A 111,319-nucleotide genomic window follows, 5' to 3' on the forward strand; every position below is an offset into this window, starting at 1 on the left:
GGTTCACCTGTCGCACAATCCACTGGGCGCGCTGATGGTCTACAACATCTGGATGACGTTGGGCGTCATCTGCGCCACAGGCATCATGATGGGTACCACGGCCTTCTTCGGGGTGGGTTGGGTCGAGGATGCGCACGAGCTGGCGTTCAACTGGCTGATTCTAAGCGTTGTTCTGCACGTGCTTGGCGTGCTTTTGGACCAACGTCGAACCGGTGTCGCTCTGGTCAAAGCCATGGTATCAGGGGACAAGAATATTCCTGATGGCTGGTCGACCAAATGATCAAATGGATCACCGAAAACCTGCGGTCCGGCGATGCGGATGCACGCCGGGCCGTTCTGATGGCGGCGATGATCGTGGTTCAGGGTCTATGTGCCGCATTCTACATGGGCGATGCCATTCTGGACCTCGATGGCAGCGAGCCTCTGGCGCATCTCGTTTTGGAATCCCTGGTCGCGACCGTCCTTTGCCTTGGCGTCCTGTTCTTCATGCTTGAGCTGCGCAGGTTGCTGGCGCGAATGGACCAGACAAAACAAGGCCTGCGCGCGGCGCAGGGAGAAATGAGCGCCGTGATCGACACTTTCTTTACCCGCTGGGGCCTGACCAGCGCCGAGCGCGAAGTGGGCCTGTTGATCCTCAAGGGCGTCGACAATGAGAATATCGCCCGGATCCGAGGCCGCGCCGTGGGTACCGTTCGCGCGCAATCGGCTTCGATCTATGGAAAAGCCGGCGTGGACGGGCGGGCCCAACTGATCAGTGTTTTCATGGAAGAGCTTCTGGCGACTGACGGGCCGGCCTGAGAGGCGTCAGGCCACCAGCTGCTGATCGCGAACCCCGGTGATGGCGGCAGTGACGATCTGCCCTTCGGGTTGCGCGTTCGCAAATGTCACTTCGGTGAACTGCTCGGTCCGGCCCATGTGAGAATTCTCCATCAGAATGTGATGGGTCTTGCCCAGTTGGGCCGCCAGGTGCCTGGCTACCTGCGTATCACCCGCCTCACGTAGCCTGGCCGCACGTTCCTTTATGACCTTGCCGTTGACCTGCTGCAGAATGCGCGCCGCCGGCGTGCCTTCTCGCTTGGAATAGGGAAAGACATGCAGCCAGGTCAGGTCGCAGTCGGTGACCAGTTTCAGCGAGTTCTCGAAATGCGCCTCGGTTTCCGTCGGAAAGCCCGCGATGATGTCGGCGCCAAAGGTGATCTCGGGGCGCAGCTTGCGGGCCTCTTCGGTAAAGCGGATGGCGTCGTCGCGCAGGTGGCGGCGCTTCATCCGTTTCAGGATCAGATCGTCACCATGCTGCAGCGACAGGTGCAAATGCGGCATCAGGCGCGATTCGGTCGCGATGGCCTGCATCAGGTTCTCGTCCACCTCGATCGAATCGATCGAGCTGATGCGCAGGCGCGGCAGGTCGGGCACCAGTTTCAGGATGCGCATGACCAGATCGCCCAGCTTGGGGCTTGCCGGCAGGTCGGCGCCCCAGGAGGTCAGGTCGACCCCGGTCAGCACCACCTCGTTATAGCCCCGGTCCACCAGCCGCTTGATCTGGTCCACCACCACGCCCGCCGGGACGCTGCGCGAGTTGCCGCGGCCATAGGGGATGATGCAGAAGGTGCAGCGATGATCACAGCCGTTCTGGACCTGCACATAGGCGCGCGAGCGGGTGCCGAACCCGTCGATCAGATGGCCCGCGGTTTCGGTGACAGACATGATGTCATCGACCTGCATCGCCTCGGTCTCGCCGATGAAATCGGCGGCCATGCCTTTCCAGGTCTCGGGGCGCATCTTTTCGGTATTGCCGATCACCGCATCGACCTCGGGCATTTGGGCAAAGGTCTGCGGTTCGGTCTGGGCCGCGCAGCCGGTGACGATCAGCCGGGCATTGGGGTTCTCGCGGCGCAGCTTGCGGATCTCCTGCCGGGCCTTGCGCACGGCTTCGGCGGTGACGGCGCAGGTGTTCACGATCACCGCGTCGGTCAGCCCGGCCTGCTGCGACAGCTCCTTCATCGCTTCGGTCTCGTAGGCGTTGAGCCGGCAGCCCAGCGTGGTGAATTTCGGCGGGTTCATCCCAGCGTCCTCAGGAATTCGGGCGTCAGCGTGCCCGAGAAGACATGGCAGGTGGGACCGGTCATCCAGACGCCGTCCTCGCGCCAGTCGATCCAGATGGTGCCGCCGTCCAGCTCGATCTGCACCTTGCGCCCGGTCAGGCCACGCCGCGCCGCCGCCACGGCCGTGGCACACGAAGACGAGCCTGAGGCCAGCGTGATGCCCACGCCGCGCTCCCACACCCGCATGCGGATGTGATCTGGGCCGATGATCTGGGCGACCTGCACATTGGTGCGCTGCGGATAGAGCGGGTGATACTCATAGCGCGCGCCGAATTCCTCCAGCGGGATCGCCTCGGCATCCTCGACGAAGAAGGTGCAATGCGGGTTGCCCATGCCGGTGGCCACCGGTCCACCTTCGATCGGTAGTTCCAGCGTATCCACCTCTTCGGCCAATGGAATATCGGCCCAGTCCAGCTGCGGATGCCCCATGTTGACCGAGGTCAGCCCGTCGCCCGCGTCCCGCGCCTGCAGCGTGCCGTGGCTGGTGCTCAGCGTCAGTTCGGATTTGCCGCTTTCCTGCATCAGGAACCGGGCGATGCAGCGGGTGGCGTTGCCGCACGTCGCCGAGATCGACCCATCAGCGTTGTAGAACACCAGATGTGCATCCGATTCGCCGTTTTCGATGACGGCCAGCTGGTCGAATCCGACCCCGAACTGCCGGTGTCCGATCCCGCGCGCCAGCGCTGGCGTGATCTGCACCGGATGCGCGCGCGCGTCCACAATGACGAAGTCATTGCCAAGCCCGTGCATCTTCATGAAGGGCAAACCGGTGTCGGATCGTTGTTGCATGGCGGGCATATAGCCTTGCCGCAGACATGAATCCAGCCCGGCGCGAAGATTCCTGAAAAAAGGGGTTGACCCCCCGCCGCCTCAACCCTAATTAGGCCGCCTATCGGGACGCCGGGAACACAATGATTTCAGGCGGAACGCGGTGCGAAAAAGGGCTTGTACCCGGTCGGGAAAATGCCTTAGACAGCGCCACGGATCGCAACGATCCGACGAAAAGAGTGGGCCGTTAGCTCAGTTGGTAGAGCAACTGACTTTTAATCAGTGGGTCGCAGGTTCGAATCCTGCACGGCTCACCACTTTTTCAAAGACTCAGAGAGGCGATCTCGTGCCAGGCGCTCCTTTCAGGTAAGCACAGGGTAAGCGACTGAGCCCATATTTCCCTTTACATTCGCCCGAGGGTTGCATGCCTTTGCAGGCAAGGGAAGAGCTGATGGGACACATCAGGCTTGGCACGTTGCCTCGGTCCAAGAAGTGGCGCGAGGTCGTTGATTTGATCGCAACCGATACGTCGGTCGAAGAGATCGCCGAGGCCGCAGCGGATGCATCTGAGAGCGATCTCGCACTGGCGAGTCGTGACCCCAGGTTTCAGTTTGTAAGTGATCTCCTCGTGAGGCTGCCTTTGCTTGCAAGGGCTCCGGGCTTCGAAGACGCTTTGGCTGATTTGGGCATTGCGACGTCGGAACTCAGTTACAGTGACCGGCTTGCTGGCCGGTTTGGATCGTGCCGTTGATCGCAACAGCTTCGATCTCCGAGGATCTTCCGATGTAGGAGAATTGGCGAAGGTCGCGCTGCGGGAAACCCTATCCATTCAGCTGCGCGACCGGTTGCCAACCCTGTTTGAACCGACACCGCAGGAAATCCGTAGGACACTTGCGAGTTTTGCCTCGAGAGATGAATTTGCGAGGCTCGCGCGGGATTTCTTTGCCCGGCTAACTTACCGCTCTCTGGACTACTACCATAGCCGGGAACTCGCCAATCATACCGGCGAGGATCGACGCTTTTCTACCGACGCACAGCGTGTTGCTTTCCAGCAGGCGCTCTCCCAGCACACCTTTGAAGTTTCAAAATTGTCGAAGAGTATGCGGGCGGTTGGTACGGCAAGACCGTCTGGCAGAAACAAGCACTTGATCGTGATAAAATAGACAAGTTCACAGCTTACGCATTCAAAAAGATGCGCTCGGAATTTGGGCGTCGTCGCGCAAGTCGTCGTGCTCTCATCCGCGTTCAGCGAGGCTGGAACACAAGTCACCGTTGGTGTCGGAGAGGGTCGGGCTCCGTGGAATTGTATCGCCTACAGTGATGGCACGACAGCCGGTATCGAGTTCCCGGGCGACGAAGGCGCATTGTGACCTTTCAGGTGTGTATCCGGAAAGCACCAACCATGATCAAACTTGAATAGCGTCAAGTTCACACATGCGCACGTCGTAATAAGATTGGGCTTGTACATGCCCGATTTCCGTAAGGTTATAAAAAATGCGCGTATTCAGCTCGGTTGTATTTACGATCATTTGCACTGTTATAGCCGTCGTATCAGTTCCAAAATTCGGCATTGCCCAAACTTGGGACATCGCATCCCGGCACTCCGTCAGCGGCGTAACGGTATATGATGCGGATGAGTTGCTAACTTATGCCGGCCAATTGGCCTTCAATCGGTCAGGTCGCATCACGGCGGACGGGGTCGCATCAACGATCACTCAAATCTACCGAGAAGACGGTTATTTCTTGGCTGAGGCCTGGCCTGGACCCGATGGGCAGAGCATAGTTGTGGATGAAGGGCGCATTCAAACCATCGAAATTGAAGGTGTAGATACGCGCACGTTCCAAACCCTGGAGAAGATCTTTCGCCCACTCACCACCGCATACCCGATAACTCTCAAACAATTTGAGCGGGCGGTCATGTTAGCCGAGGACATACCCGACTTGGACGTGTCGACCGAACTTGATTACCCGGATCAGGCTGGCGCTCGGTTGAGGGTACTGGGCGAACCTCTGCGCAAACAAGCCGGTAGTGCGACACTCGACAACCCTCCGCGTGAGCTGGGAGAAGCGCTCAGCTTCTATGTCGTACAAGAGTTTTATTCGACGCTGACCGTCGGGGATTTGCTGCGATTTGAGGGGTCTGGCAACTACAATTGGGACAAAGACGACGAACACTCTTTGTGGGGCGCTTTTACCTATCGCACGCCGCTGAACAGCGATGGTCTGTACGGTGAGGTTTTCTACGGAAACATAAACGCAAAACGTGATCTCTCGGGGGAATTTGCAAGAACAGATGTTGATGGCGAGAACTTCACCGTCGCGTTGGGATACCCCGTGATCCGCGATGTGGCCCGTTATGGATATCTTCTGCTGGATTATCGCCTTTCCGAAGCGGACTCAGTCAGTGGCGGCGTGCCATTATCCAGTGACGCAGGTGTCGTCGGCCTAACGTATCTCTATGGGCAAAACTATTCAAAAGGGCAAACTTTGGAGGCGGGATTAACCTTATCGTTTGGCAACAATAATACGACGGACGCGAATTTTGACGACGGCGACTCCTCATTCTGGCATCTACGGGGCGGCATTGGATACGAAAGCCCGCTTACGGGCTTGTCGCCCAACACAGCGTGGCGCACTGAGATCTGGGGCCAGTTCACAACCGACCGGCTGCCCTCGGTAGAGGAGTACTTCCTTGGTGATCGTTATGCTCTGCGCGGATATCGTTTTGACGAGGTAGATGGTGATTCTGGGATCTCCGCGATTTTCGAAGTGTCTCATTCCTACTTCCCCAGGTCCCAGAGCATACATCGCTTGACGCCCTTTGCCTTTTTCGACGTGGGTTACATCTCGAACAATGACCCTGCGAGTTTTGAAGTTGAAAGTGCTACACTGGCATCGACTGGTCTGGGTTTGGACATTGAGTTTAAGCAAAACCTATTCTTGTCCGGATATGTCGGTGTTCCTTTGAGGGACGGTCCTTTGACCGACTCTGGAGATTCTGGCGCGTATCTTGCTCTGACAACAAGTTGGTGAGGATGTTATGAAACGGAACCGCATTGCTTTACTTTCCGCAGCTTGTTTGATTGCCGGACTGGCCGCTACGCAGGTCTTTGCCCGCGGAAACCAATACGGTTGGTGCCGAGGTGTAGGGAACCCACACCAGTCCGGCCAAGGATGCGGGCAGACCGGTGGGCAAGGGCCAGGCAATCAAATTACCGGCCCAACGCAGCCGGTGGCAAATCAGTTGCCACCTCGAGGAACGCCGCAAACGCCCACGTCCGTTACAGTGCCGGTCCTTGCACCGGGCGCGGTTCCGAACGCAATTCCCGGTCGGGTTCCTATCGCGACGCCAATAGCGGTTCCCGGTCAGGTTCCAACGCCGATCGTAGCGCCGACACTAGCTCCGCCATTGGTGCCAAACCCGACACCAAACCGGGTTCCGACAGCCGTTCCCAATCAGGTTCCGCCGTTGGCTACCGGACCGACTGCTGTGCCACCGCAAGTTCCGACTGCGACTCCCAATCAAGTTCCGATAGCTGTCCCTGGCCAGGTTCCGCCTCAACCCAATGTGCCGCCCCTGGTGCCGACAGCAACACCCAACCAAATACCAGTCGCTGTTCCTGGTCAGGTTCCGCCTCAACCTAGCGGTCAAACTGCTGTGCCACCGCTCGTTCCAACCGCGACTCCCAATCAGGTTCCCACAGCGGTCCCTGGCCAAGTTCCACAGTTGACACCAAAACCTACGGCAACTCACGTGGCCGTCCCAGGGCATCCGAAACCACAAGGCGTCGTGACAGTTATGCGCCCAAAGCCAAGGCCGACAACCGGTACTGTCCAGCCGACTGACACAACACAGGTGACCCACCATTTGACCCACCAAAGCAATTCAAAGAAACACGATCATGTCGCAGCAACACCTGGACGGCATGACCCGCACGACTTACCCAGGTTCCGCAACGCAGCGGCCAAGGAAAACTGGGAATGCGTTGCCAGCGGATTTGGACAGCGCCGTTACGACGCAGGGCGTGGTGTATTGCTGAACAGCGGAGCGTTGCGGCACCTCGGAAACGTGGACGCTATGGCGCGGGATGTACCAGCACGGCATCCAAAACACTCTGGGTGCATTATTTCGGTTAAACGAAAACAGCGCTGAAGCTTGTCTGGTAGCTATTGCTCGGACAAAGAGGCCAATCGACCAATATATCGTCCAATATCGTCTGGTTTGGTGGAGTTTTTATTGCCCTTATTCCCCTAGCACTAACGTTGGCTGACGTAGCCCAACAATGCTCAGTACCTAAGTTTTGTCAAACTAGGCCAACAATCTAAAGCGCCGCACTTCCAAGAGGGGTCTCCGGCTATCTGGGCCGGTCTGGCTAGGCGATCAAAAGCTTGAACGGCACCTTTGCAAAGTCAGATTTCAGCGCATTTCTGTAATTGGGGAGCCACGCGGCATCAATCAATCGGGCTCAAAGCGGTCGTTCGCTACAGTCCCCACGAACGACCGTTATGCGGGACAAACCCGCCGCTCACCAGACTCAGCCAGACGACGGCTAACTGAGCTTTGCCAGCCTTCTCGCATTGTGACGGCTTCGCAAGTGCAACATAACTCCGCGTGCAGCGAACGGCGCAATGCGGCCGTTAGTCAAAACTCTAAGCGGACGACCGCAAAGGGCACCTTGTTCGGCAAGATGTGCTGGTCACAGGTGGGTTTCATAAACCGTTTTTGCAAGCTGCAGATATTACTGGCTATTGAAACAATTAGCGCTCATGCAGTTGCTCACGCAGCGCAGCAATTGCAGACGGAAGATCGTCCTCGAAGCCGGGAATGAACGCCTGCTGGATCGCAGCATTCAATGCGTCGTCGGCAACTGCCTCGGCTGCGGTGGCCGATCCGGAAAGAGTCTCGAACTCCTCAAAAGCCTCAAGGACTAGAAGCGGCTCTCGCAGGATGCCCTGAACCGTCATGCTGATCGACATATGTTCGACCTGGTTGTTGTTCTCCGGCGGGCCAACGAATTCGGGTGCGAAGCCGGAAACGCCCCAGATCGATGAGTTGTCCAGTGCGATCCCGGTTTCGTATTGCCAGATCGTTCCGACATGGAAACGCGTGGTGAATCCGTGGTTGAACAGCTTGATATGTGTGAGTGGGTTGCGGCGCGAGGACCCCACAATCAATTGCTGCCAGAGGTAGAGCGCAGCCTGCTCCCTTCCGCGAATGTATTCCGAAGTCTCCAGCATGTGCTCCGGCGGAACTATATCAATCAGTTTGATTGCTGCCTCGAACAGGTCAAGCGCCGTGTCGAGCGCTGTGTCATCAGTGCCGCCCCCTGACATATCGGCCAGCTTGAAGGCGTGAAACCGGGTGTAGGCCCCGCCGAGCGCTTCAAGGTATGGTTCGCCCTCTTCTGACGCAAGCGCGTCGACAACGCGATAGGCATCCCAACCATCTGCGCGCAACTGGTCGGTATCCACGTCCCAGAAGGTCGATGGAATCTGGCGGCCGAAATCACCGGTTCGAAGAGCGAGCGTCCTGAGCCCCTCGGCATACTCCATCAGTTGCTCGGATGTGACCACACCGTCATCGAGGCGGGCGAGATGACCGGAGATAGAAATGTCGCCCAGAACTGGCTCTTCGCTCAGGCCCGCATCTCGCAACGCCTCTTCCACTTGAACTCGGTTCGCCTCGGCAACAGGCGCCGACCCTGTTTCGGCTTTGGAAAATACGCTACCTTCCAGCCGTTGCTCCGGAAGCCCGAAGAACAGGAACCGAACCTGTGGAACGGCCAGAACGACGACCGCAAAGGCCAGACAGGACAAGGTCCCAGTCCATGCCAACCATTTCATAGCTCATCCGGCCCCTGTACAACGCGATTATTTCGTAAGCGCATCGAAATCGGATGTATCCACATTGGCGACAGCTTCCTGTGCGATCGCATCGTAATCCGTCGCTTTGTTGGCTTCCTCAGCGACTTCGGCTGCAAGCGCAGCCGAGGTCCCGATAGTCGCGGCCGTCCGCACCTCGTCTTCGCTGGAGTCGCAGGCGGCTAGCACACTTAGACAGATGGCAATTGCCGGTGCCAGAGCTCGTCTGTTTTGCGACATCACTTGGTGTAATCCTCGAACCCTTCGACATTGCCGCCGATGACCGTGCAGTTACCTGCGGCTTGAATTGTCGGCTGGTCCCAGTTGACATTCCAGTTCACGACGACGGTGTCGCCGTTTTCCGAAGCGGGGAACACAGAAATCGCAGCATTGGGCAGATCCGCGAACTCGGGAACTTGCCAAAGGTAGTCGTGACAGGTTTTGAGGGCGTTGGTTGTCTGCCTGTCAAAGGCTTGAGCAGCATTGGCTGCAACCACGAATGTAAGGCAGGCGCCGATAGTTTTCAGCATTGAAAATGTCCTTTCAGATTTCCATCTCAGCCAACTTAGACCCAAGCTTAGTTCGCCATCAGACTTCGTCAAACAGAATAGGCTATTTCCGGGCCTTCAATCCTTGCGCTTGACCGACGAGCCAGCACCGCTACTGCTTCTCTTCGCCTTGTTCGGAAAGACCCTTACCCAGCATAGCGTTCACACGGTCGAGTTCCGCGCTCGCTATCTCCCCGATGGAGGTTCCCTTCAGTCCGCCAGCTGCGACCATGGCAACCTCCAAGGGGTACTCGGCATCGACCAGTGCGACAAGATCCTCAGCATTGCCATCCTCGGTGGTTAGGTCGGTCAGGATGTCGATATAGGCAATAATTGCACCGTTCTGCGCTGGCGAAACCAGTTCCTTTGACGGCAGATCGCTCAATAGTGTTTCGGTGACCAGCGAGACGTATTCCTGCAGCGACATGCCTGTGTCGCCCAGGAGACGACGTTGCATGTAAACCATCCTGACGCTCTTCCGGTTCAGAACTTCGTTCATGATCTGCGCCGCAGCGTTTTCGACCGAAGTCAACCCTCCGATCGGCCGAAAACGTCCGAGCAAGTCCGGGTCAGCGAAAGCATTGAGGCCATGGATAGCTTCACCGGTAAGAAACTCTACGGCCCGCCTCTGCTCTTCAGGGTCTACATAGGCGAACGGTCGGTCGTCGCCGGAGGTCTGTGTAACACCGCCGATCAGCTTGCCGACGCTTCCAGCGATACCGACATAGCGATTGAGCGCGTCTCCGTAGGTCTCCTCCAGCATGGCTTGTGGATCGCGCGTGTCCTCTACTGCCAGGGGCAACGCCGCAAGGCTCGCGTGCAGCGCGGCGATCCCTGCGCGCGTCGCCAGGATCCTGTCTGCCCCAATGTTCTCAGTCTGAACACGGGGATCGAACTGAGCAAGATACTCCTCGCCACGTTCGCCTGCTCCCCAAATGAGTTCCGGGCGTTCCTCGGCTTCCGCCGCGATGGAATCAAGCTCCTCTGCGTCGACATCGGAGGAATACCCCCATCGGATGGCGTGCCGATCGTAGGCGCCAATGATAGGAATGAGTTGCGTGACGCCATCATCCGGCTCCGCCACGTAATTGAACCGCCCATAGGCCATAATGGAGGACGTGCTGCCGTTCTCCGCAGTGAATAACGGGTCCCTGAGCTGTGCCGTCGACCAGGCCGTCGAGGCGCGGTGATTGTGCCGCAATCCGAGCGTATGGCCCACCTCATGTGACACGACGTACCGAAGGATGCGCCCCTGCAATTCCTCCGGCAGCGGCAGTTTGCCCGCGGCGGGATCGGTCCGGTGCATCAGCAAATAGTAGTAGCGGCTGAAAAGGTTCACTACGTCCGGCCAAACCAGAATATGGGCGGAGAGAATTTCGCCGGACCGGGGGTCGTGAATGTTCGGACCCATCGCGTTCTGCACCGGCTGTGCAACCCAGCGGATCACACTGTGGCGAACATCTTCCGGGGACCAGTCCGGGACTTGATCCCGGCTTGGCGCGTCACGCGCTATGATTGCATTTGTGAACCCCGCAGCCTCGAAGGCGGTCTGCCAGTCCTCCACTGCCTGGCGAATATAGGGACGCCACCGATCAGGGATTTCACGGGATAGATAGAAAACGATCGGTTTAACCGGGTCCGACGGGCGTGGTGCATCCGGGTCGGCGTGTTCCAGGCGGAAGCGAAGGGCAGCGCGGTCGCGTGATTGCACATCGCCGAACTCGCTTTCAAAAACCAGATATTCGGTGAAAAAAAATCCAACCCGGTCGTCATAGGGGCGACGCTCCATCGGGGTTTCCGGCAATACGGCAATCGAATGCGCCGTTTCCACCGAAATCGGCTGTGCCAGCCCGGCCTGATCGGTCGCCTCGAAGGTCAGTTGCGAGCGGACAAAGAGGTTGTCGGGATAAACTGATGCTTCAGCAACGTAGGATCGGCCGGGATCGTTCGGCCCGGGAGCGAGGCCGGTAGATGCCAATTGGGCGGCGACCGAGTAACCGACGATATCGCCCCCGAACACCTCCTGCAAATCCACAAGTACGGCGCCAGTGTCGCTTTCCGCGAGGATCGGGAAATCGACGATGATGGGACCAAGGTTGGCGCGTTCCACAGCGAGGTTCACGGGGCGAAGCTTGTCACGTCCGCCAGTGTAATAGGGATCGCCCGAAACCTTTTCGAACGAGGTCCCTGAAAGGGACCGCACCATGACCCGATCGGGCCGCCGTTCCAACTGGATCAGGCGGGCCCCCAAGGCGTTTCCGCCGAATGCCACTGCGTCGGTGGGATATCTGGAAACTTCGGCGTACCAGATCAGGCTGCGTTCGAACATGTCGCGCGGTATCGCAAGCAACAGATCGCCGTCTTTTTGGTAGAGGTCGAAGACTCCAGATCGAACCTCGGCACCGGCTACACGCTCCTGAAAGCTCGCCGATTGCGCCCTGGCATTGGCGGGCATCAGCGTGACTGCAAGGGCAATGCAAAGTGCGAATGCCAAGCGCATCATGGTTCTCCTTGTCGACGATTTTTCGAGCGCGCTCACGTTTCCAGAGATCGGACGTTCCAGTCTGGTAGTGTTGCAAGTGTCCGACATTCAAAAATGCTAACACTGAAGTATGAATTTGAGAATTCACAAAGCCGCCATAGGCCGTATCCGCGGCCAAGCTCCGGAAACCGCCCACCTTAACCGCTTCTGCTTCCATGCCCACATTGACTTTGTGCTCACGGCGAAAATCCGCACGGTCGGCATGGCCGCCTCTGGTGCCGCATGCGGCATCGGGGAAATTGGGCTCTGAGCGGAAGATGAACCGGAGAATTCGAATGTCTGCTTGGGAGCAGCGAGCGGGAGATCCCGCCCGCCTATTTCGTTAAAGATCGATACGTTCGGCAATACTCAGCGCGTCTTCAAGCTCGACACCAAGGTAACGCGCCGTACTGTCCACTTCGCTGTGACCGAGCAGCAGTTGAACGGCACCTAGGTTTCCGGTCTTTCTGTATATCAAAGCCGCTTTGGTGCGCCTAAGCGAATGCGTGCCGGAGCTGGACGGATCGAGACCGATCGCTGACACCCATTCCCGGATAAGCCTAGCGTATTGCCGGGTCGAAAGATGCGGTAAAGCATGCATACGACTCGGAAATAGATACCGTTGTCCATGCACGTATTGAGAAGAGACCCATTGCGACACGACTTCACGTGTATTCTCCGTCACTTCAAATTGCGCCGGCTTTGCAGTTTTGCTTTGAACAACGGAAACCCGATCGCGACCAGTGTTGCCAACGGCAAGATCGTTAACCCTCAGGCGGACGAGATCGCACCCGCGCAACTTGCTATCGATGGCAAGATTGAACAATGCCAGGTCTCTCAGCTTGTTTGCAAGTTCGAGCCGAGCGCAAATGGCCCAAACTTGCTTTGGCTGCAATGGCCGCTTTTGTCCAACTAGTCTGCCTTTGTTCCAGGGCGGACGACGCGTTGTGACAACGGGAAGTAGAGATTTGGACATCTTAGATCTCCGTCCATTCCCTTCCGCCCCGAACATCGACACTGTGCCGGCAGCTGCAGTCTAATTGTCGCTCGCGAGTCTTGAGCAGAGGAAAGCTCTCAGGTTTCAGGAACTACGACCGCCGATCTTCTTATCCATAACATCCGCTGCCTGCCGCAACGGGTCGTCTGCGACATGGGCGTAGCGTTGGGTTGTGGAGGGGTTTGTATGTCCAAGTAACCGACCGACAATAGGCAGACTCAGACCGCTGGAAACGAGATGCGACGCATGTGTATGCCGATTGCCGTGGGTTCGGTAGTCTAGAAGACCTGCAGATGTGGTGACCGAGCTCCAAAATTTCTTCAGATCTTTATAAGGTTGGTCCAAAGAACGTCCCGGAAACAATCAGCGACTTCCGGTAGATTCTCCTGCGCTCATTGCCGCAAGCAAATCACAGGTTGCTGACGAAATCGGCAGGTGCTTTTGTCGCTTTTGCTTTGTGTGGTGCGACGGCTTTGTCCACACCGCGCGGTCCAAATCGAAGTCTTCCCATTTTGCCTTCAGCACTTCGCCGATCCGTGCGCCTGTCAGGAGTTGCAGGCGTATAGCGTTGGCGGCAACCTGATTTGGATGCTCTGACAGAGCCACCAAAAGCCTTTGCAGCTCATCGTCTGACAGCCAGCGGTCCCGCTTTTTCTCGGGAAACTTTTCTATAGCGCGCGCCGGATTGTCAGAACGCTGACCCCAGCGCACAGACAGTTCAAACATTTTCGACATGAGGGCCAGAGTGCGATTGGCTTGATATGGCGTATCACGCATTTGATTGTGAAGCTTTTGAACATGCTGACGCGTCACTTCAATGCCTTTAAAATCCCCAAGCTTGGGGAGAATGTATTGGTCCAGCATCGACCGATCATTCCGAACACTACCGGGACGTTTCGTTGGCTCCACATGTTCGGTCATGTATAGCTCCGCAAGTGAGTTCACCGTTGGTGAATGCCTGAGGGTTTGAGCATCCGCAACAGGATCTCCGCCGCGCACCACGTCAGCAAGAAGCGCGCGTGCCATTTCGCGGGCGGCGCCCAAAGACAAGGTCGGCCCATATCGCCCAAGTGTCTTGCGTTTCGACCGTCCGGTTTGTTGCTGAAATGCGATCGATACTTGATTTTGTTAGTCTGGCATTGGGCGTATTGCATCCAGATGACTTAGGTAAGCATAGGGTAAGCAAAATGCGGGGAGTTAGGGAGAGCCTTGTAGCAACCACAGCACGTGAATACTCCAATTTTGCAGGGGAGTATTCCACTCAATCGAACTGCCCATAATGCTGTCGAAAAAAGAGAAATAAGACTTTTTATCAGTGGGTTGCAGGTTCGAACCCTGCACGGCTCACCACTTTCTCCAAAGACTGACCAAGACGCCGCGCGGCGTGGTTACTTCTTTTCGAAGAACAGCACGACTTCTCCCAGCCGGATGCCAAAACGCGAGACATAGGCGCGGTTCAGCAGGCGGTCATCGTCCAGCAGCCACATCCAGTCGTCGAAATCGACGCGCATCGTGCCGTCTTTCACCGGCAGGTCGATGCGGTATTTCCAGTTGAACGTGTCGCCGCGCTCGGTTCCCGACGCGGTGCCCAGAACGCCGGGCGCGGTGCCGGTCCAGGTATCCTCGCCGGTTTTGGTCAGGGTCCAGATGCGCTGTTCCGTGGCGCCGTCATCATAGACGAAATCCTCGACCAGGGTCAGCGTCTGGCCGTCCCATGTCCCGTTGATGTCGACCGTGAACCGGCGCGGGATGTTGCCCAGAACGTCCTGGAACTGCCCATAGGCCACGGTGTGGCCCTCAAAGAACTCTTCGAGGTTCAGCTGGCGGTCCGACAGAAAAGTGGTCGGAACTTTTGGTTTGAAGGCACAGGCCGCCGTCAGCAGCAGGCACGCGAAGGCCAGTCGTTTGATGAGATGGGTCATTGCAGGGCCCTCGGGTCGGCGGTGCGGTCACGACCGTTTGCGCCGGGCACATGCGCGGCCTTTTCCGGCGGGGCGGGGCGCATCGTGGCGACAAGCTCGGCCACCTTCAGGCCGAACTTGCGCATCTCCGAGCGGTTCATGATCGCCCCGCTCTCGGTCAGGTACATCCAGTCGGTAACATCCAGGGTATGGCCCCCGGCGTCTTCGGGCAGAACGATGCGATAGGTCAGCTTGACCGTCGCGCCCGAGATCACGCCGCGGCCTTCGCCGACGATGTCGTCGGCGGTTGCGGTAAAGCTGTTGCCTGTGCCCATGGTCAGGTACCATTTGCGGGTCATCTGCTTGCCGTTCGAATAGGTGAAATACTCGGTCAGGGTGCCGGAATTGCCGTTCCATTCCCCGATCATCCGCGCAACGAAGCTGTTCGACATCTTGCCGGTCGGGCCATAGATCAGCCCTTCGGACAGGATTTCTCCGTTCAGATTATCCTTCAACGAGAAATCGGGGCCGGTTCCGGCATAGTCCGACGGCGATTGCGCGCGAAAGCTGAGAAGGCGGGTTTTGACCGCGATCAGGGCCAATACGGCCAGTGCGGCAATCAGAAGGAATGTCATTTTGCGGGTACCTCTGTAGGCAGCGTCAGGACCATTCCGAACGCGCCGAGTTTCAGGATGCAGGGCAGCACGGCATAGGCCAGGTTGAGCGTTTCCAACGCCTGCGCCGAATTCGTCTGACCGGGCACGAAGCCGCTGCGCTCCAGCAGCGGAAGGGTGAAGAATGCGGCCAAAGCCAGCCCCAGTTTGCCGGCGAATGACCAGATGCCGAAGGCGGCCGAAGCATTCAGCCCCGCGCGTGTCAGCACCACCGAGAACATGGCCGGCAGAACCACCATGTCCGCCCCCAGCGCCGCCCCCGACGCCAGGCAGATCACCGCGAACCCGACCAGGTTGCCGGGCGCCAGCATGGCCGCCCCGACAAAGCCCAGAATGGCGAGCGGCATCGCGATGATCAGAGTCTGTTTTGGGCCGATCCGGTTGCTGAGCCGCGCCCAGAGCGGCACTGTCGCCCCGGCGCTGAGGAAGAAGAGGATCAGCAGCGGCCCGGCCTTGCCCGGCAATTGCAGCCGGTCTTCGACGAAGAACAGGAACAGGGTCGAGGTGATCGCAACCGGCAGGCTGTTGACGAGCGCCAGCGCCAGCAGACGCAGGGCCCCGGCCTGACCCAGCCCGTCGAACGACAACCCCTGACCGGTGATGGGCGCGCGCCGCCAGATCGGCAATGTCAGCACCATGGTGACCACCGCCAGCGCGCCCAGAAACAGCCCGAAGGCCGGATAGCCCTGCGCGCCCGCGCCCAAGGCGACGAACAGCGCCGGTGCGCTGGCGGCCAGAACCACGCCAGCCAGTTGCCCGCCTTCACGAAAGGCGGCGAGGGTCATCAACTCGCGCGGGAACTCGCGCGGGGTGGCCTGTTTCGCCAGCGTCGCGCTGCGACCATAAAGCAGGATCGTGCCCAGGCTGTAGGCGGAAAACAGCAGGATCAGGATCGTCACGAGGGCGCCGACGCTCGCCCCCTGCGGCAGTGAGAACAACAGCGGAAAACCCACTGCCAGACCCCCTGCGGCCAAGACGGCAAAGCCCATCTGCCCGCCGGGCCAGCGGTCAATGGCCCAACCGATCAGCGGGTCTTGCACCAGATCCACCAGCCGGATCAGCAGCAGAACCGTACCGATCACGCCCAGGCCGATCCCGAGGTTCACGGCCGCAAAGCGCGGCAGGTGGATGTAGAGCGGGATACCCGCCGCAGCAAGCATCAGCGCATAGAGGCTGACACGCGGATACAGCATCACTGACCCCGCAGCTGTCGCGTAAAGGCGGCGGACCGGGTGTTGTTGCCCAGAAAGATCGACATGAAACTACGCTTGATCCCCGGATAGGAGAGGGTGCAGGTCTTGCGCCCGTTGCGCCAGAACTCGATCGCGTCGGGGCCTTTGGTGATGGCCAGATAGCTGTCACCGGCACCGACCGCCTGATAACAGGTTTTCAACTGCGCCTCGATCGGGGCGCTGTTGCCCTGCCGGGCCATCTCGTCCAGCGTGGATTCGATCAACGCCTTCTGCTTCAACGATTTCCGATAGGTCAGCTTCAGCCCAAAATCCTGCGACCAGCTGAGCGGGCCGCCGCCTTTGGTGAACAGCTGCGCATCATAGATCGGCAGACCTAGGAACCGGAAGGTGGCAGTGCCACGCAGCTCGGCATCGGGCAGCACGTTGGTGACGGGCGTGGCCGCCAGCCCGGCAGGGGCCAGCAGAACCAGGCTCAGGATCGCTGCGTTACGGGCTGGCCGTAACCGGGACAGCGACGCTTGGATCAGGTATCGCATTTTCAGCTCCGATGGTTTGCGGATCGCCGTTCAACAGCCCGACAACATGCATCGCGCTGGCGATTCCGTCTTCGTGGAACCCGTGCCGGTTGTAGGCGCCGGCGAACCAGGTCCGGTTGCGGCCCTGCATCTCGCGGATCTGGCCCTGCGCTTTTAGCGCGGCCTTGTCGAACACCGGATGGGCGAATTCCACCTCGTCATAGATCTTGTCGGGCGCGATGTCGGAAGATGGGTTCAGGGTGACGAACAGGGGGTCGCTTTCTGGGATGTTCTGCAACCGGTTCATCCAATAGGTCACGCCCACGTTGCCCGCCTGCGAGCGGTAGGTCCAGCTGGACCAGCAGGCCCGGCGGCGCGGCATCTGGCTGGGGTCGCAGTGCAGAACCGCGCGGTTGGGCTGATAGCGGATCGCGCCAAGGGCCGCGGCCTCGTCGGCGGTGGCGTTCTGGCCCAGAATGGCCAGCGACTGATCGGAATGGGTGGCCAGAATGATCTCGTCATACTGATCCGAGCGGCCCTGCGACTGAACGGTCACGCCCAAGGCGTCGCGTTCGACGCTCGAGACCGGCGCGCCCAGGCGGATGTCGCATCCCCGGCCGCGCAGTGCGGATTCGATCCGGCGGACATATTCGATGCTGCCACCCTTTACGGTCCACCACTGGTGCTGGGCGCCGCGTTTGCTGGACAGCAAGGCGTGGTTGCGGAAGAACTGCACCAGCGACCGCGCCGGGAACTGATCAACGAACTCCACCGGAGTGGACCAGATCGCGCCGCACATCGGCATCAGATAGTTGTTGCGGAACCAGTGGCCCAGCCGCATCTGGTCAACCAGTTCACCAATCGTGGTGTCATCATCCCGGGCGGCCTCGGGCGCTTCTTTGCCGAAGCGCAGGATGTCGGCGATCATCTTGTAGTAGGAGGGCCGCACGAGGTTGCGCTTCTGCGCGGTGATGGTGCGCAGGTTGTTCAGGCCATATTCGATGCGACCATTGTCGATGGTGGCGCCAAAGCTCATCTCGCTTTTCATGACCGGCACGTCCAGTTCACCGAACAGCTTGGTCAGAAAGGGATATGTGGCATAGTTGAAGACGATGAACCCGGTATCAACCGGTTGATCACCATTGCGGCCGGCCATCACCGTGCGGGCATGTCCGCCCAGACGGGGTTCGGCCTCGTACAGGGTGACGTCGTGACTCTCTGACAGGTAATAAGCCGCTGATAATCCTGAGATGCCTGCGCCTACAATTGCGATTTTTTTCCGTACGCCCCGGGTTTCGTCGAACATGCCATCCTCTTTATGCGACATTTTACAATAAGATACGCAGGGTAGGCCGGAGCGGATCAAATCCGGGCCATGTTTTTCCCTGTTTCCCACCGATCGGCGGGCAGTGCGTCAGGATTGCATCAATCGCGGTTGCTGGTGATCCGGGGTCTGCCCGTCCGCGTAGTGAGAGGTGTTATGATCGAGACAACCCACCCCAAGACCGCGGCTGTTCACGCTTCGGCACATGTGAACCGCCCGGCATGAGCAAGTTTGACGGAAAAACCTACTGGATCATCGGCGCCAGCGAAGGTCTGGGCCGGATGCTGGCCGAAGCCTTGGGCGGTCAGGGCGCGCACCTAGTGCTGTCCGCGCGCAGTGCCGAGCGGCTTGAGCAGATTTGCGCTTCGCTGCCCAATGCCCGTGCGGTGCCGCTGGACGTGACCGATCTGGCGCAGGTGCGCCGCGCCGTGGCCGAGGTCGGCCCGGTGGACGGTCTGGTCTACAACGCCGGGGCCTATGAGCCGATGCGCGCGCAGGACTGGAAGACCGAAGCCGCGCTGGCCGTCAGCGACGTGAACTATTCAGGCGCGCTGCGGGTTCTGGGGGAAACCGTGCCGGCCATGGTGCAGGCAGGGCGTGGCGACATTACCCTGATCGGGTCGCTGGCGGGCTATCACGGACTGCCTGCGGCGATCGGGTACGGGTCCAGCAAGGCGGCGCTGATCTCGCTGGCCGAAACGATGCGGCATGACCTGACCGGAACCGGGGTGACGGTGCGCATCGTCAATCCGGGGTTCATCAAGACCCGGCTGACCGACAAGAACAGCTTCAAGATGCCGATGCTGATGGAGCCCGAAGACGCCGCGCAGCGCGTGTTGCGCGCAATGGCGCGCCGGCGCTTCCGTACCGACTTTCCGGCGCCGTTCTCGTGGGTCATCCGGCTGATCGATTACCTTCCGGATCTTCTGGTCTATCGTGGAAAATAGACTCTAACCAAAGCGTCCTTGGCAGAACCAGCCCGCCGACATGGTGCCGCCATGGCCGTAGAACAGCCATAGCCGCTCACCCTGTTCGGTCACCACCACCCAGTAATCGCGCACGCCGCTGCGCCAGTTGGGGTCATCCAGCCACCATTCCGGGGCGATCCGCTCCGGGCCGGTGGCCTGCGCCAGGTGCCAGTCGCGCCCGCGCCAGCGGAAATTGGCGGGCACATCGGGGCGGTCGGGGGCCATCACCGGCTCGGGCCGCCACATCAGCAGGGGGCGCGGGCGCGGCGGGGCGGGCCAGTCGCGCGCCGGTTCCGACCAGGCCGCCGCCAGCGTCTGGGCGGTTTTCTCGGGGATGTGCGAAGCCGCCGGATGTTGCCGCGTGATCGCCTCGAGCCCCACCCGCGCGCCCAGTTTGCCGATCAGATCGTCCAGCGCCGTATTCCCCTCCAGCCGGTTGCGCACGGCGCGGCTGGCCTCGGCATGGCCGGTCAGGGTGCGGGCATGAACCGGCTCGGTCTGCACCGCCGCAAGGCGCAGCATGTCGATGCCATAGCCGGCGTCGATCTGGTCAATTTTCATCTCTAACAAAGGGCGAATGCGGTGTTTGTCATGGCTTGGGCGGGCCAGCCCGATCTCGACGATCTCGGCCGCCTGATCGGTGCGGTGCGCCTCGAGCCGCAGGGTCCGCGCCCCGCGCGCCTTTTCCTCGAGCCGGGCGCACAGGGTCGGCAGCATCCGGTCGATGGCGGCCATCACGTCCTCGGCCAGGCCGATCGGGTTGGGCAGGGTCATCCGCACCGCAAAGTGATGCGGCGGGCGGGCGGGCGAGACCGGCTCGGGCGCGCTGCCCATCGCCTGATCCAGCCGCAGCACCAGCCCGCGCCCGAACCGGCGGGCCAAACTGGCACGCGGCTGGCCCAGCAGGTCGCCGATCCGCCGCAGGCCCAGCCGGTTCAGCTGCGCCACGGTCTGGTCGTCCAGCCGCAGCGCCGCGATGGGCAGGGGGCTGAGCGCGCCATAGGCCTGCCCCGGCGGCGCAATCCGGGCCCCGCCGCCCGCGGCCACCACCTGCGGCGCGGCGCCGCCCTTGGTCCAGTGCCGCCGTTTGCCAGCCCGGGCGCGGGTGGCGCGGGCCTCTTGGGAAATGGCGTCGCCATTGCGGTCGGACGTGGCCTCTTGCCCGGCATAACGCGCCAGCGCCCAGGCCGCGCCCAGCGTGTCGGCGATGCCCATCTGCACGCTCAGCCCCATGTCGGCGCAGTCGGTCTCGATCACGTCCAGCAGCGCCTCTTCGCCGCCGAACAGATGGGCGCAGCCCGACAGATCGACGATCAGGCCATCGGGCGCTTCTTCGGCGACCCAGGGGCTGAACTTGCCCGCCCAGCGGCGCAGCGCGGTCAGAAAAGCGGCCTCGGCCGGGGCGTTGCGGGGGCGGGTCACAAGGGCGGCGCACATGGCGTGCGCATCACGCACCGGCTGGCCCACGCGCAGACCGGCGGCCTGTGCATCAGTGTTCAGCGAGGTGATGACCTGCATGTTCGACTGTTCGGCCACCACCGCCAGCGGGCCGGAGTGCAGGCCCCGCGCGGCGCGGATCAGCCGTTCGGCCCCCAGACGGGGAAACCACAGCGAGAGTATTCGGCGTTTGGGCATCGGGCAGACATCAAAGTGTTCTCACTTTGTTCCTATCCGAGAATCATGCTCCGAGTCGAGTCCGCCCTTATCCGCAGGTCAGCCGCTGAATGACCCCGGCTCCGTTCACATAGACGTTCAGCCGGTCGATGCGGTAATCCTGCGTGGCGATGTCATCGGGGCCCAGAACGCGGCTCCGTTCCGGCAGGCTGGCCTGAATGGTCGAGACCGGCTGCCCCACGGATTGGGCAAAGGGTTCGCCCTTGCAGAAGGCCAGATCCACCGGGGCGGCATCCAGCTCGGCAGAGCCCGGTTCGGGCAAGTCGGTTTCGGCGCAGGCGGCCAGGACGATCAGGATCGGGATGAACCGGTACATTGGCGCTCCTCTTTTCGGCAATGTCGTTTCTGAAATATCAAAAGCTTACAGAGACTGCCATGAAAGCGCAGTTGAAAACACCCTGTATTTGACGCAGGGTCGGGTCAAACAAGACAGGGAGACAAGCAACATGCGAACCCGTGCCGCCGTCGCCGTTCAGGCGGGCAAGCCCTTGGAAGTGATGGACGTGAACCTCGAAGGCCCCAAGGCGGGCGAGGTTCTGGTCGAGATCAAGGCCACCGGCATCTGCCATACCGACGAATTTACCCTGTCGGGCGCCGACCCCGAAGGCCTGTTTCCGGCAATTCTGGGCCACGAGGGCGCCGGCGTGGTGGTCGAGGTCGGCCCGGGCGTGACCAGCCTGAAGCCGGGCGATCATGTGATCCCGCTCTACACCCCCGAATGTCGCGAGTGCGAATACTGCCTGCACCCAAAGACCAACCTGTGCCAGGCGATCCGCGAGACGCAGGGCAAGGGCCTGATGCCCGACGGCACCTCGCGTTTTTCGACGTTGGATGGGGATCCGATCCTGCATTACATGGGCTGTTCGACCTTTTCGAACCACACGGTCCTGCCGGAAATCGCGTTGGCCAAGGTGCGCGAGGACGCGCCGTTCGACAAGATCTGCTACATCGGCTGTGGCGTGACCACGGGCATCGGTGCGGTGATCAACACCGCAAAGGTGGAAATCGGCAGCCGCGCCATCGTGTTCGGTCTGGGCGGTATCGGTCTGAACGTCATTCAGGGCCTGCGTCTGGCCGGGGCCGATCAGATCGTCGGCGTCGACCTGAACCCCGCCAAAGTCGAGATGGCCAAAAAGTTTGGCATGACCGATTTCGTGAACCCCGCCGAGGTCGAGGGCGATCTTGTCCCCTATCTGGTGAACCTGACCAAGGGCGGTGCGGATTACACCTTTGACGCCACCGGCAACGTGCAGGTGATGCGTGCGGCGCTGGAATCGGCGCACAAGGGCTGGGGCGAATCGATCATCATCGGCGTGGCGCCCGCCGGAGCCGAGATCTCGACCCGTCCGTTCCAACTGGTCACCGGCCGGTCGTGGCGCGGCACCGCTTTCGGCGGCGCGCGTGGGCGCACGGACGTGCCCAAGATCGTCGACTGGTACATGGAAGGAAAGATCGAGATCGACCCGATGATCACCCACACCATGGGTCTGGACGACATCAACACCGGCTTCGACCTGATGCACAAGGGTGAAAGCATCCGGTCGGTGGTGATTTACTGAGGCCGGAAATTGCAAGGGCGGGGTTACACCCGCCCGCTTTTCCTCCTATGTTCAGTTCAGAATTTTACGTCTGAATTGAGAGACCAAGTTGACCAACACCACCACAGAACGACTTGCCGTTCTGATTGACGCCGAGAATGTTCCGGCAAAACACGTCGCCGAAATTTTCGAAGAAGTCGCCACACTGGGAGAGGCCAGTCTGCGCCGCATCTATGGTGATTTTTCCGGCGGTATCCCACAGGGCTGGAGCGCAGAGAAACTGGCGGAATACGCCATCGTACCGCACCAGCAATTCGCCAATACCACCGGCAAGAACGCCGGAGACATCGCCTTGGTGATCGACGCGATGGACATTCTGCATTCGGGCCGCTTCGACGGGTTCGTTCTGGTGTCCTCTGACAGCGATTTCACCCGTCTGGCCAGCCGCATCCGTGAACAGGGGTTGAGGGTATACGGCATTGGCGAGCGCAAGACGCCCAAGGCTTTCGTGGCGGCCTGCAACCGGTTCATTCTGATCGAAAACATCAAGAAAGAAAGCAGCAGCGGCGAAAAGACCATGAAGGCTCCGTCGAAGAAAGACCTGAACCATGCCTATCAGCTGATCCGCAATGTCGTGCTCAAATCCGACGAGCCGGATGGCTGGGTCACGCTGGGCTGGGTCGGCCGCCAACTGAGCATGAATTACCCGGATTTTGACACGCGGACCTACGGGTCCAACCGGCTGAGCGATCTGGTCCGTGAAATCGGAAAGTTCGAAGAAACCGGCGAGAACGGAAATATCAGGATCCGCTGCAAAGAGAGGTAACGCGGCCGTTTGGCCGCGTGGCGGTTCTAGGACCCCGGTCGCGCCGAGGCCCCGGTGTCGGAACGCGGCGAGCGGACGCGCAGAACCGGCTTGTTCGGCGATACATTTGCCCGGCTTTCGCGCCAGACGACGAAGATGCCCGATGCGATGATGATCGCGGCCCCCACGGCCACCCATTTGTCGGGCTTTTCCCCAAAGAACACTGCGCCGAAGATCGTGGCCCAGATGATCTGGCTGTACTGGCTGGGCGCGACCACGCCAGCGGGCGCCGCGCGATAGGCCAGGATGATCAGGTGCTGGGCGATCACCGAGAACACGCCGACCAAGGCCATCATCGCCAGATGGATCAGCGAAGGTGGCTGATAGACCGCCGGTTGCGCCAGGCTCATGACCGCGATCGCCAGCAGCATCGGATATAGAATCAGCACCGCCGAGCGTTCCTCGTTTCCGATCTTGCGCACCAGTACGGATGCGAAGGCGCTGCAGAAGGCGGCCGTCAGGGCGGCAAGGTGGCCCAGGGTGATCTCGGTCGCGCCGGGCCGCAGGACGATCAGCACCCCGATCAGGCCCACGCCCACCGCGGCCCAGCGTTGGGCGCGCACAACCTCGCCCAGTATCGGGATCGACAGGACGGTGACGATTAGCGGAAAGGAAAACAGCAGCGAATAGACCTCGGCCAGGGGCAGGACTGAGAAGGCGTAGAATGCGCAGGACATACCCGTGACCATCAGCCCCGAGCGCAGCATGACCAACCATGGATGGCGGGGCAGGAAGTTTCCGGTGGCCTTGTCCGCCAGAATCGTGACCGCCATCGGCACAAAGGAAAACAGCGTGGCGAAAAAGATGATCTGCAGCACGGAATAGGTGCCGCCCAGCGTCTTGATCAGTGCGTCATGGGTGGCAAAGACGGCAAACCCGAGAAAGGCAAAGCCAAGTCCCTGAACGGTCGAGTTCTGTGTGCTCATCTGGCTGGTCTCGGGCGGTTGGATGCTGTGGCAGGTGTCTGAGGTCTGATTAAACCCAATCGGCAGAGTCGGATAGTCCAAACTTTACCGCTAACATCCCCGCGGGGCCGGCCGTTCAGCGCAGGATCGGCGGAGCCCCGGCCGGTTGGCGGGCGGCCGCGACACCGGCCTGCATCCCCGCGCCGATGCGGCGGGCCAGCGCCACCCAGGGCGTGGCCGTTTCCGGGGGCAGGGTGCGGTGGGCGACCTCTTCGAACAGGTCCAGCCAATGGGCGAACATCTCGGGTTTCACGTCCGGGCGCTCGATATGCACGCGCTGCGGATTGCCGCTGTAGCCGCGCTCAAACAGGATGGCGTTGCGCCAGAAAGAGGCGATCCGGTCCTCATGCGCGGGCCAGTCGGTGACGTGGCGGTTGAAGATCGGGCCCAGCACGGCGTCCTGCCGGACGCGGGCGTAGAACGCGGTGACCTGCGCCCGGATCTGGTCGGGCGTGGCGGGAAAACGTGGGGGCAGCACGGGCCGGGACATGGTCGAGACTTTCGATTCAGGCTCTGTTCCAGGCAGATACCGCGTTTTCCGGCCCGGATGCAGGGGCGGAATTGTCGCGCTGCCCCGGCGTCAGCAGGTGCCGCAACAGGGCCACTGGGTGTGCCCGCAGGCTCAGGCGGGTGGCGACGTAATCCTCGACCACCTGTTCGCCCAGCGACATCTGCGGCAGATGGGCGGCGGGCTCATCCAGTGCCTCGCCTTCCAGATCCTGCGCGAACAGGGGCAGGGGCCGGGCGGTGGCGATCGCCTTGGCCTGCCACAGCGCCTCGCGCCGGGTCAGGCCGCAGGCGGCAAAGGCATCGGCCTCGGCCAGACGCTCGATCACCGAGGGGCCAAGGCCCGCGCGGCGCCAGACGTCGTCAACCTGGTGGTAGCCGTTGCCGCGCGCGGCGGTCAGCCAACTGGCGTCCTCTTCGCTCAGGCCCTTGATCTGGCGAAAGCCCAGCCGCAGGGCCAGCCCGCCATGGCCGTCGGGCTCCATCACGTTGTCCCAGAAGCTGGCATTGATGCAGACCGGGCGCACCTGCACGCCATGCTCGCGCGCATCGCGAACGATCTGGGCGGGGGCATAGAACCCCATCGGCTGCGAATTCAGCAGCGCGCAGGCGAAAATCCCCGGATGGTGGCACTTGATCCAGGCGCTGGCATAGACCAGCAGCGCAAAGCTGGCCGCGTGGCTTTCGGGGAAGCCGTAGGAGCCGAACCCCTCGATCTGCGAGAAACAGCGCTCGGCAAATTCGGCGTCATAGCCGTTGCGCTGCATCCCGCGCAGGAACAGGGTGCGGAATTCGCTGACATTGCCGTGCTTCTTGAAGGTCGCCAGTGACCGCCGCAGCCGGTCGGCCTGTTCGGGGGTGAAACCCGCGCCGACGATGGCGATCTGCATCGCCTGTTCCTGGAACAGCGGCACGCCCAGCGTCTTGCCCAGCACCTCGCCCAGTGCGTCCGAGGGGAAGCTGACCTCCTCCTCGCCGTTTCGCCGTCGGATATAGGGATGCACCATGTCGCCCTGGATGGGGCCGGGGCGGATGATGGCGACCTCGATCACCAGGTCATAGAAATTGCGCGGCCGCATCCGGGGCAAGAAGTTCATCTGCGCACGTGATTCCACCTGGAACACGCCGACCGAATCCGCGCGGCACAGCATGTCATAGACTGCCGGGTCCTCGGGCGGCAGGGTGGCGAGCGTATAGCTGGTCTGGTGGTGCTGTGCGATCAGGTCGAAGGCCTTGCGGATGCAGGTCAGCATGCCAAGGCTCAGGACATCGACCTTGAGGATGCCCAGCGAGTCGATGTCATCCTTGTCCCAGCAGATGACGGTGCGGTCCTCCATCGTGGCGTTCTCGATGGGCACCAACTCGTCCAAGCGGCCCTCGGTGATGATGAACCCGCCCACATGCTGGGACAGGTGGCGGGGGAAGCCGTTGATCTCATGCACCAGTGTTAGAGTCTGTTTTAATCGTCGATCCTCGGGGTCGAGGCCGATCTCGCGCATCCGCTCGGCCTCGAGCCCCGCGGTCGAGAAGAACCCCCACAGCTGCGAGGACAGGGCGGAAATCGTGTCCTCGGTCAGGCCCATGGCGCGGCCCACCTCGCGGATGGCGCGCTTGCCGCGATAGTGGATCACCGTGGCGCACAGCCCCGCGCGGTGGCGGCCATAGCGTTCATAGATGTGCTGGATCACCTCTTCGCGGCGTTCATGTTCGAAATCCACGTCGATGTCGGGCGGCTCGTCCCGCGCCTCGGAGACGAAGCGTTCGAACACCATGGTGCCCATCTCGGGGCTGACCGAGGTGACGCCCAGGCAATAGCAGACCACCGAATTGGCCGCCGAGCCGCGCCCCTGACACAGGATCCCGCGGCCGCGGGCAAACTGCACGATGTCGCGGACGGTCAGGAAATAGGGCTCGTATTTCAGCTTGCCGATCAGGGTCAGCTCATGCGCCAGCATCGCCTTCACCTTTCCGGGGGCGCCGGCGGGATAGCGCCATTTCAACCCTTCATGCGCCAGACGGTGCAGGCGCTGGGCGGGGGTTTCGGTGCCGCTGACCTCGCTGGGGTATTCATAGCGCAGCTCGTCCAGCGAAAAGGTAAGTTCCTGGCTGAGCGCATAAGCGCGGGCCACGGCGCCTTCATGCCCCTTGAAGATGCGCAGCATCTCGGCCCCGGACCGCAGGCGCTGTTCGCCGTTGGCCAGCGCGTGGCGGCCCAGATCGTCCACCTTGCGGCGCAGCCGGATCGCGGTCAGCACATCGGCCAGCCGGCGGCGCGACCCGTGATGCATCATCGGTGCGGCACTGGCGATGGTGGGCAGGCCCAGATGGCGCGATTCAGTCTCTAACAAATGAAAAAATGCCGCATCCGCCCCGTCATAGCGGGGATGCATCAACAGGTGCATGCGCCCGGCAAAGCGGCGCGTCAGCTGTTGCGCCTGTGTCCGCCACCCGCTCGCGCCGCCGGTCGGACCGCCCGCCTGTGGCCAGAGCAGCAGGTGCAGACCGTCGGAAAACTCCAGCAGGTCGGACAGGTGCAGGATGCAGTCGCCCTTGGCCGCGCGCAGCCGTCCGGTGGACAGGAGGCGGCACAGGTTGGCCCAGCCCTGCCGGTTGATGGGCAGGGCGGTGACGGGCGGGGCATCGGTAAAGAGCAGCCGCGCCGACGGGATCAGGCGCGGCACCGCATGCACCGGGAACGAGGGCGGTTTCGGGATGTGATCGGGGCAGGGCGGGCCGATGGGCGTGTTCTGCTCCTCCCACGCGCGGCGCTCGCGCACCTTGCGGGCGATCTCGCGCGCCTGGGTATGGGCGCGGACGATCCCGGCCACCGAGTTGTCATCGGCGATGGCGATGGCGGGCAGCCCCAGGGTGACGGCGCGCTCCATGTACTCCTCGGGGTGCGAGGCCCCGGTGAGGAAGGTGAAGTTCGACGTGATCGACAGCTCGGCATACATGGCGAGTCGTCATTATATTCTTGTTTTGTTCTTTTTCGAGTCCCTGTCTGCATTGCGCAGGAATTGGGTTGTTGATTCAGGTGCGGTGAAGTTCTGGTTCGAGCCCACAGCGGACAAAGCAGCTTCAGGCAAGGTGCTTCGTATTGACCTTATCCAGTAATCTGTATTTGATTCGAGCTCGAATTGGAGCACGGCCTTTGAAAAAAAACTTTATCCTGATCGACTTCGAAAATGTTCAGCCGAAGAACCTTGAGCTCCTCAGTGGACATGACTGCAAGTTGATTGTCTTCGTCGGCGCTAACCAAAAGAGTGTACCTTTTGACTTCGCAAAAGCACTTCAAAGCTTAGGAGAAAGTGCTGGTTATAAGAAGATAACGGGTAACGGCTCGAATGCCTTAGACTTCCATATCGCTTTTTATTTGGGAGAACTCGCGGCCAATAATGCCGATGCATACTTTCATATTATATCTCGTGACAAGGGCTTCGACCCTTTGATTGCACATTTGCGACAAAGGAAGATCCCTGCTCTCCGTCATATTGACATATCCGAAATCCCATTCGTCAAAATCTCGAACGCAAGTTCGTTAGATCAGAAAATTGATGCGATTGTTGACAGTTTGCAGTCTAGAGGAACTTCGCGTCCAAGGAAGATCAAAACCCTAAAAGGAACGGTGAATGCCCTTTTTCGAAAGACCTTGGAACACGAAGAACTAGAAACGCTAGTTGGTGAGTTAATAAGACGTGGTCATGTTGTCTGCTCTGATCAGTCAGTCAGCTACGGCCCTCGTATAGTCCGACACTGACCTGCTTTTCGGTTGAGAATTGCGTGTGCTGGATGACCGCTTGGCCCGCTATGCCGCCATGCAAGGGCGGCGCGGCGGATGGCCTTATGCTGTTCGGTAAGAGACCTCATCTGCCCAGACCAAAGTGGCACGGGGCCTAGTCACAGCTTGACCCGGTGCAGGCCCCGGCGCGGCTGGTCCTGATCGTCGGCCGGGGCATCGTCGGCGCGCGAGGAGGTGAGGGCCAGGAAAACGTCCTCGAGATCGGCCTCCTCGGTGCGCACGTCGCGGATGCGGATGCCGGCCTGCCGGACCGCCTCGAGCACCTGCTCGGCGCTGGTTTCAGGGCTGCGGTAATGCAGCGACAGGCTGCCGTCGTCGCGCAGGCTGGTCTGAACGCCGGGGGCGGCGGGCAGGGCGGTCACGGGGGCCTCGGGGGTGATGACCATGGTGCGGCCGTCCATGCGGCCCAGCAGGTTGGCGGTGCTGTCCTGCGCCACCTTTTTCCCGTGGTTGATGATGGCGATCTCGTCGCACATCTCCTGCGCCTCTTCCAGGTAATGGGTGGTCAGGATGATGGTCATGCCCTGCTGGTTCAGCTTGCGTACATTGGCCCAGAGCATCTGGCGCAGTTCGATATCTACGCCGGCGGTGGGCTCGTCCAGCACCAGGATTTTCGGGTGGTGCACCAGCGCCTTGGCCAGCAGCAGCCGCCGCCGCATCCCGCCCGACAGCGTGCGGGCATAGGCCTCGGCCTTGTCGCTGAGGCCGACCAGTTTGAGAATCTCGTCGCTGCGTCTCTGTGATTTCGGCACGCCATAGAGCCCCGCCTGAACCTCGAGCGCGCCGCGCGGGGTGAAGAACGGGTCGAGGTTCAGTTCCTGCGGCATCACGCCGATGGCGGCGCGGGCCTGGCGCGGGTTGCGGTCCTGGTCATGGCCCCAAATCGTCACCTGGCCGGCGGTCTTGATCACCAGCCCCGCCAAAATATTGATCAGGGTCGATTTGCCGGCGCCGTTCGGCCCCAGCAGGCCAAAGACCGACCCGCGCGGGATATCCAGGTCAATGCCCTTCAGCGCGTGTTTCTCGGGCTGGCCCTTGCTGCCGCGATAGGTTTTGCGCAGGCCGCGAAGGCTGATCGCTGCATCGGTCATTGCTGGCTCTTGCCCCCGGTTTCTTGATCGCTCATAAACGCACCTAATGCATGCCCGCGAGGCCGACAACCAGTGAAGGATCGCACGCCGTGACAATCGAAGCTCCGGAAACCAAGATCGTCGAGACAAGCCGTGTCGCCTGTGATGGCGGCGAGGGCGCGCTGGGCCATCCGCGCGTCTGGTTGCAGATCCCCGAGGATCAGGGCTGGGTCGAGTGCCCCTATTGCGATTGCAAGTACGTGCTGAAGGGGCACGAAGCAGCGGCCTGACCACCCATGGCCTGTCGGGTCGGAAGAATTTGACCGAACACAGCAGACGGCCACGCGTGACGGGTGGCCCTGACGGCGCGCCCATGCCATGAGTTGGGTTGGCAAAGACGAGGGAAAGGGCGCGCGATGACAACGGGATTCGGAAAAGGCTGCCATCTGCATCTGATCGACGGATCGGCCTTCATCTTTCGCGCCTATCACGCCCTTCCGCCGCTGACGCGGAAATCGGACGGGTTGCCGATTGGCGCCGTTTCGGGCTTTTGCAACATGCTGCAGCGCTACGTGGATGGCGACCACGGCCCCGATGCGCCGACCCATCTGGCGGTGATCTTCGACAAGGGTTCGCACACCTTCCGCAATGACATGTACGACCTCTACAAGGCCAACCGCGAGGCGATGCCCGAGGACCTGCGCCCGCAGATCCCGCTGACCCGGCAGGCGACCGAGGCCTTCAACATCGCCTGCAAAGAGCTGGAGGGGTACGAGGCCGACGACATCATCGCCACGCTGGCCTGCCAGGCGCGCCAGGCCGGGGGTCGGGTGACCATCGTCAGTTCGGACAAGGATCTGATGCAGCTGGTGGGCGACGGTGTCGAGATGCTGGATGCCATGAAGAACAAGCGCATCGACCGCGAGGGAGTGTTCGAGAAATTCGGCGTCTATCCTGAGCGTGTCGTCGATGTGCAGGCGCTGGCCGGCGACAGCGTCGACAACGTGCCGGGTGCGCCGGGGATCGGAATCAAGACGGCGGCGCTGCTGATCAACGAGTTTGGTGATCTGGAGACGCTGCTGGACCGGGCCGAGGAGATCAAGCAGCCCAAGCGCCGCCAGACCCTGATCGAAAAGCGCGACCAGATCGAGCTGTCGAAGAAGCTGGTGCAGCTGGATTGCGAGACACCGCTGGACTTCACGCTGGATGATCTGGAGCTGCGCGACCCCGATCCGGACAAGCTGATGGCTTTTCTGGCCGAGATGGAGTTCCGCACTCTGACCAAGCGGATCGCGGACAAGCTGGGCGTCGAACCGCCGGTGATCGCGGATACTCCAGCGCCGGCGGCGGATGAGCCGCAGGCCGAGGATATCCCGTTCGACGCCGGAAAATACGAATGCGTGCGCGATGCGGCGGCCCTGCAGAAGTGGATCGACAAAGCGCATGAACGCGGCTGGGTGGCGGTGGATACCGAGACCACCGGCCTGAACGAGATGATCGCCGACCTGGTCGGCATCTCGCTGTGCATCGAGCCGGGCGAGGCCTGTTACATCCCGCTGACCCACCGCGACGGGGCCAGCGACGACCTGTTCGGCTCGGACGCGCTGGCCGAGGGGCAGTTGCCGCTGGATGAGGTGCTGGAGATGCTCAAGCCGGTGCTGGAGGATCCGTCGATCCTGAAGATCGGGCAGAACATGAAATACGATGCCAAGATCTTTGCGCGCTATGGCGTGGATGTCGCCCCGATCGACGACACGATGCTGATGTCCTATGCCATGAATGCGGGCGAGCATGGGCACGGGATGGACACCCTGTCGGACCGCTACCTGGGCCACACGCCGATCCCGATCAAGCCGCTGCTGGGCTCGGGCAAATCCGCGATCACCTTCGACAAGGTGCCGATCGACGAGGCCACCGCCTATGCCGCCGAGGACGCCGACATCACCCTGCGCCTGTGGAAGCTGTTCAAACCGCAGTTGCACCGGGTTCAGGTGACCACCGTCTACGAGACGATGGAACGCCCGTTGGTGCCGGTTCTGGCCGAGATGGAGATGCATGGCATCAAGGTCGACCGCGATGTGCTGAGCCGCATGTCGAACGCCTTTGCCCAGAAAATGGCCGGTTTAGAGGCTGAAATCCACGAGCTGGCCGGAGAAACCTTCAACGTCGGCTCGCCCGCGCAGTTGGGCGAGATCCTGTTCGACAAGATGAGTCTTGAGGGCGGCAAGAAGGGCAAGACCGGAAAGTATTCGACCGGCGCCGACGTGCTGGAAGATCTGGCGACCGAGCATGAGCTGCCGCGCCGGGTGCTGGACTGGCGGCAGCTGTCCAAGCTGAAATCGACCTATACCGACGCGCTGCAGACCCACATCAACCCCGATACGGGCCGGGTGCATACGTCTTATGCCATCACCGGGGCGAACACGGGGCGTCTGGCCTCGACCGATCCGAACCTGCAGAACATCCCGGTGCGCACCGAAGAAGGCCGCCGGATTCGCGAGGCCTTCGTGGCCGAGCCGGGCAACGTGCTGGTGTCGCTCGACTATTCACAGATCGAGCTGCGTATTCTGGCGCATATCGCCGATATTCCGGCCTTGAAACAGGCCTTTGCCGATGGGCTGGACATTCACGCCATGACCGCGTCGGAAATGTTCGACGTGCCGCTGGACGAGATGACGCCCGAGATCCGCCGCAAGGCCAAGGCGATCAATTTCGGCGTGATCTACGGCATTTCGGGTTTTGGTCTTGCGCGCAACCTGCGCATTCCGCGGGCCGAGGCGCAGGGCTTCATCGACCGCTATTTCGAGCGCTTCCCCGGCATCCGGCGCTATATGGACGACACCATCGCCTTTGCCAAAGAGCATGGCTATGTGCAGACCCTGTTCGGGCGCAGGATCCACACGACAGAGATCAACGCCAAGGGTCCGCATGCGGGGTTCGCGCGCCGGGCGGCGATCAACGCGCCGATCCAGGGCACGGCGGCGGACGTGATCCGGCGGGCGATGGTGCGGATGCCCGAGGCGATCGACGGGCTGCCGGCCAAGATGCTGCTGCAGGTGCATGACGAACTGCTGTTCGAAGTGGCCGAGGACGCGGTGGAAAAGACCATCGAGATTGCGCGCGACGTGATGGAGAACGCGCCCGATCCGGCGGTGAAGCTGGACGTGAAACTGACGGTGGATGCGGGCAAAGGCGCCAACTGGGCCGAGGCGCATTAGGCAAGCGCCGTGCCGCTCATCAGGCCCTGTGGGCCATCTTCGCGGCAGGTCAGGCCTCGGGCCTGACCAACAGCGCGACCAGTCGACGGGTCGGCGGGGCCATGACCAAAACCACCGCAAATGCCACCGGCCAGCTGATGCTCCACGCGCCCATCCAGCTGGCAAAGGTCTCGGGGCCCAGCCCGATCTCTTTGACCGTTGCGATGCAGGTCACGATGCAGGACATCAGCCCCGACAGGATCAATCCGAACAGGACGGGGGCAAAGCGGGCGGGGATCATACGGCTGTTCCTCTACTGAATCGCCACTTCATATGCGATATTCAAGATGTGATTTCCAGTGCGCAGGCGCACAGGACTATCGCATCCAGTGCAGAGAGGCTTCGGTGCGCCGGGTCGAGGGCGTGTATTCGGCGCTGACCCAACCGTCATAGCCGCTGTCGTCGATTGCTGCGAACAGGGCGGGGAAATCGGTCTCGTCGCGGCCGGGTTCCGACCGGTCGGGGGCCGATCCGATCTGAACATGTACGATCCGGTCGCGGAATCTGTCCCAAACGGCCTGGGCATCGCCATGGATCATCCGGGCATGAAAGCTGTCGAATTGCAGGCCGACATTCAGGCGGTCGATCCGGTGCAGGCACGCGGCGGCCAGATCATAGTCGTTCAGGAAATATTCGGGTTGCGAGACCGGGTTCAGCGGTTCGATCGTGAACTGCTGATGGGGTGCAAAATCCGCGGCCCATTGCAGGTTGCGCACGAAACAGTCCTGCGCGTCCGCCCCCGAGGCATAGCCCGCCATCACATGGATCAGACCGGGTTTCAGTGCCTCGGCATAGCGCAGGACGCGGCGAATGTCGGACTGGAACCGCCCCTCGCCCCCCGGAACGGCCGCATAGCCGGGCTGGCCGCCGGTATAGTTGGGCGGCGGCGCGTTGATCAGCACAAGGTCCAGACCGTTGGTCATCAACGCGCGGCGGGTTTCCTTGGCCGCGATATCGTAGGGGAACAGGATTTCGACCGCCTTGAACCCGGCATCCGCGGCCGCCCTGAATCGGTCGAGATAAGGCAGCTCGGCAAAGAGCAGCGAGATATTGGCGGCAAATCGGGGCATTGTCCTCTCGGTCCGATGGCATGCTGACCTTAGTCGCGGGCGGTGCGCAGAGAAAGGGTTTGAAAACGACAATATGTCGAAAATCGGCCAGACCGGCGCGAGCCGAATGTGAACGGTTGGGGTATTGCAGCGAATCATTTTCGTGGCGCTGCACCAACAAAAGGATTGAAGCCGATGGCGATGAGTCCGGACCCCGTTCGCGGGCCCAGTTTCGCTGTGCCCGGTGCGCGGCAATCCGCCTTGTCCGGAAACGGGTTGGCGGTGGCGTCGATGCTGACCTGGGCGGCCGGATTCCCGGCGGCCGAAATCCTGCTGCAGACCTGGCCGCCGGTTGCCTTGCTGGCCGCGCGGCTGATGCTGGCGGTGGTTGTGATGATCCCGATCTGGCTGTGGATCGATGGAGCGGATGCGGTGCTGCGGGCGCGTTGGACCCATGCGATGAGAGTGGGCGGTTTTGGGCTTGGATTGGGCATGTTCCTGATCATCCTGGCGCAGAAACTGACCGATCCCGTAACCGTTGCCATCATCGCCTCTTGCGCGCCTTTGATTGCGACACTGCTCGAGCTGGCTGCCGGAACGCGCAGATTGCACTGGAACTTCGCGCTGGGCGTTGCTGTTTCGATCATCGGTGGACTGATCGCAACCAGCGCGGCGGCGCCGGCCCAGCTGGGGTTGGGTGCGCTCTGCGCCATCGCCTCGACCGCGCTTTTCTGTTGGGCCAGCATGGCGACCGCGCGGGACTTCCCGGACCTCAGCCAAATCGGACGTACCACGATCACGCTGATCGGCGGCACGTTCATGGCCGGCGCGCTGTTCTATCTGTCGAGCGTCCTCGGTCTGGAAGTCTGGCCATCGTCGCCGATCGACCCGCAGCAGGCAGGAATGCTGGCGATCTACGCCGTGATCTCCCTCGGCCTCAGCCAGGTTCTGTTCATCGCTTCGATCGGCCGGCTGGGTGTTGCTCTGGCGTCATTCCCCATCAATGTGGCACCGTTCTACGTGATGCTCATCATGGTGGTTCTGGGTTCGGAGTGGAACTGGACCCGGGCGCTGGGCGCCGGAGTCGTGGCGCTGGCGGTTGTCCTTGCGCAAGACCGTCCCGCACGACGGGTTGCCTAAGGCGCTTCTTCGGCGCGACCCAAGACAAAGAACTGCCCGCCGGACCAGACCCCGACCTGCCCGGCGCGTTCCGTGGCAATGTCCACAAGGCGGTAGAAACTCTTGCGGTCGATCCGCGCCTCAAGGTTCGATCGCACCAATATGTAGGGTCTTGGCTCGTTTGTTTCCGGGTCTATTGCAACCCGTATCGGGTGATCCGGACCTACCGTCACAGTATCGCCGACATGGGTGGTAAAGGTCAGAATCTGATCCTCGTCCGCGCCGGTCCGGTCGAAATCGACCGCCACAAACGGTGCGTCTTCGACGATGATGCCGACCTTTTCGACAGGGGTGACCAGAAAATAGGCGTCCCGTTCTTTCTTAAGAATTGAGGAAAAAAGCTTCACAAGCTCGAACCGGGTGATGGGCGACCCTAGGTAGTACCAGGTGCCATCGTGCGCGATGCGCATGTCCAGATCGCCGCAGAACGGAGGATTCCAGCTGTCGACAGGGGGCAGACCCCGCGGTTTGGCCGCCTTGACCGAGGCCGCCAGACCCTCAGGGGACGGTTTCACAGGATTTTGTCCGCTCATTGTTTTTGCCATTTCCTCTCAGCGCGATACACTTCAACCATAATAAGTCCACGGAAGGGAAAGTCATGACCGAACCTGCCGACCTCGTCTCCGAGATCGAAGCGCTGGAAGAGAAACTGCAACAGGCCAAATCCTCGATCACCCGCCGCTTCATCGGGCAGGAGAGGGTCGTTGACCTGACGCTGACGGCGCTGCTGTGTGGCGGTCATGCCCTGCTGATCGGGCTGCCGGGCCTGGGCAAGACGCGGCTGGTCGAAACCCTGTCGACGGTCATGGGCCTGCATGGCAACCGCATCCAGTTCACCCCTGACCTGATGCCGGCCGACATTCTGGGGTCCGAGGTTCTGGATACCGCCGAGGATGGCAGCCGTCATTTCCGATTCATTCCCGGCCCGATCTTCTGTGAACTGTTGATGGCGGACGAGATCAACCGCGCCAGCCCGCGCACCCAGTCGGCTTTGCTGCAGGCGATGCAGGAACGCACGGTGACCGTCGCGGGCGAGGATCGCGCGCTGGGCGTGCCGTTCCATGTGCTTGCCACCCAGAACCCGATCGAACAGGAGGGCACCTATCCGCTGCCCGAGGCCCAGCTTGACCGTTTCCTGGTGCAGATCGACGTGAACTATCCCGACCGCCAGACCGAGCGTGACATCCTGCTGGCCACCACCGGCGCGGCCGAGGAGGAGGCGCATCAGATCTTCACCAAAGAAGAACTGCTGGCCGCGCAGGTTCTGCTGCGCCGGATGCCGGTGGGCGAGTCGGTGGTCGAACTGATCCTCGATCTGGTGCGCGCGTTCCGCCCCGAGGAACCCGGCGTGTCCGAGCGCGTGTCCGAGACCGTCGCCTGGGGCCCAGGTCCGCGCGCGGCGCAGGCGCTGATGATGACGGTGCGGGCGCGGGCGATGCTGCAGGGCCGGCTGGCCCCAAATGCCGAAGACGTGCTGGACATGGCGCGCCCGGTGCTCAGCCACCGGATGGCGCTGAACTTCGCCGCGCGGGCGCGCGGCGACAGCTTGGCCGACCTGATCGAAACCACCGCGGCCGGGCTTGTCCGGGCCGAGGCGGCGGCGTGAACGCGGCCCGCACCCTTCGCGAAAGATCCGAGGCCGAGGCGTCCCGGCTGCCGCCCTTGTTGGCGCGGGCCGAACACCTGGCCGGAACCGTGCTGCTGGGCGATCACGGCCGGCGGCGTTCGGGGTTGGGCGATGATTTCTGGCAATACCGACCGGCGCAAATCGGCGACAGCCGGCGGATGATCGACCACCGGCGCTCGGCCCGCGGCGATCAGCAATATGTGCGCGAACGCGAATGGCAGATTGCGCAGTCGATCATGCTCTGGGTCGATCAGGGCGCCTCGATGCGCTTTGCGTCCGACAAATCTCTGCCCACCAAGGCCGACCGGGCCCGCCTTCTTGGGTTGGCCACGGCGATCCTTCTGGTGCGCGGGGGCGAGCGTGTGGGCCTGACCGGAACAACCCTGCCGCCCCGGCGCGGCAACGCCCAGATCATCCGGCTGGCGCAGGCCCTGTCCGAAGATACCGAGGCCGATTATGCCCCGCCCGAGCACCGCGCCATGATCCCCCATGCCCGCGCCGTGTTCATCTCTGACTTCCTCGGCCCACTGGACGAGGTCGAACTGGCCCTGACCAAGGCCGCCGATCGCGGCGTGCGCGGCGTGCTGCTGCAGGTCCTGGACCCGGGCGAGGAGAACTTCCCCTATCGCGGGCGCACCATCTTCGAAAGCGTCGGCGGCTCGGTCCGGCACGAGACCCTCAAAGCCGGCGACCTGCGCGAGCGCTATCTGGCGCGGCTGGCGCGGCGCAAGGATGACCTGACCCGCCTGTGCCGGGTGACCGGTTGGCAGCTGGGTCTGCACCATACGGGCGACAGCGCGCAGGCGGCCCTGTTGTGGCTCTATCGTGCGCTGGACGGAGGGGCGCGATGACGGTTCTGGCGGGCATCGGCTTTACCGCACCATGGGTGCTGCTGGGTCTGCTGACGCTGCCGATCCTGTGGCTGATCCTGCGCGCCGTGCCGCCCGCGCCGATCCGCCGGCTGTTCCCCGCGGTGACCCTGTTGCTGGGCCTGAAGGACGACGAGAGCGTATCTGACCGCACCCCGTGGTGGCTGTTGCTGCTGCGGATGCTGGCGGCGGCGGCGATCATCATTGGGCTGGCCGGCCCGGTTCTGAACCCGGCGCGCGATGAGTCCGGATCGGGGCCGCTGCTGCTGGTACTGGATGCAAGCTGGGCCGGGGCCACGCGCTGGCCGGCCACGCTGGATCAGATCGACGCGCAGCTGACCGAAGCCGGACGGGCCGGGCGCCCCGTGTCGATCCTGCGCCTGACCGAGCCGGAACCGCCGGTCTTCCAGGCCGCCGAAGCCTGGCGCAACCGCCTGCCCGGGCTGGTTCCGCAGCCGTGGCAGCCGGACGCGGCGCAGATCGAACAGGCGCTGGCCGACCTGTCGGCGGTCGAGGGCGGGTTCGATACGCACTGGTTCACGGACAAGCTGGACTATCCGGGCCGTGAAAGCCTGCTGTCCGCGCTGCAGGCGCGGGGCGCGGTCACGGTCTATCGCGCGGCGGCGCCGATCCTGGCGCTGCTGCCGGCCACCTATCAGGACGGGGCGATCCGACTGACCGCGGTGCGCGCCACGCCCGGACCGGCGCAGACCGTCACCATCAATGCGCAGGGGCGCGACCCGGCGGGCGTGATGCGCCTTCTGCAATCGGTCGAGGTCAGCTTCGACAGCGGCGCGACCCAGGCACAGGCTGATCTGGCCTTGCCATCCGAACTGCGCGCCCGCATCACGCGGTTCGAGCTGCAGGGCCAGCGGTCGGCCGGGGCGGTGTCGCTGACCGATGACAGCTTGCGCCGGCGCGAGGTTGCCCTGATCGCCGGAACCGTCAACCGCGAGGGGTTGGAGCTGCTGTCGCCGCTTCACTATCTGACGCAGGTGCTGATCCCCACCGCCGATTTCGTCGAGGGCGGGCTGGCCGAGGTTCTGCCCGCCAACCCGGATGTGATCGTGCTGGCCGATGTGGCCAAGCTGACCCCCGCCGAACAGGCCGGATTGGTCGAATGGGTCGAGCAGGGCGGGCTGTTGCTGCGCTTTGCCGGTCCGCACATGGCGGCCAGCGATCTGGGCCGCGATGCCGAAGACGCCCTTTTGCCGGTGCGGTTGCGCAGCGGTGGCCGCTCGGTCGGCGGCGCGATGAGCTGGGGCGAGGCCAAGGGGCTGGCGCCTTTCCAGGAAGGTTCGCCCTTCTACGGTTTGCGCATCCCCGACGATGTGACCGTCAGCACCCAGGTGATGGCGCAGCCCGACCCGAACCTGGCCGACCGGGTGATCGCCGCGCTGTCGGATGGCACCCCGCTGGTGACGCGCAAGCCGCTGGGCCTGGGTCAGGTGGTGCTGTTCCATGTCACCGCCGATGCCGAATGGTCGACCCTGCCGCTGTCGGGCCTGTTCGTCGAAATGCTCGACCGGCTGGCCGTGGCCTCGGCGGCCAAGACGCGGCAGGTCGAACAGCTGCAAGGCACCACGTGGGAGCCGATTCAGGTGATGGACGGGTTCGGAACCCTGTCTGATGCGGGCAATCTGGCCGGTGTCGATGGCCCGGCGCTGGTGTCCGGCGCCTTGGGGCCCGACCTGCGCCCGGGTCTGTATGAAAGCGGCAAGCAGAAGCTGGCCCTGAACGTGTTGAACGAGGATAGCACGCTGCGCCCGATCAGCTGGCCTGCGGATGTTCCCATCAAAGGGCAGGAGGTCAGCGCCGAAACTCCTATCGGGGGCCTGCTGCTGAGCCTGGCCCTGATCCTGCTGGCGGTTGACGTCGTGGCCTCGCTGGCGCTGTCGGGGCGTCTGGGGCTGGCGCGAGCGGCGGCGGTCGCGCTGGGCGCGGTTCTGATCGCACCGCAAGCGCAGGCGCAGACGCCCGAGGAGACCGAATTCGCGCTGCAGGCAACCAAGGAATTGGTGCTGGCACATGTACTGACCGGCAATGCCCAGATTGACGACGTCGCCCATGCCGGGCTACGCGGCCTGTCGCAAACCCTGTTTTATCGCACGTCCGTCGAACCGGCCGAGCCCATGGGCGTGGACCTCGAACGTGACGAACTGGCTTTCTTCCCGCTGCTTTACTGGCCGATCACCCCGGATCAGCCCCAGCCTTCGGCCGAAGCTTATGCCAAGCTGAATGGCTATCTGCGGTCGGGCGGGATGATCCTGTTTGACACGCGGGACGCCAACATCGCCGGGTTCGGCGCCTCCAGCCCCAATGGCCGCAAGCTGCAGCAACTGGCTGCGCCGCTGAATATCCCTGCGTTAGAGCCTGTTCCCCGCGATCACGTCCTGACCCGTGCGTTCTACCTGTTGCAGGATTTCCCCGGCCGCTTTGCCGGTACCGAGGTCTGGGTCGAAGCCGCGCCGCTGGACGCCGAACAGATCGAAGGCATGCCCTTCCGCAACCTCAACGATAACGTCACTCCGGTAGTGATTGGCGGCAACGACTGGGCCGGGGCCTGGGCAATCGACCGGAACGGGCAGGCGTTGCTGCCGGTCGGGCGCGGCTATGCCGGAGAACGCCAGCGCGAGCTGGCCAACCGGTTCGGCGTCAACCTGGTCATGCACGTGTTGACCGGGAACTACAAATCCGATCAGGTGCACGTGCCTGCTCTGCTTGACAGGTTGGGCCAATGACCGGTTCCGTCATCTTTGACCCGCTGATCCCGTGGCCCGTGCTGGTGGTTATCGGTTCGATCGCTTTGGCCGCGACGGTTCTGGCGCTGTGGCGCGGGCTGTCAGGTTGGGCATTGCGCGGACTGGCGGCGCTGGTGCTGCTGGCGGCTTTGTCCGGCCCGGTCTACCAGATCGAGGACCGCGCCGCGCTGACCGACATCGTGCTGATGATCGAGGATGAAAGCGCCAGCCAAACCCTGTCTGACCGCGCAGAACAGACCGCGCAGACCGCCGAGGCCCTGGCCGCCGAGATCGAAGCCCGCGACAACACCGAACTGCGCCGCATCACCGTGGGCGACGGCGACGGGGACGAAGGTACGCAGGTCATGGCGGCGCTGAATGCCGCGCTGGCCGAGGAACCCCGCGCGCGCATCGCCGGTATTCTGGTTCTGTCGGACGGCATCGTGCATGACGTCGATCAGGCCCCCGACCTGCCCGCGCCGATGCACCTGTTGCAGACCGGTCGCGCGCAGGACTGGGACCGCCGCCTGATCGTGCGCAATGCGCCGGCCTTTGCCATCATCGATGAGCCCGTCACTCTGACCTTGCGGGTCGAGGACAGTGGCGCGGTGCCCGCCGGTCCGGCGTCCGCCCCGCTCGAGATCGCGGTGGACGGGGGCGAGCCGCAGCAGTTCAGTATCCCGATCGGTGTGGATGTCGAGCTGCCGGTGACCCTGCCCCATGGCGGGCGCAACGTCATCCAGTTCACCGTTCCGCAGGCCGATGGCGAACTGACCGACCGAAACAACACCGCCTTGATCCAGATGAACGGCGTGCGCGATCGGCTTCGGGTTCTGTTGGTCTCGGGCGAGCCGCATCCGGGCGGGCGAACCTGGCGCAATCTGCTGAAATCCGACAGCTCGGTCGACCTGGTGCATTTCACCATCCTGCGCCCACCCGAGAAACAGGATGGGGTTCCGGTGGACGAACTGTCGCTGATCGCATTCCCCACGCGCGAGCTTTTTCTGGAGAAGATCAACGATTTCGACCTGATCATCTTTGACCGCTACAAGCGGCGCGGCATCCTGCCGGCGATTTATCTGGACAACGTGACCAACTACATCAATGACGGAGGTGCGGTGCTGATTGCGGCCGGACCCGACTTTGCCACCGCCGACAGCATCTTCCGCTCGCCCCTGTCTGCGATCCTGCCGGCGCAACCCTCGGCCCGGGTCATCGAAGAACGCTACGTGCCCACGGTAACAGACCTGGGCCAGCGTCATCCGGTGACCGCCGATCTGGGTGAGGCGGGCGATTGGGGCGCATGGCTGCGCCAGATCGACGTAAAACAGCGCTCGGGTGAGTTGCTGATGACCGGCGTCGACGACCGTCCGCTGCTGGTGCTGGACCGGGTGGGGGAAGGACGCGTGGCGCTGCTGGCTTCGGACCACGCCTGGCTGTGGAGCCGCGGCTACGAGGGCGGTGGCCCGCAGCTGGAACTGCTGCGCCGCCTGGCTCACTGGATGATGAAAGAACCCGAGCTTGAAGAAGAGGCGCTGTGGGCCGAGGCCAACGGGCAGTCAATGCGCATCATCCGCCAGACCCTGAACGAAGAGGTGGGCCCTGTCACGGTCACCCGACCCAATGGCGATACGCTTGAAGTGCCCTTGCGCGAATTGTCCCCCGGCCGGTTCGAGGCGCAGTATTTCGGGCCTGAAATTGGGCTCTATCGCCTGCAGGAAGGTGAGCTGTCCTCGGTCATCGGCCTTGGCCCTGCGGCGCCGCGGGAATTCGAACGCACCATCGCAACAGCTGAAATCCTTGAACCGGTCATGGCCGGGATGCGCGGCGGGGTAATCCGGGTCGAGGATGGGCTGCCGGCAATCCGCAACGTACGCGCCGGGCGCCCTGCGGCCGGGCGTGGCTGGATCGGTCTGACCCCGCGCGAGGCATATGAAACCCGTGACGTGACCCAAGCCGGACTGTTGCCGCCCTGGCTGGTGCTGCTGTTGGCGGGTGGCTTCCTGCTGGCGGGCTGGTTGCGCGAAGGACGGCGCTGATCGACCTTTGGCCTTAAACAGATTTTCACGGTCTGCGGGAATGCTGATCCCGAACCGACCGGGAAGATGACCATGAGTCTTGCAGAAAAACTGGCACAGGAACGGCGGGCGCGTCTGGCCGCCGAACGCATGCTTGCACTCAAGCAGAGTGAACTGTCCGAGGCCAATCGCAAACTGGGTGAATACGCGATGGCCCTGACCAAGCGTATTGGCGAGACTGAGGCCGAGGTCGAAACCGTGCGTGGCGAGAATGAAAAGGTCAAATCGGACCTGACCGTTGCAAATGCCAAGATCGAAGTGGCCGAACGCCGCCTCTGGCACTCGATCCAGACGATCCAGGACGGTTTCGCCTTCTTCGACGGCAGTGATCGGTTGATCAGCGCAAATACAGCCTATCTGAGCGTGTTCGAAGGACTGGATGAGGTCGCGCCCGGGATATCCTATCCCCGCATTCTTGATCTGCTTACCACCGAGGGCATCATCGATATCGGGTCGGAACCGGCCGAGGCGTGGAAAACCCGCATGATGCGCCGCTGGACCCGGATCAACCCGCCGCCCGAAGTGATCCAGCTGTGGAATGGGCAATATATCAAGCTGATCGACCAGCGCGGCCAAGGCGGCGATGTGGTCAGTCTGGCCCTGAACATCACGGCCTCGGTCCAGCATGAGGCGCAACTGCAGGCCGCGCGCGAGAAGGCCGAGGCTGCCAACCGGGCCAAGTCGGCTTTCCTTGCCAATATGAGTCATGAGATCCGGACCCCGATGAACGGCATCGTCGGGATGACCGACCTGCTGTCGGAAACCCCTCTGAATGAAGAGCAGAGGCTTTATGTCGAGACGATTCGCAATTCGGGGGACGCGTTGCTTGTCATCATCAATGACGTTCTGGATTATTCCAAGATCGAAGCGGATAAGCTTGTGCTGCATCCCGAGGATTTCGATCTTGAACGTTGCATTCTCGAAGTTGCGATGCTGCTGCAGCCCACGGTGCGCGACAAGGGGCTGACCTTGCTGGTCGACTATGACCTGTTCCTGCCGACGCTGTTCGTGGGCGATCCGGGCCGGGTGCGTCAGGTGCTGACCAATCTGGTGGGTAACGCGGTCAAATTCACCGCCCAGGGCCATGTTCTGATCCGGGTCACCGGAGTACCGCATGCCGATCAGAAGACCTGCGACATCCACATCGCGATCGAAGACACCGGAATCGGCATCGATGCGGACAAGATCGAGCACATCTTTGGCGAGTTCAATCAGGTCGAAAACGAAAAGACCCGCGCCTTTGACGGCACTGGCCTTGGTCTGGCCATCACCAAACGCCTGATTACCTTGATGGGTGGCTCGATCTGGGTCGAGAGCGAGGCCGGCAAGGGGTCGTGCTTTGGGTTCCGCATCACGCTGCCCACCGCCGAAGGCCCTCAACCGGCTCCGCCTGCTTTGGCGGACAGGCTGAAACATGTCCTCGTGGTCGAGGATCTGGCGGTCAATCGGGCCATTCTGAACAAGCAGCTGCGGCGTTTGGGGACCGAGGTGACGGTTTGCGCCACAGGCACCGAAGCGCTGAGGGCGGTGGATGCGTCGGTCGACCTGATCCTTTGCGATCACGATCTGCCTGACATGGACGGGCTGGATTTGGCGGAAACTCTGCGCAAGCGAAGCTGGTCCGACGTTCCGATCGTGCTGATGTCCGCAAACCCGGCCATCGTGCACGCTGATCCGAACCATCGGCTGATACAAGGGGTGGTTCAGAAACCGATCCCTCGGGCCGAGCTGTTCTCGCGGCTTCAGGCGCTGGGCGCGGCTGTGTTGCCTGCGCCTGTTTCCCCGCCCTGCTGCGCAGAGCCGGCCCAATCGTCCGGCGGAAACACGAAGCTGCGCAAGATGCGGGTTCTGGCCGCCGAGGACAATCGCACCAACCAGTTGATCCTGAGCAAGATGACCAAGGATCTGAACATAGACCTCAAGCTGGTGGCCAACGGGCTTGAGGCTGTCGAAGCCTTTGCGGAATTCGCGCCGGACCTGATCCTTATGGACATCTCTATGCCCAAGATGGACGGAAAGCAGGCCACGGGTGAGATTCGCCGACGCGAAATCGGCACAGGGCAGCATGTGCCGATCGTGGCGCTGACCGCTCATGCCTTGGCCGGTGACGAGCACAGCATCCTTGCGGCCGGGCTGGATCACTACCTGACGAAACCGCTTCAGAAGAAGCTGATTTGCGAGATGATCCAGTCCAACTGCCCGACGGATGCGCAACCTGTCATTGTCGAGCCGGCCGGTGCGGTCTAGGCTGACGCCATGTCACAGGAACGAGGTTTTCGCCCCCGCGCTTTGGGTGAAATCGCAATACGCTGCGCCGACATGGCAGCGATGGTTGATTTCTATGAAAACGTCATCGGGCTGACCCGCCTGCATGGCGGCCATAACAGCGCCATCACATTCTTTCGGATTGCGGATGGGTTCGAAGGACACACACAGGTTCTGGCGCTTTTTCACCATGGGGCAGCGCAGCGGCCGGGTTTGCACCCCACCGGTGCCGACAAACCCGTGACCGGGGCGCAATCGTCGCTGCACCATGTCGCCTTGTCTCTTCCCTTTGCGGAACAGGAGGCCGTTATGCGCTGGTATGACCAAATCGGCCAGCCCTATCGTGTCGAACGGTTCGGCTGGATCGGTTGGCGCGGCGTGTTTACCACGGACCCCGAGGGCAACACGGTCGAACTGGTGGCGTATGATGCCTCGATGCTGGATCAGGCCTGATAGGGGCGCACGAATACCGGTTTGTCCGGTTCCGACAACTCAGACCGGTACACATAGCCGCCGGTGTCGAAATCCCGCAGGCCCTTCAAATCGGTCAGCCGGTGCTGGATGATGTACCGCGCCATTGAGCCGCGAGCTTTTTTGGCAAAGAAGCTGACGATCTTGGGCGCGCCGCCCTTGTCCTCCATAAAGACCGGGGTGATGACGCGCAGTTTCAGGGCCTTGGGGTCGACGGCGCCAAAATATTCCTGACTGGCGCAGTTCACCAGCGTGTCGGTGCCGATCTCCTCGGCCTGCGCGTTCAGCGCCTTGCTCAGCTGGTCGCGCCAGTAGTCATACAGGGTCTTGCCGCGCCGGGTCTTCAACCGGCTACCCATTTCCAGCCGATAGGGCTGAATGGCGTCCAGCGGGCGCAGCAGGCCGTAAAGCCCCGACAGGATGCGCAGATGATCCTGCGCCCAGGCCAGTTCGTCGGTGTCCAGCGAGGCGGCCTCGAGCCCCTGATAGGTGTCGCCGGCAAAGGCCAACGCGGCCGGGCGGGTGGTCTCGGGCGGCGGGGTATCGGCAAAGGTGCGGAACCGGTCGCGGTTCAGCCGGGCCAGATCGTCGCTGAGGCTCATCAGCTTTTTCAGATCCCCCAGCGTCAGGTTGCGCGCCGTTTTCGCCAGCCGGATCGCGTCGTCCTGAAAATCGGGCTGGGTCGGCGTCGCGTCCCGTTCTGCCCAGTCCAGCCGTTTGGCCGGAGAGATCACCACCAGCATATCTACCCCCTTGTACGTGCCCGCCCGCCGATACCTAGCCCGCCGCGCGCAGCACGTCCAGAAAGGCGGCCGCGAAACGTTCGGCGCGGCGGTCGCCCAGAATTTGCTCCAGCGCGCGGTCGTCGTCGGGCCGCATCTGCGCAACCTTCGCCAGTTGCGCGGCCGAACAGCTCAATGGTTTGTCGATCCCGTCCGGGCCTCGGGCCAGCTGTGCCTGCACCTCGAGCAGACGGTCGTAGATATTTCCCTGTTCACGCCCGGCCAGCTTGCGGCGCGCCGGGTGGACCGCCTGCGCCTCGCCCGCGATTACTTCGAGGAAGGTGTCGCCATAGCGGTCCAGTTTTTTTGCGCCCACGCCGCCGATCCGGGCCATCTCGTCCAGGGTCATGGGGCGTTTTTCCGCCATCTCGATCAGCGTGCGGTCGGGGAAGATGACATAGGCGGGCACATGGGCGGCCTCGGCCAGGGCGCGGCGCTTGGCCTTGAGCGCCGACAGCAGGGGCGCATCCTCTTCCGAGACCATCATCTTGACCGCGGGCCGGCGGGTGGCCTTGCGCAGCGTGTCCTTGCGAAGGGTGATCTGCGCCTCGCCCTTCAGGATCGGCTTGGCGGCCTCGGTCATGCGCAGGGCGCCGTGGCGTTCAGGGTCGGGGCGGACCAGGTCATGGCCCATCATCTGCCGGAAGATCGCCTGCCATTGCGGGCGCGACCAGTCCTTGCCGATGCCGTAAGTGGGCAATTCGTCATGCCGCCGGGCGCGGATCTTGTCGGTGTCATTGCCCAGCAGGATGTCGATCAGGTGGCCCGAACCGAACCATTCCTCGGTGCGCAGGATCGCCGACAGGGCCATGCGCACCGGCGTAGTGCCGTCGAACAGCTCGGGCGGGCTGTCGCACAGGTCGCATTTGCCGCAAGGCTCGGCCTGTTCCCCGAAATAGCCCAGCAGAGTTTGGCGGCGGCAATGCAACGCCTCGGCCAGACCCAGCAGAGCGTTCAGGCGGGCATGGTCGGCGGCGCGGCGTTCGGGCGGGGCCAACCCCTCGTCGATCTGGCTGCGGCGCAGGCGGATGTCGTCGGGGCCGAACAGGGTCAGGGTCTCGGCCGGGCCGCCGTCGCGGCCGGCGCGGCCGATTTCCTGGTAATAGGCCTCGATCGATTTCGGCAGGTCCGCATGGGCGACCCAGCGGATGTCGGGCTTGTCGATGCCCATGCCAAAGGCCACGGTGGCCACCACGATCAGCCCGTCTTCGCGCGCGAAGCGGGTTTCGACGATGCGGCGGTCCTCGGCCTCCATCCCGCCGTGATAGTGGCAGGCGCTGTGGCCCTGTTCGCGCAGCGCCTGCGCCAGCACTTCGGTCTTGTTGCGGGTGCCGCAATAGACGATGCCCGACTGGCCGCGGCGGGCATCGGCGAAATCCAGGATCTGTTTGCGCGGGCTGTCCTTGGCGGCAAAGGCCAGATGGATGTTCGGCCGGTCGAAGCCGCGCAGGAACTTGCGCGGGGGCGTGCCGTCGAACAGTTTCTCGACGATTTCGTCCTGGGTTTCCGCATCCGCCGTGGCGGTGAAGGCGGCCAAGGGCACGTTCAGCGCGCGCCGCAGCTCTCCGATCCGCAGATAGTCGGGGCGGAAATCATGGCCCCACTGGCTGACGCAATGGGCCTCGTCCACGGCGATCAGGCTGACATTGATCCGCCGCAGCATACCCAGCGCCGAGCCCGCCGCCAGCCGTTCGGGTGCCATATACAGCAGCTTCAGCCGCCCGGCCTCGAGCGCCTCCCACACGGCGTCGGTTTCCTCCGGCGTGTTGCCCGAGGTCAGCGCGCCGGCCTCGACCCCGGCCTCTTGCAGCCCCCGCACTTGGTCGCGCATCAGGGCGATCAGCGGCGAAATCACCACCGTGACGCCGTCGCGCAGCAGGGCAGGCAGTTGGAAACACAGGGATTTTCCGCCCCCGGTGGGCATGATGGCCAGCACGTTCTCGCCGACGGTCACGGCATCGACGATCTCTTCCTGCCCGGGGCGGAACTCATCGAATCCAAAGACATCTCGCAGCAGAGGCGCGGCGTCGAACATGTGCGGGGGTGCCCTGTTTCAAGATTTGACTGCTCTTGAACGGACAATCACACAGTCGGAATCAGGGAACAAGAGGTCAGTAGAAATAGACCGCGTTGTTGATGAGGACGATCCGCAGCGCATAGACGCCGATCAGCACCACCAGCGGCGTCAGGTCCAGACCGCCCATGTTGGGCAGAATGCGGCGGATCGGGCCGTAGATCGGTTCGAGCAGGCGGTTCAGTCCGTACCAGATCTGAGCGACCAGCTGTTGATGCAGGTTCAGGACCTGGAAGTTGATCAGCCAGCTCATGATCACATGGGCCAGGATGATGAACCAGACGATGTCCAGGATCAGCAGCAGGATTTGGATCAGCGACAGCATGGGCACCTCGTTTTCCGTACGGCCTGAGACCTAAGTGCCCAAGTGGCATTAGGCAAGCCCGCAGTCACAGAACGCTTGCGAAATGGCCCAAAGGCCCGTCTTATGAAATCAAAAGCAGGCAAGGGGCAGTGATGGCAGAGATTTCCAAGCGCAGGCGCATCTGGGGCTGGTGGTTCTTCGACTGGGCCAGCCAGCCGTATCACACCCTGTTGGTAACCTTTGTCTTTGGTCCGTATTTCGCCGGCGTTGCCGCCGAATATTATGCAACCGCCGGGATGGATGCCGAAGCCGCCGCCGCGCAGGCGCAGACGGTCTGGGCCAACTGCCTGACGATCACCGGGCTGATCATCGCCTTCGGCGCGCCGCTCTTGGGGGCGATGGCCGATGTCTCGGGGCGGCGCATCCCGTGGATCTTCGCCTTTTCGGTGATGTATGCCGCGGGGTCTGCCGCGCTGTGGTTCACGCTGCCGGACGGGTCGAACATGTGGCTGATGCTGTCGGCCTTCGGTCTGGGCTTCGTGGGGGCGGAATACGCGCTGATCTTCATCAATTCGCAACTGCCCGACCTGGGGGACGACAGCGAGGTGGGCGAGATCTCGGGCTCGGGCTTTGCCTTCGGCTATTTCGGCGGGCTGATTTCCCTGGCGATCATGCTGGCGCTGTTCGTCGAGCAGCCCAACGGCAAGACGCTGATCGGGATGGAGCCGTTGTTCGGGCTGGACGGCGGCGCACGCGAAGGAACGCGCTTTGTGGGGCCGTTCACCGCCGGGTGGTTCATCCTGTTCATGGTCCCGTATTTTCTGTGGGTTCGCGACGATCCCGCAACCGACAAAAAGGGCAGCGTATCCGAGGCGCTGCGCCTGCTGGGCAAATCCGTGGCCGCCTTGCGGCACCGTGTCAGCCTTGCCAGCTATCTGGGCTCGTCGATGTTCTACCGGGATGCGCTGAACGGGCTGTACAGTTTCGGCGGCGTCTATGCGCGGCTGGTGCTGGAATGGGACCTGATCAAGATCGGCGTCTTCGGCATCATCAGCGTGCTGGCCTCGGCGGTCTTCGCCTGGATCGGCGGCAAGCTGGACCGGAAATTCGGCCCCAAGCCGGTGATCCTGACCGCGATCTGGGTCCTGATTCTGGTCTGCACCACCATTGTGTCGATGGACCGGACGCAGATCTTCGGCATCGCCCTGCCCCAAGGCTCGGGCCTGCCGGACATGGTGTTCTTTGGCTGCGGCATCCTGATCGGCGGGATGGGTGGCATTCTGCAATCGGCCAGCCGGTCGCTGATGGTGCGCCACACCGACCCGACCGCCCCGGTCGAGAGCTTTGGGCTGTATGGCCTGTCGGGCCGGGCCACCGCATTTGCCGCGCCTTTGCTGATCGGAATTGCAACAACCGCGACCGGCAGCGCGCGGTTGGGGGTGTCTCCGATCGTCGGGTTGTTTATTCTGGGATTGTTCCTAATGCGCTGGGTCAAACCGGAAGGGGATCAGAGCAGATGATTTCATTACGTTTTTTGGTATTTTTGGCAGGAATTGCGCTGGCCGGGGCGGCTGGGGCCCAACCGCTGGCCAAGCAGTTGTTCGGGGCTCAGAAGTACAGTTCGCAACAAAAACCGGCCGCTTTCGGCAGTTATTCGCGCGGCTGCGCCGCCGGATCGGTGCAACTGCCCGAAACCGGACCCACCTGGCAGGCGATGCGTCTGTCGCGCAACCGCAACTGGGGCCATCCTCAGGCCATCGACTTCGTGCAGGACCTCAGCCGTTTTGCGGCGAGACAACCGGGGTGGAACGGGCTTTACATCGGGGATATCAGCCAGCCGCGAGGCGGGCCGATGACCTCGGGCCACCGCAGCCACCAGCTGGGCCTGGACATCGACATCTGGATGCTGCCCGGTGACAATATGCGCCTGTCGCGCAAGGCCCGCGAGAACATCTCGTCCATCTCTCTGCGGCGCTCGAACGGCGCCTATGTGAACGGCAACTGGACGAAACAGCACCACGCCATCCTGCGCGAGGCGGCCAAGGACAAACGCGTGGCCCGCATCTTCGTGTTTCCGGGCGCCAAGGTGCAGATGTGCAAGGAAGAAAAAGGCAACCGCGCCTATCTGCGCAAAATCCGGCCCTGGTGGGGGCATCATTATCACTTCCACGTCCGGCTGAACTGTCCGCGCGGCTCGCGCGGGTGCGTCAATCAGGATCCGCCGCCCAAAGGCGACGGCTGCGCCGAGGCCGAGCAGTGGGTGCGCAACATCTTGAACCCGCCGCCGCCCGACCCCAACGCGCCGCCTCCGAAGAAACGGCGTGAATATGTTCTGGCGGATCTGCCCCAGCAATGCGCCGCCGTCTTGCAGTCCAACTGATCGCCAGCCTGTTTCTGGCCGGCTCCGCCTGGGCGGTCGAAGTCAAATCGGCTGAATATCTGGGCAGCTTTGCATGGCGCGCCGGTCATGACTGGTTCGGTGGGTTTTCCGCCATCCATATCTCGGATGACGGGCAGCGCGCATGGGTGCTGAGCGACCGCTCCACTCTGGCATCGGTCCGCATCGACCGGGATGGCGATCAGATTGTCGGCATCCGTATTGTTGGCCACTGGCCGGTTCTGTCCAGCCGGGGACGGATCATGCCCGGCAGCTCGGGTGACTCCGAGGGGCTGGCGCTGGCGCCTGACGGCAGCTTCTACATTTCGTTCGAAGGCGTGCACCGTGTGGCCCGTTATGCCGCGCCCGGTGCCCATGCGCAGGTGCTGCCGCGACCCAAGGCCTTTGACGCGCTCGACCAGAATGGTTCGTTCGAGGGGCTGGCCATCGACACGCAGGGCCGCCTGTACACGCTGCCCGAGAAAAGCCGCACGGCAAATGGCGACATTCCGGTCTATCGCTGGGACGGGCGCGCCTGGTCCACGCCCTTCGTCCTGACGCAGCGGGACGGTTTTCTGCCCGTAGCGGCCGATTTCGGCCCGGACGGGCGGTTCTACGTGCTGGAACGCGCGGTCTCGCTGACCGGGTTCCGGTCGCGTCTGCGTCGGTGGCAGATCGCGGGTGATACACCTACGGCCGAAGAAACCCTGTTCCAGACCGGAACCGGAACCCATGACAATCTCGAGGGGCTGTCGGTCTGGCGCGACGGGCAGGGGCGGTTGCGGGCCACGATGATCTCGGACGACAACTTTCTGGCGCTGCAGCGTACCGAACTGGTCGAGTATCTGCTGCCGGATTGACACGGGCCGATCCCGGGTCTAGAAGCGCGGCTTGCCTTGGGACGGTCCCTTGGCCAAGTCGCCGCTACCTTGTCAAAACGGGCATCAGAACATGCAACGCAACTTTATCCCCGGCATTATTGCCATGGCCGCCATCGTCGTGGCCTCGAACATCCTGGTCCAGTTCCTGATCTTTGACGGGCTGTTGACCTGGGGTGCCTTCACCTATCCGCTGGCCTTTCTGGTCACCGACATCATGAACCGCGTCTATGGCGTGGGCCCGGCCCGCAAGGTCGTGTTCGCCGGCTTCGTCACCGGCGTGATCTGCTCGCTGATCGGCAGCCAGATCATGCTGCAGGGTGACGGCTTCACCTACGCCGCCGTGCCGTTGCGCATCGCCGTGGCTTCGGGAACCGCGTTCCTGATCGCGCAGCTGACCGACGTCACCGTGTTCAACGCCATGCGTGAAGGCCGCTGGTGGCGCGCGCCGCTGGTGTCCACGCTGGTCGGGTCGGCGCTGGATACAGCGATCTTCTTCACAATCGCGTTCTCGGCCTCGGTGACCGTCTTCGGCGCCGATGCGGATGCGGCCATCAACTGGGCGTGGGAGCCGGTGCCTTTCATGCTGTCGGGCCCCGAGGCGCCCCTGTGGGTGACGCTGGCCTTTGCCGACTGGCTGGTGAAGCTGTCGCTGGCCCTGGTCGCACTGATCCCCTTCAAGGTGATCGTCGCCCGCCTGACCGCACAGCCTGCGTAAAAAAAACGCTTTGAGAGTGGCACAAGTTGTGTCACCATCCTTTTCAACCGCAACAGATAGAAAAGGAGGTGATCCAGTGTCGAGAAAGAGATTGGAGAGAGGTGTCGGAACAACCGGGGGGACCGCCTGCTAGGGCAGCCCTTGGCGGAGCGCGCGCTCCGGCTGGTCGATTGATCTAACCGACCCGACCTCCTGAACTTTCGAAGGGCCGTCCCGCCGGGGCGGCCCTTTCTGTTTCCGGGTGGCGCCTGTAAGGTCGCGTCCATGTTGCGCATCACCGACGATATCACCCTGCACGATTGGGAAATGACCGAGAGCTTCATCCGCGCCTCGGGTCCCGGCGGGCAGAACGTGAACAAGGTCTCGACCGCGGTCGAGCTGCGCTTCGAGGCGGCGCGCTCGCCCTCGCTGCCCGATCCGGTCAAGGCGCGGCTGAAACGGCTGGCCGGACGGCGCTGGACCAAGGATGGTGCGATCATCATCCAATGCGACGAGACCCGCAGCCAGGCCCGCAACCGCGAGATCGCCCGCGCCCGTCTGGCCGAGCTGATCGGCAAGGCGCTGGTCAAACCCAAGCGGCGGATCGCGACGAAGCCCACCTATGGCTCGGTCAAGCGCCGGCTGGCGGCGAAAAAGGCCCGGTCCGACGTCAAGGCGCTGCGCGGCAAGGTGGCGGAAGATTGATCTGGCATCTTTCCCTGCCGTTGCTAGTCTGACCGCAACAGGCGGCAGGGAGGCAAGGCCATGAGGCTGGAGGGAAAAACCGCAATCGTGACCGGCGGCGCATCCGGGTTCGGGGCCGGGATCGTGCAGAAATTCCTGACCGAGGGCGCACGGGTGATGATCGCCGATATCAACGGGGATGCCGCGCGTCACATGGCGGCAACGCTGGGCCCGCTGGCCGACCACTGCCAGGTGGATGTCTCCGACGGCGACTCGGTCCAGGCGATGGCGGATGCGGCGCTGGGACTTTACGGCCATCTGGACATCCTGGTGAACAATGCCGGCGTGACCCACCTGCCGACGCCGCTGGAGGAGGTCAGCGAAGAAGATTTCGACCGCGTCTATCGCGTAAACATGAAGTCGGTCTTTCTGACCGCGCGGGCGCTGGTGCCGCATATGAAATCGCGCGGGTCGGGGGCGATCCTGAACGTCGCCTCGACCGCCGGATTGTCACCGCGCCCGAACCTGAACTGGTACAACGCCTCCAAGGGCTGGATGATCACCGCAACCAAGACCATGGCGGTCGAACTGGCCCCGTCCGGTGTGCGCGTGAACGCGATCTGCCCGGTGGCGGGGGAAACGCCCCTGCTGAAATCCTTCATGGGCGAAGACACGCCCGAAATCCGCGCCAGGTTCCTGTCGACCATCCCGCTGGGCCGGTTCTCGACTCCGCAGGACATGGGCAACGCCGCCTGTTTCCTGTGCTCGGATGAGGCCAGCATGATCACCGGCACCGCGCTCGAGGTGGACGGGGGCCGCTGTATCTGACCACCCCTTCATCTGGCCCCAAATATCCCCGCCGGAGGCAGCGCGCATTAGCGCGCTTTCCCGCAGTAAAGGACAAACCCAAATGACCCCCGGATCCAGAAACCTGATCACCGACGTGCCCGGCCTGCTGGTGGGCAACGCACAGGACGCGGCTCTGAAATCAGGTGTCACCGTCATGACCGGAGATCAGCCCCTGCGGGCCTCGGTGCATGTGATGGGGGGCGCCCCCGGCACGCGTGAGACCGATCTTCTGGCGGTCGACAAGACCGTCGACCGGGTGGATGCGATCGTGCTTTCGGGGGGCTCGGCCTTCGGGCTGGATGCCTGTTCGGGCGTGGTGGACGCGCTGCATGCGCAGGGTCGCGGGTTTCAGGTGGGGTCGGCCGTGGTTCCGATCGTACCCGGGGCGATTCTGTTCGACCTGCTGAACGGCGGCGACAAGGCGTGGGGTGAAAACCCGTACCGCGCCTTGGGCCGGGCCGCATTTGACTCCGCAGCGGAGACGTTCGATCTGGGCAGCGCCGGGGCCGGAACCGGCGCACTGACGGCCATGTGCAACGGTGGGCTGGGCTCCGCCTCGGCGGTGTTGCCGGGCGGCGTGACAGTGGGTGCTCTGGTTGCGGCCAACCCGCTGGGCAGCGTCACCACCCCGGGCGACCAGCATTTCTGGGCCGCCCCGTTCGAGATCGGAGCCGAGTTCGGCGGGCTGGGGCCGGATGCGGCGTCCGGACTGGGGGACCCCGCGCCCAGCCGCAAGGCCCGGGCGATGGGCCACCCCCCGCCCGACAAGGCCAACACGACCATCGCCATCGTCGCCACCGATGCGGCCCTGACCAAACCGCAATGCCAGCGCATGGCGGTGGCCGCCCATGACGGGATCGCCCGCGCCATCCTGCCCGCCCACACGCCGGGCGATGGTGACCTGGTGTTCGGCGTCAGCACGGGGCGGATCCCTTCGGCCGAGGCCGATCTGGCCCTGCTGGGCCACGCCGCCGCCCTGTGCTTGGCCCGCGCCATCGCGCGCGCGGTCTACCATGCGAAACCGGCGCCAGACGACCTGTTGCCGTGCTGGTCGGATCTGCAAAATACGCCTTGAAAATATACCTTTTCGGCTGCGTCAGGTCGCCGCCGCGCGTCAAATTGCGCATTGACTCTGCGCGCGTTTGATACTGGTTAAGGGGCAGCCAATTCATATCGGAGCAACGCCAATGAAACGTATCATCGCGACTGCCATCGCCGGCCTGCTGGCCGTGCCGGCCCTGGCCGAAGGCGACGCCGAAGCCGGTGCCAAGACCTTCAACAAGTGCAAGTCCTGCCACATGATCGCAACGCCCGACGGCGAAGCCATCGTCAAGGGCGGCAAGACCGGGCCGAACCTGTACGGTATCGCTGGCCGCGCCGCAGGTGCAGAGGAAGGCTTCAAATACGGCGACAGCCTAGTCGCGGCCGGTGAAAAAGGTCTGGTCTGGGACGAGGAAAGCTTTGTTGCCTATGTTCAGGACCCCAAGGCGTTCCTGAAGGACTACCTAGGTGAAACCTCGGCCAAGTCGAAGATGACCTTCAAGCTGAAGAAGGGCGGCGAGGACGTCTTTGCCTATCTGCAAAGCGTTTCGGCCGAATAAGCCGCACTTGCCAAAAAACCGGAACAAGTACAAAAGGCCGCAGCCCTGCGGCCTTTCGTGCGCTTGATTGCAACGTCGATCATCGCCAGTTTTGTCGCAGACCAAAAAAACACTGCGCCCAATCCGCCAGCGCATCGCGCCCGGTCGCCGATGCCGCCAGACCGACGCAGTCACACCAGGAGAGGACAGATGGGAATCATGATCCCGGCTTGGGTTCATGGCGAGCTGACACCCGTGGACAAGCTGGAAGCCCACGAAAAGGGGCTCAAGCACAAGGCAGTCTCGGTCTTCGTCGTGCGGGGCACCGAGATTCTGATGCAGCGCCGCGCGCTGGGCAAGTATCACACGCCCGGCCTGTGGGCGAACACCTGTTGCACCCATCCCGACTGGGACGAAAACTCCTCGGACTGCGCCGTGCGCCGCCTGCGCGAGGAGTTGGGCATCACCGGGCTGTATCCTGAATACCGGCACCGGCTGGAATATCATGCGGATGTCGGCAACGGGATGGTCGAGAACGAGGTCGTGGATGTGTTCTTGGCGCATGTGCGCGGGCCGCTGAAGATCGAGCCCAACCCCGATGAGGTGATGGAGATCCGCTGGATCGACTACCACGATCTGCTGGCCGAAGTGCGCCGCCACCCCGAACGGTTCACCCCGTGGCTGAAGATTTACCTGCACAACCACGCCGACACGATCTTTGGCCCCGACCTGATCATCTCGGCCAAATCCTGACGCGCCCATCTTGCAAGGACTGACGAAGCCGCATACATCACGGCGTCATGGCCAAGCAGAAGACAGACCCAAACTACAAGGTGATCGCCGAAAACCGGCGGGCCCGCTTCGATTACGCGATCGAAGAGGATATCGAGTGCGGCATCGTGCTGGAAGGGTCCGAGGTCAAGTCTCTGCGCGCGGGCGGGGCGAACATCGCCGAAAGCTATGCCTCGGTCGAGGATGGCGAACTGTGGCTGATCAACAGCTACATCGCGCCCTACGAGCAGGCCAAGGCGTTCAAGCACGAAGAGCGCCGCCGGCGCAAGCTGCTGGTGTCCCGCAAAGAGCTGTCGAACCTGTGGAACGCCACGCAGCGCAAGGGCATGACGCTGGTGCCGCTGGTGCTGTATTTCAACCACAAGGGTCGGGCCAAGCTGAAGATCGGCATCGCCAAGGGCAAGAAGATCCACGACAAGCGCGAAACCCAGGCCAAGCGCGACTGGTCGCGCCAGAAACAGCGCCTGCTGAAGGATCACAGCTGACCCGGGCTGCGCCGCGGGTCAGGATGGATCAGAACGCCATGGTGGCCCGAACCGCCCGCTGCCAGCGCGCATAGGCCGCTTCGCGGTCAGCCTCGGGCAGGATCGGTTCGAACCGTTGGTCCAGCGCCCAGGTCTCGGCAAATCCGGCCTGATTGGGGTAGACCCCGGCCTTCATCCCCGCCAGCCAGGCTGCGCCCAGCGCCGTGGTTTCCTGCATCACCGGCCGGTCGACCGGCGCGCCCAGAATGTCCGACAGGCCCTGCATCGCCCAGTCGGAAGCGCTCATCCCGCCATCGACCCGCAGAATCACGTCCGCGTCGGCGCCCCAATCGCCCTGCATCGCGTGCCACAGGTCGCGGGTCTGGTAGGCGATGCTTTCCAGCGTGGCCCGTGCGATCTCGGCCCGGCCCGAGTTGCGGGTCAGGCCGAACATGGCGCCGCGGCAGTCGGGCTTCCAATAGGGCGCGCCCAGCCCGGTGAAGGCGGGCACCAGCACCACATGCTGGTTGGGGTCGGACTGCGCGGCCAGTTCGCCGCTTTGCGGGGCCGAGTCGATGATCTGCAGCGCGTCGCGCAGCCACTGCACCGCCGCGCCCGCGATGAAGATCGAGCCTTCCAGCGCATAGGTCCGCTGACCGTCCAGCTGATAGGCGATGGTGGTCAGCAGGCGGTTTTTCGACTCCACCGGCTGCGTGCCGGTGTTCAGCAGCGCGAAACAGCCCGTGCCATAGGTGGATTTCATCATCCCAGGCTGGAAACAGGCCTGCCCGATCGTGGCGGCCTGCTGGTCGCCGGCCACGCCCAGAATCGGGATCGCCCCGCCGAACAGGCCGGTCTGGCCGAAATCGGCCGCGCAGTCGCGCACTTCGGGCAGTATCGACAGCGGCACGTCCAGCAGATCGCAGATCTCGGCGCTCCAGTTGCCCTTGTGGATGTCGAACAGCAGGGTGCGCGCGGCGTTGGTGGCGTCGGTGGCGTGGACGCGGCCCTCGGTCAGGCGCCAGATCAGGAAACTGTCGATGGTGCCGAACAGCAGCTCGCCCGCCTCGGCCCGATCGCGCGCGCCGGGTACGGTGTCGAGTATCCACTTGACCTTGGTGCCCGAGAAATACGGGTCGAGCAGCAGGCCGGTCTGAGCGGTCACGTCATCCTCGCAGCCCGCGTCGCGGAACCGCTGGCAGATCTCGGCGGTGCGGCGGTCCTGCCAGACGATGGCATTGTGGATGGCCTTGCCGGTCGTCTTGTTCCAGACCACGGTGGTTTCGCGCTGGTTGGTGATGCCGATCCCGGCGATCTGGTCGGCCGAGGCGCCCACCTCGTTCATCACCTGCCGGCAGACGTTCAGGACACTGTCCCAGATTTCCTCGGGGTCGTGCTCGACCCAGCCTTCCTGCGGAAAATACTGGGTGAATTCCTGCTGTGCAGTGCCCACGCGCTGCATCTGCGCGTCGAACAGGATCGCGCGCGAGGACGTGGTGCCCTGATCGATTGCCAGAATATAGGTCATGCCCGTGCTCCCCCCGGTCTTCATTTTCAGGGGACATTAGGCGATTGGTCGGGGCCGTTCCAGACCCCAGTTTCAGGCTGTTGGCACGTCGATATTGTCGATCAGGCGCACGCCCTCCAGCCAGGCGGTGGCGAACAGGCGCGCGGGGCGGGTGGCGGCGGCCAGCGGCGCAAGCGTTTCGGCGCAGCGCAGGTCGATATATTCCACCTCGGAAAAGCCCGCCGTCAGCAGCGTGTCGCGAGCCGGCCCCACCAGATCCGCGAATGCGGCCCCCTGCGCCAGTTGCCCGGCCATGTCCTGCATCACCGCTTGCATCCGAGCCCCGGTCGCCAGCCCCTGGTCCGACAGACGCAGATTGCGCGAGGACATCGCCAGCCCCGAGGGCTCGCGCACGGTGGGGCAGCCGATCACCTCGATCGGGATGTCCAAATCACGGGCCATGCGGCGCACGACCATCAACTGCTGATAGTCCTTTTCGCCGAAATAGGCCCTGTCCGCCTGCGTCTGCAGGAACAGTTTTGCCACGACGGTTGCCACGCCGTCGAAATGTCCGGGGCGGAATTCGCCCTCCATCACGTCGGTCAGGCCGGCGACGGAGACGGTGGTGGCGAACCCGTCCGGATAGATCTGGTCCGGGTCGGGGACATAGATCGCATCGACCTCCAGCGGCGCCAGCTTGGCCGCGTCGTCCTGCTCGGTGCGGGGGTACTTGGCCAGATCCTCGGGGTTGTTGAACTGCTTGGGGTTGACGAAGATCGTCACGATCACCCGGTCGCAATCGGCCCGCGCCGCCTGTGCCAGCGACAGGTGCCCCTGATGCAGCGCGCCCATGGTGGGCACCACGCCGATGGTCTCGCCCGCCCGGCGCCAGGCCTGGGTCTTGGCGCGCAGCTCCGAAAGGGTGCGCAGGATGGGCGCGGTCATGCCTTGCCCCCCTTGGCAGGGGCCTGATCGGCAAACACATGCTCGGCCGCGGGGAACGTGCGGGCGCGCACCTCGGCGGCGTATTCGGCGATGGCGGCCTCGGCCAGCGGGCCCAGATCGGCATAGCGTTTGACGAATTTCGGCTTGAAGGCCGTGAAAAAGCCCAGCATGTCGTCGACCACCAGGATCTGCCCGTCACAACCGGCCGAGGCCCCGATGCCGATGGTGGGGATGGGCACCTCGGCGGTGATCCGGTCGGCCAGACCCTGCGGAACCTTCTCGAGCACGACGGAAAACGCCCCGGCCTCGGCCACGGCGCGGGCGTCGGCCAGCACCGCATCGGCCTGTTCGTCGCGGCCCTGCACCTTGTAGCCGCCCAGAGTGTTGATCGATTGCGGCGTCAGACCCACATGCGCCATCACCGGGATGCCGCGCTTGACCAGAAAGCGGATCGTCTCGGCCATCTCGTCCCCGCCTTCCAACTTGACCGCGCCGGCGCCGGTCTCGGCCATCAGCCGGGCCGCGTTGCGAAAGGCCTGCGCGGGGCTTTCTTCATAGCTGGCAAAGGGCATGTCGATGACCATCATCGCCGTCTCGAGCCCGCGGGCGACGGCCTGACCGTGCAGGATCATCATCTCCATCGTCACGCCCAGGGTCGAGCTCAGCCCGTGCAGCACCATGCCCACGCTGTCGCCCACCAGGACGAAGTCGCAATGGGGGTCCATCAGCCGGGCCATCGGTGTGGTATAGGCAGTCAGGCTGACCAGCGGATCGCCCCCTTTGCGGGCGCGGATATCCTCGGCATTCGGGGCTGTCTTGCGGGCGGTGGCGCTCATGCTCGCTCCTCGCGGGGTTCATGTTGCAGCGCGGCATAGCAGAAGGGCAGGGGCCAGAGAAACCCCGGTTGCGCGAACATTTCCTTGAATGACCCAAGGTTTGCAGGGACATTGTTACCGTCAGGGCCGCGTCATCCGCCGCCCATCCGCACATTCTGGGAGGGAATTTACATGACCAAGCCGTTCTTTCGCACCTTTGCCGGCGCCATGGCGCTGGGCGTGGGGCTGCTCGCCTCGCAGGCCATGGCCCGGTCGGACATCACCATCGCCATGCAGCTGGAGCCGCCGCATCTGGACCCGACCAGCGCCGCCGCGCAAGCCATCGATTCGGTCGTCTACACCAACGTGTTCGAAGGGCTGACCCGCTTCATGGGCGATGGCTCGGTCGTGCCCGGGCTGGCCGAAAGCTGGGAGATCTCCGAGGACGGAAGGGTCTATACCTTCACGCTGCACGATGGCGTCACATTCCATGATGGCACCACGATGGATGCCGAGGACGTGAAGTTCAGCCTCGACCGCGCCACCGCCGAGGACAGCGCCAATGCGCAGAAGGCCCTGTTCGCCGGGATCGAAGGCGTCGAGGTCGTGGACCCGCTGACCGTCAGAATCACTCTGGCGGAACCCAACGGCAGTTTCCTGTTCAACCTGGCCTGGGGCGACGCGGTGATCGTGGCGCCCGAAAGCATCGAGGGCATCAAGACCAACCCCGTGGGCACCGGCGCCTACAAGTTCGCCGAATGGGTCCAGGGCGACCGCATCACGTTAGAGCGCAACCCCGATTACTGGGGTGACCAACCCACGCTGGAGAAGGCCACGTTCAAGTTCATCTCGGACCCCACCGCCGCCTTTGCCGCGATGATGGCCGAGGACGTGGACGTGTTTGACAATTTCCCCGCCCCCGAGAACCTGCCGCAGTTCGAGGCCGACCCGCGGTTCCAGGTGCTTGTCGGTTCGACCGAGGGCGAAACCATTCTGGCGACCAACAACAAGAAGCCGCCCTTTGACGACGTGCGGGTGCGGCAGGCGCTGGCCCATGCGATCGACCGTCAGGCGATCATCGATGGTGCGATGTTCGGTTATGGCACGCCGATCGGCACGCATTTCGCACCGCACAACCCGGCCTATGTCGATCTGACCGGCAATTCGGCGCATGACCCGGACAAGGCCCGCGCCCTGCTGGCTGAGGCCGGTTTTGCAGACGGGTTCGAAACCACGCTGCATCTGCCTCCGCCCTCCTACGCCCGCCGCGGGGGCGAGATCGTGGCCGCGCAGCTTGCCGAGGTCGGGATCAAGGCCGAGATCATCAACGTGGAATGGGCACAGTGGCTGGAAACCGTGTTCAAGGGCAAGGATTTCGCCCTGACCATCGTCAGCCATACCGAGCCGATGGACATCGGCATCTATGCCCGGCCGGATTATTACTTCCAGTATGACAACCCGGATTTCCAGGCCCTGATGGCGACGCTGAACGCGACCACCGACCCCAACGAACGCATCCGCCTTATGGGCGAGGCGCAGCGCATGATCGCCGAGGATTACGTCAACGCCTATCTGTTCCAGCTGGCCAAGCTGGGCGTGGCCAAGGCCGGCGTTCAGGGCCTGTGGGAAAACGCGCCCACGGCGGCCATTGACCTGACCGCGATCAGCTGGGCGGAATGAGCCTTTCGGGTCCGCCCTGCGGGCCCGTTTCCCCATATTAGGGTCTGTTTCAGATGACACGTTGCCTGGTTTCGGTGTTTTTCTTCATGGCCGCCCTGGCCCTGTCTGGGCCCTCGGGCGCGCAAGGGTTGTTTCAGGATGGCCACAGCGCGCTGTTGGGCACCCCGGAAAACCCGGTCGAGGTCGGCGTCGGCATCAGGATCGACCAGATCACCTCGGTCGATCAGAAGGCCGAGAACTATGGCGCTGTGGTCGTGCTGCGGTTTGAATGGAGCGATCCGGCCCTGGCGTTCGATCCGGATGAGCTGGGCCGCGATTTCCGCGTATTCGATCCGCCGGCCTTCGTGCGCCATGCGGCCACCCGGGATGCGGTGGTTCCGGCCTTCGTCATCCACAACCAGCAATCCAACCGCTGGGTGCACGAATCCGCGGCCGCTCTGCGACATGATGGGCATGTGACGTTTGTCGAGAAATCCTCGCTGACGCTGCAGGCGCCGCATTTCAACTTCCTCAGGTTCCCCTTCGACACGCAGGAGTTCCACTTCGAGGTCGTCTCGGTCTTTCCGTCCGACTTCGTGCACTACTACGCGCTGGACCAGTTCTCGGGGCTGGGCGACACGCTGGGCGAAGAGGAGTGGATTCTGGGCAACGCCCGTATGCTGGCCTCGACCACGACGGGCCTGTCGGGCAATGAAAGCGATCAGGTGTCGCTGGTCTTCGAGGGCAAGCGCCACCTGACCTACTATGTCATCCGGGTGTTCCTGCCCATGCTGGTGCTGGTTCTGGTCGGCTGGGCGCTGTTCTTTCTGGACGAATACCGCAAGCGGATCGACATCGCCGGGGCCAACCTGCTGGTCTTTGTCGCCTTCAACTGGGCGATCTCGGCCGATCTGCCCAAGTTGGGCTATCTGACCTTTCTGGATTTCATCCTGCAATGCATGTTCCTGATGACCGGGGCGCTGGTGGTGTTCAACGTTATGCTGCGGCGGCTCAAGGTCTCGGGGCGCGAGGACACGGCGCGCAAGCTGGACAACTACGCGATCAAGTGGATCTATCCGCTGGGCTATGCCGCGATAGTGGGCTATGCAGTCTGGGCGTTTCTGATGCAGTCCTGACGCGCTGTGCCGCTGGACCGGCGGCCAATCCCGGCCTAACGTGGCGACAATGCTCCGATATGCGCTCAAACGTCTGATTTCGCTGGCACTCAGCCTGGCTATCGCTTCGGTGGTCATCTTCGCGGTGATCGAGGTGGCGCCGGGGGATCCGGCCTCGTTCATGCTGGGGGTGAACGCCCAGCCCGAAACGCTGGCCGCCCTGCGCGCCGAGCTGGGCTTGGACGTGTCACGGCCGCAGCGCTACCTGAACTGGGTCAGCGGCATGCTGGCCGGAGATTTCGGCACCTCGTATACCTATCGCACGCCTGTGGCGCAGATGGTGGCCGACCGGCTGTGGGTGTCGCTGCCGCTGGCGCTCTATGCGCTGACACTGTCGACGCTGATCGCCTTTCCGGTCGGCATCTATGCGGCCGCGCGCCGGGGGAAACCGGGCGATCTGGCGGTGATGGGGGCCACGCAGTTGGGCATCGCGGTGCCGAACTTCTGGTTCGCGATGATGCTGGTGCTGATCTTCGCGATCAATCTACGCTGGTTCAACGCGGGCGGGTTCGCGGGGTGGGACAACGGCCTGTGGGCCGGGCTGCACTCGCTGACGCTGCCGGCCATCGCGCTGGCCCTGCCGCAGGCGGCGATTCTGTCGCGGGTCATGCGCTCGGCGCTGCTGGACATTCTGGGTGAGGATTTCATGCGCACCGCCCGCGCCAAGGGGCTGTCGCGCCGCCAGGCGCTGTGGCGGCACGGGGTGCGCAATGCGCTTATCCCAGTGCTGACGATCATCGGGCTGCAGTTCTCGTTTCTGCTGGCCGGGTCGATCATCATCGAGCAGGTCTTCTACCTGCCCGGGCTGGGGCGGTTGGTGTTCCAGGCGATCTCGGCGCGGGACCTGATCGTTGTGGAGTCGGTGGTGATGCTGCTGGTCTTTGCGGTCATCACGGTGAACTTCCTGGTCGATCTGGCCTATGCCGCGGTCGATCCCCGGTTGCGGAGCCGCACATGAGCCGCGCGCTGATCCTTGGGGCGGGGCTGACCTCGGTGGTGGTGCTAATGGCCCTGCTGTCCTTCGTCTGGACACCCTTTGATCACGCCGCGCTGAACATCCCAGACAAGCTGCAGCCGCCCAACGCACAGCACTGGTTCGGTACCGATCATTTCGGGCGCGACATGTTCTCGATGATCATGGTGGGTGCGCGTACCTCGATCGCGGTGGCGCTGGTGGCGGTGGGCATTGGCATGGGGTTCGGCGTGCCATTGGGCCTGACGGCCGCGGCGCGCAAGGGGTCTTGGCTGGATGAGCTGATCATGCGCGGCAACGATCTGGTCTTTGCCTTCCCTTCGCTGGTGATTGCCATCCTAATCACTGCCGTCTTCGGCCCCGGTGCGGTGAACGCGATCATCGCCATCGGCATCTTCAACATCCCCGTCTTCGCCCGCATCACCCGCGGCGCGGCGCTGTCCCTGTGGGAGCGCGAGTTCATCCTGGCCGCCCGTGTCGCGGGCAAGGGCGCGACGCGGATCTCGGCCGAGCACATCCTGCCCAACGTCGCCAATTTGCTGATCGTGCAGGGCACCATCCAGTTCAGCTTGGGCATTCTGGCCGAGGCGGGCCTCAGCTATGTCGGACTCGGCGCGCAACCACCCACGCCCAGCTGGGGCCGGATGCTGGCGGATGCGCAGACGATGGTCAGTTTTGCCCCGCATTTGGCTCTGATTCCGGGGTTGGCGATCATCGTGACGGTGCTGGGGTTGAACCTGCTGGGCGACGGGCTGCGCGATTGGCTGGACCCTCGAATCCGGGTGGCCCGCGCATGAGCTTGCTGGAAATCCATAACCTGTCGCTTTCGATCCACGGGGTCCCCGTTCTGGACCAGGTCAGCCTGTCCATCGACCCCGGTCAGATCGTGGCCGTCACCGGTGAGAGCGGCTCGGGCAAGTCGATGACAGCATTGGCGGTGATGCAGTTGCTGCCCGCAGGGGCCGTGGCCGGCGGCTCGGTCCGCCTTGAAGGGCACGAGGTTCTGAACAGCCCCGAGGACGAAATGTGCGCCTTGCGCGGCGCGGTCGTCGGGATGGTGTTTCAGGAACCTATGACGGCGCTCAATCCGGTGAAGACCATCGGTGATCAGGTGATGGAGACCATCCTGATCCACAAGGCGATGCCGCCCGACGCCGCCCGCGTGCGCGCCCAAGAGGTTCTGACCCGCGTCGGCCTGCCGCCCGACTACTTTCCCCTGTCGCGCTATCCGCACGAACTGTCGGGCGGGCAGCGGCAGCGCGTGGTGATCGCCATGGCCATCGCGCTGCGCCCCCGGCTGCTGATCGCGGACGAGCCGACAACCGCGCTGGATGTGACCACGCAGGCGCAGATCCTCGATCTGCTACGGGGGCTGGTCACCGAATACGGCATGGGTCTGCTGATGATCACCCATGATTTGGCGGTCGTGGCCGACATGGCCGACCGGATCGTGGTGATGCGCAACGGCGAAGTGGTCGAGGCCGGGCCTACGGGTCAGCTGCTGACCAACATGCAGCATCCCTATACGCGGATGCTGTTCGAGGCCTCGAACCACCAAGTCGAACTGCCCGCCCCGGCGGCCCCGGCGCCTCTGCTTTCGGTCTCGGAGGTGGTGCGCGACTATCGCCTGCCGCGCACGCGGTTGTTTGAAAAGCCCGGTCATCACCGGGCCGTGGACCATGTGAGTTTCACGCTGAACCGGGGTGCGCGCCTTGGGCTTGTGGGTGAGTCCGGTTGCGGAAAATCGACCCTAACACGGGCCATTCTGGGGCTTGAGGAGGTGCAGGGCGGGCAGATCCTGCTGGACGGCCAGCCGGTGTTCACCGGGCACAAACCCAATCTGGCGGTGCGTCGCAAAATGCAGGTGGTGTTCCAGGACCCGTTTGGCAGCTTCAACCCCCGCCACCGGGTCGCCCGCCTGATCACCGAACCTTTCCACCTGATTGAAACTCCGCCCACCGGGTCTGAACGGCAGGATCGCATCGCTGAGATGTTGACCGCCGTGGGGCTCTCGCCCGACGATGCAGGCAAATACATCCACGAATTCTCGGGCGGTCAGCGCCAGCGTATCGCCATCGCCCGCGCCCTGATCATCCGGCCCGAGTTGATTCTGTTCGACGAGGCGGTCTCGGCGCTGGATGTCTCGGTCCGGGCGCAAATCCTCGACCTGCTGGCCGAGCTGTGTGCGGCCTATGACCTGACCTACCTGTTCATCAGCCATGATCTGAGCGTGGTGCGCACCATCACCGACCGGGTGATGGTGATGCAGGCGGGCCGGATCGTCGAACAGGGCGAGACCGAGCGCGTGTTCGCGGACCCGCAGCACCCCTATACGCAAACCCTGATCCAAGCCGTGCCGAAATTGCCCCAGATCGGGCAGGGCGCGGCATGATACCGCTTTGTTAGAGCCTGTTTTGGAGGCAGATATGCAAAATCCCATCTGGTTTGATCCCACCCTGTGCCTGATCGGCGGCGATTGGGTCGCGACCGAAGACACGCTGGATTTGACCAACCCGTCCGACGGCACGCCGCTCTGCCGGATCGCGCGTGGTGGGGTGCCGCAGATCGATGCCGCCGTGCAGGCCGCGCAGGCCGCGCTGGACGGCGACTGGGGCCGGATGACCGCGCTGGAGCGGGGCCGCATCCTGACCCGTCTTGGACAGTTGGTGCAGGACAGGATCGAGGAGCTTGCGCTGCTCGAAGCGTTGGACGTTGGCAAACCGCTGACCCAGGCCCGTGCCGACGCACTGGCGCTGGCGCGCTATTGCGAGTTCTACGGAGGCGCGGCGGACAAGGTGATGGGCCAGACCATCCCCTATCTCGACGGCTACACCGTCTATACCCTACGCGAGCCGCATGGCGTGACCGGCCATATCGTGCCTTGGAACTACCCGATGCAGATCATCGGCCGCTCGGTCGGGGCGGCGCTGGCGATGGGCAATGCCTGCGTTCTGAAACCGGCGGAAGAGGCCTGTCTGACAGCACTGGCCTTTGCCCATCTGGCAACCGAGGTCGGTCTGCCGCCCGGGGCTTTGAACGTGGTGCCCGGCATCGGGGCTGAGGCGGGGGCGGCGCTGTCCGGCCATCCGGGTGCGAATCACATTTCGTTCACCGGGTCCGTGGCGACGGGCGCGCTGGTGCAGCGGGCGGCGGGGCGCAACGTGGTGCCGGTGACGCTGGAACTGGGCGGGAAATCTCCGCAATTGGTTTTCGATGATGCCGATCTGGAGGCCGCGTTGCCGTTTCTGGTGAATGCGGGCATCCAGAACGCGGGCCAGACCTGTTCGGCCGGGTCGCGTGTTCTGGTGCAGCGCGGGGTCCATGCCGAGGTCAAGGCGCGCATGGCCGCCGCCTATGCCGACCTGACCGTCGGCCCCGCGACCGAGGATCTGCGCGTCGGGCCGCTGATCTCGGACCGGCAGAAGCAGATCGTAACCGGCTTTTTGGCGCAGGGGGCCGATCTTGAGATCGCAGCACAAGGCCGGATCGTGGATCACGCGCCGCCGGGCGGGGCTTATGTGCGCCCGATGCTGTTTGGTGACGTGCCGCCCGATCATCCGCTGGCGCAGCAGGAAATCTTTGGCCCGGTGCAGGTTCTGATCCCCTTCGACACCGAGGAACAGGCCATTCAAATCGCCAACGGCACCGATTACGGGCTGGTGGCCGGGGTCTGGACGCGGGACGGCGCGCGGCAGATGCGGCTGGCCAAACGGCTGCGCGCGGGGCAGGTGTTCATCAACAATTACGGCGCGGGCGGCGGGGTCGAGCTGCCGTTCGGCGGGGTCGGAAAATCGGGCCATGGCCGCGAAAAGGGGTTCGAGGCGCTGTACGGTTTTTCCCAGTTGAAAACCGTGGCCGCCCATCACGGCTGAGCCGGGCTAGACGATCACTTCGATCGCTTCTTGTTCCCCTACGCCAAAGACGCGCTTGTAGCGCGCGATCTCGTCTTTCGGCCCCATCGCCTTTTCGGGGTTGTCCGACAGTTTCACCGTCGGCCGCCCATTGGCCGAGACTGCCTTGCACACCAGCGAGAATGGCGCCAGCGCATCCCCCGGCACCAGACCGCGGAAATCGTTGGTCAGCAACGTGCCCCACCCGAACGAGACCTTCACCCGGTCCGCGAATTGGCCATGCAATTCGCGGATCTTGTCCACATCGAGCCCGTCCGAGAATATGATCCGTTTCTGGCTGGGATCCTCGCCGCGCGATTTCCACCAGTCGATGGCGATCTCGGCGCCCTTGGCCGGATCGCCGCTGTCGATGCGGATGCCGGTCCAGCCGGCCAGCCAGTCGGGCGCACGGTCCAGAAACCCCTTGGTGCCATAGGTGTCGGGCAGGATGATCCGCAGGTTGCCGTCATGTTCGTCATGCCAGTCGCTCAGCACGTCATAGGGCGCGCGGGCCAGTTCCTCGTCGGTTTCGGCCAGCGCCGAATAGACCATCGGCAGTTCATGTGCATTGGTGCCGATCGCCTCGACCTCGCGCCGCATGGCGATCAGGCAGTTCGACGTTCCCGTGAAGGCCGGGCCCAGCCCTTCGATCATCGCCTGCACGCACCAGTCCTGCCACAGGAAGGAATGCCGCCGCCGGGTGCCGAAATCTGCGATCCCCAAACCGGGAATGCTGCGCAGCGTTTCGATTTTTTCCCAGACACGGGTCATGGCGCGGGCATAGAGAACCTGAAGCTCGAACCGGCGCATGTCGTTCAGAACCGCGCGTGAGCGGAGCTCCATCAGCACCGCCAAGGCAGGAATCTCCCACAGCATGACCTCGTGCCATTTGCCTTCGAATGTCAGCTCGTACTGATCGCCGCGGCGTTCGAGGTGATAGGGCGGCAGGCGCAGATTCTCGAACCATTCCATGAAATCGGGGCGGAACATCTGGCGTTTGCCGTAGAAGGTATTGCCCCGCAGCCAGGTGCTTTCACCCCGGCTGAGGCTGAGCGAGCGGATATGGTCCAGCTGTTCGCGCAGTTCGCCCTCGTCGATCAACTTGGCCAGGGGGACGTGATTCGAGCGGTTGATCAAGGAAAACTCGACCGTTGTTTGGGGTCGGTTTCGAAACACTGACTGGCACATCAGCAGTTTGTAGAAGTCCGTGTCGATCAACGACCGGACAATCGGGTCGATCTTCCATTTGTGATTGTAGACACGGGTCGCGATGTCGACCATGGGGAACTCCTGCCATTTCCGTTGTTAGATCAATCAGGGCGGTGAATGGCAAGAGTCGCGGATTTGGTAACAATGCCAAGGACAGGCCATAATGCGGGCATAATGTCTGTTCTTTTCGCGGTCTAGTTAGTCGGTGGGATGGTACGAGAAGGTAGTAGTTGGTTGAATGGGTCTGGCTTACGACTTTGATATTGTAACGATTGCAAAAGATGGGGGCGATTGCGGTTCGTCGGCTACGACTGAGCCGAAAACCGCAACGGTCTGCGCGCGTTTTCGCGATGTGAAGACGGCTGATGCTCTGAGGGGGGCGTCACCGAATCTGCGTCAGGTGTTCGTAGATGCCGGATTCATTCTGGACAGCCACGGCAGTGGTGAATCGCGTGGTTTCTATCCGCCCGAAGACGCCGCGGCCCGCGAAAAGGTCCTGCGCCAGCTGTTTGCAAATATTCGGGCCACGGGATTGCGCGGCCAGTATTGCGGTGAATTCGATCTGCGCGGCTTTCTGCGCCATGTCCGCACCGCGCAGCCTGGGATCGGCATCAAACGCCGCGATCCGGTGCGCCGCCCGCAACCGGCCACACCTGCGCCCGCAAAACCTGACCGAAGAACCGTGCCTGGGCGCATTGGCTTCGCCCTTGGCCTTGCGGTTATCGTGTTCGTCCTGCTGAAATATCTGGCTGCGGCCGGAGCGACGCCCTGAACCGCTAAGCCAGCGTAACGCCCGAGTCGTGCATGGCCTGTTCCGCCGCTGCGAGCGACCCATCCAGATCGATTGCGCGGCAGGCGTCGGTTCTGACGGTCACGTCAAAGCCCAGCCGGGCCGCATCCACCGCCGAATAATGCACGCAGAAATCGGTCGCCAGGCCTACCAACGTCAGCCGGTCGATCCCGCGCGTGCGCAGATAGCCTTCCAGTCCGGTGGGCGTGGTGCGGTCGTTTTCGAAGAAGGCCGAATAGCTGTCGATCGCACTGCGGAAGCCCTTGCGCAGGATCAGGTCGGCGTCGGTGCGCAGGTCGGGGTGGAATTCGGCGCCGGGCGTGCCCTGCACGCAGTGGTCGGGCCACAGGACCTGTGGGCCATAGGGCATCTCGACCAGATCATAAGGCGCCTTGCCCGGATGGGATGACGCGAACGAGGAATGACCCGCCGGGTGCCAGTCCTGCGTTAGGATCACCGCATCGAAATCGGGCATCATAGCGTTGATCGGGGCGACGATCTCATCCCCGTTGGGAACCGCCAGCGCGCCGCCGGGGCAGAAGTCGTTCTGGACATCGATCACGATCAGGGCATGGGTCATGGCGGCCTCCTTTGCGTGTCCTATCGGTAGGGGGGCGGGCGGGGGTCGTCAATGCGGTGTCTTGCGTTGCGGGGGGCCGCGCATTAGATCGCGGCCATGTACACGATCGCCGCACTGTATCACTTTACCCGTTTTGCCGACCCGGAGGCCTTGCGTGTGCCGCTGCTGGAGCTGTGCCGCGCGCAGTCGGTCAAGGGCACACTGCTGCTGGCGCATGAAGGCATCAACGGCACCATTGCCGGCCCCCGCGCCGGGATCGACGCGGTGCTGGCGCATATCCGGGCGCTGCCGGGCTGTGCCGATCTGGAATGGAAAGAGGCCACCGCCAGCCAGCCGCCCTTTGGCAAGATGAAGGTGCGCCTGAAGAAAGAGATCGTGACCATGGGCCAGCCGGATGTCGATCCGCGCGCCCGCACCGGCCATTATGTCGAGCCGCAGGACTGGAACGACCTAATCCGTTCGGATGACGTGGTGGTGATCGACACGCGCAATGACTATGAGGTGTCGATCGGCACGTTCGACGGCGCAATCGACCCTAAAACGGCCAGTTTCCGCGATTTTCCCACCTGGTGGGAGCAGAACAAGCACCGGTTCCACAACAAGCGCGTCGCCATGTTCTGCACCGGCGGCATCCGCTGCGAGAAATCCACCAACTATTTGCTGGGGCAAGGGGTCGAGGATGTCTATCACCTGAAGGGCGGCATCCTGCGCTATCTCGAGGAGGTCCCGCCCGAAGACAGCACCTGGAAGGGTGAGTGCTTCGTGTTCGACAATCGTGTTTCCGTAGGGCACGGGCTGGTCGAGGGGCCGCACCAGCTGTGTCATGGCTGCCGCCGCCCGATCCTGCCTCAGGACAGGGACCGCCCCGAATACGAGCATGGCGTGTCCTGCCACCAGTGCATCCACGAGACGTCCGAGGCCGACAAGGCGCGGTTCCGCGAACGGCAGAAACAGATCACGCTGGCACGGGCGCGGGGCGAAGAGCATATCGGCGGACAATAGCTTCGAATCCCGCAAAAAAGCTTGCGATGATGCGCCCGGCGTTAAAATATGGCCGGTACCCGTGCTTGGGGAGGGGGGACGATGGCGCATGATCCAACCACATTGCAGGATTGGAAGCCCACGCTGATCGCAGCGATGGGCCTTGTCATGCTCAGTGCTCTGGCTTGGTACATCCTTTCACACCTGACCGAATCCGCCGCCGGCGACACGATCGGAGCCGCGGCCACCATCGGGTTGGCGATTTGGCTGTTCTCTCAAACCTGGTACTACATGGCGCTTGTGCGCTCGCCCAAGCGGCAGTTGCTGCTGATGGGAATTTCCTTCATCCAGGTCGTGCCGTTTCTGTTCGCTGCAGTCTACGGGTCATACGGGTACTTCGATCTGTGCGTTGAAGGCGCCCGCGGTCCGGCGGATGTCCTGTATTTCTCGTATGTTACCTTCACGACGGTTGGTTTTGGTGACTTGCGGCCAGTTGGTGTGTGCCGCGCCCTTGCCGTAGCTGAGGCGATTACCGGCTATATTCTACTGGGTCTGTTCGTGGCAGCGGCCGTGGGGCTGTATGGTCGGTCGCATCGCCATCGCCATGACAAAGACGCCTGAGCCCGCCGGCCACATTTCTTCACTTGTTCCGATCAATCCATTGCGACATCGCACGTTTGTCGCGGAAGCACTCGCTGGGGATCGGGCGGCGTTTTGTGCGCGAGATCCGCTCGGCAAAGGCCACCTGTTTACCCGTCGGGTAGTCGGCAAAGGGGGAGGGATCGTGCGGCTTGTGCGCCGAGATCCAATCGGACATGGATCGCCGGTCGCGCTGCGCCTCGACCGGGATCTCCAGAGCGGACTGCTGGGCGATCGCGCGCGCATAGCGCATCTGACGGTCTGTGACGGGCAGAATGTGGTAGTCGTTGGTCGGCCCCATCGGGGTGGATTTGCGCAATGACTGTTCCATCTGGTGATCCTCCGATCATGCAGAACAGAAATGGAACATTAACCGTTTTTTTCAAGAGGGTCCCTTTTTTTGTTGGCAAAAATTCGCCCAAAGCAGCGCTTTATTGACTGATCAATCAATAATCATTACCTGCGGATGAAACCGACCGGCACCTGACTCCCCGGGGCCCGAGAAAAAAGGATCCGCAATGAATGTTCAGCCCAAGGCCAGCCACTTTGTTGATGGCGAATATGTCGAAGACACCGCAGGCACCCCGATCGACGTGATCTATCCGGCCACGGGCGAGGTCATCGCCCGCCTGCATTCGGCGACGCCGCAGATCATCGAACAGGCTCTAACAAGTGCAAAGCGCGCGCAAAAGGCCTGGGCGGCCATGACCGGGACCGAGCGCGGCCGCGTCCTGCGCCGCGCCGCCGACATCCTGCGCGACCGCAACCGCGAGCTGTCGATCCTGGAAACCCATGACACCGGCAAACCGTTGCAGGAAACGCTGGTGGCCGATGCGACCTCGGGCGCGGATGCGCTGGAATATTTCGGCGGGCTGGCCGGGTCACTGACCGGTGAGCATATCCCGCTGGGCGGCGGCGATTTCGTCTATACCATCCGCGAGGCGCTGGGCGTCTGCGTCGGCATCGGCGCGTGGAACTACCCGACCCAGATCGCCTGCTGGAAGGGCGCTCCGGCGCTGGCCTGCGGCAATGCGATGGTGTTCAAACCCTCGGAAACCACCCCCTTGTCGGCGTTGAAAGTGGCCGAGATCCTGATCGAGGCCGGTGCGCCCAAAGGCATCTACAACGTGGTTCAGGGCTATGGCGACGTGGGCGCCGCGCTGGTCACCGACCCGCGCGTGGCCAAGGTGTCGCTGACGGGCTCGGTGCCCACGGGCCGCAAGGTCTATGCCGCCGCGGCCGAGGGCATGAAGCACGTCACGATGGAACTGGGCGGCAAGTCGCCCCTGATCGTGTTCGACGATGCCGATATCGACAACGCCGTCTCGGGTGCGATCTTGGGCAACTTCTATTCCTCGGGTCAGGTCTGTTCCAACGGCACGCGGGTCTTCGTGCAGAAAGACATAAAAGAGGCCTTCCTGACCCGTCTGACCGAACGTCTGGCCAATGTGAAGATCGGCGACCCGATGGATGAGGCCGTGAATTTCGGCCCGATGGTCAGCGAGAACCAGATGAAGATCGTTCTGGGCTATATCGAGAAGGGCAAGACCGAGGGCGCACGGCTGGTCCATGGCGGTGCGCGGCTGGACCGCGAAGGCTTCTACATTCAGCCCACGGTCTTTGCCGACGTGACAGACGACATGACCATCGCCCGCGAGGAGATCTTTGGCCCCGTCATGTCGGTGCTGGATTTCGAAACCGAGGACGAAGTGATGGCCCGCGCCAACGCCACCGAGTTCGGCCTGGCCGCCGGCGTGTTCACCAAGGACCTGACCCGCGCCCATCGCGTGGTGGCCGGGTTCGAGGCGGGCACCTGCTACATCAACACCTACAACCTCGCCCCGGTCGAGGCGCCGTTCGGCGGGTCGAAAATGTCGGGTGTCGGGCGCGAGAATTCGAAGCTGGCGATCAACCATTTCTCGGAAATGAAAACCGTCTATGTTTCGATGAACGACGTCGAGGCACCCTACTAGACGATCCCAAATCGGGATTCCGGCCCAACTTGCACTGTTCCCGACATCTGGGGTCGGGAACAGAGCATACGGTGTGCGGACACTGTGGCTGACTTCTGATGCAGAGGGGTGACGCGCCCCCGCCAGTCAGGAGAGAAGTCCAATGAGAACCCATGCACAAGCCGTCGTGATCGGAGGGGGCCTTGTCGGTTGTTCCATCCTCTACCACCTTGCCAAGCTGGGCTGGACCGACGTGATCCTGCTGGAGCGGGACGAGCTGACCAGCGGTTCAACCTGGCACGCGGCGGCCAACATTCACGGGCTGCACGACAACAACAACGTCACCCGCATCCAGCACTACACGATGAACCTGTACAAGCAGCTGGAGCAGGAAACCGGGCAGGGCTGCGGCGTGTTCCAGCCGGGTTCGCTGTATCTGGCCCAGACCGAAGCGCGCGAGCACCAGCTGCGCCTGCAAGAGGCCAAGGCGCGGTTCTATGGCCTGAACTTCCATGAGATCAGCCGCGAGCAGGCGATGGAGCTGCACCCGCTGGCGCAGTTCGATGATGTCCGCTGCATCATGTATGAACCCGACGGCGGCAACGTGGACCCCTCGGGGGTGACCCATGCCTATGCGGCCGGGGCGCGGGCGCTGGGGGCCGAGATTCAGCGGTTTTGCCCCGTAATCGGGACTGAACCGCAGCCCGATGGCTCGTGGATCGTGCGCACGGAAAAGGGCGACATCCACACCCAATGGGTGGTCAACGCAGCCGGGTTGTGGGGGCGTGAGGTGGCGGCTTTGGCCGGGCTGGCCCTGCCGCTGCAACCGACCGAGCACCAGTATTTCGTGACCGAAGCGATTGACGAGGTGGCAACCCTTGGCCGCCGCCTGCCCTCGATCGCCGACCGCGACGGCGAGTATTATTTCCGGCAGGAAGGCAACGGGTTGCTGATCGGCGCCTATGAGAAGGACATGCGGTTCTGGGCCGAGGATGGCACGCCGCTGGATTTCGCCCATGACCTGTTTCCCGACGATCTGGACCGGATCATGGAGAACGTGATCCGCGCGACCGAACGTGTGCCGGTGGCCGCGACCGCAGGCGTGAAACGGGTGATCAACGGCCCGATGATCTGGTCTCCGGACTCCAACGCCATCTGGGGGGCGGTGCCCGAGCTGCGCAACTATTTCTGCTGCACCGGTATCATCCCCGGCTTTTCGCAATCGGGCGGGCTGGGGCTGCTGGCCGCGCAATGGATGATCGAGGGCGAGCCGCAATACGACATGTTCGCCTGGGATCTGGCGCGGTTCGGCGAATGGGCCGACAAGAACTTCACCAAGGCGCGGGTCGCCGACCAGTATTCCCACCGCTTCGCCATCCATTTCCCGAACGAAGAGCGCAGCGCCGGCCGCCCCGCCCGCCTGCGCCCCGCTTACGTGATGCAGAAACAGATGGGCGCGGTCTTTGGGTTGAACTGCGGCTGGGAACACCCGCTGTGGTTCGCCGACCAGCCCGGAACGGTCGAGACCAACGGCTTCACCCGCCAGAACTGGTTCGAACCGGTAGGGCACGAGGCCCGGATGCTGCGCGAGCGCGTGGGCGTGATCGACATCTCGAACTTTGCCAACTACGTCATCAAGGGGCCGGGCGCGCATGACTGGCTGGATCGGTTGGTGGCCAACCGGGTGCCGACCGAGGTGGGACGTTCATGCCTGACCCCGCTGATTTCCGTGCGTGGCGGTGTGGCGGGCGATTTCACCATCACCAAGACGGCCCAAGACGACTACATGATGATTGGTTCGGGTATGGCCGAACGCTATCACCAACGGTTCTTCAACATGGTGGACATGCCCGAGGGCACCACCTTCGAAGTTGCCACCAACCGCATCGCGGGCTTCAACATCGCTGGCCCGAAATCGCGCGAGGCCTTGCAACGGCTGACCAACGCCGACCTGTCGAATGAGGCGTTCCGCTTCATGCGCTCGGCCACGATCGAGGTTGCCGGGGTCACCTGCCTTGCCATCCGCGTCAGCTTCACCGGCGATCTGGGGTGGGAGCTGCACTGCGCCGAAAGTGATCAGATCAGACTCTATACAGCGCTTCTGGACGCGGCCCGCGCCTGCGGTGGCGGGCCGGTCGGCAGCCGGGCTCTGGGCGCGTTGCGGATCGAAAAAGGCTATGGCTCATGGGGGCGCGAGTATTCTCAGGAGTACTGGCCACACGAGGTCGGTCTGGATGGGTTGATCAAGCCAGACAAGGATTTCCTGCACAAGGAGGCTTGGCTGGCGATCAAGGACAATCCCGCGCGCGAGGTGCTGTCGATCTTCGAGGTTGATGTCACCCACGATGCCGATGCCAGCGGAGGCGAGCCGATCTTCACCCCCGATGGGACGCCCGTAGGGCGCGTCACTTCGGGCGCCTATGGCTATACGGTCGGCAAGTCGCTGGCCATTGGTTATGCCAACCCAGCCGTGGCTCAGCCGGGTGACGAGGTGCATGTCTTCATCCTGGGCAAGCCGCACAGGGCGCGGATCCTGCATGCGCCTCCGTTCGACCCCAAGGGCCTGCGCCTGCGTGACCAAAAACCGGCGATGGAGGGTGCCAAGTGACCGAAACCTTCGCCCGCGTTGCCGAGTTTGTTCTGAACCGCCCGGCGGACCAGATGCCCGACAGCGCGCGCGAAGCGGCGGCCCTGATGCTGTTGGATACTTTGGGCATCGTGATCGGCTCGACCCCGATGGAGGCCGGCGTGATCGCCCGCGATACTGCGGAATTGCTGTACGGAACGACCGATCATGCGTTCTCGGCGCGGATGCTGTGTGATGGGCGTCGGGTCAGTCTGGCGGGCGCGGCCTACGCTGCCGCCACGCAGACCGACAATCTCGACGGACACGACGGCTACAACCCGACCAAGGGGCATATCGGTGTCGTGGTCATACCCGCGCTGTGCGCATTGACCGAGCACTGCCCAAACCTGTCGGGACCCGATGCGTTGGCCGCCGTCATCACCGGCTACGAAATCGCGGGCCGCGCAGGTATCGCCCTGCACGCCACCGTCAGTGACTATCACACCTCGGGGGCGTGGAACGCACTGGGCGTGGTTGCCATGGCGGCCCGCTTGCGGGGCCATTCACCGGACCAGTTGCGCCAAGGCCTTGGCATTGCCGAATATCACGGCCCCCGCAGCCAGATGATGCGCGAAATCGCCAACCCGACCATGCTGCATGACGGCTCGGGCTGGGGCGCGCTGGTAGGCTTGTCGGCGGCGATTCTGGCCGAGCGCGGCTTTACCGGCGCCCCCGCCATCACCATCGAGGAAGCCCGCGCGGCACCCTATTGGCAGGACCTCGGCACATTTTGGCAGATGGAACATCAATACGTGAAACCCTATCCGATCTGCCGCTGGGCCCATGCCGCCATCGACGGGCTGCGCACGGTGATGAACACGCACGATCTGACCCATGACCAGATCGCCCGCGTCGAGATACATAGTTTTCACGAAGCGGTTCAACTGTATTCGGGGATGCCCGAGACAACGTCGCAGGCGCAATACTCGCTGCCATTTGCCGTCTCGACTTTTGCAGTACACGGGCGGATCGGGGTAGAGCACATCAGCGGCGATGGACTATCCGATCCGATCGTCGCCGATTTCCTGAACCGCATCACCGTATCCGAGTCGGACCGCCATAATTCCCGCTTTCCCGCCGGGCGCTGGGCCGACGTTCAGGTAACGACGCAAGACGGTCGCGTTTTCAGCTCGGGCGACATCCATGCCCGGGGCGGGCCTGAGGCTCCGATGTCGCGACAGGACGTCATCGACAAGTTTGTCGAGTTTTCTTCTGCAGAAATCGGAGAGTCTGCTGCCAAGAATCTGAGCAGGGCGGTTTTGAACCTTACCGATCCCGGCACCCGGTTTAGTGACATGGTGCAGCCTCTCTACCGGTCGGCCAAGTTGTCAGCCTGACCGGACCAACCTTGCAGTTGCAGAGGATAGGTCGACAGCGTTTCATATCGTGCCCCGTCCGGCCGTAATGTCGAAGACTTCAGGTTGAACTGGGTCACGAACATGGTGGCTTGGGGAACTGGGATTTGCAAAAAGCCCTTGTTTAGAGCCGATTCAATACCCCGAACGATGGTGATATGTGGTCGAAAGCGGCGGCGTTGCAGCCTCATCCCGGCCAGCCTAATGCACTGCAGGACGCTTTCATGTAGGTGCAGGAGTTCGGGATCGGGCTCTACCGCCATGTGCAGCGAATTTCCGAAACTGCCCAGCCCGGACAGTCTGATGGAAAAGGTCCGGCACTTAATCGCCTCGAGATGATCATTCAGTTCAATCAAGGCGTCCCGGGTCCGGTCGCCCAGGAAAGCCAGCGTCAGATGAAGGTTTTCAGCAGGCAAACTTCGACCGCTATGTGCTGCGCGCGCGACGTCGGTGCATAGCTGGGCGATTTCGGAAGATACGGGAATGGCGACAAAACACCGAATGAGCGCTCCGGACATCCGTTGCCCCTGATCTGGATAAGGTTGAATTTGCCGGGCAGTCTGCCGGTGCTTGCATTTTCAGACAAGCGCATGCTCTCAATGCGAGCCGCATAAGCCGGCCGTTCGTCGCGCCGATCCTGACTATTTCAATTCAGTTGTCACGTTCAGCAATTCGGCTATCTTCTGTCGCGTGTCGGCGCTGACCTCAAGCAGCTGTTCTGCATCCCAAATCGGCTTGTCTGGGGTTCGCTGCACTGGCGCACGCAGGGTCGAGCTCAGATCTATGACCCGCCCCAGCGCGGTGTCCTTCGCCCCAACTTCTTCCAAGTTGAACCCCGCCCACCATGACAGGCGCGCGGCGGTATCCTCATCCCCTATGTCCCGCCAAGCCTCAACGGCGGCCGCGTAATTACCCATATCCGTCAGGGCTTGGGCCCGCAGCCTTTCAGCGTCATCGGAGGGATCCTCGGCCAATTCGCGCAGGGCCAGATCCGGTCGGTTTTCCAGCAGCGCGGCCCGTGCCCGAAGGATGGCGCGTTCGCGCCTGCGCGTCCCATCCGAACCTGCGCCCGTCAAGTCTCGGGCTTGCTTGGCAAAGCCGAGGTCCGCAAAACGCTTGGCTAGCAACAGCGAAGTCTCGGTCGAAGCAGACTCTAATTCGTGATTTTTTAGGATGCTTGCATACCGTAGGAAGGTCAGGTCATCGGCCCGCTCTGCTGCCAGCTGCAAGATAAGATTGCGCGTGCCGGACCAGGTCTCGTCTCGGCTATGGGCATCAAGAATATCGAAGGCCGCGGAAAACTCGCCGCCCAGGGCAAGCGCCAGGGCGTGACTGCGGGCCATGACCGGACCCAATTCAGAATTGCGCACTTCGATTGCATAGCCCGAGATCAGGTCGATTTGCCGTCGCGAAACGGCCCCACCCTCTGCCCACTTCTTTTCAACAAGCCGGGCCAGGGCAAGCGGGGCTTCCAAATCCGAGCTTGGGTTGTCGATGACGTCGTTCAACAAAATGTCGCTGGTGTCCGCATCACCCTCAGCGGCAGCAACAGTTGCCTGCGCGAGTGTCACCTCGGGGTCTTGCAGAGTTTGGACGCGATCCACCGAACGTAGTACCCGCCGGGCGGCCTCAAGCTGACCGGATTTGACGAATATGTCGGCCAGCCGGGGCCCAAGGATCCGGCGTAGATGCTCAGGAAGCCTCAGGAACGCCTGCTCCATCCGCTCCTGCTGCGCATCATCCTGCAACTGGCCATCTGCCATCGCGGCCCACATGGCAACCGCGCCGTCGCAGCGTTGCAACCCCCGCAGTTGGTTAGGCTCTGATACAGGCTGATCATCAATTATTTGCGCGACCGCTCGAATCCATTCCTGTTCCGGCGATGCATCTTCCATCAACTGCAGAACCTGAATGGCCTCTGAACCGAAACCCCAGTGTGCCAACAGCTTTGCAAGCTTGAGCGCGATGGATCCGTCGACCCTGTCGAACTCCAGGAACAACCCCGCCCGCAGTTCAGCCACCTCATGCGCAAAGGGCCGACCGTCAGACCAGGTGTCGAACCCCAATTCGGCATCCGAAATACAGGCTGGCAGCGACTCCAGAGGTTGCAGTGGTGGCTCTCCCAGTTTGCCCAACTCGTCAAGGATCGAGCTTACCCGGATATGGGCAGGCAAATCCCGCGCGATGCCCGGAAGCGTTTCAGTCGCCGAGGCACGCGGACCCGGAGGTGTGACGTTCAGGTCCACAAGCTCGCGATCCGCGCCTTGCAACAGACGGGTCGCAAGGCGCTGCTGCAGGCCATCGCGATCCAGTTGCAGAAGGGGGGCAACGATTTCAATTGATGGAGTTTCGGCCTGTGGACGACGTTTGGAAGTCTGCTCTGGGATCACAATCGATGGAATGTCCAGACTTGGCGGAGGCAAGGTTTTTTTTGCCGCGATGTCCACAACGATCATCGTATCCTTGTACAAAAAAGCGGTCGCCGCGCAATCACAGCCGAAGTCCAGCTCAAGCGGCGCGCCGGGATCGGCCTGCGATATGGCCTCAAGCCGGCCTGCGGACAATCGTGCAAAGACCGATCCGGTCTTGAATTCCACGTCGTCCAAATCGACCGCCAGGCGAGCGCCGTTTTTCCGGTGGGCGAGGCTCCAGGTGGTGCCCACAGGAACGCTGAGAACAAGCCGCGTGAAGCCGTCATGTTCGCCGGACCGCACCGGAACGTCCTTCGCCAGCACACCAGTTGCCGATGCGCTCAGGCCAAGAGTCAGGAGAAAAACCCGGATCATGCTGCCGCCTGCTTGATCTCTTTCAAGGCTTCCTCCAATTCGGTGAAGCCGGGGCGATTGTGGGTCGGCGTGTTCTGGCGACCAACCTCGATACACATTGCGGGGTTGTGATTGTGCAAGTTGGCAACCAGAACTTCCCGGATCAGTTGATAAAAGTGATTGTCTTCCTCCACGACCGCTTTCAGCTTTCCGGCGAAGGGGCCGACCAGCCCGTAGGCCAGAAAGACGCCCAAGAAAGTCCCGACAAGGGCACCACCGATCAACTTGCCCAAGACCTCGGGCGGTTGGTCGATCGAGCCCATGGTCTTGATCACGCCCAGAACGGCCGCGACGATCCCCAGTGCCGGCAACCCGTCCGCCACAGTTTGCAGGGCGTGGCTGGAATGCATGGCATGGTGGAAATTGGCATCCATCCGCTTTTCCAGAACCTCTTCAACCTGATGTGGATCGTCATAGTTCATCGCCGCCGACCGCATGGTGTCGCAAATCAGGTCCACCGCCTCTTTGTCCGCCTGTATCCTGGGGAAGGTCGCAAAAATTGTCGAGTTTTCAGGGTCTTCGATATGCTGCTCGACCTCGACCGGATTTGAACGGGCAAGCCGGATCAGCGAGAACAGAAGGCACAGCAGATCGCGGTAGTCTTCGGGCTTCCATTTCGGGCCTTTGAAAACCTTGCCCAGATCCTTGATCGTGTGTTTGACCGCCGACAGGTCATTGCTGATCAGAAAGGCGCCGATGGCGGCCCCGCCGATCATCATCATCTCGAACGGCAGAGATTTGAGGATGATCGCCATCTTGCCGCCGGCGGCGAGGTAGCCGCCGAACACCATTACGAAAATAAAGACGATTCCAAGAATTCCGATCATGTGGTCTCTCCGGCAGAGCGGTCTTTGAGGGTGGGGCTCATGGCGGCTACTCAGTGGGGGCGTTGGCGTTGCGTCCGGCCATTACGACGCTGATGGTATAGGCAGCCTCGGGGGTGAGACCGGCCATCACACCCGCAGCATCCTCAGGCGGCATACGCGACAGGAAACCGGCCGCAAAAACCGGATCCATCGTTTCGAAAAGCGCCGCGGCGTCCTTGGGCTTCATGTTCTGATAGACATCGGTCAGACGGGTAAGGTCGTTTTCAGCCGCCTTGTCCGCCACGGCCAATGTCTCGCGCAGCGATGCCTCGGCCTCTTGCAAAGCAGAGAGACGCGTCGAAATGGCCTCGTTGGCAATCTCCAGGGCACGCTCCCTGTCGCGCAGCGCGCTCTCACGATGTTTGACGGCCGCTTCCCGACGCAGCAATTCGGTCAGCAAGGTTTGCATGTCCGGCTTTTCGTCCGAGCCGGCACTGTGTGCCGAGAGTTCCGAGGGGTCAGGCCCCCTTGCCAAAGCCGGCCCAGCCTCCAGCCCCAGCCGTATGATGGCGGAACTGATCATCAAGGCTGAAATGAGGGTCAGAACGCCACCACGCGGTCGACGTTGGGCAGGTTGCAGGCTGCGCATCAGGATCGGGCCTCGCTACCTTGAGCCTTGTGCCTGAAGAACAACACGCCCTTGGGAATCGGGCCCGGATCCTCTGCGGGGTCGTTGGTGGATTTGACCTCGGCTTCCGGCCTGGATGGCATTTGTTCCACCGCCTCAGGCTCGGCGGGTTGCCTGGGTGCTTGGGGCCCGGATTCCGCTTTCAGCGAAACCGGTTCCGCCTCGAGAGGTGACGGCTTTTTGATTTCGTCCGAGGAATTTGCAGGCTCTTCAGCCGCGGGTTTGTCCTCGGGGATCACGTCGTGCATCGACGCCATGATCAACTCAAGCCGCTGTGCGACTGACTCGGCGCGCTCGGTCAGATCCTGCAGTTTGTGTCCGGATTGGTCAGATGCCGCCCGCGCGGCATCCAGGGATTTTTTCAGTTCTTCCGCCTGTGCGGACAGAACGAATACCGCGCCACCGACGCCCCGCTCCAGGTCCGTGAACCGCCTGAGGCGTCGGGCCAGAACAAAACAGTACAACCCGGCCCCCAAGGCGCCGGCGACCAGCAGAATGTCCGAGATCAGTTCCAATTTCGCCTCCTAGTTCAATACGAATTCCGTGACCAGAACGTCACGTACCCGACCTTCGCCAACGACGATGCCGATGCGCCGCAGCAGGTGCCCGCGGATGCGAACCAGGGCCAGCGAGTCTTCGAGGTCGGACAGGTTGATGGCCCGGAGATAGCCGTTCATCACGTCCATGATGCGGGGAATCATCTTTTCCACCTCGGCCTCGTGACCGGCGGCCACCTCAAGTTGAGCGTGGAATTTCAGATGGCGCGAATCGCCGGAATTCACGGACACGATCACGGGCGGCAGGTCGACGAACCCGACGTCCGGCAACGCATCGATCGCATCTCCGGCGTCCGCATTGTCCGCTGTTTTTCCTTCGGCCTCGGGTGCTTTGCCCAAAAGCCCGGACGAGGTCACATAGTACCCGCCCGCGGCACCCAGCAGCGCCAGAACCGCGCCAATCATCAGTCCCTTTTTGCCCGACTTCTTCGGGCCTTCTGCCTCATCCACGGTCGCGTCTGTCATGGCGTCCTCATTCTTGCGTTCGGCACCCGTCATAACCCCGCAGGGACTAACCGATTGTTAAGGGCAATCGGTCAAACAGGGCACGAGCCGCACAGAATGTCGGCGAGTCGGAGGTGAGCGTGCAGCAGATCGGAACTGTCTGGGCAAGTTTGGGCAGGCGCAAACAAATCATCGTGGCGGGGGCGGCTGTCGTCGTGTTCCTGAGTGTCCTGGCGATGTCGCGGTTGGTGACATCTCCGTCCATGACACTTCTCTATGCGGGGCTGGAAAGCGGGGCAGCGGGGGATATCGTCCGGGCCCTGGATCAACGCGGAGTCACCTACGAGATTCGTGGCGGCTCAATCTATGTTCCGGGCTCGCAACGCGACGAGTTGCGCATGACCCTAGCGAGCGAGGGTCTGCCTGCAAATGGTAACCGGGGTTATGAGCTGCTGGACACGCTGAGTGGGTTCGGTACGACCTCGCAGATGTTCGACGCTGCCTATTGGCGAGCCAAGGAGGGTGAACTGGCGCGAACCATCGTCAGCAGTCCTCATGTGGGGCAGGCGCGGGTTCACATTGCCAGCGGGTCCACAAGCCCGTTCCAGCCCAGCGTTTCGCCAACCGCTTCGGTCTATCTGGTGCCATCCGGGGCCAAGATCACGGTCGAACAGGCCAAGGCGATCCGTTTTCTGGTGGCCTCCGCCGTGACCGGCCTCGCGCCCGAGGATGTTGCGGTGATCGATTCCAGCGGCGCCGTGATCGGCCCGCAAGAGACGGCGGTCGCCGCCGACACTGCCGATGACAAGGCCAAGGTCCTGCGCGACCGCGTCCTGCGGCTGGTCGAGGCGCGCGTCGGACCCGGCAATGCGGTGGTCGAAGTCAGCGTCGACACGGTCACCGAGACCGAATCCATAAGAGAGCGGCGGTTCGACCCCAAGGGCCGTGTCGCAATCAGCACCGATGTCGAGGAACGGTCGGATACCTCCCGCAATCAGTCGTCTGATGTGACGGTCGCGTCCAACCTGCCGGACGGGGACGGCAATGGCAGCGATGAATCGAATTCTTCAGCCACGCAAACCCGCGAGCGGATCAACTATGAGGTTTCAGAGACCGAGCTTGAAGTTCTGCGGGTGCCCGGGGCAATCAAACGCCTGACGGTTGCCGTTCTCGTCAACGGTACCCGCACAACGGACGCTACCGGTGCCGAGATTTTTGTACCGATGGCACAGCCGGAACTGGACGCTCTGGAAGAGCTTGTCGCCTCGGCCGTGGGCTTCGACGCGGATCGCGGGGATGTCATCACGCTGAAATCCCTGGAACTGCCCAATGTCGAACCGCAGGGAACACTGGCGACCGCTTCGGTCTGGCAAAGCATCCATCTGGATACAATGTCGCTGATACAGATGGCAGTGTTGGCCATGGTCTCGCTGATCATGGGGCTGTTCGTGATCCGGCCGATCCTGACCGGTTCGGCCGCAGTGCCAGCCTTGCCGCCTGCCGCGGCCCCTGCCGAGGGCGGCGCGCCATATCTTGTCGGTGAAATCTCGGATGCGGATGGACAGGAATTCAGCGCTCTCACCGGCCAGGGTGAAAACGGAGGCTCTGTGCCTGCGATTGGCTCGTCGGCAAGCGAAGATGCGGTCGGCCGTCTGCGCGCCATGATCGGGGACAAACAGGAAGAAACGGTCGAAATTCTGCGGAGCTGGCTGGAAGAAAACAAGGAGAAGGTGTGATGTCGATCGCCCACCTGCTCGAGGATTTCACGGCTCAGGCCGACGGCGCGAATCTGCGGTTGCTGGACGAAGAGGCATTGGAGGAAGAGCGGCTCGCCGCTTTCGAACGCGGATATGGTGCGGGGTGGGAGGATGCGTTGCAGGCCCAAGCCCAAGGTCGTGCTGCACTGACCGAGGATATGCGGGCGGCTTTCTCCGACATGTCCTTCACCTACCAGGAAGCTCTGACCCGGATGACCTTGTCGCTTGAACCGATGTTCAGTGCTCTGGTTCAGACCGTCCTTCCCCAGGCGTTGGATCGGGGGCTTGCCACCCGCGTGATCGAGCAGTTGAGCGAAATGGCCAAGGCGCAGGTTGCACAACCGATCCTTCTGTTGGTTCCACCCGGTGTTGAAGGGGATGTCGATGCAATGTTGCCCGCCGACATAACGCCTCTCCCCAAGGTCGTCGCGGACCCCGAGTTGCTGCCGGGTCAGGCGCGGTTGCAGGTCGGCACCGCCCGGTCCGAGGTTGATTGCACCGCGCTGCTGGACGCGATCGCCGCCGCTTTCGACGCATATGTTTTTGAGGCAAAAGAGGCTTTGTCAAATGAGTGACGCACCTGCATCCAAACCTGAAAGACCCAATCCGTTCGAAGCCGTTCCCATCGAGGTGACGGTTTCCGTCGGTCGGGCGCGCCCCCTGATACGCGACCTGTTGAGCATGGGTGAGAACGCCGTTCTGACCTTGGACAAACGGGTCGAAGATCCGGTGGATCTATATGTCGGCGACCAATTGGTCGCCCGTGGTTTGCTCGAGGAAATGGAGGGGGACAATGCCGGCCAATTGGCGGTGCGTCTGACCGAGATTTCGGATTTCCAGAACGGACTTGGATGATGTGTCGGGCGGCCTGGTGTGCATTGGCGATCCTTGTGCTGACACCAGCAGTGGGATCGGCTCAGGAGCTGTCGCTGTCGTTGGGCGACGGCGGATCCATATCGGCGCGAACCATTCAGTTGATCCTGCTGATCACGGTGCTCAGCCTGGCACCCGGCCTTGCGATCATGGTGACCTGTTTCCCCTTTTTGGTCACGGTACTGGCCATTCTGCGGCAGGGGATCGGATTGCAACAGTCCCCGCCCAACATGCTGATCGTCAGCCTGGCGCTGTTTCTGACCTACTTCATCATGGAGCCGGTCTTTGCCCAGGCTTGGGACACCGGAATCCGCCCGATGGTCGAAGAAACGCTTGCGATAGAGCCTGCATTGGAACGTGCGATGGTGCCGTTCCGCGAGTTCATGGCGGCGCGGCTGGACGGTGAGACGTTTCGGGCCATGGCGGCCTTGCGCCCCGACACCGCGTCGATGGAGCTGTCGCCGGAGGCGCCTCTGTCGGTTCTCATGCCGTCGTTCATGCTGTCCGAGGTTGCCCGCGCGTTCCAGATCGGATTCCTGATATTTCTACCGTTTCTGATCATCGATCTTGTAGTGGCCGCGATACTCATGTCGATGGGGATGATGATGGTGCCGCCCGCCACGGTTTCGCTGCCGTTCAAACTGGCGTTTTTCGTGATTGCGGATGGGTGGTCCCTGATCGCCAGCGCCTTGGTGCGAAGCTATTCCTAGCCTGCGTGTGGACGGTCTCAGCGCCGGATCTGCAGCCGTGCCCGCAGACCCTGATCGCCCGCTTCAAAGCGCAGCGAGCCGCCATGTTGCTCTGCCACGGTTGCAACGATTGTCAGACCCAGCCCGAACCCGTCGGACGACCCGATGTTCGAACCGCGCCGGAACGGGGCCATCAGCGCCTCGATATCCGAGACGGACAAGTTGGTTCCCTTGTCTTCGACGACAATCGTGGCGGTTTCCGCGTCGGTTTCCAGTTCAACCGTCGCGTGGCGCCCGTATTTCAGCGCGTTGTCGATCAGGTTCGTCAACGCCCGTTTCAATGAGATCGGCCGGGCCATGACAAGGATGCGGCGGGTCTCTGGAAGCGAGCCATGCCCGCGCCGCGACATGAAGAGCGACGCCGCGCCCTCCACCTCGACCGGGGCGACCTGTTTCAGGGTCACAGGCAGGTCCATGTCCTGGTAGTCGGCAACCAGCGACTCGACCAGTGAGGTGAGGGAGATCTGGCGCGGATCCTCGACGCTCAGTTCCGAGCGGGTGTAGGTCAACACGCTTTCGATCATGCCCGTCATCTGGTCGACATCGGACTCCAGCTTCTCTCGCAATTCGGCGTCCGGAATCAGCGCCGCGCGCAGACGCACGCGGGCCGCTGGCGTCCCAAGGTCGTGGCTGACGCCGGACAGGACCGTGGCACGCTTTTCCAGCTGTGCGCGTTCGTCCTCAAGATGCGTATTGACCGCCGATACGATGTCGCGCAGTTCGGCCGGCCCGGACATGTCGTAGCTGTCCGGACCCCCGCTGCGCCGGCGGTCACGCAGCGACAGGGAGAACCGCGAAAAGCTGTCTGTCACATTGCCGACTGATGTCAGAATGATCGCAAGTGCCACGACGGCCAGAAAGATCGCGGGCAGGCGCAGGTCGGCCGGGCCCGCGTCGCACCCCCAGACCTGCGTACCGTCGATCTTCTGCCATGCGCCCTGACCGAACCGGGCCACCAGAATGGGTTCGCTGCAATAGGTGGCCAGCAGGCGTGTCAGGTTGCCCATCTTCTGCGGCCCGGTCTGATCGCTGCCTGACACGATGTCGGATACCGGATAGACCAGCCGGTCGGACAAGACCGCGAGCGTCAGGTTCCGCCCGCTGAGCGGTGCGGAACTGTCGGTCAGAATGGACAGGTTGGTCAGAAACCGGCGTCCTGCAAGGTCGGGCAACTGCTCGAATTCACCTGCATCGGCCAGACTTGCGGCCTCGGGCGGCAGTGGCGTGATCAACACGTCGGGATGCGAGGCGCGACCGGTGCGCAGATCTTCGTAGGCCGAAAACCCGGCAACATAGGCCCGGGTCAGATAGGAGTCCCAGTTGCGAACGGATGAAAACCACAGTCCTGCCGCCAGCAACCCGGCAGCAAACGCACCCAGACTCCAGGCCCAGCCCAGATCCCGCAGGCGCAGGGTCATGCCTCCTGTTCCACGGTGACCTCGCAGGCGAAGACATAGCCGACACCGCGGGCCGTGCGCAGCATCTGCGGATCTTTGGGGTTGGCCTCGATCTTGGACCGCAGCCGCCCCACCAGAACGTCGATGGCCCGACCCTGCGCTTCGGGCTTGTCACCGCTGCCGGTCACGTCCAGCGCGGCGGCGATCTCGTCGCGGGTCAGCGGAATGTGCGGGTTGGCCAGCAGCACCTTGAGCAGCGCGGTTTCGCGCTGCGACAGCGACACCTGGTACCCGTCCGGGGCATGCACCTCGTCACGTTTGCCGTCATAGACCCACCCGCCAAATCGGAACGTGCGGATCCGCCGGCGATAGGCCAACGATGGCGTGCGCCGCGCGCGTTGCATCACCGCGCGCACGCGCGCCAGCAGCAGTTGCGGGTTGAACGGCTTGGCGATGTAGTCATCGGCGCCCACCTCGTACCCGGCCATGCGCTGATGATCGGCAGACAGGGCCGACACGAAGATGATCGGCACGTCCTGTGCGCGGCGCAGCCGGGCGCAGATCTCAACACCGTTTTCATCACCCAGCATCACGTCCAGAAGGATCAGGTCGATGCGGCCTGATTTCAGGTGCGCCAGCACCTCGCGCTCGGTTGCTGCTGGCAGGGCAATGAACCCGTTCTGGTGAAAGAACTGGGTCAACATCGACCGGATTTCCGGATCGTCATCCACAACCAGCAGACGTGGAATGCTCACGCTGTTCCTCCCCGATTTCCCCCTCGACGCTGCCCTCAATTGTAACGGACTGCAACAGATTCAAGGTCAACGTAACACGCTGTAACAAAAGGCGGGAATATTTGCAGCCCGCGCCGGATACATGGGAAATTTGCCATTGCCAGACGGCAAGCGGCTGCCGGTAATGTCCCGCATCGCTGCCCCGCGGCAGCAAACAAGGATCTGGGAGGATACCAAACATGAAACGTTTCGCACTCGCCACGGCGTCGTCGCTGGCCGTTCTGGCTGGCACGTCGGTGATGGCCGAACCGCAGGCCGAAGTTCTGCACTGGTGGACGTCGGGCGGCGAGGCCAAGTCGGTCGCCGTTTTGCAGGAAGAATTCGCGGCCAATGGCGGCACCTGGACGGATATGCCCGTCGCAGGCGGCGGCGGAGACGCGGCGATGACCGCCCTGCGCGCCCGCGTTCTGGCCGGCAACGCGCCGACCGCCGTTCAGCTGAAAGGCCCGGCGATCCAGGAATGGTACGAAGAGGGTGTTCTGGCGGACATCTCGAACGTTGCCGAGGCCGAGGGCTGGGCCGAAGTCCTGCCCGCGTCGATCGCGGCGCATATGCAATGCGAAGGCACCTGGTGCGCCGCACCGGTCAACGTGCACCGTATCGACTGGATCTGGGCAAATGCCGACATCCTGGCCGCCAATGACATCGAGATGCCGACCACCTGGGAAGAGTTCAACGCCGCTGCCGAGAAGCTGCAGGCAGCAGGTATCATCCCGCTGGCCCACGGTGGTCAGGCCTGGCAAGACGCAACCGTCTTCGAAGCAGTTGCGCTGGGCATCGGCGGACCCGAGTTCTTCAAGAAGGCCTTTGTCGATCTGGACCCCGAGACTCTGACCTCGGACACGATGGTTCAGATTTTTGACCAGATGCGCACCCTGCGCGGGTTCGTTGATGAGAACTTCTCGGGCCGCGACTGGAACCTGGCCACCGCGATGGTCATGAACGGCGAGGCCGCCTTCCAGATCATGGGTGACTGGGCCAAGGGTGAATTCCTGGCCGCGGGCAAAGTCCCGGGCGAAGACTTCCTGTGTGGCTCGACCCCCGGTGACGGATACCTGTACAACGTCGACAGCTTTGCCATGTTCGACGTGGACGGCGACGACAAGCGCGCCGGTCAGGAACTGCTGGCCAAGCTGATCGTTGCCCCCAAGTTCCAGGAAGTGTTCAACCTGAACAAGGGTTCGATCCCGGCGCGGACCGATGTGGCGCTGGACAAGTTCGACATTTGCGCCAAGATCTCGGCCGAAGACATGGGCGCTTCGTCCGCCAATGGCTCGCTGCTGCCGTCCTACGCGCATGGTATGGCGCTGCGCGGTGCGCAGGCCGGTGCGATCACCGACGTCGTGACCGCACATTTCAACTCGGATATGTCCTCGGCTGACGCGGTTCAGCAACTGGCGGACGCGGTGGCAAACAGCTACTGATCCAACACGCTCTGCCCCCTATACTGCGGGGCAGAGCATCTTTCCCCGGAGGAAAAAATGTCCGAATGGCTGGAAAACCACCTTCCAAAGGTGGTGCTGGCACCGTCGTTCATCGCCGTATTGATTTTTGTCTACGGATTTATCGGATGGACCGCCTGGGTGTCGCTGACCCGATCGAAACTTCTGCCGAAATACGAGATCAAGGGCTTCATCCAATATGAACGCCTGTTTGACTCGCCCCGCTGGGACACGGCGATCAACAACCTTTACGTCTTTGGCGCGCTGTTCATCGTGATCGCGATGGTTCTGGGCCTGCTGCTGGCGATCCTGCTGGATCAGAAGATCCGCGTCGAAGGCGCGATCCGCACGATCTATCTCTACCCGATGGCGCTGTCGATGATCGTGACCGGTACCGCGTGGAAGTGGATTCTGAACCCGGGTCTGGGTATCGAGGCCATGGTCCAGGGCTGGGGCTTTCCGAATTTCAAGTTCGACTGGCTGGTGAACCCGGACTACGCGATCTACACGATCGTCATCGCCGCGATCTGGCAGAGCTCGGGTTTTGTCATGGCGCTGTTCCTGGCCGGACTGCGCTCGGTGGATGGTGAGATCATCAAGGCCGCGCAGGTCGATGGTATCCCCACCTGGCGGATCTATACGGCAATTATCATTCCGTCGATGGCTCCGATCTTCCTGTCGGCCTTCATCGTGTTGGCGCACCTTGCGATCAAGAGCTTTGACCTTGTCATCGCCCTGACAGGCGGCGGTCCGGGTTATGCGACCGATCTGCCCGCAACATACATGTATGCCATGGCGTTTTCGCGCGGCGATATCGGCCAGGCGGCGGCGTCCGCAATGATCATGATGCTGGTCGTCTTTGCCATCGTGGTTCCTTACCTCTACTCAGAACTGAGGGCGAAAAATGACTGATCTGTCGATGCCCCAAACCCGAACCCGCAGCCAGAGTGCCACGGGCAAGATTGCCCTGCGTTGGTTGCTGTATGTCCTGCTTGGTCTTTTTGCGCTCTACTACCTGATGCCGCTTTTCGTGATGCTGACAACATCGCTCAAAAGCCTCGAGGAAATTCGTACGGGATCGCTGATCTCGTTGCCGCGCGAGGTCAGTCTGGATGCCTGGAAAACCGCCTGGTCAGGCGCCTGCACCGGTATCCAGTGCGAAGGCCTGCGGCCCTATTTCTGGAACTCGGTCCTGATTGCGGTCCCTGCCGTGGCAATCTCGACCCTTCTGGGGGCGTTGAACGGATTTGTCGTCGCGCAGTGGCGTTTCAAAGGGGCCAACATCATCTTTTCTCTGATGCTGTTCGGTTGCTTCATCCCATTCCAGGTGGTCCTGCTGCCGATGGCGCGTCTGCTGGGCCTGATGGGGATTGCCGGAACCATTCCGGGCCTGATCTTCGTCCACGTGATCTATGGGCTTGGCTTCACCACGCTATTCTTCCGCAACTATTACGTCACCATCCCGGCCGAGCTGACAAAGGCGGCGCGGGTGGATGGGGCCGGGTTCTTTCGGATCTTCTGGTCGATCTTCCTGCCGCTGTCGCTGCCCATCATCGTTGTGACCGTGATCTGGCAGTTCACCCAGATCTGGAATGACTTTCTGTTCGGCGTCTCGTTCAGCCAGGCGGGCACGCAGCCCGTGACCGTGGCGCTCAACAACATCGTCAACTCAACCACCGGCGTCAAAGAGTACAACGTCGACATGGCCGCCGCGATCATCGCGGGGCTGCCGACGCTGCTCGTTTATGTCGTTGCCGGTAAGTATTTCATCCGCGGCCTGACCGCCGGTTCCGTGAAGGGATAACCCATGGCTCCCATCCTCGATATCCAAAACCTGTACAAGAATTACGGCGCAACCGAGATTCTGAAGGACATCAACATCTCGATCGAACCGGGAGATTTCCTGGTACTGGTCGGCCCTTCGGGCTGTGGCAAGTCGACCCTGCTGAACTGCATCGCCGGGCTCGAGCCGATCTCAGGCGGGACGCTGTCGATCGGCGGCAAGGACATGACCCATGTCAGCCCCAAGGACCGCGACATCGCGATGGTGTTCCAGTCCTACGCCCTGTACCCGACCATGTCGGTGGCCAAGAACATCACCTTTGGCATGAAAGTGCGCGGCGTCGATCAGGCCACACAGGACGCCAAGCTGAAAGAGGTCGCCTCGCTGCTACAGATCGAGCCGCTGCTGAACCGCCGCCCCAGCCAACTGTCGGGTGGCCAGCGTCAGCGCGTGGCGATGGGCCGGGCTCTGGTGCGCGACCCCAAGCTGTTCCTGTTCGACGAACCGCTGTCAAACCTAGACGCCAAGCTGCGGGTCGAGATGCGGACCGAAATCAAGAAGCTGCATCAGACGCTGGATGCCTCGATCGTCTATGTGACCCATGATCAGATCGAAGCGATGACCCTGGCCACCAAGATCGTGGTGCTGAAGGGCGGCGTGGTGCAGCAGATCGGCACCCCGGCCGAGATCTACAATCGCCCCGCCAACCTGTTCGTGGCCGATTTCATGGGCTCGCCGGCGATGAACTTGATCCCGGCGCGGGTCCAGCGCAACGGGACCGGCACGCAGGTCGCCATTGCGCGGGATGGGGCTGACCCGATCGTGCTGACGGATACGCGCGATCTGGACCTGCCCGAAGAGGTGATCCTGGGCCTGCGCCCCGAGGACATCGCCGAGGCCGGGTTCCGCGCTGGTGCCGGTGTGCAAGAGGCCGCCTGCCTGGTCGACATGGTCGAGCCGGCGGGCGCGGACACCTATGTCGTGTCGGAACTCGGCGGCAAACAGGTCACCGCGCGCCTGCATGCCGAAACCAGTGCCAAGGCCGGTCAGATGCTGAACCTGGCCTTTGACATGAGCAAAGTATCCTATTTTGCGAAAGCGACAGGCGAACGCCTGAACTGAGCCACGAAAAACGCCGCGCAGGGATCCTGCGCGGCGTCATCACTACTCTGAACGGTTGGTTCAGCCGGTCTTTTTCAGGTCATTGATCAGCTGATCCAGGTTCCCCTTGCGCGCATCCAGCATGGCGCCGATCTCGGTCCGCTCTGTCAGCAGCAGGTTCACGCCTTCGATGAACATGTTGTAGAACTTGTCGCGACCCGACTTGTCCGACACCAGGAAGGTCACCTCGAACGGCGCTTCGCCGCGCAGCTTGACGCTGCTGCGAACCTCGTAGCCGGCCTTTATCTTGCGGGCATTCTTCACGGTGACCTCACCCCCGATAAACTCGCGGAAGCGTCGACCGTATTTGCGCGAGATATACCCTTGGAAAGCCTTGGTGAATTCGCGCATCTGCGCCTTGCTGGCGCTGCGCGCGTCGGCGCCCAGCGCATAGCGCGCCATGATCGGAACGTCGGCATACTGCACGAAGATCTTTTCGAAATCGCGCAACATGGCGCTTTCGGATTTGCCCGAGTCGATCACGCGCGTGATTTCGGCAACGACGTTGTTGACCAATTGCGTGGCGCTGGCCTCGGTCAACGCCAGGGTCTGCTGCGGAAGGCCAGCCACGGCCAGCCCGGCCAGGGCGGTGGCGGCAAAGGTACGGCGGTTCATGGCGTTATTCAGCATAGGGGTCCTCATATGGGTCCTCGTAAGGGTCAAGGTATGGGTCCCTGACCGGGTCGGTGCCGGTATCGGCGTAGGGATCGGAATACAGACCCAGATAGGCATCCTCATCGTCCCTTGCCAGTTCGAACCGGCGGTTTTGCAAATAGATCAGGCGGGCCTGAGCGTAACTGTCTGCGCTTTCATAGAGAATCGAGTCGACCGTGTCCGAGAATCTGCCCCGATCGCCCATCCGCCGCACCACCTCGGCATAGACGCCCAGGTTGTCGGCCGGTCGCGTCGGCGAGAAGTTGATCGGGTTCGAGAACAGGTTGACCACAACGCCGACCGCATCCCGGGTCGTCGAGGGGCCGTAGAACGGCAGTTCGACATAAGCCCCTTCGCCGAAGCCCCAGACATGAAGCGTTTCGCCGAAATCGGTATCAACCGGCGGCAGGTTCAACTCATCCGCCGGTTTGGACAGACCGAACCCGCCCACGGTCGAGTTGATCACGAACCGCAGCAGGGCGTTGCCCGATTGTTTCAGATTGCCCTGCAGCAGATAGTCGACGGCCTGTCCGGGCAACGAGATGTTTTCAGCGAAGTTATTGAAGCTGGTGACCATCGGGTCGGGTACGATTTTCACATAGCCCTTCGAGGCCGGGCGGAACAGGAACCGGTCGACGCCCAGGTTGAACTTGTGAATGCCGCGATTTGCGTTTTCGTAGGGGTCGAAGACCTCGCCGCGGGCCGCTGCGTCCTGGGGTTGCGACGCGCAGGCCGACAGAACCGCGAACAGCGACACTGCGACGATGTGCTTGAAACGGATCCGGTTGGACACGGTCTTGGTTACTCCCGATCGTCCGGATGTAATCCAGCCGGACACTCAATCAATATGTTTTCTCGTTGGCACAACGGACCAATTCAACGGCACATAGTCGTTTCGCACCCGAAAGGAAACTCCTAGCGTTTAACCCGCGCGCCGGACCCGGGTAAAGTGGCCTGCATTCAACACTTCCGCATGAGTGGAGACCTGCCCAAATCGCGGGCAAATGCGAAACTGCCGGTTTCCGGCTTTCCGTGGGCGGTGTTCCCGGTTAGCGTCCGCCCGAGTCACATGAAATTGAGGACAATCACATGAGCATCGCAGCCAAACTGGAATCCCTGGGCGTGACCTTGCCGGACGCCCCCGCACCGGCAGCCAACTACGTCCCGTTCGTGCGGGTGGGCAACATCGTCTATGTGTCGGGTCAGATCTCGAAGGACGATGCGTTGATCACCGGCAAGCTGGGCGCCGATATGGATGTCGCTGCCGGTGCGGCGGCGGCGCGGGTCTGTGCCATCAACCTGCTGGCCCAGGTCAAGGCGGCCTGTGGTGGTGACATCGACAAGCTGGTGCGGGTGATCAAGCTGACCGGATTCGTGAACTCGACCGCCGATTTCACCGACCAGCCGCAGGTGATCAACGGCGCATCGGACTTCCTGGTCGAGGCGCTGGGCGATGCGGGCCGCCATTCGCGCTCGGCCGTCAGCGCCGCGTCGCTGCCTTTGGGCGTGGCCGTCGAGATCGAAGGGATTTTCGAGATCCAATGACACCGTCTCTTCCTCGTGTGTTCATGGGCGCGCCGATCGCGCATCGGGCGCTGCATGACATTCGCCAGAACCGCCCGGAAAACAGCCGGGCGGCCATCCGGGCCGCCATTGCTGCGGGCTACGGGATCGAGATTGACCTGCAGCTGACGTCGGACGGCCATGCCATGGTGTTCCACGATTATGACATGGCGCGTCTGACCGGGCGGTCCGGCGCAATCCAGCAGATCACCCGGGCCGAGGCCGCGGACCTTCCGCTGCTGCACGGGGACGAGGGGATCCCTTCGCTTGAGGAAGTTCTGCAACTGGTGGCGGGCCGCGTGCCGTTGCTGATCGAGTTCAAGGATCAGCACGGTGCCATGGGGCCTGTAGACGGGCGGCTGGAACAGGATGCGGTCGCGCTGCTGAAGTCCTATGACGGTCCGGTCGCGTTGATGTCATTCAACCCCAACTCGGTGGCCGAGCTGGCCCGGCTGGCGCCGGAGATTCCGCGTGGATTGACGACCTGTTCCTACAAGCCCGAAGTCGAGCATCTGCCGGCCGCGGTCTGCGACCACCTGCGCGACATCCCTGATTTCGACCGGGTTGGCGCCGGCTTCATCAGCCACGAGGTGCAGGATCTGTCCCGTCCCCGCGTGGCCGAGCTGAAGGCGCAAGGCGTACCGATCCTGTGCTGGACGGTGCGCTCGGCCGAACAAGAGGCCGAGGCGCGGAAGGTGGCCGACAACGTGACCTTCGAGAACTATCTGGCCGCCATTCCGGGTTGAACCCGGCTGCCGGCGTCACAGATAGTTCAGGGGACGCAGGAGGGTACATGGACCAGTCACAGATCGAAATTCGGGTTCTGTCGTCGCTGGATCAGATCCCGGCGGCCGAATGGGACAGTTGCGCCTGCCCCGAGGCCGCCGACGGCACCCGCCCGCTGGACCCGTTCACCACGCACCGGTTCCTGCGCGCGCTGGAAGACAGCGGCTCGGTCGGACGGGGCACCGGCTGGCAGCCGCAATACCTGACCGCCTATCTGGACGGCCTGTTGATCGGGGCCGCGCCGATGTATGCCAAGTCGCACAGCCAGGGCGAATATATTTTCGATCACAGCTGGGCCCATGCCTATGAAAACGCGGGCGGGCGGTATTACCCCAAACTGCAGATCGCGGTGCCTTTCACCCCGGCCACCGGGCGGCGGTTCCTGACACGGCCCGGCTATGACGGGATCGCCATGTCGGCGCTGGTGCAGGGGGCGGTGCAACTGGCCGCCGACAATCGCCTGTCGTCGCTGCACGTTACCTTCTGCACCCAGGACGAGGCGCTGGCCGGGCAGCAGATGGGCCTTCTGGTGCGCGACTCGCAGCAGTTTCACTGGCTGAACGACGGCTATGCCGATTTCGATGCCTTTCTGGGCGCCCTGTCCTCGCGCAAGCGCAAGAACATCCGCAAGGAACGGGCACAGGCCAATGCCTTTGGCGGCGAGATCCGCACACTGACCGGTGCCGATCTGCGCCCCGAACACTGGGACGCGTTCTGGGAATTCTATCAGGACACCGGCGCGCGCAAGTGGGGCTCACCCTATCTGACGCGGCAATTCTTTGACATCGTTCACGAAACCATGGCCGATGACGTGGCGCTGGTGCTGGCCGAGCGGGGCGAATACCCGGTGGCCGGCGCGCTGAACTTCATCGGGCGCGAGACCTTGTTCGGGCGCTATTGGGGCTGCAACGAACATCACCCCTGCCTGCATTTCGAACTGTGCTACTATAGGGCGATCGACTTTGCCATCGCGCATGGTCTGGACCGGGTCGAAGCCGGCGCGCAGGGAGAACACAAGCTGGCGCGGGGTTATCTGCCCACGCGCACGCACAGCCTGCACTGGGTCGCCGATCCAGGCTTTGCGGACGCCGTCGCGCGGTATCTCGAGGCCGAGTCCCGCGCGGTGGGGGAAGAGATCGAGATTCTGACGGACTATGGCCCGTTCAGAAAAGCCAACCCGGAGGAACAGCAATGAGCGAACTTCTGTCGACCGAGACCCGTGGCCCGCTGCTGGATCCGCTGTTCAAGAACGGCTGGACCATGGTCAAGGATCGTGACGCGATCACCAAGACCTTCATCTTCGACGATTTCGTCGATGCCTTCGGCTGGATGACCAAGGTGGCGATCTTTGCGGAAAAGTGGAACCACCACCCCGAATGGTCCAACGTCTACCGCACGGTCGAGGTGGTGCTGACCACCCATGACGTAGGCGGCCTGTCGTCTCAGGACGCCAAGCTTGCCCGCAAGATGGACAGCCTGCTTTAGCCGCGGTCGCCCCGCGACCCCATGCCGCCAGCCAGCATCGCAACCTCGCCCAGACGGCGGAACTCGGACGGGGTCACGGTGCCGTCGCTCACGTCGATGTCGCGCGGGATCCCGGCGGTGCGGTTGCCCATCATCCGTACGCTGCGCGCAGCCGGATTGATGTCGAGACAGCGCGTCTGATAGCAGGTCAGACCAGCCGTATTGATCTGAATGCGCGCTTGCCCATCCGGCCCGGTCACGACCGGCGCCTGCGGGACGTCGCACGCTGCCAGCAAAACGACCGCACAAAGCCAATAAAATGCTCTCATGCCTGCGCTCCTGTTGGTCACAGGGTCAGCCGTACCGGGGCGCCGGGCCTCAATCCAACTGACCGTTCCGGTCCTTGTCCGCAGACAGGAAATCGTCATTTATCTGCGAGTCATACTCTGACCGAGAGATAGAGTTGTCGCGATTGCGGTCAATCTTCTGGAACATCTTGAGATCCATGAACGGCTTGGCCTCGTCCAGACCGAGCGTGCCGTTCTTGTCATCGTCCATCTCCTGATAGGCATAATCAGAAAAGGCGTCGAATTCGTCGCGCGACAGGAAACCGTCGTTGTTGGCGTCGATCGCGTTCAATTCGCGCTCATTCAGTTCGGCCACGCTGTCTGCTGCGGCAGGTGCTGCCATCATCAGGGTCGACATCAATAGAACCGAGTGTTTCATCCTGGCGCTCCTCAGCATGCGAATCTCTGGCCTTCGACCCCGCCGGCCACGGCGCCGGCTGCGGTCAGAATATCCTTGCCCGACCCACCGCCGAACTGGTTGCCGATGGCGCCGCCGATCAACGCTCCGCCCAGAGTGCCGCCAAGACAGGCGATCTCGTGCTGGCGCGCAGCCTGTTGCTGCGGTGTTGGCGCAGGCCCGCACGCGGTCAACAGCCCCGCGCCGCCCAAAGTAATGACTGCTAAAAATCTTTTCATGAATGAGCTCCCGGTTCCCATGCAGGAACACTGACACATTCCGACGGTGCGGGCCAAGTTAATTGGCCTTCATCAAACATGACCTGTGGCATGGCCCCGGTGCGCACCGGGGCCGCCCTGTCAAATGACTTCGAGCAAGCCTTCTCCGGCCGAAATCTCGCAGGCGCCGGGGCTTTCCTCGAGGTTCAGCGCCACGACCTTGCCGTCTTCGACCAGCATCGCGTAGCGCTTGGAGCGCGAGATCAGGCCGGCGGGCGGGGCGTCGAAATTCATGCCGATCGCCTTGGTGAACTCCGAGGCCGGATCGGCCAGCATGGTCAGCCCGGCCGCGGTCGCACCCGTGGCCTCGCCCCAGGCCTTCATCACGAAAGGGTCGTTGACCGACACGCAGATGATCTCGTCCACGCCCTTGGCCGCGAACTGGTTCTTGGTGCGCATGAAGCTGGGCACATGGGCCGAGTGGCAGGTAGGGGTGAACGCGCCGGGCACGGCAAAGATTACCACTTTGCGGCCCTTGACCTTGCTGGAGACCCGCACCTCTTCCGGTCCGTCAGCGCCCATCTGGATCAGGGTTGCTTCGGGCAGGGTGTCGCCGGTTGAAATCATCTTCATGCTCCTGTCGATTGAAATTGCAAACTCGCTCCTTGCCGCAATATAGGTGGGCGGGTGGCACAAGCCACGGGAAATCGACAGGGGGCGGACCAGATGAGCCATATCGTCGTGATCGGAGCCGGACAGGCGGGGTCATCCCTGGTGGCCGGGCTGCGCAAGGGCGGGTTTGACGGGGCGATCACCCTGATCGGCGCCGAACCCGTGCTGCCCTATCAGCGACCGCCCTTGTCCAAGGCCTATCTGCTGGGCGAGATGGAGCTGGAACGGCTGTTCCTGCGCCCCGAGAGTTTCTATACCGAGAATGATATCACCCTGCGGCTGGGTCAGCAGGTGACGGCGATCGACCCGGCGGCCAAGACCGTGACCATCGGCGGTGAGGTGATATCCTACGACCAGCTTGCCCTGACCACCGGCTCGCACCCGCGCCGCCTGCCTGCCGCCATCGGCGGAGACCTGACGGGCGTGCATGTGGTGCGCACACTGGCCGATGTGGACGCGATGGCCCCCGCCGTGACCGAAGGCGCCCGGGCGCTGATCGTCGGCGGCGGCTATATCGGGCTCGAGGCCGCGGCCGTCTGCGCCAAGCGCGGCGTGCATGTGACGCTGGTGGAAATGGCCGACCGCATCCTTCAGCGGGTCGCTGCACCCGAAACCAGTGACTTTTTCCGCGCGCTGCACAGCGCGCATGGGGTGGACATCCGCGAGGGCGTCGGGCTGGACCGGATCACCGGCGCGGATGGCAAGGTCTCCGGCGCGGTGTTGGGTGACGGAACGGAACTCGCGGTCGATTTCGTGGTTGTCGGCGTGGGCATCACCCCGGCCACCGAACTGGCCGAACTGGCCGGGCTCGAGATCGAGAACGGCATCAAGGCCGATGCGCAGGGCCGCACCTCTGACCCGTCGATCTGGGCCGCCGGCGATTGCGTCTCGTTCCCCTACAAGGGGCGGCGCATCCGTCTGGAAAGCGTGCCCAACGCGATCGACCAGGCCGAGGTGGTGGCGCAGAACATGCTGGGCGCGGGCAAGGATTACCTGGCCACGCCGTGGTTCTGGTCGGACCAGTATGACGTGAAACTCCAGATCGCCGGGCTGAACACGGGCTATGACCGCGTCGTGACCCGACCGGGCGAGGGGGCGACCACCTCGTTCTGGTATTACCAGGGCGATCAGTTGCTGGCGGTGGATGCGATGAACGACCCGCGCGCCTACATGGTCGGCAAGCGCCTGATCGACGCGGGGAAAACCGCCGATCCGGCGGTGGTGGCCGACCCCGCAGCGGATCTGAAACCGCTGCTCAAGGCGTGAGGATCATCGCCGGAGACTTCCGGGGCCGGGCGCTGGCCTCGGTCGGCAAGGGGGACGCGGGCGCGCATCTTCGCCCCACCACCGACCGGGTGCGCGAAAGCCTTTTCAACGTACTGAACCACCTGATCGACTTTGACGGGCTGCGGGTGCTGGACCTGTTCGCCGGCACCGGCGCGCTGGGGCTCGAGGCGCTGTCGCGCGGTGCGGCGCATGTCACCTTCGTCGATGACGGGCGGGTGGCGCAGGGGTTGATCCGCAAGAACATCGACCTGACCCGCAGCGCCGACCGCACCGCCCTGATCCGCCGCGACGCGGCGCGGCTTGGCGACAACCCAGGTGAACCGTATGACCTGATCTTCCTCGACCCGCCCTATGGCAAGGGTCTGGGGCAAAAGGCGCTGGCGGCGACCGCGCAAAATGGCTGGCTGGCTGATGACGCGCTGGTGGTCTGGGAAGAGAACGCCCCGATGGCCCCGCCCGAAGGCTTCACGCTGAACGATGCGCGCAAATACGGCGACACCCATATCTCGTTGATGTGGCGGGACCCCGCCAGGGGTCCGGCTTGAGCCTGCGTTTCCCCCGGGTTAGGCAGGTGCGAAACCTGCGACGGAGAGCCCAATGCACGATCTGGTGATCTTTGATTGCGACGGTGTCTTGGTCGACAGTGAAACGATCTCCAATCAAGTGATGGTCGACAACCTGGCCGGGTATGGGCTGAACCTGTCGCTGCAAGACTGCATGTCGATGTTCGTGGGCGGCACCATGTCGGGCGTCCGGGACACGGCGCGCAAGATGGGCGCTGACCTGCCCGATGACTGGACCGAGCAGATCTATGCGCAAATCTATGATGTGCTGCGCGCGGGTGTTCCCGTGATTCCGGGAATCCCCGAGTTGCTGCGCCATCTGGACGAACAGGGCACCCCTTTCTGTGTGGCCTCGAACGGGCGTCGCGAGAAAATGCAGATCACCTTGGGTCAGAACGGGCTGTGGGGCAGGTTTCAGGACGTGGTCTTCTCGGCGCATGAGGTCGGCAGCGCCAAGCCCGAGCCGGGGTTGTTCCAGACCGCGGCCCAACATTTCGGTGCAAAGTCGCCGGTGGTCATCGAGGACAGTGCGAACGGTGTGACCGCCGCGATCCGGGCCCAGATGAGGTGCCTTGCCTATGCGCCGCACGATGACGGCGCGCGCATGGCCGGGCTTGGGGCCGAAGTCATCCGTCACATGAAGGACGTGCCGCGGCTTTTGGGTCATTGACCGGCCTGTGCTAGACTGCGGTCATGGATCGCGCACTCTCACGCCCGTTCTGGCCCGCCCGGTTCGAGGCGCAGGCTACCTCAGGACCCGAGCCACAGCCTCGGCCCGCACCCGTCTTCATTCAGGACGCGGTGACGCCTTGGGGCCCGGACACCCTGCTGCTGAAGCTTCTACGCGATCAGGCTGCCGATCAGGAGGAGTAGGTCGGGTGGAACTTGCCGCCCGGTGACAGGGTAAAGATCTCGACCCCGTCCGCTGTCACACCCACCGAATGCTCGAACTGCGCCGACAGCGACTTGTCGCGGGTCACGGCGGTCCAGTCATCGGCCAGCGTCTTGGTCTCAGGGCGACCCAGATTCACCATCGGCTCGATGGTGAAGAACATGCCTTCTTCCAGAACCGCGCCGGTGCCCGGGCGGCCATAGTGCAGCACGTTGGGCGGCGCGTGGAACACGCGGCCCAGCCCGTGCCCGCAGAAATCGCGCACCACGCTCATGCGGTGGGCTTCGACATAAGACTGGATCGCGTGGCCAATGTCACCGAAGGTGTTGCCCGGCTTGACCATCTCAATGCCTTTGAACAGGGCGTCGTGGGTCACCTGGATCAGCCGCTCGGCCTTGCGCGGCAGCTTTCCGGCCACGTACATGCGCGACGTGTCGCCGAACCAGCCGTCGACGATCACGGTCACGTCGATATTCAGGATGTCGCCATCCTTGAGCTTCTTGTCCCCGGGAATCCCGTGGCAGACCACGTGGTTCACGCTGATGCAGCTGGCGTGCTGATAGCCTTTGTAACCGATAGTGGCCGATTTCGCGCCGGCGTCCTCGACCATCTGGGTGATGATCCGGTCGATCTCGCCCGTGGTCTGGCCGGGAAAGACATGCTCGGCAATGTCATCGAGGATGCGCGCCGCCAGAGCCCCTGCCGCGTGCATGCCGGCAAAGTCAGCCTGTTCGTAGATGCGGATACCGTCCTTTGTCAGACGGCCACGATGCTCTTTCATTCGTGCGGGGCTCCAAAAAATTCTGCGCAGCATCCCTTCTACGCTGCTTGTGCAGAAAGTACCAGAGGGCGCAGGGTCGCGGGTGCCTGCCCTGATCTGAATTTGGATGCGGGGGGCGAAACGTCAAGGGACGTTGCCGCGTTTTGCGCGGGTGGTCTGGCCCGGCGTCAAAAGGCCTCGACCGATGCCCGGATTTGGGGCCAAATGAATGTACAGAGACTCATTTGGTCGGGAAGAGAGGAGCCGGATGAATGTCGCAGAAACGGGAATTGATATCGAATGGAAACCCCATGGAGGCGGTCGTCGGCTTCAGCCGCGCCGTCCGGGTAGGGAATTTCATCGCGGTCGGGGGGACTGCCCCGGTCGATGCGCAAGGCAAGACAGTCGGGGTCGGGGACGTCTATTTGCAGACCAAGCAATGCTTTGAGATCATCAAGGATGCGCTGGAGCGTGCCGGATCGGGTTTGCAGGACATCGTGCGAACCCGCGTGATTCTGACCGATATCGACAATTGGAAGCAGGCGATCGAGGCCCGCAAGCTGTACTGTCTGGACGCGCGACCCGTGGACACGATCATGGCGATCAACCGGTTCGTAAATCCCGAATGGTTGGTTGAAATCGAGGTCGACGCCGTCGTCCCCGATTGAATCGCTGTGCGGCGGAAATCGAACGGCGTTCAGTCGCTGGAAATCGTCGCCTGCGGCTGAACCCAGACGCCGTCCGGTGAAATGCGCGTACCACAGACCACGTGTTCAACCCCATTGGCCCGGGCAGTAGCAAACGCTGCCGCGTAGGCCGGGTCGATATCGGCGGCTAACGCGAATTTGCGGCAGTCCGTGCGCTGAACAAGGTAGAGCAGGATGGCCCGGTGTCCTTGCGCGGCCATTTCGGCCAGTTCCCCCAGATGTTTGGTGCCCCGTGCGGTGACGCTGTCGGGAAACTCGGCCAGCCCCGGTGCGCGCGACAGGGTCACGCTTTTGACCTCGACATAGGCGTCGGGCAGACCGGGTTGCGTCAGCAAAAAGTCGATGCGGCTATTTTGGCCGTATCTGACCTCGGGCCTCACGGTTTCATAGGCGGCGAATGCAGGGATTTCCCGGGCTTCGAGCGCTGCCCGCAGCGCCCGGTTGGGCACCGAAGTATCGACCCCGGTGAAATGGCCATTTTCATGATCGACCAGCCGCCAGCCGTATTTCAGTTTCTTCTTGGGGTCGTCATTAGGCTCAAGCCAGATCTTTTCGCCCGGTTCGGCCAGACCCATCATCGAACCCGGATTGGCGCAATGGGCCGTCACCTCGCGCCCGTCCTCAAGCCTGCAATCGGCCAGAAAGCGTTTATAGCGGCGGATCAGGCGGGCGGGCACAAGAGGGGTTTGAAAGCGCATGGTTCCGGGCCTATACCTGCCGCAAAGGTCGATCAAGAGGAGAGCGTGCCATGCCCAACCCAACCGCTGCAATGCTGGTGATCGGGGATGAAATCCTGTCCGGCCGAACCCGCGACGCCAACATGCATTTTCTGGCGCAGGAGCTGACCAAACACGGCATCGATCTGAAAGAGGTCCGCATCGTCAGCGACGACGCACCGGCGATCGAGGCCGCCGTCACGGCGCTGTCGCAAGGTTATGACCATGTGTTCACCAGCGGGGGCATCGGCCCGACCCATGACGACATCACCGCCGATTGCATCGCCCGCGCGTTCGGGGCGCATATCGATGTGCGCGACGATGCCCGCGCCCTGCTGCAGGCGCATTACGACCAATCGGGGCTGGAGCTGAACGAAGCGCGCCTGCGCATGGCGCGCATCCCTGACGGGGCAACGCTGATCGACAACCCGGTTTCCATCGCGCCAGGTTTCACACTGGGAAATGTCCATGTGATGGCCGGCGTCCCATTGGTTTTCCAGGCGATGGTGGCCAGCGTGTTGCCCACCCTGACCGGAGGAAAACCGTTGTTGTCTCAGACCTTGCGGGTCAACCGGGGAGAAGGTGACATCGCGGCGACCCTGGCCGCGGTGGCCGAGGAATTCGGCGACGTGTCGATCGGGTGTTACCCGTTCCAGATCAACGGCGCCTTTGGGGCCAATGTCGTTGTTCGGGGCACTGACGGGTCGCGTATCGATGCGGTCACGACGCGACTGGCCAAGGAGCTTGGCCTTTGACGGTAGACTGGGCGGCAGTTGTCGATGGCACATGGCCCGCCGCGCGGTACATGCAGTTGGGTCCGTTCCTGCTGCGCGAAGGGCAGGGGGGCGGCTCGCGCGTGTCGGCGGCCAGCCGTATCGGCCCGGTCACCCCGCCGGATATCGACGCGGCCGAGGCGGCCATGCAGGCGATGGGCCAGAAACGCATCTTTTGCCTGCGTCCGGGTGACGAGGCACTGGATGAAATGCTGGCCGCGCGGGGCTATGAGATCCTCGATCCGGTCAACATCTACGCCTGCCCGGTCGCGCGGCTGACCGACCAGCCGGTGCCGCCGGTCACCGTCTTTACCCTGTGGGAGCCGCTGGCCATCATGCGCGAGATCTGGGCGCAGGGGGGTATTGGCCCCGAACGCCTGGCGGTGATGGAGCGCGCCCCCGGCCCCAAGACCGGACTGTTGCTGCGTCACCGCGATCAGCCGGCGGGCACCGGTTTCGTGGCCATCCACGACGGCATCGCCATGCTGCATGCGCTCGAGATCGTGCCGGCGCACCGCCGACAGGGGCTGGGCCGCTGGGCGATGCGCGCCGCGGCCTTTTGGGCGCTGGACAATGGCGCGCATACCCTTAGCGTGATCTGCACCAAGGCCAATACCGGCGCCAACGCGCTCTACCACTCTCTGGGGATGGATCGCGTCGGAGAGTATCACTATCGCCAGCTGGTCTGAGAGGAGACAGACGTGACCGATCGAGACATGCCCACCGCGCTTGACCTGCCAATGGTGGATCCGCTGCCGCCCGAGACTCAGAAATACTTCGATATCTGCGTCGAGAAGCTGGGCATGGTCCCCAACGTGCTGAAGGCAAACGCCTTTGACATCGACAAGCTGAACGCGTTCACGGGCATGTACAATGACCTGATGCTGGCGGACAGCGGGCTCAGCAAGCTGGAACGTGAGATGATCGCGGTCGTGGTCTCGTCGATCAACCGGTGCTTCTATTGCCTAGTTGCCCATGGTGCCGCCGTGCGTCAGCTGTCAGGTGATCCCAAGCTGGGTGAAATGCTGGTGATGAACTACCGTGTGGCGCCTCTGGATGCCCGTCAGCGCGCGATGCTGGACTTCGCTGCCAAGATGACCACAGCCAGCGCCGAGATCGAGGAACCGGACCGCCAGCGCCTGCGCGATGCGGGGTTCACCGACCGCGACATCTGGGACATCGCAAACGTTGCGGGCTTCTTCAACATGTCCAACCGGGTCGCCAGTGCCACGGCGATGGTGCCCAATGACGAGTATCACGCGCAGTTTCGATGATCCGATTTACTGTCCTTCTTTTCTGTCTGATCGCGGGTCCTGTGGCGGCGCAGGACCTGTCGCTGCCGGCGAGTGCGCGACAAATCAGCCAGCGCGTCAGCCCGTTGGACAGCTACCAAGTGCCGACCGGCCCGTTTGCAGACAACGCCGTTCCCGCGCGCACGGTCGAAGGCCGGATCGAGCGCACCACATGGCGGCTGCAGGCCGGTTCCAGCACGACGCTGCAGATCCTCGACCCGCTGCGGGATCAGCTCAAGGCGCAGGGTTTTGAGATCGCTTTCGAATGTGAGGCCCGCACTTGCGGTGGGTTCGACTTCCGTTTTGGAACCGAGGTGGTGCCGACGCCCGACATGTATGTGGCAATCAATGATTATCGATTTCTGTCAGCCACTCGCGGAGCCGAAGCCCTGACCTTGCTGATCAGCCGAAACCAGCCCGACGGGTATGTGCAGATGATCCGCGTCACTCCGAAGGGTCAGACCCCACCGCCGCTGGTGGTCGAGGAAACGGTGATTGGCAGCGACGGGCTGGTTGCCAGCCTGGTGCGGGATGGTCACGTGATACTCGGCGATCTCAGCTTTGAGACGGGCGAGGTCGCCTTGGGGGCCGGGCCGTTTGAGTCGCTGGGCCTGCTGGCCGGCTACCTGGCCGAGACCCCCGGCGCGCGGCTGGCGCTGGTTGGGCACACCGACGACACCGGCGACCTGCAGGCCAATATCGAGGTCAGCACACGCCGCGCCCAGGCTGTCCGTGCGCGATTGATCGAGGCACATGGAGTGGCCGAAGACCGCGTGCAGGCGCAGGGTGTCGGCTACCTCGCCCCGATCGTTTCGAACGCCACCCCGGAAGGGCGCGAACAGAACCGCCGGGTCGAGGCTGTTCTGCTGTTGAACTGACCAAGAAAAAAAGCCCGCGCAATTTGCGCGGGCCGGTCAGTCTTCACTGGGAGGTCTTACCAATCCATCGGACCTTTTTCGGCAAAGGACTCGACAAGGAAATCAATGAACGCCCGCACCTTGGGCTGGGTGAACCGGCCCGGCGGGTACACCGCATAGACACCCTGGACCTCGTCCGGCAGCGACGGCATCGCGTCGACCACCTGGCCGGATTTCAGTGCGTCCGCGTAGAGATAGCTGGGCAGATAAGCGATTCCGAGGCCCGAGATAGCCGCATTCAACAGGGATTGACCGTCGTTCACGCTCAGCCAACCGGCCGTGCGCACCTGCCTCTTTTCGCCTGAGGGCGCGGTCAACTTCCAGACGTTGCCCGAGGACTGGCTGGAGTAATGCAGCAGCTTGTGTTCGTTGAGGTCATCGATCTTTGCCGGCCGCCCGAACTTCTCGATATAGCTGGGGGCCGCAACCATGCGTTTGACCGTCTCGGTCAGCTTGCGCGCGCGCAGGGTGCTGTCTTCCAGCTCGCCGATGCGCACGGCCACGTCGAACCCTTCGGAAATCAGTTCGACATAGCGATTGTTCAAGACCATGTTCACGGTGATGTCGGGATAGGCCGCCAGGAAACCGGACAGCACGGGCGACAGGTGGTTCACCCCGAAATCAGTGGCCACACTGATGCGCAGCAGACCTGAAGGCGCCGATTGCATCGACGTCACCAGCGCGTCGGCTTCGCCCGCATCATTCAGCACACGGCGTGCGCGGTCGTAATAGGCCAGCCCGATCTCGGTCGGTGACACGCGGCGCGTCGTGCGGTTCAGCAAACGTGCGCCCAAGCGGGCCTCCAAGCTCGACACGTGCTTTGACACGGCTGATTTGGAAATGCCCATCTTTTTGGCCGCGTCTGTGAAACCACCTTGGTCCACCACGTTGGCGAAGGCCTCCATTTCTGTCAGTCGGTCCATTCTCGTTCCCCAGGTCGTCTGTTCGTTGACCGACCATCGCCTCCAATCTGGGCGGAAACTGGGCAGACATGGGATAATATCAGGGTTTTGAATCGGATCGTTTGCGCTTCGGAAACGCGGAAACAGTGGTTTCCCGCCTGCATCCGCCCCCTGTTTGCGTGTTCTTTTCTGGTTATCTCTTGCAACGTGCTAAAGTCAGAATGGCATTTTTGTGACCAGGGAGGAGATCATGAAAGCCATTCTAGCAACTATTTTTTGCCTGTTTGCCCCCTTGGCCTGGGCCGGAGGGGAGACGCCATCGAACCCCGATGCCGAGGTCTATTTCGTCAACCTGTCGGACGGCGACACGGTAACGTCACCGGTGACGGTGGTATTTGGCCTCCGCGGTATGGGCGTTGCGCCAGCCGGGACCGAAAAGGAAAACACCGGCCATCACCATTTGCTGATCGATCGCCCCCCATTGGGTCAGGGTGAGGACGGGGCCGACGAACTGACCTATGGGCTGCCGGCTGATGACAACCACCTACATTTCGGTGGTGGTCAGACCGAAGTCACGTTGGGGCTTGCCCCCGGGACGCACACGTTGCAACTGGTCCTGGGCGATGCGGGTCATGTGCCTCACGCGACGCCGATCGTTTCCGAGGTGATAACGATCACCGTGGAGTAACCCGTACCGGTCAACCGCAGCGCCGGGACGGTTTCGGTTTGATTACATGTGCTTGCGTCGCCTATACACGATTCTGATCGGGGGCGGAGCCATGGTATTTGAATGAACGTTGTTTTTGGGGTCGACCGGAACTTTCTGTATCCCGCATTGCTGTCGGCCTATTCCGTGGTCAAGAACGCCAGCCGGCCTGTTGACGTTACCGTTTTCGGTCAGGATTTTACCGCACAAGACATCGCAGCCGTCGACCAGCTGGATCGTGCGGTCGACAACGGCACGGTTTGTTACCGGGAGTTCCAGTCCGAAACGCTCGGCCGGTTTTCAGAGTTCAAGACGAAATACCCGAAAATCACGCTGCTGCCGTTGTTTCTGCCCGAATTCTTTTCGGGCCGGTGTCTGTTCATTGACGCCGACACTCTTGTGCTGGGCGATGTCTGCGAGTTGCAGGAGCTCGACATGAGTGGCCACGGGATCGGGGCCTGTGTCGACATGGGATTGGTCACGTTGGGCGAAGGCCGCTTTCTGCGCCCATCCCTGCAGAGTGTTCTGAGGCCGGGGCACGAACACCAAAAGTCGGTCACACGCGTTTTGCGCAGCATCCGGTTGGGCTTTCTGCCCGGCGAGAATTACTTCAACGCGGGCATCCTTCTGATGGATTGCGAAGCGATCCGGAATTCACCCGCGGGCAAGGAGCTGGGCAATTTCGACAAGCTGATCCCGCATATCCACGACCTGCCCGAGCAGGATCGGATGAACCAGATTTTCGCGGGCCAGTGGCTCAGACTTCCTCAGCAATGGAACACGCGACCGCAGATTTGGTACGACGCGCACAGTCCGAAATTCCGGCATACCTCTGCCGAATTTCGAAACCAACTGAAACAGGCAGGCCGGAACCCGAAGATGTGGCACTATATCGGAGGCAAGAAGCCCTGGCGCGCGAAGCCGGCGTCACAGATTCTGCTGTGCCGCGCCTTTCGGGATTACCAGGAATACTTGGCACGGTTCGAGGACGAGACAGGTCTAACTTTTTCCGTATAGGGCGCGGAACTGGCTCAACGCCCTAAGAAGCCACCCGGGCATCGCTCGGGTGGCTTTCTTTTGTCTGAGTGTTCTCGCCTTGGGGAAGTGGACGGAACGGGTCTTCCCTAGAGTGCGGCGGCCAGCCGCGTGCCTTGGTTGATCGCCCGCTTGGCATCCAGTTCGGCTGCCACATCCGCGCCGCCGATCACATGCGGGGTGATCCCGCGTTCGATCAGCGCATCGGCCAGCGACCGCTCGGGCACCTGTCCGGCGCACAGAACGATCGTGTCCGCCTTGATGACGGTCGGGTCGGCGCGCTCTTCTCCGAACGAGACATGCAGCCCCTCGTCGTCGATGCGCTCATAGTTCACGCCGCCCACGAAGTTCACGTCCTTCATCTTCAGCGTCGCGCGGTGGATCCAGCCGGTGGTCTTGCCCAGCCCCTTGCCATGCGCCTGCTTCTTGCGCTGCAACAGCGTGACCTGCCGCTTGGGCGCCTCGGGCTGCGGGCCTTCAGGCGCCAGGCCTGCGCGGTGCTGCTCGGGGTCGGCGACGCCCCATTCCTTCATCCACAAGGGCAGGTCGGTGGTGGGCGAGTGGCCCTCCTCCAGCAGGTATTCCGACACGTCGAAGCCGATGCCGCCCGCGCCGATCACCGCCGCCGACTTGCCCACCGGGGCCCTGCCGCGCAGCACGTCGATATAGTTCACGACATTGTCGCGATCCTGGCCGGGGATCTGCGGATCGCGCGGGTTGACGCCCGTGGCGATCACCACCTCGTCGAACCCGGCCAGATCGTCGGCGCCGACCGCGCGGCCCAGTTCGACCTTTACTCCCAGATCGTCCAGCATGGTGCGATACCAGTCCACCAGACCCCAGAACTCTTCCTTGCCCGGCACCTGCTTGGCCATGTTCAGCTGGCCGCCGATCTCGTCGGCCTTGTCGAACACGGTCACGTCATGGCCGCGCTGCGCCGCCGTCATCGCCGTGGACAGGCCCGCCGGACCCGCGCCCACGATGGCCACGCGCTTGGGCGCGGTGGCCTTTTCGATCACCAGCTCGGTCTCGTGGCAGGCGCGCGGGTTCACAAGGCAGGAGGTCAGCTTGCCGCTGAAGGTGTGATCCAGACAGGCCTGGTTGCAGGCGATGCAGGGCGCGATCTTGGCCGATTCACCAGCCATCGCCTTGGCCACGAAATCCGCATCCGCCAGCATCGGCCGCGCCAGCGAGACCATGTCGGCGCAGCCGGTCGACAACACTTCTTCGGCCACTTCGGGCGTGTTGATCCGGTTCGAGGTGATGACCGGAATCCCCACCTTGCCCATCAGCTTCTTCGTCACCCAGGCAAAGGCCGCGCGGGGGACGCTGGTGGCGATTGTCGGAATACGCGCCTCGTGCCAGCCGATGCCGGTGTTGATGATCGTCGCCCCGGCCTCTTCGATCCGCTGCGCCAGTTCCACCACCTCCTCGAAGGTCGAGCCGTTGGGCACCAGGTCGATCATCGACAGCCGGTAGATGATGATG

General features: G+C 62.7%; 110 protein-coding genes, 1 tRNA gene and 1 pseudogene (2 of these 112 running past the window's edge). 63 read left to right on the forward strand and 49 right to left on the reverse strand.

Features of this window, described 5'->3' with window-relative positions; all coding sequences use genetic code 11:
* Both AC2FNZ_RS15960 and AC2FNZ_RS15965 read left to right on the forward strand, forming a co-directional pair.
* A protein-coding gene (locus AC2FNZ_RS15960) for a cytochrome b/b6 domain-containing protein (protein ID WP_496841226.1) crosses the window boundary here: on the forward strand, positions 1-280 show its final stretch. The gene continues 296 nt to the left of window position 1, outside the view; the window shows 280 of its 576 coding nt (coding positions 297-576); the start codon falls outside the window, past its left edge; the stop codon is at positions 278-280.
* A complete protein-coding gene (locus tag AC2FNZ_RS15965; RefSeq protein WP_170582370.1) occupies positions 277-798 on the forward strand; it encodes a helix-turn-helix transcriptional regulator in 522 nt (173 codons plus the stop codon). Before AC2FNZ_RS15960 ends, AC2FNZ_RS15965 begins: the two co-directional genes overlap by 4 nt.
* A gap of 6 nt (positions 799-804) precedes the next feature.
* Here AC2FNZ_RS15965 and mtaB read toward each other — a convergent pair whose 3' ends face one another.
* Together mtaB and dapF are read right to left on the reverse strand one after the other, a co-directional pair.
* Complete coding sequence (mtaB, locus tag AC2FNZ_RS15970; protein ID WP_496841227.1) at positions 805-2,061, reverse strand: tRNA (N(6)-L-threonylcarbamoyladenosine(37)-C(2))-methylthiotransferase MtaB; 1,257 nt, start codon at positions 2,059-2,061, stop codon at positions 805-807.
* Positions 2,058-2,900 (reverse strand): diaminopimelate epimerase, encoded by an 843-nt coding sequence (dapF, locus tag AC2FNZ_RS15975; RefSeq protein WP_496841228.1) that lies wholly within the window; start codon positions 2,898-2,900, stop codon positions 2,058-2,060. Before dapF ends, mtaB begins: the two co-directional genes overlap by 4 nt.
* Positions 2,901-3,111: 211 nt before the next feature.
* Between dapF and AC2FNZ_RS15980 the strand changes: the two genes are divergently transcribed.
* The 3 genes from AC2FNZ_RS15980 to AC2FNZ_RS15990 all read left to right on the forward strand — a co-directional run bounded on the left by AC2FNZ_RS15980 (position 3,112) and on the right by AC2FNZ_RS15990 (position 5,903).
* A tRNA-Lys gene (locus AC2FNZ_RS15980) sits at positions 3,112-3,187 on the forward strand.
* A gap of 396 nt (positions 3,188-3,583) precedes the next feature.
* A complete protein-coding gene (locus AC2FNZ_RS15985; RefSeq protein ID WP_174825053.1) occupies positions 3,584-4,033 on the forward strand; it encodes a hypothetical protein in 450 nt (149 codons plus the stop codon).
* A gap of 331 nt (positions 4,034-4,364) precedes the next feature.
* Positions 4,365-5,903 (forward strand): ShlB/FhaC/HecB family hemolysin secretion/activation protein, encoded by a 1,539-nt coding sequence (locus AC2FNZ_RS15990; protein ID WP_496841229.1) that lies wholly within the window; start codon positions 4,365-4,367, stop codon positions 5,901-5,903.
* 1,725 nt (positions 5,904-7,628) lie between these two features.
* On the opposite strand, the gene AC2FNZ_RS15995 is transcribed toward AC2FNZ_RS15990, so the two are convergent.
* The 11 genes and pseudogenes from AC2FNZ_RS15995 to AC2FNZ_RS16045 form a co-directional block, all read right to left on the reverse strand.
* The gene (locus tag AC2FNZ_RS15995) at positions 7,629-8,714 is read right to left on the reverse strand and encodes a hypothetical protein (protein WP_093965092.1); all 1,086 of its coding nucleotides are present in this window, start codon (positions 8,712-8,714) and stop codon (positions 7,629-7,631) included.
* A 27-nt stretch (positions 8,715-8,741) separates the two neighbouring features.
* The gene (locus AC2FNZ_RS16000; protein ID WP_496841230.1) at positions 8,742-8,972 is read right to left on the reverse strand and encodes a hypothetical protein; all 231 of its coding nucleotides are present in this window, start codon (positions 8,970-8,972) and stop codon (positions 8,742-8,744) included.
* On the reverse strand, positions 8,972-9,262 hold the full coding sequence (locus AC2FNZ_RS16005; protein ID WP_093965095.1) for a hypothetical protein: 291 nt from the start codon (positions 9,260-9,262) through the stop codon (positions 8,972-8,974). Before AC2FNZ_RS16005 ends, AC2FNZ_RS16000 begins: the two co-directional genes overlap by 1 nt.
* A 130-nt stretch (positions 9,263-9,392) precedes the next feature.
* Positions 9,393-11,780, reverse strand: coding sequence for a zinc-dependent metalloprotease (locus tag AC2FNZ_RS16010; RefSeq protein WP_176432520.1), 2,388 nt, complete (start codon positions 11,778-11,780; stop codon positions 9,393-9,395).
* Positions 11,781-12,144: 364 nt separating this feature from the next.
* The gene (locus AC2FNZ_RS16015) at positions 12,145-12,777 is read right to left on the reverse strand and encodes a tyrosine-type recombinase/integrase (protein ID WP_093964036.1); all 633 of its coding nucleotides are present in this window, start codon (positions 12,775-12,777) and stop codon (positions 12,145-12,147) included.
* Positions 12,778-12,882: 105 nt separating this feature from the next.
* Positions 12,883-13,824: pseudogene (locus AC2FNZ_RS16020) on the reverse strand (tyrosine-type recombinase/integrase).
* A 362-nt stretch (positions 13,825-14,186) separates the two neighbouring features.
* Positions 14,187-14,720: a DUF3833 family protein gene (locus AC2FNZ_RS16025; protein WP_170419852.1), complete on the reverse strand. Its 534-nt coding sequence runs from the start codon at positions 14,718-14,720 to the stop codon at positions 14,187-14,189.
* Positions 14,717-15,334, reverse strand: coding sequence for a DUF3833 domain-containing protein (locus tag AC2FNZ_RS16030; RefSeq protein ID WP_496841231.1), 618 nt, complete (start codon positions 15,332-15,334; stop codon positions 14,717-14,719). The genes AC2FNZ_RS16025 and AC2FNZ_RS16030 overlap by 4 nt, the downstream gene beginning before the upstream one ends.
* Entirely contained in the window at positions 15,331-16,566 is a 1,236-nt protein-coding gene (locus tag AC2FNZ_RS16035; protein ID WP_496841232.1) for an MFS transporter, read from the reverse strand. The genes AC2FNZ_RS16030 and AC2FNZ_RS16035 overlap by 4 nt, the downstream gene beginning before the upstream one ends.
* A complete protein-coding gene (locus AC2FNZ_RS16040) occupies positions 16,566-17,102 on the reverse strand; it encodes a hypothetical protein (RefSeq protein ID WP_093964040.1) in 537 nt (178 codons plus the stop codon). The genes AC2FNZ_RS16035 and AC2FNZ_RS16040 overlap by 1 nt, the downstream gene beginning before the upstream one ends.
* Positions 17,053-18,387 (reverse strand): NAD(P)/FAD-dependent oxidoreductase, encoded by a 1,335-nt coding sequence (locus tag AC2FNZ_RS16045; protein ID WP_496841233.1) that lies wholly within the window; start codon positions 18,385-18,387, stop codon positions 17,053-17,055. The genes AC2FNZ_RS16040 and AC2FNZ_RS16045 overlap by 50 nt, the downstream gene beginning before the upstream one ends.
* 239 nt (positions 18,388-18,626) lie before the next feature.
* Between AC2FNZ_RS16045 and AC2FNZ_RS16050 the strand changes: the two genes are divergently transcribed.
* A complete protein-coding gene (locus AC2FNZ_RS16050) occupies positions 18,627-19,352 on the forward strand; it encodes an SDR family NAD(P)-dependent oxidoreductase (RefSeq protein WP_496841234.1) in 726 nt (241 codons plus the stop codon).
* A gap of 3 nt (positions 19,353-19,355) precedes the next feature.
* Here AC2FNZ_RS16050 and AC2FNZ_RS16055 read toward each other — a convergent pair whose 3' ends face one another.
* Both AC2FNZ_RS16055 and AC2FNZ_RS16060 read right to left on the reverse strand, forming a co-directional pair.
* A complete protein-coding gene (locus tag AC2FNZ_RS16055) occupies positions 19,356-21,008 on the reverse strand; it encodes a Y-family DNA polymerase (protein ID WP_496841235.1) in 1,653 nt (550 codons plus the stop codon).
* 67 nt (positions 21,009-21,075) lie between these two features.
* A complete protein-coding gene (locus AC2FNZ_RS16060) occupies positions 21,076-21,363 on the reverse strand; it encodes an I78 family peptidase inhibitor (RefSeq protein WP_170360393.1) in 288 nt (95 codons plus the stop codon).
* 130 nt (positions 21,364-21,493) lie between these two features.
* On the opposite strand from AC2FNZ_RS16060, the gene AC2FNZ_RS16065 reads away from it, so the two are divergent.
* The gene (locus AC2FNZ_RS16065; RefSeq protein ID WP_496841236.1) at positions 21,494-22,606 is read left to right on the forward strand and encodes an S-(hydroxymethyl)glutathione dehydrogenase/class III alcohol dehydrogenase; all 1,113 of its coding nucleotides are present in this window, start codon (positions 21,494-21,496) and stop codon (positions 22,604-22,606) included.
* Between the two features lie 88 nt (positions 22,607-22,694).
* Positions 22,695-23,411 carry an NYN domain-containing protein gene (locus AC2FNZ_RS16070; protein WP_496841237.1) on the forward strand — a complete coding sequence of 239 codons (717 nt, stop codon included), beginning with the start codon at positions 22,695-22,697 and terminating at the stop codon, positions 23,409-23,411.
* Positions 23,412-23,437: 26 nt separating this feature from the next.
* Here the strand turns inward: AC2FNZ_RS16070 and AC2FNZ_RS16075 are convergent, their stop codons facing one another.
* From AC2FNZ_RS16075 to AC2FNZ_RS16085, 3 genes are all read right to left on the reverse strand, one after another.
* Positions 23,438-24,376, reverse strand: a complete 939-nt coding sequence (locus AC2FNZ_RS16075) for a DMT family transporter (protein WP_093964386.1) — start codon at positions 24,374-24,376, stop codon at positions 23,438-23,440.
* A 115-nt stretch (positions 24,377-24,491) separates the two neighbouring features.
* On the reverse strand, positions 24,492-24,905 hold the full coding sequence (locus AC2FNZ_RS16080) for a group III truncated hemoglobin (protein WP_093964046.1): 414 nt from the start codon (positions 24,903-24,905) through the stop codon (positions 24,492-24,494).
* 16 nt (positions 24,906-24,921) lie between these two features.
* A complete protein-coding gene (locus tag AC2FNZ_RS16085) occupies positions 24,922-27,876 on the reverse strand; it encodes an error-prone DNA polymerase (protein ID WP_496841238.1) in 2,955 nt (984 codons plus the stop codon).
* Between the two features lie 197 nt (positions 27,877-28,073).
* Between AC2FNZ_RS16085 and AC2FNZ_RS16090 the strand changes: the two genes are divergently transcribed.
* Positions 28,074-28,679 carry a PIN domain-containing protein gene (locus tag AC2FNZ_RS16090; protein WP_480775833.1) on the forward strand — a complete coding sequence of 202 codons (606 nt, stop codon included), beginning with the start codon at positions 28,074-28,076 and terminating at the stop codon, positions 28,677-28,679.
* A 140-nt stretch (positions 28,680-28,819) separates the two neighbouring features.
* Here the strand turns inward: AC2FNZ_RS16090 and AC2FNZ_RS16095 are convergent, their stop codons facing one another.
* Positions 28,820-29,812, reverse strand: a complete 993-nt coding sequence (locus AC2FNZ_RS16095) for an ABC transporter ATP-binding protein (RefSeq protein WP_496841239.1) — start codon at positions 29,810-29,812, stop codon at positions 28,820-28,822.
* Positions 29,813-29,901: 89 nt separating this feature from the next.
* On the opposite strand from AC2FNZ_RS16095, the gene AC2FNZ_RS16100 reads away from it, so the two are divergent.
* On the forward strand, positions 29,902-30,081 hold the full coding sequence (locus AC2FNZ_RS16100; RefSeq protein WP_093964387.1) for a zinc-finger domain-containing protein: 180 nt from the start codon (positions 29,902-29,904) through the stop codon (positions 30,079-30,081).
* Between the two features lie 126 nt (positions 30,082-30,207).
* The gene (gene polA, locus AC2FNZ_RS16105) at positions 30,208-33,009 is read left to right on the forward strand and encodes a DNA polymerase I (protein WP_496841240.1); all 2,802 of its coding nucleotides are present in this window, start codon (positions 30,208-30,210) and stop codon (positions 33,007-33,009) included.
* Positions 33,010-33,058: 49 nt separating this feature from the next.
* Here the strand turns inward: polA and AC2FNZ_RS16110 are convergent, their stop codons facing one another.
* The gene (locus tag AC2FNZ_RS16110) at positions 33,059-33,289 is read right to left on the reverse strand and encodes a DUF2798 domain-containing protein (protein WP_496841241.1); all 231 of its coding nucleotides are present in this window, start codon (positions 33,287-33,289) and stop codon (positions 33,059-33,061) included.
* A gap of 76 nt (positions 33,290-33,365) precedes the next feature.
* Positions 33,366-34,118 carry a hydroxypyruvate isomerase family protein gene (locus tag AC2FNZ_RS16115; protein ID WP_496841242.1) on the reverse strand — a complete coding sequence of 251 codons (753 nt, stop codon included), beginning with the start codon at positions 34,116-34,118 and terminating at the stop codon, positions 33,366-33,368.
* A 174-nt stretch (positions 34,119-34,292) separates the two neighbouring features.
* On the opposite strand from AC2FNZ_RS16115, the gene AC2FNZ_RS16120 reads away from it, so the two are divergent.
* Positions 34,293-35,237: a DMT family transporter gene (locus tag AC2FNZ_RS16120; protein ID WP_496841243.1), complete on the forward strand. Its 945-nt coding sequence runs from the start codon at positions 34,293-34,295 to the stop codon at positions 35,235-35,237.
* Here the strand turns inward: AC2FNZ_RS16120 and AC2FNZ_RS16125 are convergent.
* Positions 35,234-35,809 (reverse strand): DUF1285 domain-containing protein, encoded by a 576-nt coding sequence (locus AC2FNZ_RS16125; protein WP_093964055.1) that lies wholly within the window; start codon positions 35,807-35,809, stop codon positions 35,234-35,236. The two genes, AC2FNZ_RS16120 and AC2FNZ_RS16125, sit on opposite strands and share 4 nt — an antisense overlap.
* Positions 35,810-35,874: 65 nt before the next feature.
* Between AC2FNZ_RS16125 and AC2FNZ_RS16130 the strand changes: the two genes are divergently transcribed.
* The 6 genes from AC2FNZ_RS16130 to AC2FNZ_RS16155 all read left to right on the forward strand — a co-directional run bounded on the left by AC2FNZ_RS16130 (position 35,875) and on the right by AC2FNZ_RS16155 (position 45,309).
* Entirely contained in the window at positions 35,875-36,882 is a 1,008-nt protein-coding gene (locus AC2FNZ_RS16130; RefSeq protein WP_093964056.1) for an AAA family ATPase, read from the forward strand.
* Positions 36,879-37,754, forward strand: coding sequence for a DUF58 domain-containing protein (locus tag AC2FNZ_RS16135; RefSeq protein WP_170341842.1), 876 nt, complete (start codon positions 36,879-36,881; stop codon positions 37,752-37,754). The genes AC2FNZ_RS16130 and AC2FNZ_RS16135 overlap by 4 nt, the downstream gene beginning before the upstream one ends.
* Entirely contained in the window at positions 37,751-40,513 is a 2,763-nt protein-coding gene (locus tag AC2FNZ_RS16140; RefSeq protein WP_496841244.1) for a DUF4159 domain-containing protein, read from the forward strand. Before AC2FNZ_RS16135 ends, AC2FNZ_RS16140 begins: the two co-directional genes overlap by 4 nt.
* A complete protein-coding gene (locus tag AC2FNZ_RS16145; RefSeq protein ID WP_496841245.1) occupies positions 40,510-42,552 on the forward strand; it encodes a hypothetical protein in 2,043 nt (680 codons plus the stop codon). Before AC2FNZ_RS16140 ends, AC2FNZ_RS16145 begins: the two co-directional genes overlap by 4 nt.
* A gap of 72 nt (positions 42,553-42,624) precedes the next feature.
* Entirely contained in the window at positions 42,625-44,838 is a 2,214-nt protein-coding gene (locus tag AC2FNZ_RS16150; protein WP_496841246.1) for a response regulator, read from the forward strand.
* Positions 44,839-44,847: 9 nt separating this feature from the next.
* Entirely contained in the window at positions 44,848-45,309 is a 462-nt protein-coding gene (locus tag AC2FNZ_RS16155; protein ID WP_496841247.1) for a VOC family protein, read from the forward strand.
* On the opposite strand, the gene yaaA is transcribed toward AC2FNZ_RS16155, so the two are convergent.
* The 3 genes from yaaA to AC2FNZ_RS16170 all read right to left on the reverse strand — a co-directional run bounded on the left by yaaA (position 45,300) and on the right by AC2FNZ_RS16170 (position 48,508).
* Entirely contained in the window at positions 45,300-46,070 is a 771-nt protein-coding gene (gene yaaA, locus AC2FNZ_RS16160; protein ID WP_496841248.1) for a peroxide stress protein YaaA, read from the reverse strand. The two genes, AC2FNZ_RS16155 and yaaA, sit on opposite strands and share 10 nt — an antisense overlap.
* Positions 46,071-46,104: 34 nt before the next feature.
* Positions 46,105-48,144, reverse strand: a complete 2,040-nt coding sequence (recQ, locus tag AC2FNZ_RS16165; RefSeq protein WP_496841249.1) for a DNA helicase RecQ — start codon at positions 48,142-48,144, stop codon at positions 46,105-46,107.
* A gap of 76 nt (positions 48,145-48,220) precedes the next feature.
* A complete protein-coding gene (locus AC2FNZ_RS16170; RefSeq protein ID WP_008757771.1) occupies positions 48,221-48,508 on the reverse strand; it encodes a YggT family protein in 288 nt (95 codons plus the stop codon).
* 131 nt (positions 48,509-48,639) lie between these two features.
* Here AC2FNZ_RS16170 and AC2FNZ_RS16175 point away from each other — a divergent pair, with 131 nt between their 5' ends.
* The 10 genes from AC2FNZ_RS16175 to smpB all read left to right on the forward strand — a co-directional run bounded on the left by AC2FNZ_RS16175 (position 48,640) and on the right by smpB (position 56,829).
* On the forward strand, positions 48,640-50,007 hold the full coding sequence (locus tag AC2FNZ_RS16175) for an MFS transporter (protein WP_496841250.1): 1,368 nt from the start codon (positions 48,640-48,642) through the stop codon (positions 50,005-50,007).
* Entirely contained in the window at positions 50,004-50,867 is an 864-nt protein-coding gene (mepA, locus tag AC2FNZ_RS16180) for a penicillin-insensitive murein endopeptidase (protein WP_496841251.1), read from the forward strand. The genes AC2FNZ_RS16175 and mepA overlap by 4 nt, the downstream gene beginning before the upstream one ends.
* Entirely contained in the window at positions 50,840-51,724 is an 885-nt protein-coding gene (locus AC2FNZ_RS16185; RefSeq protein WP_496841252.1) for an esterase-like activity of phytase family protein, read from the forward strand. Before mepA ends, AC2FNZ_RS16185 begins: the two co-directional genes overlap by 28 nt.
* A 91-nt stretch (positions 51,725-51,815) precedes the next feature.
* Entirely contained in the window at positions 51,816-52,460 is a 645-nt protein-coding gene (locus AC2FNZ_RS16190) for a queuosine precursor transporter (protein ID WP_093964066.1), read from the forward strand.
* A 264-nt stretch (positions 52,461-52,724) separates the two neighbouring features.
* A complete protein-coding gene (arfB, locus tag AC2FNZ_RS16195; protein WP_005980088.1) occupies positions 52,725-53,144 on the forward strand; it encodes an alternative ribosome rescue aminoacyl-tRNA hydrolase ArfB in 420 nt (139 codons plus the stop codon).
* Positions 53,145-53,204: 60 nt separating this feature from the next.
* Positions 53,205-53,951, forward strand: coding sequence for an SDR family oxidoreductase (locus tag AC2FNZ_RS16200; RefSeq protein WP_170340981.1), 747 nt, complete (start codon positions 53,205-53,207; stop codon positions 53,949-53,951).
* Positions 53,952-54,033: 82 nt separating this feature from the next.
* On the forward strand, positions 54,034-55,047 hold the full coding sequence (locus tag AC2FNZ_RS16205; RefSeq protein WP_496841253.1) for a P1 family peptidase: 1,014 nt from the start codon (positions 54,034-54,036) through the stop codon (positions 55,045-55,047).
* A 112-nt stretch (positions 55,048-55,159) separates the two neighbouring features.
* Positions 55,160-55,573, forward strand: coding sequence for a c-type cytochrome (locus AC2FNZ_RS16210; protein WP_093964070.1), 414 nt, complete (start codon positions 55,160-55,162; stop codon positions 55,571-55,573).
* A gap of 189 nt (positions 55,574-55,762) precedes the next feature.
* The gene (gene idi, locus AC2FNZ_RS16215; protein ID WP_093964071.1) at positions 55,763-56,305 is read left to right on the forward strand and encodes an isopentenyl-diphosphate Delta-isomerase; all 543 of its coding nucleotides are present in this window, start codon (positions 55,763-55,765) and stop codon (positions 56,303-56,305) included.
* Positions 56,306-56,352: 47 nt separating this feature from the next.
* Positions 56,353-56,829: an SsrA-binding protein SmpB gene (smpB, locus tag AC2FNZ_RS16220; RefSeq protein ID WP_093964072.1), complete on the forward strand. Its 477-nt coding sequence runs from the start codon at positions 56,353-56,355 to the stop codon at positions 56,827-56,829.
* 28 nt (positions 56,830-56,857) lie between these two features.
* Here the strand turns inward: smpB and glpK are convergent, their stop codons facing one another.
* From glpK to panB, 3 genes are all read right to left on the reverse strand, one after another.
* Positions 56,858-58,336, reverse strand: a complete 1,479-nt coding sequence (glpK, locus tag AC2FNZ_RS16225; RefSeq protein WP_496841254.1) for a glycerol kinase GlpK — start codon at positions 58,334-58,336, stop codon at positions 56,858-56,860.
* Between the two features lie 72 nt (positions 58,337-58,408).
* Complete coding sequence (panC, locus tag AC2FNZ_RS16230) at positions 58,409-59,260, reverse strand: pantoate--beta-alanine ligase (RefSeq protein WP_496841255.1); 852 nt, start codon at positions 59,258-59,260, stop codon at positions 58,409-58,411.
* Complete coding sequence (panB, locus tag AC2FNZ_RS16235; RefSeq protein ID WP_496841256.1) at positions 59,257-60,096, reverse strand: 3-methyl-2-oxobutanoate hydroxymethyltransferase; 840 nt, start codon at positions 60,094-60,096, stop codon at positions 59,257-59,259. The genes panC and panB overlap by 4 nt, the downstream gene beginning before the upstream one ends.
* A 171-nt stretch (positions 60,097-60,267) precedes the next feature.
* Here panB and AC2FNZ_RS16240 point away from each other — a divergent pair, with 171 nt between their 5' ends.
* From AC2FNZ_RS16240 to AC2FNZ_RS16265, 6 genes are read left to right on the forward strand one after another with little or no spacing between them, the layout of a single operon-like run.
* Positions 60,268-61,755: an ABC transporter substrate-binding protein gene (locus tag AC2FNZ_RS16240; RefSeq protein ID WP_496841257.1), complete on the forward strand. Its 1,488-nt coding sequence runs from the start codon at positions 60,268-60,270 to the stop codon at positions 61,753-61,755.
* Between the two features lie 53 nt (positions 61,756-61,808).
* The gene (locus AC2FNZ_RS16245; RefSeq protein ID WP_496841258.1) at positions 61,809-62,870 is read left to right on the forward strand and encodes a ligand-gated ion channel; all 1,062 of its coding nucleotides are present in this window, start codon (positions 61,809-61,811) and stop codon (positions 62,868-62,870) included.
* Positions 62,871-62,919: 49 nt separating this feature from the next.
* Positions 62,920-63,867, forward strand: a complete 948-nt coding sequence (locus AC2FNZ_RS16250; RefSeq protein ID WP_093964078.1) for an ABC transporter permease — start codon at positions 62,920-62,922, stop codon at positions 63,865-63,867.
* A complete protein-coding gene (locus AC2FNZ_RS16255; RefSeq protein ID WP_496834552.1) occupies positions 63,864-64,679 on the forward strand; it encodes an ABC transporter permease in 816 nt (271 codons plus the stop codon). Before AC2FNZ_RS16250 ends, AC2FNZ_RS16255 begins: the two co-directional genes overlap by 4 nt.
* The gene (locus AC2FNZ_RS16260; protein WP_496841259.1) at positions 64,676-66,274 is read left to right on the forward strand and encodes an ABC transporter ATP-binding protein; all 1,599 of its coding nucleotides are present in this window, start codon (positions 64,676-64,678) and stop codon (positions 66,272-66,274) included. The genes AC2FNZ_RS16255 and AC2FNZ_RS16260 overlap by 4 nt, the downstream gene beginning before the upstream one ends.
* Positions 66,275-66,308: 34 nt before the next feature.
* Complete coding sequence (locus tag AC2FNZ_RS16265) at positions 66,309-67,754, forward strand: aldehyde dehydrogenase family protein (protein WP_496841260.1); 1,446 nt, start codon at positions 66,309-66,311, stop codon at positions 67,752-67,754.
* 6 nt (positions 67,755-67,760) lie between these two features.
* Here AC2FNZ_RS16265 and pncB read toward each other — a convergent pair whose 3' ends face one another.
* Complete coding sequence (pncB, locus tag AC2FNZ_RS16270; protein WP_496841261.1) at positions 67,761-69,053, reverse strand: nicotinate phosphoribosyltransferase; 1,293 nt, start codon at positions 69,051-69,053, stop codon at positions 67,761-67,763.
* A gap of 328 nt (positions 69,054-69,381) precedes the next feature.
* Here pncB and AC2FNZ_RS16275 point away from each other — a divergent pair, with 328 nt between their 5' ends.
* Positions 69,382-69,753, forward strand: a complete 372-nt coding sequence (locus AC2FNZ_RS16275; protein ID WP_254444245.1) for a hypothetical protein — start codon at positions 69,382-69,384, stop codon at positions 69,751-69,753.
* Between the two features lie 4 nt (positions 69,754-69,757).
* Here the strand turns inward: AC2FNZ_RS16275 and pncA are convergent, their stop codons facing one another.
* Positions 69,758-70,351: a bifunctional nicotinamidase/pyrazinamidase gene (gene pncA / locus AC2FNZ_RS16280; RefSeq protein WP_093964084.1), complete on the reverse strand. Its 594-nt coding sequence runs from the start codon at positions 70,349-70,351 to the stop codon at positions 69,758-69,760.
* 96 nt (positions 70,352-70,447) lie between these two features.
* On the opposite strand from pncA, the gene trhO reads away from it, so the two are divergent.
* Together trhO and AC2FNZ_RS16290 are read left to right on the forward strand one after the other, a co-directional pair.
* Positions 70,448-71,353, forward strand: a complete 906-nt coding sequence (gene trhO / locus AC2FNZ_RS16285; protein ID WP_496834546.1) for an oxygen-dependent tRNA uridine(34) hydroxylase TrhO — start codon at positions 70,448-70,450, stop codon at positions 71,351-71,353.
* A gap of 81 nt (positions 71,354-71,434) precedes the next feature.
* The gene (locus tag AC2FNZ_RS16290) at positions 71,435-71,953 is read left to right on the forward strand and encodes a potassium channel family protein (RefSeq protein WP_170525631.1); all 519 of its coding nucleotides are present in this window, start codon (positions 71,435-71,437) and stop codon (positions 71,951-71,953) included.
* A gap of 19 nt (positions 71,954-71,972) precedes the next feature.
* On the opposite strand, the gene AC2FNZ_RS16295 is transcribed toward AC2FNZ_RS16290, so the two are convergent.
* The gene (locus AC2FNZ_RS16295; protein WP_093964087.1) at positions 71,973-72,302 is read right to left on the reverse strand and encodes a hypothetical protein; all 330 of its coding nucleotides are present in this window, start codon (positions 72,300-72,302) and stop codon (positions 71,973-71,975) included.
* 187 nt (positions 72,303-72,489) lie between these two features.
* Between AC2FNZ_RS16295 and betB the strand changes: the two genes are divergently transcribed.
* From betB to AC2FNZ_RS16310, 3 genes are all read left to right on the forward strand, one after another.
* Positions 72,490-73,944 carry a betaine-aldehyde dehydrogenase gene (gene betB, locus AC2FNZ_RS16300; RefSeq protein ID WP_496841262.1) on the forward strand — a complete coding sequence of 485 codons (1,455 nt, stop codon included), beginning with the start codon at positions 72,490-72,492 and terminating at the stop codon, positions 73,942-73,944.
* Between the two features lie 142 nt (positions 73,945-74,086).
* Positions 74,087-76,531, forward strand: coding sequence for a GcvT family protein (locus AC2FNZ_RS16305; RefSeq protein ID WP_496841263.1), 2,445 nt, complete (start codon positions 74,087-74,089; stop codon positions 76,529-76,531).
* Positions 76,528-77,886: an MmgE/PrpD family protein gene (locus AC2FNZ_RS16310; RefSeq protein ID WP_496841264.1), complete on the forward strand. Its 1,359-nt coding sequence runs from the start codon at positions 76,528-76,530 to the stop codon at positions 77,884-77,886. The genes AC2FNZ_RS16305 and AC2FNZ_RS16310 overlap by 4 nt, the downstream gene beginning before the upstream one ends.
* Here the strand turns inward: AC2FNZ_RS16310 and thpR are convergent.
* From thpR to AC2FNZ_RS16340, 6 genes are all read right to left on the reverse strand, one after another.
* Positions 77,859-78,422 (reverse strand): RNA 2',3'-cyclic phosphodiesterase, encoded by a 564-nt coding sequence (thpR, locus tag AC2FNZ_RS16315; RefSeq protein WP_496841265.1) that lies wholly within the window; start codon positions 78,420-78,422, stop codon positions 77,859-77,861. The genes AC2FNZ_RS16310 and thpR overlap by 28 nt on opposite strands.
* Positions 78,423-78,545: 123 nt before the next feature.
* Positions 78,546-80,690 carry a hypothetical protein gene (locus AC2FNZ_RS16320; RefSeq protein ID WP_496841266.1) on the reverse strand — a complete coding sequence of 715 codons (2,145 nt, stop codon included), beginning with the start codon at positions 80,688-80,690 and terminating at the stop codon, positions 78,546-78,548.
* Positions 80,687-81,556 (reverse strand): flagellar motor stator protein MotA, encoded by an 870-nt coding sequence (gene motA, locus AC2FNZ_RS16325; RefSeq protein ID WP_093964093.1) that lies wholly within the window; start codon positions 81,554-81,556, stop codon positions 80,687-80,689. The genes AC2FNZ_RS16320 and motA overlap by 4 nt, the downstream gene beginning before the upstream one ends.
* 46 nt (positions 81,557-81,602) lie before the next feature.
* Complete coding sequence (locus tag AC2FNZ_RS16330; RefSeq protein ID WP_496841267.1) at positions 81,603-82,184, reverse strand: MotE family protein; 582 nt, start codon at positions 82,182-82,184, stop codon at positions 81,603-81,605.
* Positions 82,184-82,738 (reverse strand): hypothetical protein, encoded by a 555-nt coding sequence (locus AC2FNZ_RS16335; protein WP_496841268.1) that lies wholly within the window; start codon positions 82,736-82,738, stop codon positions 82,184-82,186. Before AC2FNZ_RS16335 ends, AC2FNZ_RS16330 begins: the two co-directional genes overlap by 1 nt.
* 9 nt (positions 82,739-82,747) lie before the next feature.
* Positions 82,748-83,245 carry a flagellar basal body-associated FliL family protein gene (locus tag AC2FNZ_RS16340; protein WP_496841269.1) on the reverse strand — a complete coding sequence of 166 codons (498 nt, stop codon included), beginning with the start codon at positions 83,243-83,245 and terminating at the stop codon, positions 82,748-82,750.
* Positions 83,246-83,364: 119 nt separating this feature from the next.
* Between AC2FNZ_RS16340 and fliF the strand changes: the two genes are divergently transcribed.
* The 4 genes from fliF to fliP are packed head-to-tail and all read left to right on the forward strand — an operon-like array spanning position 83,365 to position 86,564.
* Entirely contained in the window at positions 83,365-84,960 is a 1,596-nt protein-coding gene (gene fliF, locus AC2FNZ_RS16345; RefSeq protein WP_496841270.1) for a flagellar basal-body MS-ring/collar protein FliF, read from the forward strand.
* Complete coding sequence (locus AC2FNZ_RS16350; protein WP_093964391.1) at positions 84,960-85,556, forward strand: FliH/SctL family protein; 597 nt, start codon at positions 84,960-84,962, stop codon at positions 85,554-85,556. The genes fliF and AC2FNZ_RS16350 overlap by 1 nt, the downstream gene beginning before the upstream one ends.
* Positions 85,549-85,836, forward strand: coding sequence for a FliM/FliN family flagellar motor switch protein (locus AC2FNZ_RS16355; RefSeq protein WP_093964097.1), 288 nt, complete (start codon positions 85,549-85,551; stop codon positions 85,834-85,836). The genes AC2FNZ_RS16350 and AC2FNZ_RS16355 overlap by 8 nt, the downstream gene beginning before the upstream one ends.
* Positions 85,836-86,564, forward strand: coding sequence for a flagellar type III secretion system pore protein FliP (gene fliP, locus AC2FNZ_RS16360; RefSeq protein ID WP_496841271.1), 729 nt, complete (start codon positions 85,836-85,838; stop codon positions 86,562-86,564). Before AC2FNZ_RS16355 ends, fliP begins: the two co-directional genes overlap by 1 nt.
* A gap of 17 nt (positions 86,565-86,581) precedes the next feature.
* On the opposite strand, the gene AC2FNZ_RS16365 is transcribed toward fliP, so the two are convergent.
* Both AC2FNZ_RS16365 and AC2FNZ_RS16370 read right to left on the reverse strand, forming a co-directional pair.
* A complete protein-coding gene (locus AC2FNZ_RS16365) occupies positions 86,582-88,021 on the reverse strand; it encodes a sensor histidine kinase (RefSeq protein ID WP_496841272.1) in 1,440 nt (479 codons plus the stop codon).
* On the reverse strand, positions 88,018-88,755 hold the full coding sequence (locus tag AC2FNZ_RS16370) for a response regulator transcription factor (RefSeq protein WP_170369088.1): 738 nt from the start codon (positions 88,753-88,755) through the stop codon (positions 88,018-88,020). The genes AC2FNZ_RS16365 and AC2FNZ_RS16370 overlap by 4 nt, the downstream gene beginning before the upstream one ends.
* Positions 88,756-88,973: 218 nt before the next feature.
* Here AC2FNZ_RS16370 and AC2FNZ_RS16375 point away from each other — a divergent pair, with 218 nt between their 5' ends.
* The 4 genes from AC2FNZ_RS16375 to AC2FNZ_RS16390 are packed head-to-tail and all read left to right on the forward strand — an operon-like array spanning position 88,974 to position 93,141.
* Complete coding sequence (locus tag AC2FNZ_RS16375; RefSeq protein WP_093964101.1) at positions 88,974-90,218, forward strand: ABC transporter substrate-binding protein; 1,245 nt, start codon at positions 88,974-88,976, stop codon at positions 90,216-90,218.
* A gap of 57 nt (positions 90,219-90,275) precedes the next feature.
* Complete coding sequence (locus AC2FNZ_RS16380; RefSeq protein WP_093964102.1) at positions 90,276-91,148, forward strand: carbohydrate ABC transporter permease; 873 nt, start codon at positions 90,276-90,278, stop codon at positions 91,146-91,148.
* Positions 91,141-92,040, forward strand: coding sequence for a carbohydrate ABC transporter permease (locus AC2FNZ_RS16385; protein ID WP_093964103.1), 900 nt, complete (start codon positions 91,141-91,143; stop codon positions 92,038-92,040). Before AC2FNZ_RS16380 ends, AC2FNZ_RS16385 begins: the two co-directional genes overlap by 8 nt.
* A gap of 3 nt (positions 92,041-92,043) precedes the next feature.
* On the forward strand, positions 92,044-93,141 hold the full coding sequence (locus tag AC2FNZ_RS16390) for an ABC transporter ATP-binding protein (protein ID WP_496834532.1): 1,098 nt from the start codon (positions 92,044-92,046) through the stop codon (positions 93,139-93,141).
* Between the two features lie 60 nt (positions 93,142-93,201).
* Here the strand turns inward: AC2FNZ_RS16390 and AC2FNZ_RS16395 are convergent, their stop codons facing one another.
* Together AC2FNZ_RS16395 and AC2FNZ_RS16400 are read right to left on the reverse strand one after the other, a co-directional pair.
* On the reverse strand, positions 93,202-93,810 hold the full coding sequence (locus AC2FNZ_RS16395; RefSeq protein ID WP_093964105.1) for an MlaC/ttg2D family ABC transporter substrate-binding protein: 609 nt from the start codon (positions 93,808-93,810) through the stop codon (positions 93,202-93,204).
* Positions 93,800-94,627, reverse strand: coding sequence for an MlaA family lipoprotein (locus tag AC2FNZ_RS16400; protein WP_170341043.1), 828 nt, complete (start codon positions 94,625-94,627; stop codon positions 93,800-93,802). Before AC2FNZ_RS16400 ends, AC2FNZ_RS16395 begins: the two co-directional genes overlap by 11 nt.
* Positions 94,628-94,923: 296 nt before the next feature.
* On the opposite strand from AC2FNZ_RS16400, the gene AC2FNZ_RS16405 reads away from it, so the two are divergent.
* Genes AC2FNZ_RS16405 through AC2FNZ_RS16420 form a run of 4 tightly spaced genes read left to right on the forward strand, consistent with a single transcriptional unit; the run spans position 94,924 to position 97,668 of the window.
* Entirely contained in the window at positions 94,924-95,379 is a 456-nt protein-coding gene (locus tag AC2FNZ_RS16405) for a RidA family protein (protein ID WP_005980179.1), read from the forward strand.
* On the forward strand, positions 95,376-96,143 hold the full coding sequence (locus AC2FNZ_RS16410; protein ID WP_093964107.1) for a glycerophosphodiester phosphodiesterase family protein: 768 nt from the start codon (positions 95,376-95,378) through the stop codon (positions 96,141-96,143). Before AC2FNZ_RS16405 ends, AC2FNZ_RS16410 begins: the two co-directional genes overlap by 4 nt.
* A 47-nt stretch (positions 96,144-96,190) precedes the next feature.
* Positions 96,191-97,378, forward strand: a complete 1,188-nt coding sequence (locus AC2FNZ_RS16415) for a GNAT family N-acetyltransferase (RefSeq protein ID WP_496841273.1) — start codon at positions 96,191-96,193, stop codon at positions 97,376-97,378.
* Entirely contained in the window at positions 97,375-97,668 is a 294-nt protein-coding gene (locus AC2FNZ_RS16420) for a 4a-hydroxytetrahydrobiopterin dehydratase (protein ID WP_093964109.1), read from the forward strand. Before AC2FNZ_RS16415 ends, AC2FNZ_RS16420 begins: the two co-directional genes overlap by 4 nt.
* Here the strand turns inward: AC2FNZ_RS16420 and AC2FNZ_RS16425 are convergent.
* The 4 genes from AC2FNZ_RS16425 to AC2FNZ_RS16440 all read right to left on the reverse strand — a co-directional run bounded on the left by AC2FNZ_RS16425 (position 97,665) and on the right by AC2FNZ_RS16440 (position 99,236).
* Complete coding sequence (locus AC2FNZ_RS16425) at positions 97,665-97,976, reverse strand: hypothetical protein (protein ID WP_496841274.1); 312 nt, start codon at positions 97,974-97,976, stop codon at positions 97,665-97,667. The genes AC2FNZ_RS16420 and AC2FNZ_RS16425 overlap by 4 nt on opposite strands.
* A 49-nt stretch (positions 97,977-98,025) precedes the next feature.
* Positions 98,026-98,373 carry an EF-hand domain-containing protein gene (locus AC2FNZ_RS16430; protein ID WP_496841275.1) on the reverse strand — a complete coding sequence of 116 codons (348 nt, stop codon included), beginning with the start codon at positions 98,371-98,373 and terminating at the stop codon, positions 98,026-98,028.
* 11 nt (positions 98,374-98,384) lie between these two features.
* The gene (locus tag AC2FNZ_RS16435; protein WP_093964393.1) at positions 98,385-98,630 is read right to left on the reverse strand and encodes a glycine zipper 2TM domain-containing protein; all 246 of its coding nucleotides are present in this window, start codon (positions 98,628-98,630) and stop codon (positions 98,385-98,387) included.
* A 120-nt stretch (positions 98,631-98,750) separates the two neighbouring features.
* Entirely contained in the window at positions 98,751-99,236 is a 486-nt protein-coding gene (locus AC2FNZ_RS16440) for a peroxiredoxin (protein WP_170342425.1), read from the reverse strand.
* Between the two features lie 99 nt (positions 99,237-99,335).
* Here AC2FNZ_RS16440 and AC2FNZ_RS16445 point away from each other — a divergent pair, with 99 nt between their 5' ends.
* The 4 genes from AC2FNZ_RS16445 to AC2FNZ_RS16460 are packed head-to-tail and all read left to right on the forward strand — an operon-like array spanning position 99,336 to position 102,004.
* Positions 99,336-100,547 carry an NAD(P)/FAD-dependent oxidoreductase gene (locus AC2FNZ_RS16445; RefSeq protein WP_496841276.1) on the forward strand — a complete coding sequence of 404 codons (1,212 nt, stop codon included), beginning with the start codon at positions 99,336-99,338 and terminating at the stop codon, positions 100,545-100,547.
* Entirely contained in the window at positions 100,544-101,113 is a 570-nt protein-coding gene (rsmD, locus tag AC2FNZ_RS16450; RefSeq protein WP_496841277.1) for a 16S rRNA (guanine(966)-N(2))-methyltransferase RsmD, read from the forward strand. The genes AC2FNZ_RS16445 and rsmD overlap by 4 nt, the downstream gene beginning before the upstream one ends.
* 52 nt (positions 101,114-101,165) lie before the next feature.
* Positions 101,166-101,801: an HAD family hydrolase gene (locus AC2FNZ_RS16455; RefSeq protein ID WP_496841278.1), complete on the forward strand. Its 636-nt coding sequence runs from the start codon at positions 101,166-101,168 to the stop codon at positions 101,799-101,801.
* A gap of 23 nt (positions 101,802-101,824) precedes the next feature.
* On the forward strand, positions 101,825-102,004 hold the full coding sequence (locus tag AC2FNZ_RS16460) for a hypothetical protein (protein ID WP_170405989.1): 180 nt from the start codon (positions 101,825-101,827) through the stop codon (positions 102,002-102,004).
* Here the strand turns inward: AC2FNZ_RS16460 and map are convergent.
* Complete coding sequence (gene map / locus AC2FNZ_RS16465) at positions 101,992-102,804, reverse strand: type I methionyl aminopeptidase (protein ID WP_170360548.1); 813 nt, start codon at positions 102,802-102,804, stop codon at positions 101,992-101,994. The two genes, AC2FNZ_RS16460 and map, sit on opposite strands and share 13 nt — an antisense overlap.
* 251 nt (positions 102,805-103,055) lie before the next feature.
* Here map and AC2FNZ_RS16470 point away from each other — a divergent pair, with 251 nt between their 5' ends.
* Complete coding sequence (locus AC2FNZ_RS16470; protein ID WP_170364684.1) at positions 103,056-103,451, forward strand: RidA family protein; 396 nt, start codon at positions 103,056-103,058, stop codon at positions 103,449-103,451.
* Between the two features lie 29 nt (positions 103,452-103,480).
* On the opposite strand, the gene sfsA is transcribed toward AC2FNZ_RS16470, so the two are convergent.
* Positions 103,481-104,188 carry a DNA/RNA nuclease SfsA gene (sfsA, locus tag AC2FNZ_RS16475; RefSeq protein ID WP_496841279.1) on the reverse strand — a complete coding sequence of 236 codons (708 nt, stop codon included), beginning with the start codon at positions 104,186-104,188 and terminating at the stop codon, positions 103,481-103,483.
* Positions 104,189-104,238: 50 nt separating this feature from the next.
* On the opposite strand from sfsA, the gene AC2FNZ_RS16480 reads away from it, so the two are divergent.
* From AC2FNZ_RS16480 to AC2FNZ_RS16495, 4 genes are read left to right on the forward strand one after another with little or no spacing between them, the layout of a single operon-like run.
* Entirely contained in the window at positions 104,239-104,961 is a 723-nt protein-coding gene (locus AC2FNZ_RS16480) for a competence/damage-inducible protein A (RefSeq protein ID WP_496841280.1), read from the forward strand.
* Positions 104,958-105,668, forward strand: a complete 711-nt coding sequence (locus AC2FNZ_RS16485; RefSeq protein ID WP_496841281.1) for a GNAT family N-acetyltransferase — start codon at positions 104,958-104,960, stop codon at positions 105,666-105,668. The genes AC2FNZ_RS16480 and AC2FNZ_RS16485 overlap by 4 nt, the downstream gene beginning before the upstream one ends.
* 12 nt (positions 105,669-105,680) lie before the next feature.
* Entirely contained in the window at positions 105,681-106,253 is a 573-nt protein-coding gene (locus tag AC2FNZ_RS16490) for a peroxidase-related enzyme (RefSeq protein WP_170360556.1), read from the forward strand.
* Positions 106,250-107,149, forward strand: coding sequence for an OmpA family protein (locus AC2FNZ_RS16495; protein WP_496834520.1), 900 nt, complete (start codon positions 106,250-106,252; stop codon positions 107,147-107,149). Before AC2FNZ_RS16490 ends, AC2FNZ_RS16495 begins: the two co-directional genes overlap by 4 nt.
* Before the next feature lie 56 nt (positions 107,150-107,205).
* Here the strand turns inward: AC2FNZ_RS16495 and AC2FNZ_RS16500 are convergent, their stop codons facing one another.
* On the reverse strand, positions 107,206-108,111 hold the full coding sequence (locus AC2FNZ_RS16500) for a LysR family transcriptional regulator (RefSeq protein ID WP_093964122.1): 906 nt from the start codon (positions 108,109-108,111) through the stop codon (positions 107,206-107,208).
* A 229-nt stretch (positions 108,112-108,340) separates the two neighbouring features.
* On the opposite strand from AC2FNZ_RS16500, the gene AC2FNZ_RS16505 reads away from it, so the two are divergent.
* Entirely contained in the window at positions 108,341-108,778 is a 438-nt protein-coding gene (locus tag AC2FNZ_RS16505; protein WP_496841282.1) for a DUF4399 domain-containing protein, read from the forward strand.
* Positions 108,779-108,880: 102 nt separating this feature from the next.
* Positions 108,881-109,813, forward strand: a complete 933-nt coding sequence (locus AC2FNZ_RS16510) for a glycosyltransferase family 8 protein (RefSeq protein WP_496841283.1) — start codon at positions 108,881-108,883, stop codon at positions 109,811-109,813.
* Positions 109,814-109,920: 107 nt separating this feature from the next.
* Here the strand turns inward: AC2FNZ_RS16510 and AC2FNZ_RS16515 are convergent, their stop codons facing one another.
* On the reverse strand, positions 109,921-111,319 hold the 3' portion of the coding sequence (locus AC2FNZ_RS16515; RefSeq protein WP_496841284.1) for an FAD-dependent oxidoreductase. 629 nt of this gene lie beyond the right edge of the window; 1,399 of the gene's 2,028 nt are visible here — the last part of the coding sequence; its start codon lies beyond the right edge, outside the window; its stop codon occupies positions 109,921-109,923.

Source organism: Ruegeria sp. SAZA006, assembly GCF_059613465.1.

Bases quoted from the DNA above. Each gene is read 5' to 3' on its own strand.
- AC2FNZ_RS16330 (WP_496841267.1), bottom strand. From the start codon at position 82,184: ATGCGCAGCCTGCAACCTGCCCAACGTCGACCGCGTGGTGGCGTTCTG.
- trhO (WP_496834546.1), top strand. From the start codon at position 70,448: ATGTACACGATCGCCGCACTGTATCACTTTACCCGTTTTGCCGACCCG.
- AC2FNZ_RS16380 (WP_093964102.1), top strand. From the start codon at position 90,276: ATGTCCGAATGGCTGGAAAACCACCTTCCAAAGGTGGTGCTGGCACCG.
- AC2FNZ_RS16395 (WP_093964105.1), bottom strand. From the start codon at position 93,810: ATGCTGAATAACGCCATGAACCGCCGTACCTTTGCCGCCACCGCCCTG.
- fliP (WP_496841271.1), top strand. From the start codon at position 85,836: ATGTGTCGGGCGGCCTGGTGTGCATTGGCGATCCTTGTGCTGACACCA.
- AC2FNZ_RS16495 (WP_496834520.1), top strand. From the start codon at position 106,250: ATGATCCGATTTACTGTCCTTCTTTTCTGTCTGATCGCGGGTCCTGTG.
- AC2FNZ_RS16000 (WP_496841230.1), bottom strand. From the start codon at position 8,972: ATGTCGCAAAACAGACGAGCTCTGGCACCGGCAATTGCCATCTGTCTA.
- AC2FNZ_RS16240 (WP_496841257.1), top strand. From the start codon at position 60,268: ATGACCAAGCCGTTCTTTCGCACCTTTGCCGGCGCCATGGCGCTGGGC.
- dapF (WP_496841228.1), bottom strand. From the start codon at position 2,900: ATGCCCGCCATGCAACAACGATCCGACACCGGTTTGCCCTTCATGAAG.
- idi (WP_093964071.1), top strand. From the start codon at position 55,763: ATGGGAATCATGATCCCGGCTTGGGTTCATGGCGAGCTGACACCCGTG.
- AC2FNZ_RS16320 (WP_496841266.1), bottom strand. From the start codon at position 80,690: ATGATCCGGGTTTTTCTCCTGACTCTTGGCCTGAGCGCATCGGCAACT.
- AC2FNZ_RS16460 (WP_170405989.1), top strand. From the start codon at position 101,825: ATGGATCGCGCACTCTCACGCCCGTTCTGGCCCGCCCGGTTCGAGGCG.
- AC2FNZ_RS16060 (WP_170360393.1), bottom strand. From the start codon at position 21,363: ATGTACCGGTTCATCCCGATCCTGATCGTCCTGGCCGCCTGCGCCGAA.
- AC2FNZ_RS16030 (WP_496841231.1), bottom strand. From the start codon at position 15,334: ATGACATTCCTTCTGATTGCCGCACTGGCCGTATTGGCCCTGATCGCG.
- AC2FNZ_RS16445 (WP_496841276.1), top strand. From the start codon at position 99,336: ATGAGCCATATCGTCGTGATCGGAGCCGGACAGGCGGGGTCATCCCTG.
- AC2FNZ_RS16410 (WP_093964107.1), top strand. From the start codon at position 95,376: ATGACACCGTCTCTTCCTCGTGTGTTCATGGGCGCGCCGATCGCGCAT.
- AC2FNZ_RS16415 (WP_496841273.1), top strand. From the start codon at position 96,191: ATGGACCAGTCACAGATCGAAATTCGGGTTCTGTCGTCGCTGGATCAG.
- AC2FNZ_RS16120 (WP_496841243.1), top strand. From the start codon at position 34,293: ATGGCGATGAGTCCGGACCCCGTTCGCGGGCCCAGTTTCGCTGTGCCC.
- AC2FNZ_RS16085 (WP_496841238.1), bottom strand. From the start codon at position 27,876: ATGTATGCCGAGCTGTCGATCACGTCGAACTTCACCTTCCTCACCGGG.
- AC2FNZ_RS16145 (WP_496841245.1), top strand. From the start codon at position 40,510: ATGACCGGTTCCGTCATCTTTGACCCGCTGATCCCGTGGCCCGTGCTG.
- AC2FNZ_RS16290 (WP_170525631.1), top strand. From the start codon at position 71,435: ATGGCGCATGATCCAACCACATTGCAGGATTGGAAGCCCACGCTGATC.
- mtaB (WP_496841227.1), bottom strand. From the start codon at position 2,061: ATGAACCCGCCGAAATTCACCACGCTGGGCTGCCGGCTCAACGCCTAC.
- AC2FNZ_RS16425 (WP_496841274.1), bottom strand. From the start codon at position 97,976: ATGAGAGCATTTTATTGGCTTTGTGCGGTCGTTTTGCTGGCAGCGTGC.
- polA (WP_496841240.1), top strand. From the start codon at position 30,208: ATGACAACGGGATTCGGAAAAGGCTGCCATCTGCATCTGATCGACGGA.
- yaaA (WP_496841248.1), bottom strand. From the start codon at position 46,070: ATGCTGGTGGTGATCTCTCCGGCCAAACGGCTGGACTGGGCAGAACGG.
- AC2FNZ_RS16355 (WP_093964097.1), top strand. From the start codon at position 85,549: ATGAGTGACGCACCTGCATCCAAACCTGAAAGACCCAATCCGTTCGAA.
- pncA (WP_093964084.1), bottom strand. From the start codon at position 70,351: ATGACCCATGCCCTGATCGTGATCGATGTCCAGAACGACTTCTGCCCC.
- AC2FNZ_RS16110 (WP_496841241.1), bottom strand. From the start codon at position 33,289: ATGATCCCCGCCCGCTTTGCCCCCGTCCTGTTCGGATTGATCCTGTCG.
- AC2FNZ_RS16045 (WP_496841233.1), bottom strand. From the start codon at position 18,387: ATGTTCGACGAAACCCGGGGCGTACGGAAAAAAATCGCAATTGTAGGC.
- AC2FNZ_RS16250 (WP_093964078.1), top strand. From the start codon at position 62,920: ATGCTCCGATATGCGCTCAAACGTCTGATTTCGCTGGCACTCAGCCTG.
- AC2FNZ_RS16295 (WP_093964087.1), bottom strand. From the start codon at position 72,302: ATGGAACAGTCATTGCGCAAATCCACCCCGATGGGGCCGACCAACGAC.
- AC2FNZ_RS16205 (WP_496841253.1), top strand. From the start codon at position 54,034: ATGACCCCCGGATCCAGAAACCTGATCACCGACGTGCCCGGCCTGCTG.
- panC (WP_496841255.1), bottom strand. From the start codon at position 59,260: ATGACCGCGCCCATCCTGCGCACCCTTTCGGAGCTGCGCGCCAAGACC.
- AC2FNZ_RS16115 (WP_496841242.1), bottom strand. From the start codon at position 34,118: ATGCCCCGATTTGCCGCCAATATCTCGCTGCTCTTTGCCGAGCTGCCT.
- AC2FNZ_RS16385 (WP_093964103.1), top strand. From the start codon at position 91,141: ATGACTGATCTGTCGATGCCCCAAACCCGAACCCGCAGCCAGAGTGCC.
- AC2FNZ_RS15995 (WP_093965092.1), bottom strand. From the start codon at position 8,714: ATGAAATGGTTGGCATGGACTGGGACCTTGTCCTGTCTGGCCTTTGCG.
- AC2FNZ_RS16420 (WP_093964109.1), top strand. From the start codon at position 97,375: ATGAGCGAACTTCTGTCGACCGAGACCCGTGGCCCGCTGCTGGATCCG.
- sfsA (WP_496841279.1), bottom strand. From the start codon at position 104,188: ATGCGCTTTCAAACCCCTCTTGTGCCCGCCCGCCTGATCCGCCGCTAT.
- AC2FNZ_RS16440 (WP_170342425.1), bottom strand. From the start codon at position 99,236: ATGATTTCAACCGGCGACACCCTGCCCGAAGCAACCCTGATCCAGATG.
- smpB (WP_093964072.1), top strand. From the start codon at position 56,353: ATGGCCAAGCAGAAGACAGACCCAAACTACAAGGTGATCGCCGAAAAC.
- recQ (WP_496841249.1), bottom strand. From the start codon at position 48,144: ATGTTCGACGCCGCGCCTCTGCTGCGAGATGTCTTTGGATTCGATGAG.
- AC2FNZ_RS15990 (WP_496841229.1), top strand. From the start codon at position 4,365: ATGCGCGTATTCAGCTCGGTTGTATTTACGATCATTTGCACTGTTATA.
- AC2FNZ_RS16170 (WP_008757771.1), bottom strand. From the start codon at position 48,508: ATGCTGTCGCTGATCCAAATCCTGCTGCTGATCCTGGACATCGTCTGG.
- motA (WP_093964093.1), bottom strand. From the start codon at position 81,556: ATGATCGGAATTCTTGGAATCGTCTTTATTTTCGTAATGGTGTTCGGC.
- AC2FNZ_RS16480 (WP_496841280.1), top strand. From the start codon at position 104,239: ATGCCCAACCCAACCGCTGCAATGCTGGTGATCGGGGATGAAATCCTG.
- AC2FNZ_RS16185 (WP_496841252.1), top strand. From the start codon at position 50,840: ATGCGCCGCCGTCTTGCAGTCCAACTGATCGCCAGCCTGTTTCTGGCC.
- AC2FNZ_RS16210 (WP_093964070.1), top strand. From the start codon at position 55,160: ATGAAACGTATCATCGCGACTGCCATCGCCGGCCTGCTGGCCGTGCCG.
- thpR (WP_496841265.1), bottom strand. From the start codon at position 78,422: ATGTCCGGAGCGCTCATTCGGTGTTTTGTCGCCATTCCCGTATCTTCC.
- mepA (WP_496841251.1), top strand. From the start codon at position 50,004: ATGATTTCATTACGTTTTTTGGTATTTTTGGCAGGAATTGCGCTGGCC.
- AC2FNZ_RS16150 (WP_496841246.1), top strand. From the start codon at position 42,625: ATGAGTCTTGCAGAAAAACTGGCACAGGAACGGCGGGCGCGTCTGGCC.
- AC2FNZ_RS16405 (WP_005980179.1), top strand. From the start codon at position 94,924: ATGAGCATCGCAGCCAAACTGGAATCCCTGGGCGTGACCTTGCCGGAC.
- AC2FNZ_RS16040 (WP_093964040.1), bottom strand. From the start codon at position 17,102: ATGCGATACCTGATCCAAGCGTCGCTGTCCCGGTTACGGCCAGCCCGT.
- AC2FNZ_RS16510 (WP_496841283.1), top strand. From the start codon at position 108,881: ATGAACGTTGTTTTTGGGGTCGACCGGAACTTTCTGTATCCCGCATTG.
- AC2FNZ_RS16390 (WP_496834532.1), top strand. From the start codon at position 92,044: ATGGCTCCCATCCTCGATATCCAAAACCTGTACAAGAATTACGGCGCA.
- AC2FNZ_RS16265 (WP_496841260.1), top strand. From the start codon at position 66,309: ATGCAAAATCCCATCTGGTTTGATCCCACCCTGTGCCTGATCGGCGGC.
- AC2FNZ_RS16035 (WP_496841232.1), bottom strand. From the start codon at position 16,566: ATGCTGTATCCGCGTGTCAGCCTCTATGCGCTGATGCTTGCTGCGGCG.
- AC2FNZ_RS16065 (WP_496841236.1), top strand. From the start codon at position 21,494: ATGCGAACCCGTGCCGCCGTCGCCGTTCAGGCGGGCAAGCCCTTGGAA.
- AC2FNZ_RS16125 (WP_093964055.1), bottom strand. From the start codon at position 35,809: ATGAGCGGACAAAATCCTGTGAAACCGTCCCCTGAGGGTCTGGCGGCC.
- betB (WP_496841262.1), top strand. From the start codon at position 72,490: ATGAATGTTCAGCCCAAGGCCAGCCACTTTGTTGATGGCGAATATGTC.
- AC2FNZ_RS16340 (WP_496841269.1), bottom strand. From the start codon at position 83,245: ATGACAGACGCGACCGTGGATGAGGCAGAAGGCCCGAAGAAGTCGGGC.
- arfB (WP_005980088.1), top strand. From the start codon at position 52,725: ATGTTGCGCATCACCGACGATATCACCCTGCACGATTGGGAAATGACC.
- glpK (WP_496841254.1), bottom strand. From the start codon at position 58,336: ATGACCTATATTCTGGCAATCGATCAGGGCACCACGTCCTCGCGCGCG.
- AC2FNZ_RS16365 (WP_496841272.1), bottom strand. From the start codon at position 88,021: ATGACCCTGCGCCTGCGGGATCTGGGCTGGGCCTGGAGTCTGGGTGCG.
- AC2FNZ_RS16505 (WP_496841282.1), top strand. From the start codon at position 108,341: ATGAAAGCCATTCTAGCAACTATTTTTTGCCTGTTTGCCCCCTTGGCC.
- AC2FNZ_RS16140 (WP_496841244.1), top strand. From the start codon at position 37,751: ATGACGGTTCTGGCGGGCATCGGCTTTACCGCACCATGGGTGCTGCTG.
- pncB (WP_496841261.1), bottom strand. From the start codon at position 69,053: ATGGTCGACATCGCGACCCGTGTCTACAATCACAAATGGAAGATCGAC.
- AC2FNZ_RS16080 (WP_093964046.1), bottom strand. From the start codon at position 24,905: ATGTCCCGGCCCGTGCTGCCCCCACGTTTTCCCGCCACGCCCGACCAG.
- AC2FNZ_RS16200 (WP_170340981.1), top strand. From the start codon at position 53,205: ATGAGGCTGGAGGGAAAAACCGCAATCGTGACCGGCGGCGCATCCGGG.
- AC2FNZ_RS16025 (WP_170419852.1), bottom strand. From the start codon at position 14,720: ATGACCCATCTCATCAAACGACTGGCCTTCGCGTGCCTGCTGCTGACG.
- AC2FNZ_RS16010 (WP_176432520.1), bottom strand. From the start codon at position 11,780: ATGCGCTTGGCATTCGCACTTTGCATTGCCCTTGCAGTCACGCTGATG.
- AC2FNZ_RS16005 (WP_093965095.1), bottom strand. From the start codon at position 9,262: ATGCTGAAAACTATCGGCGCCTGCCTTACATTCGTGGTTGCAGCCAAT.
- map (WP_170360548.1), bottom strand. From the start codon at position 102,804: ATGAAAGAGCATCGTGGCCGTCTGACAAAGGACGGTATCCGCATCTAC.
- AC2FNZ_RS16430 (WP_496841275.1), bottom strand. From the start codon at position 98,373: ATGAAACACTCGGTTCTATTGATGTCGACCCTGATGATGGCAGCACCT.
- AC2FNZ_RS16245 (WP_496841258.1), top strand. From the start codon at position 61,809: ATGACACGTTGCCTGGTTTCGGTGTTTTTCTTCATGGCCGCCCTGGCC.
- AC2FNZ_RS16500 (WP_093964122.1), bottom strand. From the start codon at position 108,111: ATGGACCGACTGACAGAAATGGAGGCCTTCGCCAACGTGGTGGACCAA.
- AC2FNZ_RS16095 (WP_496841239.1), bottom strand. From the start codon at position 29,812: ATGACCGATGCAGCGATCAGCCTTCGCGGCCTGCGCAAAACCTATCGC.
- AC2FNZ_RS16190 (WP_093964066.1), top strand. From the start codon at position 51,816: ATGCAACGCAACTTTATCCCCGGCATTATTGCCATGGCCGCCATCGTC.
- AC2FNZ_RS16155 (WP_496841247.1), top strand. From the start codon at position 44,848: ATGTCACAGGAACGAGGTTTTCGCCCCCGCGCTTTGGGTGAAATCGCA.
- AC2FNZ_RS16050 (WP_496841234.1), top strand. From the start codon at position 18,627: ATGAGCAAGTTTGACGGAAAAACCTACTGGATCATCGGCGCCAGCGAA.
- panB (WP_496841256.1), bottom strand. From the start codon at position 60,096: ATGAGCGCCACCGCCCGCAAGACAGCCCCGAATGCCGAGGATATCCGC.
- AC2FNZ_RS16470 (WP_170364684.1), top strand. From the start codon at position 103,056: ATGTCGCAGAAACGGGAATTGATATCGAATGGAAACCCCATGGAGGCG.
- AC2FNZ_RS16375 (WP_093964101.1), top strand. From the start codon at position 88,974: ATGAAACGTTTCGCACTCGCCACGGCGTCGTCGCTGGCCGTTCTGGCT.
- AC2FNZ_RS16175 (WP_496841250.1), top strand. From the start codon at position 48,640: ATGGCAGAGATTTCCAAGCGCAGGCGCATCTGGGGCTGGTGGTTCTTC.
- AC2FNZ_RS16455 (WP_496841278.1), top strand. From the start codon at position 101,166: ATGCACGATCTGGTGATCTTTGATTGCGACGGTGTCTTGGTCGACAGT.
- AC2FNZ_RS16130 (WP_093964056.1), top strand. From the start codon at position 35,875: ATGACCGAACCTGCCGACCTCGTCTCCGAGATCGAAGCGCTGGAAGAG.
- AC2FNZ_RS15965 (WP_170582370.1), top strand. From the start codon at position 277: ATGATCAAATGGATCACCGAAAACCTGCGGTCCGGCGATGCGGATGCA.
- AC2FNZ_RS16305 (WP_496841263.1), top strand. From the start codon at position 74,087: ATGAGAACCCATGCACAAGCCGTCGTGATCGGAGGGGGCCTTGTCGGT.
- AC2FNZ_RS16435 (WP_093964393.1), bottom strand. From the start codon at position 98,630: ATGAAAAGATTTTTAGCAGTCATTACTTTGGGCGGCGCGGGGCTGTTG.
- AC2FNZ_RS16075 (WP_093964386.1), bottom strand. From the start codon at position 24,376: ATGAGCACACAGAACTCGACCGTTCAGGGACTTGGCTTTGCCTTTCTC.
- AC2FNZ_RS16015 (WP_093964036.1), bottom strand. From the start codon at position 12,777: ATGTCCAAATCTCTACTTCCCGTTGTCACAACGCGTCGTCCGCCCTGG.
- AC2FNZ_RS16255 (WP_496834552.1), top strand. From the start codon at position 63,864: ATGAGCCGCGCGCTGATCCTTGGGGCGGGGCTGACCTCGGTGGTGGTG.
- AC2FNZ_RS16260 (WP_496841259.1), top strand. From the start codon at position 64,676: ATGAGCTTGCTGGAAATCCATAACCTGTCGCTTTCGATCCACGGGGTC.
- AC2FNZ_RS16350 (WP_093964391.1), top strand. From the start codon at position 84,960: ATGTCGATCGCCCACCTGCTCGAGGATTTCACGGCTCAGGCCGACGGC.
- AC2FNZ_RS16055 (WP_496841235.1), bottom strand. From the start codon at position 21,008: ATGCCCAAACGCCGAATACTCTCGCTGTGGTTTCCCCGTCTGGGGGCC.